The 89,186-nt window shown below is 67.8% G+C and carries 82 protein-coding genes (1 of these 82 cut by a window edge); 48 read left to right on the top strand and 34 right to left on the bottom strand.

All coding sequences use genetic code 11. The features are described 5' to 3' along the window. The 3 genes in view from V1Y59_RS17590 to V1Y59_RS17600 are tightly spaced (at most 22 nt apart) and all read left to right on the top strand, a layout consistent with a single transcriptional unit that may run on beyond the window. Positions 1–229: the 3' end of a Rieske 2Fe-2S domain-containing protein gene (locus V1Y59_RS17590; protein WP_330506236.1), read on the top strand. 800 nt of this gene lie to the left of the window's left edge; the window shows 229 of its 1,029 coding nt (coding positions 801–1,029); its start codon lies beyond the left edge, outside the window; the stop codon is at positions 227–229. Further along, complete coding sequence (locus V1Y59_RS17595) at positions 226–1,317, top strand: NAD(P)H-dependent amine dehydrogenase family protein (protein WP_330506237.1); 1,092 nt, start codon at positions 226–228, stop codon at positions 1,315–1,317. The genes V1Y59_RS17590 and V1Y59_RS17595 overlap by 4 nt, the downstream gene beginning before the upstream one ends. Before the next feature lie 22 nt (positions 1,318–1,339). Further along, positions 1,340–1,825 carry a PPOX class F420-dependent oxidoreductase gene (locus V1Y59_RS17600; protein ID WP_330506238.1) on the top strand — a complete coding sequence of 162 codons (486 nt, stop codon included), beginning with the start codon at positions 1,340–1,342 and terminating at the stop codon, positions 1,823–1,825. A gap of 24 nt (positions 1,826–1,849) precedes the next feature. Here V1Y59_RS17600 and V1Y59_RS17605 read toward each other — a convergent pair whose 3' ends face one another. Further along, on the bottom strand, positions 1,850–2,413 hold the full coding sequence (locus V1Y59_RS17605) for a type 1 glutamine amidotransferase domain-containing protein (RefSeq protein ID WP_330506239.1): 564 nt from the start codon (positions 2,411–2,413) through the stop codon (positions 1,850–1,852). 111 nt (positions 2,414–2,524) lie between these two features. Here V1Y59_RS17605 and V1Y59_RS17610 point away from each other — a divergent pair, with 111 nt between their 5' ends. After that, the gene (locus V1Y59_RS17610; protein WP_330506240.1) at positions 2,525–3,634 is read left to right on the top strand and encodes an NAD(P)/FAD-dependent oxidoreductase; all 1,110 of its coding nucleotides are present in this window, start codon (positions 2,525–2,527) and stop codon (positions 3,632–3,634) included. Here the strand turns inward: V1Y59_RS17610 and V1Y59_RS17615 are convergent. Continuing rightward, complete coding sequence (locus V1Y59_RS17615; RefSeq protein ID WP_330506241.1) at positions 3,627–4,850, bottom strand: PucR family transcriptional regulator; 1,224 nt, start codon at positions 4,848–4,850, stop codon at positions 3,627–3,629. The two genes, V1Y59_RS17610 and V1Y59_RS17615, sit on opposite strands and share 8 nt — an antisense overlap. Positions 4,851–4,963: 113 nt before the next feature. Here V1Y59_RS17615 and V1Y59_RS17620 point away from each other — a divergent pair, with 113 nt between their 5' ends. Next, positions 4,964–6,457, top strand: a complete 1,494-nt coding sequence (locus V1Y59_RS17620; protein ID WP_330506242.1) for a flavin-containing monooxygenase — start codon at positions 4,964–4,966, stop codon at positions 6,455–6,457. A gap of 15 nt (positions 6,458–6,472) precedes the next feature. On the opposite strand, the gene V1Y59_RS17625 is transcribed toward V1Y59_RS17620, so the two are convergent. Beyond that, positions 6,473–7,042 (bottom strand): hypothetical protein, encoded by a 570-nt coding sequence (locus V1Y59_RS17625; RefSeq protein ID WP_330506243.1) that lies wholly within the window; start codon positions 7,040–7,042, stop codon positions 6,473–6,475. 139 nt (positions 7,043–7,181) lie between these two features. Here V1Y59_RS17625 and V1Y59_RS17630 point away from each other — a divergent pair, with 139 nt between their 5' ends. Continuing rightward, positions 7,182–8,504 carry an NAD(P)/FAD-dependent oxidoreductase gene (locus V1Y59_RS17630; protein WP_330506244.1) on the top strand — a complete coding sequence of 441 codons (1,323 nt, stop codon included), beginning with the start codon at positions 7,182–7,184 and terminating at the stop codon, positions 8,502–8,504. A 10-nt stretch (positions 8,505–8,514) separates the two neighbouring features. Here the strand turns inward: V1Y59_RS17630 and V1Y59_RS17635 are convergent, their stop codons facing one another. Continuing rightward, a complete protein-coding gene (locus tag V1Y59_RS17635) occupies positions 8,515–9,102 on the bottom strand; it encodes a dihydrofolate reductase family protein (RefSeq protein WP_330506245.1) in 588 nt (195 codons plus the stop codon). 152 nt (positions 9,103–9,254) lie between these two features. Here V1Y59_RS17635 and V1Y59_RS17640 point away from each other — a divergent pair, with 152 nt between their 5' ends. Then, on the top strand, positions 9,255–9,584 hold the full coding sequence (locus V1Y59_RS17640) for a hypothetical protein (protein ID WP_330506246.1): 330 nt from the start codon (positions 9,255–9,257) through the stop codon (positions 9,582–9,584). Between the two features lie 9 nt (positions 9,585–9,593). Here the strand turns inward: V1Y59_RS17640 and V1Y59_RS17645 are convergent, their stop codons facing one another. Together V1Y59_RS17645 and V1Y59_RS17650 are read right to left on the bottom strand one after the other, a co-directional pair. Further along, positions 9,594–11,483 (bottom strand): HNH endonuclease signature motif containing protein, encoded by a 1,890-nt coding sequence (locus V1Y59_RS17645; RefSeq protein WP_330506247.1) that lies wholly within the window; start codon positions 11,481–11,483, stop codon positions 9,594–9,596. A gap of 790 nt (positions 11,484–12,273) precedes the next feature. Further along, positions 12,274–13,053 (bottom strand): sulfite exporter TauE/SafE family protein, encoded by a 780-nt coding sequence (locus tag V1Y59_RS17650; RefSeq protein WP_330506248.1) that lies wholly within the window; start codon positions 13,051–13,053, stop codon positions 12,274–12,276. 57 nt (positions 13,054–13,110) lie between these two features. On the opposite strand from V1Y59_RS17650, the gene V1Y59_RS17655 reads away from it, so the two are divergent. The 4 genes from V1Y59_RS17655 (at position 13,111) to V1Y59_RS17670 (ending at position 16,246) form a co-directional block, all read left to right on the top strand. Continuing rightward, positions 13,111–13,533, top strand: a complete 423-nt coding sequence (locus V1Y59_RS17655; RefSeq protein ID WP_330506249.1) for a CoA-binding protein — start codon at positions 13,111–13,113, stop codon at positions 13,531–13,533. A 40-nt stretch (positions 13,534–13,573) separates the two neighbouring features. After that, positions 13,574–14,296, top strand: coding sequence for a hypothetical protein (locus V1Y59_RS17660; RefSeq protein ID WP_431309212.1), 723 nt, complete (start codon positions 13,574–13,576; stop codon positions 14,294–14,296). Positions 14,297–14,373: 77 nt separating this feature from the next. Then, entirely contained in the window at positions 14,374–14,853 is a 480-nt protein-coding gene (locus V1Y59_RS17665; protein WP_330436483.1) for a hypothetical protein, read from the top strand. A gap of 82 nt (positions 14,854–14,935) precedes the next feature. Continuing rightward, positions 14,936–16,246 carry a ClC family H(+)/Cl(-) exchange transporter gene (locus V1Y59_RS17670; RefSeq protein ID WP_330506312.1) on the top strand — a complete coding sequence of 437 codons (1,311 nt, stop codon included), beginning with the start codon at positions 14,936–14,938 and terminating at the stop codon, positions 16,244–16,246. A gap of 137 nt (positions 16,247–16,383) precedes the next feature. Here V1Y59_RS17670 and V1Y59_RS17675 read toward each other — a convergent pair whose 3' ends face one another. The 4 genes from V1Y59_RS17675 to V1Y59_RS17690 form a co-directional block, all read right to left on the bottom strand. Continuing rightward, positions 16,384–16,908 (bottom strand): DUF1697 domain-containing protein, encoded by a 525-nt coding sequence (locus V1Y59_RS17675; protein ID WP_330506251.1) that lies wholly within the window; start codon positions 16,906–16,908, stop codon positions 16,384–16,386. A 248-nt stretch (positions 16,909–17,156) separates the two neighbouring features. Then, positions 17,157–17,771 (bottom strand): dihydrofolate reductase family protein, encoded by a 615-nt coding sequence (locus tag V1Y59_RS17680; protein WP_330506252.1) that lies wholly within the window; start codon positions 17,769–17,771, stop codon positions 17,157–17,159. Positions 17,772–17,840: 69 nt separating this feature from the next. Continuing rightward, entirely contained in the window at positions 17,841–19,103 is a 1,263-nt protein-coding gene (locus V1Y59_RS17685) for a glycoside hydrolase family 183 protein (protein ID WP_330506253.1), read from the bottom strand. A gap of 370 nt (positions 19,104–19,473) precedes the next feature. After that, positions 19,474–20,241 (bottom strand): methyltransferase domain-containing protein, encoded by a 768-nt coding sequence (locus V1Y59_RS17690; RefSeq protein WP_330506254.1) that lies wholly within the window; start codon positions 20,239–20,241, stop codon positions 19,474–19,476. Between the two features lie 146 nt (positions 20,242–20,387). Here V1Y59_RS17690 and rnhA point away from each other — a divergent pair, with 146 nt between their 5' ends. The 3 genes from rnhA to V1Y59_RS17705 all read left to right on the top strand — a co-directional run bounded on the left by rnhA (position 20,388) and on the right by V1Y59_RS17705 (position 22,915). After that, positions 20,388–20,861 carry a ribonuclease HI gene (gene rnhA, locus V1Y59_RS17695; RefSeq protein WP_330506313.1) on the top strand — a complete coding sequence of 158 codons (474 nt, stop codon included), beginning with the start codon at positions 20,388–20,390 and terminating at the stop codon, positions 20,859–20,861. Continuing rightward, the gene (locus V1Y59_RS17700; RefSeq protein ID WP_330506255.1) at positions 20,858–21,775 is read left to right on the top strand and encodes a D-isomer specific 2-hydroxyacid dehydrogenase family protein; all 918 of its coding nucleotides are present in this window, start codon (positions 20,858–20,860) and stop codon (positions 21,773–21,775) included. Before rnhA ends, V1Y59_RS17700 begins: the two co-directional genes overlap by 4 nt. A gap of 69 nt (positions 21,776–21,844) precedes the next feature. Next, positions 21,845–22,915 (top strand): helix-turn-helix transcriptional regulator, encoded by a 1,071-nt coding sequence (locus tag V1Y59_RS17705; protein ID WP_330506256.1) that lies wholly within the window; start codon positions 21,845–21,847, stop codon positions 22,913–22,915. Positions 22,916–22,922: 7 nt separating this feature from the next. On the opposite strand, the gene V1Y59_RS17710 is transcribed toward V1Y59_RS17705, so the two are convergent. Further along, entirely contained in the window at positions 22,923–24,065 is a 1,143-nt protein-coding gene (locus V1Y59_RS17710) for a flavin-containing monooxygenase (protein ID WP_330506257.1), read from the bottom strand. Positions 24,066–24,287: 222 nt separating this feature from the next. Between V1Y59_RS17710 and V1Y59_RS17715 the strand changes: the two genes are divergently transcribed. Next, the gene (locus V1Y59_RS17715) at positions 24,288–24,494 is read left to right on the top strand and encodes a cold-shock protein (RefSeq protein WP_330436476.1); all 207 of its coding nucleotides are present in this window, start codon (positions 24,288–24,290) and stop codon (positions 24,492–24,494) included. A gap of 66 nt (positions 24,495–24,560) precedes the next feature. Here the strand turns inward: V1Y59_RS17715 and V1Y59_RS17720 are convergent, their stop codons facing one another. Further along, positions 24,561–25,295: a M23 family metallopeptidase gene (locus V1Y59_RS17720; protein WP_330506258.1), complete on the bottom strand. Its 735-nt coding sequence runs from the start codon at positions 25,293–25,295 to the stop codon at positions 24,561–24,563. 174 nt (positions 25,296–25,469) lie between these two features. Between V1Y59_RS17720 and V1Y59_RS17725 the strand changes: the two genes are divergently transcribed. Beyond that, a complete protein-coding gene (locus V1Y59_RS17725) occupies positions 25,470–26,261 on the top strand; it encodes an SDR family oxidoreductase (protein WP_330506259.1) in 792 nt (263 codons plus the stop codon). Positions 26,262–26,359: 98 nt separating this feature from the next. Here V1Y59_RS17725 and V1Y59_RS17730 read toward each other — a convergent pair whose 3' ends face one another. Continuing rightward, on the bottom strand, positions 26,360–26,932 hold the full coding sequence (locus V1Y59_RS17730; protein ID WP_330506260.1) for a YdeI/OmpD-associated family protein: 573 nt from the start codon (positions 26,930–26,932) through the stop codon (positions 26,360–26,362). A gap of 58 nt (positions 26,933–26,990) precedes the next feature. Here V1Y59_RS17730 and V1Y59_RS17735 point away from each other — a divergent pair, with 58 nt between their 5' ends. After that, positions 26,991–27,665: a hypothetical protein gene (locus tag V1Y59_RS17735; RefSeq protein WP_330506314.1), complete on the top strand. Its 675-nt coding sequence runs from the start codon at positions 26,991–26,993 to the stop codon at positions 27,663–27,665. 10 nt (positions 27,666–27,675) lie between these two features. Here V1Y59_RS17735 and V1Y59_RS17740 read toward each other — a convergent pair whose 3' ends face one another. From V1Y59_RS17740 to V1Y59_RS17775, 8 genes are all read right to left on the bottom strand, one after another. Further along, a complete protein-coding gene (locus V1Y59_RS17740; RefSeq protein ID WP_330436472.1) occupies positions 27,676–28,344 on the bottom strand; it encodes a potassium channel family protein in 669 nt (222 codons plus the stop codon). Next, positions 28,337–29,695, bottom strand: coding sequence for a TrkH family potassium uptake protein (locus tag V1Y59_RS17745; RefSeq protein WP_330506261.1), 1,359 nt, complete (start codon positions 29,693–29,695; stop codon positions 28,337–28,339). The genes V1Y59_RS17740 and V1Y59_RS17745 overlap by 8 nt, the downstream gene beginning before the upstream one ends. Positions 29,696–29,733: 38 nt before the next feature. Continuing rightward, the gene (locus tag V1Y59_RS17750; protein WP_330506262.1) at positions 29,734–31,680 is read right to left on the bottom strand and encodes an ABC transporter ATP-binding protein; all 1,947 of its coding nucleotides are present in this window, start codon (positions 31,678–31,680) and stop codon (positions 29,734–29,736) included. Beyond that, positions 31,677–33,410, bottom strand: a complete 1,734-nt coding sequence (locus tag V1Y59_RS17755; protein WP_330506263.1) for an ABC transporter ATP-binding protein — start codon at positions 33,408–33,410, stop codon at positions 31,677–31,679. The genes V1Y59_RS17750 and V1Y59_RS17755 overlap by 4 nt, the downstream gene beginning before the upstream one ends. Positions 33,411–33,618: 208 nt before the next feature. After that, complete coding sequence (locus V1Y59_RS17760; protein ID WP_330506264.1) at positions 33,619–34,428, bottom strand: family 1 encapsulin nanocompartment shell protein; 810 nt, start codon at positions 34,426–34,428, stop codon at positions 33,619–33,621. A 46-nt stretch (positions 34,429–34,474) separates the two neighbouring features. Continuing rightward, positions 34,475–35,566: a Dyp-type peroxidase gene (locus V1Y59_RS17765; protein ID WP_330506315.1), complete on the bottom strand. Its 1,092-nt coding sequence runs from the start codon at positions 35,564–35,566 to the stop codon at positions 34,475–34,477. Between the two features lie 46 nt (positions 35,567–35,612). After that, the gene (locus V1Y59_RS17770) at positions 35,613–37,274 is read right to left on the bottom strand and encodes an FAD-binding dehydrogenase (protein WP_330506265.1); all 1,662 of its coding nucleotides are present in this window, start codon (positions 37,272–37,274) and stop codon (positions 35,613–35,615) included. Between the two features lie 77 nt (positions 37,275–37,351). Then, complete coding sequence (locus V1Y59_RS17775; RefSeq protein WP_330506266.1) at positions 37,352–38,842, bottom strand: amidase; 1,491 nt, start codon at positions 38,840–38,842, stop codon at positions 37,352–37,354. A gap of 325 nt (positions 38,843–39,167) precedes the next feature. Here V1Y59_RS17775 and V1Y59_RS17780 point away from each other — a divergent pair, with 325 nt between their 5' ends. Together V1Y59_RS17780 and V1Y59_RS17785 are read left to right on the top strand one after the other, a co-directional pair. Continuing rightward, a complete protein-coding gene (locus tag V1Y59_RS17780; RefSeq protein ID WP_330506267.1) occupies positions 39,168–40,130 on the top strand; it encodes an alpha/beta hydrolase in 963 nt (320 codons plus the stop codon). A gap of 182 nt (positions 40,131–40,312) precedes the next feature. Continuing rightward, a complete protein-coding gene (locus V1Y59_RS17785) occupies positions 40,313–41,242 on the top strand; it encodes a hypothetical protein (RefSeq protein ID WP_330506268.1) in 930 nt (309 codons plus the stop codon). Positions 41,243–41,308: 66 nt separating this feature from the next. Here the strand turns inward: V1Y59_RS17785 and pgfA are convergent, their stop codons facing one another. The 7 genes from pgfA to V1Y59_RS17820 all read right to left on the bottom strand — a co-directional run bounded on the left by pgfA (position 41,309) and on the right by V1Y59_RS17820 (position 48,667). Further along, positions 41,309–42,781 carry a cell envelope lipid trafficking protein PgfA gene (gene pgfA / locus V1Y59_RS17790; RefSeq protein WP_330506269.1) on the bottom strand — a complete coding sequence of 491 codons (1,473 nt, stop codon included), beginning with the start codon at positions 42,779–42,781 and terminating at the stop codon, positions 41,309–41,311. 109 nt (positions 42,782–42,890) lie between these two features. Next, a complete protein-coding gene (locus V1Y59_RS17795) occupies positions 42,891–44,291 on the bottom strand; it encodes an ABC1 kinase family protein (RefSeq protein WP_431309213.1) in 1,401 nt (466 codons plus the stop codon). Between the two features lie 47 nt (positions 44,292–44,338). Beyond that, positions 44,339–45,199, bottom strand: coding sequence for a metal ABC transporter permease (locus V1Y59_RS17800; RefSeq protein WP_330506271.1), 861 nt, complete (start codon positions 45,197–45,199; stop codon positions 44,339–44,341). Beyond that, positions 45,196–45,966: a metal ABC transporter ATP-binding protein gene (locus V1Y59_RS17805; RefSeq protein ID WP_330506272.1), complete on the bottom strand. Its 771-nt coding sequence runs from the start codon at positions 45,964–45,966 to the stop codon at positions 45,196–45,198. Before V1Y59_RS17805 ends, V1Y59_RS17800 begins: the two co-directional genes overlap by 4 nt. After that, a complete protein-coding gene (locus V1Y59_RS17810) occupies positions 45,953–46,897 on the bottom strand; it encodes a metal ABC transporter substrate-binding protein (protein WP_330506273.1) in 945 nt (314 codons plus the stop codon). Before V1Y59_RS17810 ends, V1Y59_RS17805 begins: the two co-directional genes overlap by 14 nt. A gap of 99 nt (positions 46,898–46,996) precedes the next feature. After that, the gene (locus tag V1Y59_RS17815; RefSeq protein WP_330506274.1) at positions 46,997–47,362 is read right to left on the bottom strand and encodes an ArsR/SmtB family transcription factor; all 366 of its coding nucleotides are present in this window, start codon (positions 47,360–47,362) and stop codon (positions 46,997–46,999) included. A gap of 42 nt (positions 47,363–47,404) precedes the next feature. Further along, positions 47,405–48,667 (bottom strand): MFS transporter, encoded by a 1,263-nt coding sequence (locus V1Y59_RS17820; protein WP_330506275.1) that lies wholly within the window; start codon positions 48,665–48,667, stop codon positions 47,405–47,407. A gap of 77 nt (positions 48,668–48,744) precedes the next feature. Between V1Y59_RS17820 and V1Y59_RS17825 the strand changes: the two genes are divergently transcribed. The 18 genes from V1Y59_RS17825 to V1Y59_RS17910 all read left to right on the top strand — a co-directional run bounded on the left by V1Y59_RS17825 (position 48,745) and on the right by V1Y59_RS17910 (position 69,045). Next, on the top strand, positions 48,745–49,539 hold the full coding sequence (locus tag V1Y59_RS17825; protein WP_330506276.1) for an alpha/beta fold hydrolase: 795 nt from the start codon (positions 48,745–48,747) through the stop codon (positions 49,537–49,539). Between the two features lie 70 nt (positions 49,540–49,609). Continuing rightward, positions 49,610–51,646, top strand: a complete 2,037-nt coding sequence (locus V1Y59_RS17830; RefSeq protein ID WP_431309214.1) for a heavy metal translocating P-type ATPase — start codon at positions 49,610–49,612, stop codon at positions 51,644–51,646. A 98-nt stretch (positions 51,647–51,744) separates the two neighbouring features. Next, positions 51,745–53,391, top strand: coding sequence for an L-aspartate oxidase (nadB, locus tag V1Y59_RS17835; protein WP_330506277.1), 1,647 nt, complete (start codon positions 51,745–51,747; stop codon positions 53,389–53,391). Positions 53,392–53,465: 74 nt separating this feature from the next. After that, entirely contained in the window at positions 53,466–54,362 is an 897-nt protein-coding gene (locus V1Y59_RS17840; RefSeq protein WP_330506278.1) for an alpha/beta fold hydrolase, read from the top strand. 193 nt (positions 54,363–54,555) lie between these two features. Further along, entirely contained in the window at positions 54,556–55,602 is a 1,047-nt protein-coding gene (locus V1Y59_RS17845; protein ID WP_330506279.1) for a hypothetical protein, read from the top strand. Positions 55,603–55,688: 86 nt separating this feature from the next. Then, positions 55,689–56,000 (top strand): metal-sensitive transcriptional regulator, encoded by a 312-nt coding sequence (locus V1Y59_RS17850; RefSeq protein WP_330506280.1) that lies wholly within the window; start codon positions 55,689–55,691, stop codon positions 55,998–56,000. 93 nt (positions 56,001–56,093) lie between these two features. Further along, on the top strand, positions 56,094–56,297 hold the full coding sequence (locus V1Y59_RS17855) for a heavy-metal-associated domain-containing protein (protein ID WP_330506281.1): 204 nt from the start codon (positions 56,094–56,096) through the stop codon (positions 56,295–56,297). Then, a complete protein-coding gene (locus V1Y59_RS17860; RefSeq protein WP_330506282.1) occupies positions 56,294–56,434 on the top strand; it encodes a hypothetical protein in 141 nt (46 codons plus the stop codon). Before V1Y59_RS17855 ends, V1Y59_RS17860 begins: the two co-directional genes overlap by 4 nt. A 6-nt stretch (positions 56,435–56,440) precedes the next feature. Further along, entirely contained in the window at positions 56,441–58,723 is a 2,283-nt protein-coding gene (locus V1Y59_RS17865; protein ID WP_330506283.1) for a heavy metal translocating P-type ATPase, read from the top strand. Positions 58,724–58,788: 65 nt separating this feature from the next. Continuing rightward, positions 58,789–60,264: an FAD-binding protein gene (locus V1Y59_RS17870; RefSeq protein ID WP_330506284.1), complete on the top strand. Its 1,476-nt coding sequence runs from the start codon at positions 58,789–58,791 to the stop codon at positions 60,262–60,264. Positions 60,265–60,316: 52 nt separating this feature from the next. Then, a complete protein-coding gene (locus tag V1Y59_RS17875) occupies positions 60,317–61,897 on the top strand; it encodes a molybdopterin-dependent oxidoreductase (RefSeq protein ID WP_330506285.1) in 1,581 nt (526 codons plus the stop codon). A 208-nt stretch (positions 61,898–62,105) separates the two neighbouring features. Next, positions 62,106–63,593 carry an alpha/beta hydrolase family protein gene (locus V1Y59_RS17880; protein ID WP_330506286.1) on the top strand — a complete coding sequence of 496 codons (1,488 nt, stop codon included), beginning with the start codon at positions 62,106–62,108 and terminating at the stop codon, positions 63,591–63,593. Positions 63,594–63,827: 234 nt separating this feature from the next. After that, positions 63,828–64,916: a Re/Si-specific NAD(P)(+) transhydrogenase subunit alpha gene (locus V1Y59_RS17885; protein WP_330506287.1), complete on the top strand. Its 1,089-nt coding sequence runs from the start codon at positions 63,828–63,830 to the stop codon at positions 64,914–64,916. Continuing rightward, complete coding sequence (locus V1Y59_RS17890; protein WP_330506288.1) at positions 64,916–65,221, top strand: NAD(P) transhydrogenase subunit alpha part 2; 306 nt, start codon at positions 64,916–64,918, stop codon at positions 65,219–65,221. Before V1Y59_RS17885 ends, V1Y59_RS17890 begins: the two co-directional genes overlap by 1 nt. After that, positions 65,218–66,747 carry an NAD(P)(+) transhydrogenase (Re/Si-specific) subunit beta gene (locus tag V1Y59_RS17895; protein WP_330506289.1) on the top strand — a complete coding sequence of 510 codons (1,530 nt, stop codon included), beginning with the start codon at positions 65,218–65,220 and terminating at the stop codon, positions 66,745–66,747. The genes V1Y59_RS17890 and V1Y59_RS17895 overlap by 4 nt, the downstream gene beginning before the upstream one ends. Before the next feature lie 194 nt (positions 66,748–66,941). Next, a complete protein-coding gene (locus tag V1Y59_RS17900; RefSeq protein ID WP_330506290.1) occupies positions 66,942–67,364 on the top strand; it encodes a nitroreductase family deazaflavin-dependent oxidoreductase in 423 nt (140 codons plus the stop codon). Positions 67,365–67,444: 80 nt separating this feature from the next. Further along, the gene (locus tag V1Y59_RS17905; RefSeq protein WP_330506291.1) at positions 67,445–67,876 is read left to right on the top strand and encodes a DoxX family protein; all 432 of its coding nucleotides are present in this window, start codon (positions 67,445–67,447) and stop codon (positions 67,874–67,876) included. A 149-nt stretch (positions 67,877–68,025) separates the two neighbouring features. After that, positions 68,026–69,045 (top strand): ElyC/SanA/YdcF family protein, encoded by a 1,020-nt coding sequence (locus tag V1Y59_RS17910; RefSeq protein ID WP_330506292.1) that lies wholly within the window; start codon positions 68,026–68,028, stop codon positions 69,043–69,045. A gap of 10 nt (positions 69,046–69,055) precedes the next feature. Here V1Y59_RS17910 and V1Y59_RS17915 read toward each other — a convergent pair whose 3' ends face one another. Then, entirely contained in the window at positions 69,056–69,763 is a 708-nt protein-coding gene (locus tag V1Y59_RS17915) for a GntR family transcriptional regulator (RefSeq protein ID WP_330506293.1), read from the bottom strand. Between the two features lie 164 nt (positions 69,764–69,927). Between V1Y59_RS17915 and V1Y59_RS17920 the strand changes: the two genes are divergently transcribed. From V1Y59_RS17920 to V1Y59_RS17945, 6 genes are read left to right on the top strand one after another with little or no spacing between them, the layout of a single operon-like run. Continuing rightward, positions 69,928–70,911, top strand: a complete 984-nt coding sequence (locus V1Y59_RS17920; protein ID WP_330506294.1) for a BMP family ABC transporter substrate-binding protein — start codon at positions 69,928–69,930, stop codon at positions 70,909–70,911. A 10-nt stretch (positions 70,912–70,921) separates the two neighbouring features. After that, entirely contained in the window at positions 70,922–72,463 is a 1,542-nt protein-coding gene (locus tag V1Y59_RS17925) for an ABC transporter ATP-binding protein (protein WP_330506295.1), read from the top strand. Continuing rightward, entirely contained in the window at positions 72,460–73,614 is a 1,155-nt protein-coding gene (locus tag V1Y59_RS17930; protein WP_431309215.1) for an ABC transporter permease, read from the top strand. Before V1Y59_RS17925 ends, V1Y59_RS17930 begins: the two co-directional genes overlap by 4 nt. After that, positions 73,611–74,537 carry an ABC transporter permease gene (locus V1Y59_RS17935; protein ID WP_330506296.1) on the top strand — a complete coding sequence of 309 codons (927 nt, stop codon included), beginning with the start codon at positions 73,611–73,613 and terminating at the stop codon, positions 74,535–74,537. Before V1Y59_RS17930 ends, V1Y59_RS17935 begins: the two co-directional genes overlap by 4 nt. 48 nt (positions 74,538–74,585) lie before the next feature. Continuing rightward, entirely contained in the window at positions 74,586–75,566 is a 981-nt protein-coding gene (locus V1Y59_RS17940; protein ID WP_330506297.1) for an ornithine cyclodeaminase family protein, read from the top strand. Further along, positions 75,563–76,033, top strand: coding sequence for a nucleoside deaminase (locus V1Y59_RS17945; RefSeq protein WP_330506298.1), 471 nt, complete (start codon positions 75,563–75,565; stop codon positions 76,031–76,033). The genes V1Y59_RS17940 and V1Y59_RS17945 overlap by 4 nt, the downstream gene beginning before the upstream one ends. 12 nt (positions 76,034–76,045) lie before the next feature. Here V1Y59_RS17945 and V1Y59_RS17950 read toward each other — a convergent pair whose 3' ends face one another. Beyond that, entirely contained in the window at positions 76,046–76,804 is a 759-nt protein-coding gene (locus V1Y59_RS17950) for a metallophosphoesterase (protein ID WP_330506299.1), read from the bottom strand. A 134-nt stretch (positions 76,805–76,938) separates the two neighbouring features. On the opposite strand from V1Y59_RS17950, the gene V1Y59_RS17955 reads away from it, so the two are divergent. Further along, a complete protein-coding gene (locus V1Y59_RS17955) occupies positions 76,939–77,793 on the top strand; it encodes an SDR family NAD(P)-dependent oxidoreductase (RefSeq protein WP_330506300.1) in 855 nt (284 codons plus the stop codon). A 21-nt stretch (positions 77,794–77,814) separates the two neighbouring features. Here the strand turns inward: V1Y59_RS17955 and V1Y59_RS17960 are convergent, their stop codons facing one another. Both V1Y59_RS17960 and V1Y59_RS17965 read right to left on the bottom strand, forming a co-directional pair. Next, positions 77,815–78,570 (bottom strand): dienelactone hydrolase family protein, encoded by a 756-nt coding sequence (locus V1Y59_RS17960; protein ID WP_431309216.1) that lies wholly within the window; start codon positions 78,568–78,570, stop codon positions 77,815–77,817. Positions 78,571–78,598: 28 nt separating this feature from the next. After that, positions 78,599–81,040: an ATP-dependent DNA ligase gene (locus V1Y59_RS17965; RefSeq protein ID WP_330506301.1), complete on the bottom strand. Its 2,442-nt coding sequence runs from the start codon at positions 81,038–81,040 to the stop codon at positions 78,599–78,601. A gap of 84 nt (positions 81,041–81,124) precedes the next feature. Between V1Y59_RS17965 and ku the strand changes: the two genes are divergently transcribed. From ku to V1Y59_RS17980, 3 genes are all read left to right on the top strand, one after another. Next, positions 81,125–82,075 carry a non-homologous end joining protein Ku gene (gene ku, locus V1Y59_RS17970; protein ID WP_488803376.1) on the top strand — a complete coding sequence of 317 codons (951 nt, stop codon included), beginning with the start codon at positions 81,125–81,127 and terminating at the stop codon, positions 82,073–82,075. Positions 82,076–82,217: 142 nt separating this feature from the next. Beyond that, positions 82,218–83,852 carry an HNH endonuclease signature motif containing protein gene (locus V1Y59_RS17975; protein WP_431309217.1) on the top strand — a complete coding sequence of 545 codons (1,635 nt, stop codon included), beginning with the start codon at positions 82,218–82,220 and terminating at the stop codon, positions 83,850–83,852. 108 nt (positions 83,853–83,960) lie between these two features. Next, positions 83,961–85,274, top strand: a complete 1,314-nt coding sequence (locus V1Y59_RS17980) for an MFS transporter (RefSeq protein WP_330506303.1) — start codon at positions 83,961–83,963, stop codon at positions 85,272–85,274. A 10-nt stretch (positions 85,275–85,284) separates the two neighbouring features. Here the strand turns inward: V1Y59_RS17980 and V1Y59_RS17985 are convergent, their stop codons facing one another. Both V1Y59_RS17985 and V1Y59_RS17990 read right to left on the bottom strand, forming a co-directional pair. Next, complete coding sequence (locus V1Y59_RS17985; RefSeq protein WP_330506304.1) at positions 85,285–87,168, bottom strand: alkyl/aryl-sulfatase; 1,884 nt, start codon at positions 87,166–87,168, stop codon at positions 85,285–85,287. Between the two features lie 31 nt (positions 87,169–87,199). Further along, positions 87,200–88,111, bottom strand: coding sequence for a LysR family transcriptional regulator ArgP (locus tag V1Y59_RS17990; RefSeq protein WP_330506305.1), 912 nt, complete (start codon positions 88,109–88,111; stop codon positions 87,200–87,202). Positions 88,112–88,203: 92 nt separating this feature from the next. Between V1Y59_RS17990 and V1Y59_RS17995 the strand changes: the two genes are divergently transcribed. Then, positions 88,204–88,824 (top strand): LysE/ArgO family amino acid transporter, encoded by a 621-nt coding sequence (locus tag V1Y59_RS17995; protein ID WP_330506306.1) that lies wholly within the window; start codon positions 88,204–88,206, stop codon positions 88,822–88,824. Positions 88,825–89,186 lie beyond the last annotated feature (362 nt).

The raw sequence follows: 89,186 nt of genomic DNA on the forward strand, positions 1-89,186 counted from the left end.
GGAGTCCGGGCCGATCACCGACTACGGAAAGACGATGGCCGACTTCGTGATCGAGCAGTTCGAGGCGGACATCGAGATCTGGCGGCATCAGCGCTATTCCGACCCGCCTGCGTTGTCGCGCAAGGAGTATCAGGGGTTCACGGCGCTGCGGGCGTGGGCCACCCAGTTCTATCCGGATCGACCGGCGGTGCGTGACGTCGGATCCGACAAGCGAAAGGTCGTGTCATGACATCCACTTCCACCCGGCCGATCCGGGTGTTCCAGGTCGCCACCGGCAACGTCGGTACCGAGATGATCGGACGCATCCGCAACCATCCCGACCTGGAACTGGTGGGCCTGCACTGCTATTCACCGGACAAGGTGGGCCGCGACGCCGGAGAGATCGTCGGGATGGAACCGATCGGGGTGACCGCCACCGGGACGGTCGAGCAGATCATCGCGGCCGAGCCCGACGTCATGACGTTCCACGGCGTCTTCCCCGACGAGGACCTGTACGTACAGGTCCTCGAGGCCGGCATCGACATCGTCACCACCGCCGACTGGATCACCGGCTTTCACCGCAACACCAACCATCCACACCCCAGCGGCCGCAAGACCACCGAGATCCTCGAAGACGCCTGTCAGAAGGGTGGTTCCACCTTCTACGGCACCGGCATGAACCCGGGTGCCGCACAGGTGATCGCGGTGGCGCAGTCGATGGATGTCGCCGACATCGAGAAGGTCACCGTCACCGAATCGGTCGACGTGTCGTGCCACCATTCGGCGGAGACGTGGAAGGCGGTGGGGTACGGACGGCCGGTCGACGACCCCTCGATCCCGGAATCCCTGCGGACATACACCGAGGTGTTCGCGGACTCGGTGTACCTGATGGCCGACTGCTTCGATCTCGAACTCGACGAGGTCGCATTCAGCTATGAGCTCGGCGCATGCACCAAGGACGTCGACCTCGGCTGGTACTTCCTACCGGAAGGGTCGTTGGGCGCCAACTACATCAAGTATCAGGGCATGGTCGACGGTGTGCCGCGTGTCGAGACCCACCTCGAATGGCAGATGACGCCCTACACCGATCCCGCATGGGACATCAAGGGCTGCTACATCACCCACATCACCGGTGACCCGTCGGTCTACTCCAAGCACATGATCTTCCCCAGAGCCGGCGTCGACCTGTCCGACCCGGCGTCGTTCGCGTCGATCGGGATGACGGTGACCGGGCTGCCGGCGTTGAACGCGATCTCCTCGGTGGTCGCGGCCCGGCCGGGCATCCTCACGAGTGCCGACATGCCGCTGCGGGGATTCGCGGGGCGTTTTCGGATCTGATCGTCGGCGTAGGGTCGAGACCATGGCCCGAACCATTGCGACCTCCGACACCGTCGATCGAACCGAGCTCCTGGAGTTCATCCGTCCGCGGCACCGGATGCTGTTGAGCACGATGCGTCGCGACGGCACCCCGCAGTTGTCGCCGGTCACCGGCGGGGTCGACGACGCCGGGCGGATTGTGATCTCCACATACCCGGCACGGGCGAAGGCCGCCAACATCCGGCGCACGCCGGTGGCCGGCGTCTGTGTGCTGTCCGAGGAATGGAACGGTGCATGGGTGCAGGTGGACGGCGACGCCGAGGTACTCGACATGCCGGACGCCGAAGAAGGCCTCGTCGACTACTTCCGCTGCATCTCCGGCGAGCACCCGGACTGGGACGAGTACCGGGCCGCGATGCGGATGCAAGGCAAGTCGCTGATCCGGATCCTGCCCACCCGGTGGGGGCCGATCGCCACCGGCGGATTCCCCGCCGACGTCGCCGAACGGCTCGACGCCGCCGACGGCTGACCTGCGGACGACCGACCTACCGGGTCAGGCAGAGGCCTTGGCGAACTCGATGGTGAGCTTCGAATTGAACGCCGGCAGATCGTCGGGATTGCGGCTGGTGATGAGGGTGTTGGGGCCCGACCGGCACACCACGACCTCCTCGTCGACCCAGTCGGCACCGGCGTTGCGGAGGTCGGTCTGCAGGCTCGGGTAGGAGGTGAGCGTGCGGCCGCTCACCACGCCCGCCTCGATGAGCGTCCACGGCGCGTGGCAGATGGCCGCGACAGGCTTCCCGGCATCGACGAACGCCTTCACGAGCGCGACCGCATCGGAGTTCGCCCGCAGGAAGTCGGGATTGGCGACGCCGCCGGGCAATACGAGTGCGTCGAAATCCGCCACGCGTGCGTCGCCGACCGTCTGGTCGACGTGGAAGGTATCGGCCCTGTCGAGATGGTTGAACGCCTGGATCTCGCCGTCCGACGTGGATACCAGGCGCGGCGTACCGCCGACCGCCTCGATGGTCTTCCACGGTTCGGTCAGCTCGACCTGTTCGGTGCCTTCGGGTGCGGCCAGGAACGCGATCGTGGTGCCGGCGAGCTCTTCGGGCATGTCGAGTCCTTTCTCGATTCGGATCTTGCGTCATCGGGAGGCGTACCCGTACCGACTGGGCCGCAAACCGCAGGCACCGACGGTGTCCCGGGGTGGGCGTAGCGTGGGGTCATGGTCGACTCGTCCGACGTCGCACGATCCGACGTCGCCGTGGTGGGCGCCGGCATCATCGGTCTCTCGACGGCATATCACGCAGCGCGGCAAGGTTATTCGGTCACCCTCTATGAATCGGGCCGACCCGGGTACGGCCAGTCCGCCGGGCAGTCGCGGATCTTCCGCCACGCGCACGACGATCCGCGCCTGATCCGGCTCGCGGTGCGGGCGCGCGAGCAGTGGGACGCGCTGACCGAGGAGTTCGGGGTCACCACGGTCTCGGAGGACGGGGCGGTGGCGCTCGGTGACGCGGTGCATCGGCGTCTGCCGTTGCTGCGCGACGCCGGGGTGGCCGCCGAGGAACTCGATGGTGACGAACTGCGAGAACTCCTCCCCCTGCTGGGCGAGTACGAGGGCATGGCGATGCTCGATCCGGGCGGCGGCTCGATCCACACCCGCGCCGCCATCGGCGCCCTGGCGGAACGGTTCTCCGACCGCATCGTCGGCGAGCAGGTCATCGCGCTGTATCGCGACGGGGATCGGGCGGTGGTGCGTACGCCGACGACGCATGGCGAGCACGCCGCGGTTGTCGTCTGCGCGGGACGGGGGACGGCAGCGTTGGCGCGTGGCGCGGGCATCACCGTGCCGGTCTCCCTGGGTGCGCATGTGCGGGTGTCGTTCGCGGCCCGCGAACCTGTGTCCCGGTTGCCGACCCTGCAGGACGGCAGCGGCCATTTCGGCGCCACCGGGGTGTATGCCGCCGCCTACCCGGACCGCTCCGGCTACGGACTGGGACTGTCCGACCATGTCGACGCGCACGACGACGGCGCCATCGATGACGGTCCACGGCTGGCGGAGTTCGCCGACGCCGCCGTCCGCTACGTCGAGACGGCGCTGCCCGGCCTGGACCCGGCCCCGCGCGACATCGTGCACTGCTGGGTGACGACCCTGCCGTGGGGCGATGACGGGATGGCCATCTGGCGGTCGGGTCCGATCGTCGCGGTCGCGGGCCACAACCTGTTCAAACACGCGCCGGTCATCGGCGACGCCCTGGTCGAGACGGTCGCGTCGGGACGGGTGCCCGACGACTTCGCGCCGGCCGCCCGGCTGGGTGCAGCGCTCACGTAGCAGGTGGGGACGGCCGCCACCGCAGGATCTCCAGGCCGGCCGCGACGTCGACGATGTTCTCCGCGACGGGCCGGGGCATCAGCGTGTCCGCGCGCGCGAGTCGTCGGATCACCGTGTTGCGGTGGGTGTACAGGCGTTCGGCGGTGCGGGATGTGTTGCACTGCTCGGCAATCCAGGTGCGCAGCGTGACGATGGTGTCGGGGTCGGCGGTGGTGAGTGCGCCGAGCGTGTCGGACAGGAATTCGTCGGTGGCCGTGGCGTCGGAGGTCAGCAGCGAGATGAGGCGCACGTCCTCGTGGCGCGCGACGTGCGGTGCCGACGCGTACTGGGCCATCAACCGTTGGGTGGACAGGGCCTGGAAGTGGCTGCGACGGAACCCGTCGAGGTCGCGGCCGGGCCGGCCGATGGCCACGCGCACCGTCGGGTGGTCGGGGAGGTCGCGGATCGGTGGGACCCGCGGTACGGGCAGCCACACCCAGAGGGTCGCCGCGCTCGCGATGACGGTGAGTCGGTCACCGGCCGTGGTCGCCTTCGCCATCGCGTCGGCGACCGCCTCGAGTTCCTGCACCGCGGATGCTCCCGGTTCGCTCCAGATCGCGGCCGCCACGTGCGGTCCGCTCAACCGGTATCCGAGTCGGGCCTCGGCACGGTCGGGCGGGATCGGGGCGCCCTCGAGGAGCAGCGCCACGGTCTGGCGGCGCTCGGCATGCGTGCCGCGGGTGAGGTCGGCGCGCTCGGCCTCCATTCGCTCCGACATCGCCGCGACGGTGTCGTCGATGAACGTCGAGATCGACAACGACGAGATGTCGAGGAGCTCGCGCAGTTCGGCGGGATCGTCGGTCAGCTCGAAGCAGATCTCCATCCACCGTCGCCACGCGACACTCTGCGCTGTGCGGTACGCGTCCAGCGATGACTCGCCCAACCCGCGTCGGACCAGGTCGCGCGCCGTGTCGAGGACGTGGCCGGTGATGTTGACCGGTACCCGGTCTCCCGGGTCGCGGACGTTCGACGCCGCCCAGTGCAGCATGTTCGCGAGGTTGGTGCGGCGGGTGCCCTCGGCGAGCACGGGGTCGTCGGCGACCGGACTCATCCGCACCCCGCCCAGGGCGGCGGCGTGCATCTCCTGAATCCACTCGTCCGGGGGCGCCAGCACGATCTCGGCGCCGCGCCTGAGCAGTTCGCGTACCCGTTCGGACGTGGCGGGCCAGTCACTCATGCGTGCATTCTGCACCATATGCGATGTCTGTATGTTGCACATTGTGCCTGGCGTGGTTGGAGGTTGATGACCATGCTGGGAGAAACAGCCGTGCCGACCATCAGAGGAGCAACGTGCCCACTTCGACAGGAACCGAAACGCTCGACGTCCTCATCATCGGGGCGGGGGTGTCCGGGGTGGGTGCGGCCCGGTACCTCACCACCGAGCACCCGGCCAGGTCGTTCGCGATCGTCGAGGCGCGCGCGGTCGCCGGTGGCACGTGGGACCTGTTCCGCTATCCGGGCATTCGGTCGGATTCCGATCTGTACACGTTCGGCTACGAGTTCAAGCCGTGGCGGGACAAGCAGGCGATCGCCGATGCCCCACGCATTCTCGATTACCTGCACGAGACGATCGACGAGAACGGGCTGACCGACCTGATCCGGTACGAGCACAAGGTCGTGTCGGCTGCGTGGTCGTCGGAGGATGCGCGGTGGCTCGTCGACATCGATCGTCTCGACACCGGTGAGCGCATCCAGATCAGTGCGCGGTGGATCTTCTGCGGGTCCGGGTACTACGACTACGACGAGGGCTTCAGTCCGGATTTCGAAGGGCGCGAACGCTTCCGCGGACAGATCGTGCATCCCCAGCACTGGCCCGAGGATCTCGACTACGCGGGCAAGCGCGTCGTGGTGATCGGCAGTGGTGCCACCGCGGTGACCTTGTTGCCGGCGATGGCCGACCACACCGCCCACATCACGATGCTCCAGCGGACCCCGACCTACATCATCCCGCTGCCGCGCGAGGACGCCATCGCGAACACGCTCAAGAAGGTGCTCGGCGACAAGGTCGGGTATGCGGTGACGCGGCAGAAGAACATTGCGCAGCAGCGGCTGCTCTTCGAGCTGTGTCAACGTTTCCCGAAACAGGCTCGTCGGGTGATCCGGAAGATCAATGAATCCCAGCTGCCCGACGGCTATCCCGTCGACGAGCACTTCAATCCGCCGTACAACCCGTGGGATCAGCGGCTGTGCGTCGTCCCCGATGCGGACCTGTTCCGCACCATCCGGAAGGGTGGGGCGTCGATCGTCACCGATCGCATCGCGACGTTCACCGAGAACGGCATCCTGCTGGAGAGCGGTGCGGAGCTGGAGGCCGACATCATCGTCACCGCGACCGGCCTGAACATCAAGGTGGTCGGCGGGATCGACCTCACTGTCGATGGTGAGCCGGTGTTGCTGACGGACACGGTGGTGTATCGCGGGATGATGCTGTCCGGTGTGCCGAACTTCGCGATGGCGATCGGTTACACGAACTCGTCGTGGACCCTGAAGATCGGGCTGCTGTGCGAGTACTTCTGTAAGTTGCTGGGGCACATGGACCGTCACGGCTACGACAGCGTGCGGGCTGTCGCCGATCCGGCGATGCCGACTCGGCCGTTGCTCGACTTCGGGGCGGGCTATGTGCAGCGTGCGCTGGAGTCGCTGCCGAAGCAGGGGCCGAAGGCGCCGTGGGTGATGTCGATGAGCTACTACACCGACCGTCGGCTGCTGCGTGGTGATGTCGCCGACGAGAACCTGCGCTTCGCGACGGCACGCGAGCGGTCCGGGGAGCGCGTCACGGTCTGAACTGCTGACTGATGGTCAGTGGCTGTGCGCGAACACCTGGACGCTGAGAACGATGAGTCCGATCACCACGAGCGTGATGAGCGCTGCGAGTTTCTGCCACCACGTGACCTCGGCGTTGCGCACCGCCAGCCAGCCTGTCAGGCCGAGCGTGCCGATGTAGACGAACCCGGCGATCAGTAGCGCCGTGTCGAGCTCGAGGATGCCGATCCATGCGGCGACGATCAGTCCGATGGGGATGACCAGGGTCTCGAGGGCGTGGCCGGCGATCCGCAGCAGGGTGCGGATCTCGTTGCCCCGCGGGAAGTGGCGGTGTACGGACAGATGTGCGATGCCGTCGGACGCGAAACCGGCCAGGATCACCGCGAGCACGCCCATGGACAGGATCTCGAAGGCGTAGGCGGCGCTGTGGTGGTCGGCGCCGTTGTAGAGGGTCAGCACGATGGCCAGCCCGGTGAAGGTCGCGTACACGCGTTCCTTGAGGAACGTCACCGCGACGTTCGGCGGTCGGTCGGCCGTGTCATCGAGGTCGGTGGGCCGGGCCGGATCGACGGGGTGGGCGGGATCGAGGCCACCTGCTTGGCTCATGTTCGTATTGTGAGGCCTTGAAGGTTGCCGCGCGCAAATCGACCGGTCTCGTGTCGGCGCGGTCTCGTCAGTGTGGTGGCCGCCGGCTGAGGGTCGGAACCGCTGAGGGAACGGCGGGGTTCTGGAACAATCGGCAGGCGTGACCGCTCAGCGTGCGAATGGTAGGCCACGTGTGGTGATCGTCGGTGCAGGTCTGGGTGGGCTGCAGACCGCCCGTCGGCTCAAGCGGGCCGATGTGGACGTCACGGTCGTCGACCGTGGGACGAGCCACCTCTTCCAGCCACTGCTGTATCAGTGCGCGACCGGCTTGTTGTCCGAAGGTGCGATCTCCAGCCCGATCCGACATCTGCTGCGTCGGCAGCGGAATGCCGACGTCGTGTTGGGGGAGGCCGAGGAGGTCGACGCGGAGGGGCAGACCATCTCGGTGTGCCGACCGGACGGCTCGTCGATGACTATCGGCTACGACCACCTGGTGGTCGCGGTCGGGATGCGAACCGCTTATCACGGCAACGACGATTTCGCGCAGTATGCGCCGGGCATGAAGACCCTCGATGACGCCCTCGCGATCCGCCGACGCATCATCGGCGCATTCGAGGTGGCCGAGACGATACCGGATGCCGAGCAGCGTCGAGAGTGGCTGACGTTCGCGGTCGCCGGCGGCGGGCCGACCGGTGTCGAATTGGCCGGGCAGATCCGGGAACTCGCAACGTTGGCGCTGCAGAACGAGTTCCGCACCATCGACCCGAGTGAGGCGCGGGTCTTGTTGCTGCACGGCGGGGATCGGGTGCTGCCGTCGTTCAGTCCGAAGCTGTCGCACCGGGCGCAGACGATCCTCGATGAACTCGGCGTCGAGACGCACCTGGGTGTGCATGTGACCGACGTGACCGCCGAGGAGGTGGAGACGACGTCGAAGTCCACACCGCCCGAGGTGATCCGATACAGGACCCGGACGACGTTGTGGAGCGCCGGAGTCGAGGCGGTCCCGTTTGCGGGTGTGGTGGCGCGGGCGCTGGGCGTCGAGCAGGACCGGGGCGGGCGGATCTCGGTGGAAGCGGATCTGTCGGTGCCCGGCCATCCGAACGTGTGGATCGTCGGGGACATGATGTCGCGCGACAATCTGCCGGGCGTGGCCGAGGTCGCGATGCAGGGTGGCCGCCACGTCGGGGCGGTCATCGCGCATCTGGCCGGGGACGGCACCGAGCGGGCGCCGTTCAAGTATCACGATCTGGGCAGCGCCGCCTATATCGCGCGGAGGCACGCAGTCGTCGAGGCGGGCAGGCTGAATCTGTACGGCTACATCGGCTGGGTGGCGTGGGGGGTCATCCACATCGCTTTCCTCGCCGGGATGCGCAATCGGCTCGGAACCGTGATGAATTGGAGTGCAACCCTTCTCACGGATTCCAGGCGAGAACGGGCGATCACATACGGCGATCCGGAGACGGCGAGGCGGCCGTATCGGTGAGTGGTCGTGGTCAGCGGCGTTCGTAGATCATCAGGCTCACGCCGCTCTGGAAGGGCTGTGCGGACCGTAGTCGGAAGCGGTCGACCTCTGGCGTCGTCGGCGGCGCGAGCAGCGGTATCCCCGTGCCGAGGACGACCGGGTGGAGTTTCAGATGGATCTCGTCGATCTCTGTGCGGAGCGAAGCGGCGAGCGAACCACCGCCACAGAGCCAGATGTCGCGGCCCTGTTCGGCTTTCAATGCGCGGACATGCGCGATCGCGTCCGACGTCACGAGTTCTATTGATTCCGCCGGGGTCGCGTCGAGGGTAGAAGAGAACACCAGGTGCCGCAGGTGCGGATAGGCGTCACTGACGCCTTGCGACCTCCCGATCTCATAGCTGGCTCGTCCTTCCAGCACCGTGTCGAAATGGCGGGGTTCGACGTCGCCCATCCCGATCATCGGCCGCACATGGAATGGGATCGTCTCCGGATACTCATCCAGCAACGACGAGGCATGGTCACCCTCGAGCTCGAAAACCGTTCCGGACGGATCGCTTCCGGCCGACGCGGCGATGAACCCGTCCAGCGTCGCGGCGACGAGATAGATCAGCTTGCGCATGTGCACCTCCGGCGTCGACGGTATCGGTCGGTCGCGCAGCGGAACAAGCGATTTCCGGCGACGCGCGGTTTCGAGACCACTACCTCGCAGGTAGTGGTCTCGATGCTGATTCGGTCGGAGGATGGAGGTACCCGGATCACAGGAGGTGCGCCATGACATCGCGCAGCCATTCCCTATCGATTCCCATTGCGGCACCGACAGAGTCGAGCCCTCGATGGCTGACCTTCGTGATGTGGTGCGACCGGTGGGGATCGTACTGGTACATCGTTGCCGGCTTCTTCTTTGCGCCGGTGTTGATCATCCTCGAACCGTGGCAGGGTGCCGTCACCGTCGCCTGGATTCTCATCTCCCTGGTGGGCCTGTGGCTCGGCATCCTCGGCATCCTCATGACGATCGGACTCGCCAAAGTCCTTCGCGCAGGCGAGGAGATCTCCGAGGACTACTGGTGGTCGTTGCTTGGCGAGCCGCCGTCTTCACGGTGAGCGTGCCCATCACCGCGGGTAGGTGATGATGGTTTCGCCGGTGCGTAGGTTGTGCCAGGTGATGGTGCGGTCGGTGTGCATGGTGGGTACCCAGCCGCCGTCGTGTTTGCGGTGGTGGTCGGGTCGGCACAGCGGTGCGAAGTTGTAGGGCACGCTCCAGCCGCCGGCCAGCGGGTCGGCATGGTTGAACTTGACCAGGTGGTCGAGTTCGCATTCGTGGGACGGTCGGCTGCAGTAGGGGTAGCGGCAGCGTCGATCCAGGTAGGTGATTTCGGCGCGTAGCCGGTCGGGTGGTCGGTAGATGAGGGCGCCGGGTGGTGGGATGTCGAATCCGCCGTGGCCGGTGGGGTCGATGGGTGGCGCCAATGCTCGTTCGCCGACGATGATCAGTCGGCTGGCCGGTTTCGGGGTGGTCAGGGTGGGGACGGTGATGATCTTCGCCTGCGGCGCGAGTCTCTCGGCGTGGGCGGGGTCGATGGCGCCGTAGCCCTGTAGCCGGGTGGGTTCGGTGCCGGTGGGGTCGTGCAGCAGGGTCCAGGCTGGTGGGGTCGGGAGGTCGGTGGGCGCTGGGGCGGTGTCGGTTTGTTCGGCGTTGTCGGTGTCGTCAGCGGTGTCGGTGCCGGTCTTGGTTGTGTCGCCATCGTCGGTGCTGTCGACGTTGGCGATGTCGGCGGCGGGCTCGCTGCCGGTCTCGGCGATCTCGTGGTTGTCGGAGCCGTCCGCGGTGTCGGCGGTGTCATGATCGTCGGCGGATAGGGCCGGCTCGGTGTCGGCCGGCTCGGCGTCGGTGGGCGCGGTGATGGACGCGCTGCTCGCCGACCGACCCTCTTCGTCACCGTTGTTGCTTGGGTCGGTCTCACGGTCGTCGCTGTCGGTGGTTTCGGCTGTCTCTGGGTGAGGCTGGTTCGATGCATTGCCGCCGGTGGTGGGCGCCGTCTTCCGCTTGCCGCGCTTGGTGCGGGTCTTTCCTGCGGTGCAGGTGTCCTCGCCACATTCACACGTCAGGGTGGCGCCGGGGATGCCGACGATCTCGCCGAACGCGAGGATGCGCTGGCGGCCGAGGGTGCGCGGGTCGCTCTTGCACACGCGTGCGGCGACAAGCCGGGTGATGCGGTCACGCAGATGCACGCCGTGCTCGGCAGGCATGCAGGCATCAAGGTTCATGTGCCCGCCGGCCTCGTTGCTGAAGGTGATGTTCTCGAACGCTTCGGCGATAGCATCCCGCGATTCGGCTGCCCCGTCCGGATCCAGGCTGATCACCGCGTCGGCGAGGTCATCGCGCAGTGCGGTGTCGGTGGACGCCCGATTGCCCAGTTCGAGGGCGAGGTCTTCGAAACTGACCGGCTCATCGACCTCGGGTTGTGGTTCCGGTTGCACCTCGGCATCCGGATCGGTGTCGTCGGCCTCGTCGTCGAGGAGGTCGTCGAGGGTCGGGTCGGTCGGCTCGTCGGCCGGCTCATCGGTGGTGTCGTCGGGGTTGGGGAGTTGGTCGCTCAGGTCACCTTTGGGGGCGATGTCGGCGGCGTGCACCATCACCGACATGCGGTGGGTGCTGAACTCGCCGGCCAGATAGGCCATCCGGATCTTCGGATACTCCTGCAGGGAGGCGCCCAGTGAGTACCATTCGCCGGCTTTGGTTTTGTTGATCCGCAACGCGAGGGAGATCTCGCCGACTGCGGCGTTGCGGGCGGTCTGGCCGAAGATCATGCGGTGGCGGCCGTCGGCGCCGAACAGCCGCTCGTTGTAGGCTCTTTCGCCGATACGGTAGGCCATCAGCAGTGCGCGTGCCTCGGCTTGCCGACTCAACCGCAACGCATCGCGCGCGAACGCCCCCAACCCCTCAGCACCGACCGACGACAACAGAGTGTCGTCGGCGGTGGGGTCGGTGTAGGTGAACACGCCAGGCCTTTCGTGTGGGGGAGGAGCTGTGCGGGAATGGGACTGATGTCAGAGTATCGGGTGGGTCTGACAATTTCGGTGGGTGAGTGGCGGCCTGTGGAGAACGTTGGGTCTGCGCTTTTCGATTGGATTCAGGGTATCGGATGGGTGTGACAAGTTCGGTGGTGCAGTAGGTTTCGCCGGTTCCGGAGGCCTCGATACGTCCTCGCCTAGCGGCTCGGACTACTCGACCAGCGGGTGGGGGTGCGGCTCGGACTACTCGACCAGCGGGTGGATGAAGCGGTGGGGTCGGTGTAGGTGAACACGCCAGGCCTTTCGTGAGTGGGAGGTGCTGCGCGGGAACGGGACTGATATCAGAGTATCGGGTAGTTCTGACAACTTTGGTCGGTGAGCGACGGCTGTGGATAACGTTAGGTCTGCGCTTTTCGATTGGGTTCAGAATATCGGTTGGGTGTGACAAGTTCGGGGGTGCAGTAGGTTTCGAGGTCTCGATACGTCCTCGCCTAGCGGCTCGGACTACTTGACCAGCGGACGGGAGAGGTGGCGGGATCGGTATCGGTGAACGCGCCAGGCCTTTCGTGTGGGGGAGCGGTTGTGCGGGAATGGAACTGATGTCAGAGTATCGGTTAGGTGTGACAAGTTCGGTGGTGCAGTACGTTTCGCTGGTTCCGAGGTCTCGATACGCCCTCGCCTAGCGGCTCGGACTACTCGACCAGCGGGTGGGGGTGCGGCACGGGGCTACTCGACCAGCGGGTGGATCGACCGGTGTCGGGTGCGAGCTGGGCGCTCCTCAGGCGAGGAGCCGCCACAGCCCGACGAGGCCGACGACGACGATGACGGCGCGCAGCACCGCCGGCGAGAGTCGGCGACCGTAGCGCGCCCCGATGAACCCGCCGAGGAGCGATCCGACGGCGATGACACCGGCTGCAGCCCAGTCGATTCGGTCGAACGCGACCGTGGTGTAGACGACTGCGGCGACGACGTTGACCACCAGGGAGAGCAGATTCTTCGCCGCATTCATCCGCTGGAGGTGGTCCGGGACGATGACGCCGAGCGCGGCAATCAGCAGAATCCCCTGCGCCGCGGTGAAATAGCCGCCGTACACACCCACCGCGAACGTGGCCGTCACCATCGCCGCGATCCGTGGCCCGGTCAGCTCGGGCGCGTGATGCACCGGACCGACCGATCGATGCCCGACCCATTTCTGGATTCTGGGCTGCGCCACCACCAGGATCAGAGCCGCGATCAACAGGATCGGCACGATCGTCTCGAAGACGGTCTCAGGCAGGTGCAGCAGAAGCCAGCAGCCGACGATCGCGCCGGTGAACGACGCGGGGATCTGCCACCGCAACTGCGGCCACTGGCCCTCCAGCTCCCTGCGGTAGCCCCAGGTGCCGGACACGCCGCCCGCCACCAGTCCGACCGCATTGGACATCGTGGCCGTCACCGGCGGCACCCCGAAAGCGACGAGCGTGGGGAACGTGATGAGTGTGCCGCTGCCGACGACCGCGTTGATCGCACCCGCACCGACACCGGCAATCAGCACGGCGAACAATTCCCACGACGTCACCCTTCGAGACTGCCCGACCACGTCGCAACCGACATCGTGGGGTCCTAAGCTCGACTCATGAGCACAACCGACGAGGTCGTCGAACAGATCCTGAGCACCTACGACACCATCACCGTCGTCGGCGCGAGCGCCAATCCGTCCAAGGCCGCCAACGAGGTCCCGGACTACATGCAGCAGCGTGGCTGGCGGATCATCCCGGTGAACCCGCACGCCGACGAGATCGTGGGCGAGAAGGTGTACCGCACCCTCGCCGACATCCCCGAGCAGGTGGGCCTCGTCGATGTGTTCCGCCCGTCAGCCGACACGCCCGAGGTGGCGCGGCAGGCGGTGGCGGCCGGCGCCACCGCATTGTGGCTGCAACTCGGGATCGAGTCTCCGGAGGCACGCGCCATCGCCGAGGAGGCCGGACTGCTCTACGTGGAGGATCGCTGCCTGATCATCGAGCAGCGCCGCACCGGACTGGTGCCCGCGAAGTCCTGAGCGCGCACCGCATCCGCCCGTGCATCTCGACGTTCCGGACGTGACCGGCAGTCGCCTGCCGCTGTTTCTGCTGTTCCTGGCGTTCGTGGTGACATTCATCGTCACCCGCGTCATCACCCGGCTCATCCGCGCCGGGAAGGGTCCGTTCCGCGACAACGTCCGCGGCGGGACGCACATTCATCACGCGGTCCCCGGCATCATCCTCACCGTGGCAGGCGCATTCGCGTCGGTGGCCGCCGCGGGCGCGTCTCCCGGTGCGGAGATCAGTGCGGTGGCCATCGGTATCGGAACGTCGCTGGTCCTCGACGAGTTCGCGCTGATCCTGCACCTTCAGGACGTCTACTGGTCGCGCGAAGGGCAACTGTCCGTGCAGGTCGTCGGCCTCACGGTGGCCGGCCTCGGCATGGCGCTACTGGGCATCGACCCGCTGACCGAAGGTGACGCCGACAGCCTCCGAATCGGCCCGATCGCGTTCTCCGTGCCGCTGGCCCTGCACCTCGCGTTCCTGCTGGCGTGCGTCGCCAAGGGCAAGTACTCGACTGCGGCAATCGGTGCATTCATCCCACCGGTGGCATGGATCGGGGCGGTCCGGCTGGCCCGGCCGACGTCGCGGTGGGCACGCAGACGCTACTCGCCCGCGAAGACGGCGCGCGCTCGTCGGCGGGCCGAAACCTTCGACGCCAGATACGGCGCATGGGGACTCGATTTGGAAGACCTGGTGGCCGGGCGGCCCACAGGGACAGCGCGGCCGACGGGCGACTGATCGGGGCCGCTCACCACCCGACAGGGATAGAGTCGAGTCATGGCAGTGCGGATGAGACCAGAGACGGGGTGGGGGACATGATCGCGGCGATCGTCATCGCGATCATCATCGCGGTGGCGCTGTCGATCCTGTGCGGCGCGGTCTGGTTCGCGTGGGATTCGGACAAACGGGTCAAGAAGTTCGCACGGTCCACCGACCTCGTTCCCGGCAAACCCGGTCGCGCGCCAACCGAATGGACAACGTCGACATCGCGGGAAGCATTGCTGCACCAGCGGATTCGCTATGCCATCGCCGACGTGCACGCCAATCCGGCCATCCCGCACTCTCCCGAGCTCGTCGCGGCCCGAGATCGCCTGGACGACGCGGTGTTCGGGCTCGACGACAAGCTGATCGACGCATCCGGGATGACCGACGACGACGAGAAGTCGGCCCGACTGTCCTCGGCGGAGTCCGCGATCTCGGTGCTGGAGGAGTTGCCGAGGAAGCTCTGGGAAGCACCGACGGAGACCCAGCTCGCGGACCTCGAGAAGGTGACGTCCGCGCTCGAGCGCGCATGACGGCCGCCCCCGACGCGTCGTGAGCGCGGCCGACAACCATGTGCCCGACCACCGGTTCGGCGGTGACGCGGGTGCCGACGACGTGGTCCTCACCGGGCGCACGCTCTGGGTCATTCTGCTTCTCGCGGCCGGGGCGGGCGCCGTGGCCGGCTTCGTCGGCGGCGGATTCCGATGGTGCCTGGAGGTGATCGACGACCGGCGCGCCGAGGTCATCGAGTGGTCCCACACCCATCCCGCATGGGGGTGGCTGATCCCGGTGTCGGTTGCCGGTGTCGCCGCGGCCGCTGCGGCCGCCATCGCACGATGGCAACCATTGGCGGCCGGTAGCGGCATCCAGCACGTCGAGGCCGTCGACCGCGGTGAGGCCGACCCGCCACCCTTGTCGGTCATCCCCGCACGGTTCGTCGGCGGTCTTTTGTCGAACGGTGTGGCGGGCATGGTGCTCGGGCGCGAAGGGCCAACGGTGCACATGGCCGCAGCGATCGGCGCCGCCGCGGGGCGTGTGGCCCGGCTCGCGGCAGAAGAGGTCAGGCTGCTGCAGACCGTCCTGTCGGGGACGGGCCTGGCGGTGGCCTTCAACGCCCCGATCGGCGCGGTGTTCTTCATCTTCGAGGAGGTCACCAAGAAGTTCCGGCTCCGCGAGGGCGTCGTCACGATGGTCGCCGTCGCCATCGGACTCGGTGCGAGTCACCTGGTACTCGGTGACGAACCGGACTTCCGCGACGTCGGGCCGGTGGCGTCGCCGGCGCTGACGACACTGCCGATCTTCGTCGTCTTCGGGCTGGTCGTCGGGCTGCTCGGGGTGATCTACAACCGGCTCATCCTGCTCTGCCTCGACCTGTTCGACATGATCGGCCGTGTGCCTGCGGTCGTGAAGGCGGGAGTGATCGGCGCCGTGGTCAGCTGCCTGCTCCTCGCCGACCCCACCATGGGCGGTGGTGGCGAAGTCCTCGCCGGCCTGGTGTTGGCCGGCCAACATTTCGCACTGCCCGTGGTGATCCTCTATGTCGCCGTACGATTCATCGCGGGGCCGATCTCGTACGCCGCCGGCACACCGGGCGGCATCTTCGCGCCGATCCTGGCGTTGGGCGCGCTGACCGGGCTCGTCGCCGGGCGGATCACGCAGGTGGTCGTCCCCGGTCTGACCGAGGACCTGACCATCGCGTTCGCTCTCGTGGGCATGGCGACCCTGTTCGCGTCGATCGTGCGGGCCCCGTTCACCGGACTCGTCCTCGTCATCGAGATGACCGCGGTCACCACGGTGACCATCCCGATGCTGGTGTCCGGGGCGATTGCTGTCGTGGTCGCATCGGTGCTGCGGTCACCGCCCATCTACGACGCGCTGCGAATACGCATGCTGCGCAAGCAGTCCGAGGCGCGGTCGGGGCCGTAGGGTCGGCGGGGGTCGGGGTCGGCGGGGTCTCGAGGTCACCGGGTCTCGATACGCGCTCGCCTAGCGGCTCGCGCTACTCGACCAGCGAATGGGGGACTCGACCAGCGGGTGGGGACTCGACCTGCGGGTGGGTGGCCCTACTCGGCGAGATCGATCAACTTCTGGACGGTTTTCAGATTGCGGCCCGTGCCCTGCACGCCGAGTCCCTTGGCGATGACCGGCGCGGTGAGCTTCGAGACCCCAGCTCCCTCCGCGTACCGGATGTGTAGGTCGTCGCCGATCACGCGGAAGACGTCGTCGCCGAAGGCACGTTCGGAGAACGCGGCGACCTTGTCCGTCGCGGGTGTGCCTGTGAGGCAGTAGATATACGAATATTTCGCATCCACGACATCGAACGGGTGCGCCGCGAGGGCTTTCACGAGATCGTCCCGCGAGCGGCTGATGACCTCACGTTCGAATCCGAACCGGTCGGTGATCGACTTCTCCAGCGCACGGTCGAAATCGTCTGGATCGCCGGTGGGTTCGCAGATCAGGTTGCCGGATGCGATGTAGGTGGAGATGTCGGTGGCCCCGAGTTCGGCTGCCATCTCTCGCAAGTCGGCCATCGGCAGCTTCGCGCCTCCGACGTTGACGGCCCGGATCAACACAACTCGTCGCGACATCTGCGCGGAGCCGGTCAGATGACGGTGGGGCGGGGAGGTGGATCAGGTTGGGGTGGAGCGGGTTCGGGGGTCGGCCCGGGATCGGGCGGGGGAACCGGGATCGGCGGCTCCGGCGGGGGTTCGGGGATCGGCTCAGGCGCGGGAACCGGGTCCGGTGGCGGCTCCGGGGGTGGTACCGGTCGACTCATGGTCACTCCTCACTGCGTAGAAGTTCTTCGGTCCCTTCGGATCGACCCACACGCCCGACGTTACGCCGATGTGCCCACCCCGGCCACGTCGTAGGTCAGATGGGTCACCAATGACGACGCGCGCGCCGACGACGGCGTGTAACCGATTCCTTCCAGACCTGCGAACACACTCTCGCCCCGCCCGAGGACGAACGGCGCGACATGCAGGCGCAGCTCATCGACGAGTCCGGCGACCAGGTACTGGCGAAGCGTCGCGGGCCCGCCCGCCACGGCAACCGAACCGTCTACGCCGGCGATGTCGACCGCTCGGTCGTAGGCCTCCTCGATTCCGCCGGTGACGAAGTGGAATGTCGTACCTCCGGCCATCTCCACCGAGGGCCGCTCATGGTGGGTGAGCACGAACACCGGCGCGTGATACGGCGGCTCCGGGCCCCACCAACCCTGCCACGATTCGTCGGGCCACTCTCCGCGAACCGGGCCGAACATGTTGCGGCCCATGATGTATGCATCGTGTCCGGTGATCGCCGCGACCTCTGCGGCGTTATCGTCGGCGGCCTCGAACATCCAGCGGTGTGCCTGCTCGAATCCCACACCGAGGGGTGCGTCCTCGGACTGATCCGGGCCGGCGCCGAATCCGTCGAGTGAAATGGTGATGTCTGCGGTCACGGTCGTCATGGAGTCCTCCTCATGTGGTGTCACCTCGGTGGACTCAACCGTTCGCCGGAACTCATCGGTGTCGCGGTGTCACCGGACCTTCGCGAGGTCGGTGCGGATCAGCATGACGTTGTAGTCGTCCCACCGTGAGGCGACGAAGTACAGGTCCTGCCCGGTCGACCGAGGATGGATATAGGGCGCGTAGAGACCCTTGGCCTGCGACGCCGGCACGATGACCTTCGGGCCCCTCCAGGGCCCGGCCGGCCCCGGGGCGGTGCGCATCATGATGGTGCCGCCCTGTTCGGTCAGCATGACGAACCGCTTCAGGAAGTCGTTGTAGGCCACCGACATCTCGCTGACGGGCTGACCGACGATCGGCACCGCGTCGGCCGGAGCCGGCGACCACGCGCCGCCGCCGCGGTAGTACTGGTAACGATCGAGCCGGAGAATGTCGGACGGTCGGACCCGCGCGACGAACGCCGCCCCGAACCGGCCGCTGGGCGTGCCGTACTGGTAGACGAAATCGCCCGCGCGCAGGAACGCACCCATCTGGAATCGGTCGTGTCCGGCCGCGACCTGCCGGACACCCGGCACCGTGAGATCGAGGTTGGCGCGGATGGTGCCGTTGTCGGTGACCCAGGTCTGCCCGTTGTCGCGCGAGACCGCGATCGCCGAATATCCGGTGGCCCACCGTCCGGGCGACAGCCACCGCCGGATGGACATGTAGCTCATGTACTGCACGCCGTCGATCGCGATGCCGCCGGTCGGGATCTTGCCGACCTCGATGTTGCGCACGCCGACCGCGTTGATCATCGGCTGGGAGAACGTCGGATGCTGCGGCGTGACCGACGCGCCGGAGCGTGTCGAACCCGGGATGGCGTCGGGAAACGTGATGCCCTTCGCGAGGTTCGCGGCGCCGTCGCTGCGGAGCATCGTGTTGTGCCGCCACACCATCTGGCCTGCGCACTGGCCCCAGGTGTCGCCGAACGCCATCAATATCTGCCCGGAGCCGTTGTCCCACGGGACGCCGACGTCGGTGGCGGTGATGGAGAACCGGTCGTCGGTGCGGTTCGGGCTACGTGGACCGGTCACCCATTCCACAGCGGTGCTGGCGCCGCGTAGTTTTGCCAATGGTCGTTGGGGTTTCTTGCCGCCGGCCCGATAGCTGCCGAAGTCGGCGCTGCCGAGTCCGATCTGGCTGGAGCCGCTGCTGCCGGTGCTCCCGACGTCGCCGCCGTGGAAGCCGACCGCACTGCAGATCGATGCCCGGGCCGGCGCGGCGGACACGGCGACGGTTCCGATGGTGAGTGCGACGATGGTCGCCCCGGTGACGATCCGACGGCATCTGGACATGGGAAACCCCCTGCGGACCTGGTGACCGTGGTGTCAGTGTTGCAGAAGTGGTGTGATGGTCGGTAGATCGTGCTGTGAACCGAGATGTAGGCGTTATCGGGCCTTGGAGGTCTCGATACGGCTCCTCGCTGCCGCTCGTCACCTACTCGACCAGCGGTTGGGGGGTCTCGTCGCCTACTCGGCCAGCGGTTGGGGGCTCGTCACTACTCGGCCGGCGGTTGGGGGGTCTCGATACGGTTCCTCGCTGCCGCTCGTCACCTACTCGACCAGCGGTTGGGGGGTCTCGTCGCCTACTCGGCCGGCGGTTGGGGGGTCTCGATACGGTTCCTCGCTGCCGCTCGTCACCTACTCGACCAGCGGTTTGGGTTGCTCAGAACGGTGTGGCCACCGCGAAGGTGCGACGGAACGGCAGCACCGTCCCCATCGTCTGCGGCGGATAGGCGTCGCGCAGTCGCTGCTGGTACTCGTCGACGAATGTGTCGCGGTCGGACTCGTCGAGCGCGGCGAGGTAGGGACGGGCGGCGGTTCCGGCGCTCCAGTCGTACACCGGGTCGTCGCCGTGCAGTACATGCAGATACGTGGTCGACCACGTATTGGTGGTGTAACCGCGCTCGGTGAAAAACTTAAGGAAGTCGTCAGGTGCGAACTTCGGCATCCGGCGCACCTCACCCAGGCGGTCTGCGAACCGGGGGTCGTCGGCGAGTTCGACGAGGTGGCGGTGCATCGGTGAATCGGCGTTGTCGGGGACCTGCACGGCGAACACCCCGCCGTCGTTGAGGTGTCCGAGTAGACGATCGATGACCGACATGGCGTCGGGGACCCACTGGAACATCGCGTTTGACACGATGAGGTCCACGGGCTGATTGGGCGACCAGGTGGCGGCGTCGGCGATGTCGTAGTTGGCGTTTCGGTCGGTGTTGTCGCGGATCGCCTGATCGATCATGGTCGGCGACGAGTCGATGCCCAGGATCTGGGCGTCCGGCCACAGCGCCCGTAAATGCCGCGTGAGGTATCCGGGACCGCATCCGAGATCGACGATCGTGGCGGGTGCGGTCGGCACCTGGGCGATGAGGTCGAGATACGGTCGCGCACGTGCGTCGGCGAATTGCAGGTAACGGTCCGGATCCCATGTCTGCATGACTCAAGACTAGGCGGCGCATCGCTTGTTCGGCAGTACGCAAATCCGGCAATTTCCCCGCGATCGGTGCTCTCCCGACGTGCAGTACCCTTCGGTGGGTGACCGACGCCGTATTCGACAGCTCGCGGGCCGACGCCGCCGACGACGTGACGCAGGCCGGACCCCCCGACCCGACCGACATCGTCGAGATCTCGACTGATGGTGCGTGCCTGGGCAATCCGGGGCCGGGCGGATGGGGCGCGGTGCTGCGCTATCGGCAGCACGAGAAGCGGATCTCCGGTTCGGATCCGGCGACCACCAACAACAAGATGGAATTGACCGGCGCCATCGAAGGATTGGCGGCCCTGCGGAAACCGTCCACCGTCATCCTCTACACGGACTCGAGTTACGTGCGCAACGGCATCACCAAATGGGTTGCCGGATGGCAGCGTAACGGCTGGAAGACCGCCGACAAGAAGCCGGTGAAGAACGCCGATCTGTGGCGTCGGCTCATCGAGGAGGAGAAACGCCACGAGGTCACCTGGAAGTGGGTGAAGGGCCACTCGGGCGACCACTTCAACGAGATCGCCGACGAACTGGCCACCACGGCGGCACGGCAGATCGCGGAGGGGAGTCGATGAGCACGACGCCGCTGCCGGTGGCCGTCGAACCGACCCGCGATGAGCATCTGGTCGCCGCGGTCGAAGGCGCCGGGGGCCGCGTCGTCGGGCCGGCCGAGGCCCGCGTCCTGGTGTGGATCGGGACCGTCGACGACTTCCCGGAACTCGGCGATCAGGTCGAATGGGTCGCCCTGAAGACCGCCGGGATCGAGGAATACGTGGCGGCGGGCGTCATCGACGACCGTCGCGTGTGGACCAACGCGTCGGGTTTCTACGCCGAGAACGTCGCCGAGCACGCCTTGGCTCTGTTGCTGGCAGGTTTGCGGCAACTCAACACGTCGGTCCTGCGGCACTGGGACAAACAGCCGATCGACACCGCGGTCCGATCCCTGCACGGGTCGACGGTGGCGATCATCGGCGCAGGCGGAATCGCGACGTCACTGATCCCGCGGTTGTCGGCATGCGGCGCCCGCGTGATCGCGGTCAACCGGTCCGGCCGACCGGTGGACGGTGCCGCGGTGACGTTGCCGTCGGAACGCACCGACGAGGTGTGGGGCCAGACCGATCACGTCGTGCTGGCGGCACCGGCCACCGCGCAGACCCGTCACCTGATCAATGCGCAATCCCTGGAAGCGCTGCCGTCGCACGCGTGGATCGTCAACGTCGCCCGGGGGCCGCTGGTGGATCAGACAGCGCTCGTCGCGGCATTGCGCGATGGGCAGATCGCCGGGGCGGCGCTCGACGTCACCGACCCGGAGCCGCCTGCCGACGACGATCCGCTCTGGTCGCTGCCGAACGTCATCATCACCCCGCACGTCGCGAACCCGTCGTCGGGGCTGACGCGCACGATGGCGCCGTGGATGGCCGAGAACATCCGGCGGTATCTGGCGGGGGAGGAACTGCTGGCGGTGGTGACGGCCGGGAGTGCGTACTGACCTCTGCCTCCGGTCCGTCCATGAAAGGTGATGCGGCGAACCGCGGCGGAGGTTCATCATGGAACCACCATGGTCAGCCACACGCATGTGGACGACGACCGGCTGGTGGAGCGGGTCGCCCGGATCTGTGCGCGTGCGGACGAACCGCTCCCACTGCTCGAACACGTGGCGCGCATCGTCCGGCGGCACATCCCGTACGCGGTGGCCGGTTGGCTGCTCGTCGACCCGGACACACTGCTCATCACCGGGGTGTACGAAGAGGACGTGCCGCGTGAGGCGCATCTGGCACTGATCGAACTGGAACTGACGGTCGACGACGTGAACAAGTTCGTCGACCTGTCCCGGGGACGACAGGCCGCGGCGGCGTTGAGCGAGGCGACCGGCGGCCATCTCGATCGCAGCGCACGGTGGGCTCGGGTCTACCGTCCGCGAGGCTACGGCGACGAGATGCGTGCGGTATTCCGCGCCGGTCAGGTCACCTGGGGTCACGTGTGTATGACGCGGAAGGCCGACGATCCGTGGTTCACCCGCCGCGAGATCGACGTCATGGCGCGACTGTCGTCCCACGTCGCCCACGGCCTCCGAGCGGGGCTCCTGCTGCACGATCTCGACACCTCGACCGATCAGGAACCTGCGATGGTCGTTCTCGACGACGACGGAAGCGTCCGGACCGCCACGGACCGCGCGCAGCGCTGGCTGGGTTCGATCGCGTGTTCACGGCTGGACTCCTCAGTGGTCGTGCACGAGGTCGCGGCCCAGGCCAGGGCTCTGGCAGACGGTGAGCGGTCCGGGCCGCCGGCGGTCGCACGGACACAGGGTTCGTCCGGCGAATGGCTGCTCGTCCGTGGGATGCGGCTCGACAGCGCAAGCACGGCCGTCGTCCTCGAACCGGCCCGACGGGCCGACATCGCCCCGTTGCTGCTGCACCTACACGAGTTGACCCCGCGAGAGCAGGAGGTCACCCAACTGCTGCTCATGGGCATGGACACCGCCGACGTCGCACAGGAACTCTGGATCACCCCGGAGACATTGCGTGGTCACATCAAGTCGATCTTCGCCAAACTCGGGGTGAACAGCCGTCCCGAACTGCTGGCGCGGCTGCAGCACCAGCCGCGGGTGCACGTGGCGTCGTCGGGCTGACGCCGCGTCAGGGCGCCGCGACTGCCGTGTCGTCGCGGGCGGCGGCGATGCCCCGAGCAGCCACCCGGGCGAGCTTGCCGGTGTAACCGGTCAGCCCGGGACGCGGGACATAGCCGACGAATCGCAGTCCGGCCATCACCTCACCGCCATCGACGACTCGGGGCATACCACGTGCGTCCAGGACGTCGAGGTGTCCGGCCATCTCACGCAGGCCGGTCGTGTAGCCCGTCGCGGCGATGACGACATCGGCTCCGACGTGCGACCCGTCCACCAATCGGGCGCCGTCGTCGTCCAATCGATCCACTGCGGCGACCACGCGGATGCGGTCGTCGCGGATGGCGTCGAGGACCTCTTTGTCCACGACGGCGGTCCCGGCACCGCGTTCACGCAGCTGGGCGATGACCCCGGCGGGCGGGTGGCCGAGCCCGAACGGCGAGAGATCGCCGACGGTTGCGCGTTGCACTGCGGACAGGATGGAGTCGGCCAGATCAGTTGGCAGACGCAGGATCAGCGGCACGGAGAGATCGCCGGGAAGTCCGCCGCTGCTGCGCAACAAGATGTTCGGAGCGGTCCGCACCGACAGCGACACTTCGGCGGCACCGTCGTCGGCCAGCTCGCGAGCGATCTCCATGCCGGTGGAGCCGGCGCCGACGACGAGGACACGACGGCCTCGGTACGGCATCGCATTGCGATAGTCGCTCGCGTGCAGGACATTCCGCGGCCTGCGATCGCCGCGTGCCCAATCCGGCAGCACAGGGACATTGAAGACGCCGGTGGCCACCACCACGTGGGTGGAGTGGAGGTCCTCGCCGGTGGCGGCTACATTCCATCCACCCTCCGGGGCGGGATCGAGTCGCTCGACCGTGACGCCGTGGCGCACCGGCACGTGTCGCGCGGCGGCGTAGTCCTCGAGATAACGAACATACTGGTCACGGGTCGGAAACCACCCGTATGCGCGCGGGAAGGGTGCACCGGGCAGCGCCGACCACCATCGGCTCGTGTTGAATCGCAATCCGTCGTACCGGCCGGCCCAGGCAGCAGCCGTCCGCTCGCCGCGCTCGAGTACGGTCACGTCGATCCCGCGTTTCACCAGCTCGGCCCCCGTGGCCAATCCCGAAGGGCCGCTGCCGATCACCAGTGCGTCAGTCATGGTCGTCACCTCCGCCGGATCCCGTTCGGTCCGGGGATCCATCGTCTGCATCCAGTGCACCGCGAGATCGGATGTTCGACCATCCCCCAGACAGGGGGTGTTCGGCGGGATCATCGGGTGGAGCGCTGACCGCCGATTCGGGCTCAGGGCCGCTGCTGTGAGATCATGGACATTCGGACGCCGTCTGGCGTCCGAATGCATATAGAGAGAAGTACCAGCATCATGGCGCAAGGAACCGTCAAGTGGTTCAACAGCGAAAAGGGCTTCGGCTTCATCGCTCCCGACAACAGCACCGGTGGGGACGTGTTCGTCCACTACTCGGCCATCCAGAGCAGCGGATTCCGCAACCTGGAGGAGCAGCAGCGTGTCGAGTTCGAGGTTGAGCAGGGACCGAAGGGGCCGCAGGCCACCTCGGTGACCGCCCTCTGACGAGTACAGACACCACACAAACGCCGCCCGAGAATTTCGGGCGGCGTTTGTCGTCTCTGGGGGTTGTCAGGGGTGGACGCCCCGCTTGTTCAGCCAGACCTGCGGGTTGATCTTGTTGCCGTTCGCATCCCAGACCTCGTAGTGCAGGTGGGGTCCGGTCGACTGGCCGCGGTTGCCGACGGTGGCGATCTTCTGACCGGCGTGCACCTTCTGGCCGGCGCGGACGAAGCTCTGGTCGACATGCCCGAAGACACCGATGGTGCCGTCGTCCTGCTGCACTCGGACCCACTGCCCGAACCCGGAGGCCGGTCCGGACTCGAGGACGACGCCGTCGGTCACGGCGTAAATCGGGGTGCCGACCTTGTTCGCGATGTCGACGCCGTTGTGGTGGGTGCCCCAGCGCGGGCCGTAGCTCGAGGTCACGGTGCCGCTGACCGGCTTCACTGCGTGCCCGTGGCCGGGGGCGAACACCGACGGTGGCAACGCGTCGCGAACGAAGTCGTCGATCTCCGGAGGCAAGTTCAGCTCCGCGGGCAGCTTCAGATTGTCCGGCAGCGCGACATTCGACGGGATCGGCAACTGGGGCGCCGCCGGCTGGGCGGTCGCCTGTGCAGCGGTGCCTGCGGTCAATCCGATTGCGCCGACGAAGGCGGCAAGAGCGCCGGCACGCACTGCCGACCGGGTGGTGGTGCGCGACGCGGTGGCGCGGTGGCGTCCGGCCGCTCGGGTGCGGGAGGTCGAGTCGAGCGCGGCGCGGGTGAAGGGGAGCGTCGACGTGTCGTTCAGTCGGTGTTGAGGCACAGCTTGTCCATCTCAGAATCGGTAACGGTTTGGTATCGGCAAGGACTCGGCGAGGTTACCCATACGCCGCTGAGTGGATCCTGAGAGGAGGGGCCTGGGGTGTCTCAGATCACGTGCCAGATCCAAAAAGTAGAACGTGTTTCAGCTTTGCGCGTTTCGTGGCAGGCTCGAGCCGTGATCCTCGACAGATTCCGAATCGATGACAAAGTGGCGGTCGTGACCGGTGCGGGGCGTGGCCTGGGCGCCGCCATCGCGGTCGCCTTCGCCGAGGCCGGCGCAGACGTGGTGATCTCTGCCCGCAGCGAACCCGAGCTCGACAAGGTGGCGGCGCAGATCCGCGAGGCGGGGCGCCGGGCGAAGGTGGTCGCCGCCGACTTGTCCGACCTCGACGCCGTCGCGGGCCTCGCCCAGGCCGCGGTCGACGAGTTCGGTCGGCTCGACATCGTCGTCAACAACGTCGGCGGGGCGATGCCGCGGCCGCTGCTCGACACCAAACCCAAACATCTGTCCGCCGCTTTCGACTTCAACGTCACCAACGCCCATGCCCTGGTCACCGCAGCAGTTCCGCACCTGTTGGCGGGCGGCGACGGCGGGTCGATCATCAACGTGACGTCGGCGGTCGGGCGGCTGCCCGGCCGCGCCTATGCCGCTTACGGCACCGCCAAGGCCGCCCTCGCCCACTACACCCGGATCGCCGCGATGGATCTCAATCCGCGTATCCGCGTCAACGGCATCGCACCGGGCGCGATCCTGACGTCGGCGCTAGACATCGTGGCCGCCGACGACGGGATGCGCTCTGCGGTCGAGGAGTCGACTCCGCTGCACCGCCTCGGCGACCCGGCCGACATCGCGGCCGCGGCGCTCTACCTGGCGTCCCCGGCCGGTGCGTACGTGACCGGCAAGATCCTCGAGGTCGACGGCGGGATCATTGCGCCCAACCTGGATCTGCCGATCCCGGACTTGTAGACCCTTCGTGACGCCCGCTCGTTCCTCGCGGGCTCCTCAGGGATCAGGGGAGGCGTGTTTCCCGGTGCCTGAGGAGTTCCGGAGCCTGCGGAGGGACGTCACGAAGGCCGCTCGTCGCGCGCGGCCTTCTCGACGATGGTGGCGACGCGTCGGGTCTTGGTGACGGGCTGTTTGGCGAACGCGAGCTGGGCCAGCGCGAACTTCCGGACACTCGGCGGCCACGCATCCCAGTGCGCCCGAGCGGCCGGGTCGGCGTCGAGCGCGGCGGCGAGTTCGGGTGACTCGACGAGCGCCTCGGCGTCGTCGAGCAGAGTCCACAGTCCACGCTGCTTGGCGTCGTCGATGACCGCCTGACCGGCTGGCTGCATCCGCCCCTCGCTGACCAGGTCGTCGACGCGCGCCTTGTTCGACGCCGCCCACGCACTGTTGCGCCCGCGCCGGGTGAACCACATACCGCGCCGGTCGTCGTCGATCACGCGGGTGTGGCCGTCGACCCAGCCCCAGCACAACGCCTCCCGCACCACCTGGTCGTAGTCGAGCGGTTCCTTGCCGGATTCCTTGCGCCAGAAGATGAACCAGACACCTGCGGAGGTGTCGTGGTGCTCGCGGAGCCAGTCGTGCCATTCGTCGAGAGTCGCCAGGTGCAACCGTTCTGCATTCGGGTCGGCCACGATTCCCAGCGTAATGGGGGCGCCGACCAGCGTCGGTAGCATTGGAGATGTGAGCATCATGGGCTCCATCGGCGATTTCTGGTGGCTGATCTTCCCGATCGGCGGTGTCGTCGGGGGCTGGGCGGCCCGGATCGCCGCGTACAACGAGAAGCGCCGGCGCGACAAGATCGAACTCGAACGGATCCGGGCGACATCGCGGGCCGAGGAACTGCGGATCACGCAGACCAACAAGACATCGATCACCAAGACGTTGCGGCGCCACGACGAGGTGAACGCACGATGGTTCGACTACGAACTCGACCTCGCCACCCTCATCGAATACCCGATGATGACGGACCTGCGTGACCCGTTGACGCTGGCGTTTCATCGCGCGAAAGTGCACGCCGACGACCTGCGGCCTGCCGATCCCGATGACCTGCTCGACCCGGCCGCGTTCGCCGACTACCGGGACGCGGTCGGCGAGTACGCGACCGCGTTCGACGCCGCCGAGCGTGAGGCCCGCAGACGCAGGCAGACCGACTTCTCGCCGGTGGAGCGGGAACGCCTCGAACGTGCCCGCCGCCTCGTCGCGGTCGCGGCAAACGACGCGGCGACCGCGGCCGAACGGCAAGCGGCCTACCGAAGGGCCCGCGACGAACTCGAAGGCCTCATCGTGGTCCCGCCTGCGGCCAGCGAGAAACTGGAACACCGGATCGCGGCGGCTCTGGAGCCCGGCCGCGGACGCGCGGAGTGATCGGCCGGGTTCAGGGCAGGTCGGTGAATCTCTCGACGTCCTCGGTTCGTCCGGCGACGACCAGCATGTCGCCCGCGGCGATCACAGAGTCCTCGGTGGCGTAGACGAAGTGCCCGCCGGGCTGCTTCACGGCGACCACGTTGATGCCGAACCGTTCCCGCGGTCGCCCGGCCGACAGCGACTTCCCGATGATTGCGTTGGGAGCCAATGTCTTCACCATGGCGAAGTCCTCGTCGAACTCGATGAAATCCAGCATGCGGCCGGTCACGAGGTGCGCGACCCGCTCGCCCATGTCGTGTTCGGGGAGGACCACGTGGTGGGCGCCGACGCGCTCGAGAATCTGTCCGTGCTGACGGCTGGTGGCCTTCGCCCAGATCCGGGGAATCCCGAAGTCCGACAGGAGTGATGTCGTGAGGATGCTGGCCTCGAGGTCGGCGCCGATGCTGACCACGGCGAGCCGGAAGTCCGGCACGCCCAACTGTTTCAGCGCGTCGCGGTCGGTGGTGTCGGCGACCGCGGCATGCGTCAGGTCCTCGGCGTAACGCTGCACCAGTCGGGGATCGGAATCGATGCCGAGGACCTCGGAACCCTGCTCGACGAGTTCGCGTGCCAGCGAACTCCCGAAGCGGCCCAGGCCGATGACGGCGACACGTGTTCCGTGGCGGTTTCTGCTACCCAACGATCGGCCTCTCCTCGGGGTACTCGTACCGGCGACCGCGCTCTCGCAACGCGAGTGCGGTGGCGAGCGTGATGGGGCCCAACCGGCCCACGAACATCAACACTACGAGCAACAGTTGCGCCCCGGCGGGCAGGTCGGCCGTGATCCCGGTGGAGAGACCGACCGTCGCGAACGCCGAGACCACCTCGAACAACACGGTTTCGAGCCGGTACTCGGTCATGAACATGATGGCGAGCGTGCTGGCCACGACCGCCCCGACACCGAGCAGCACCACCGTGATCGCCTGACGCTGCACGGTGGGTGCGAGATTGCGGCCCATCACGTGCACGGTCGGTTCACCTCGGATCTCGGCGATCACGACGAAGGCGAGCAGCGCGAACGTGGTGACCTTGATGCCGCCCGCGGTGCCCGCACTGCCGCCGCCGATGAACATCAGCATGTCGGTCACGAGCAGCGACGACGGGTGCATCGCGCCGATGTCGATGGAGTTGAATCCGACCGTGCGGGGCGACATGCCCTGGAAGACACCGTTGGTCACCTTGTCCACCAGGCCCATCGGCCCCAGGGTCGCCGGGTTCGACCACTCGGCGGCGGTGATCGCCACCGCACCGGCGACAGCCAGAATCGCGTAGGTGATCACCGTGATCTTGGTGTGCAACGACCAGCCGCGGGCCGGCGCCGTAGCCGACCGCAACCGCCGCACGAGACGGCGGTAGGCCTCGAACACGACAGGGAATCCGAGCCCGCCGATGACGAAGCCGACGACTATCGGAACGAGGATCCACAGGTCGCTCGCGAACGGCATCAGGCTGTCCGCATACAGCGAGAAGCCGGCGTTGTTGTATGCCGAGATCGCGTGGAAGACACCGAGATAGATTCCACGGCCCACGTTCTCGTCGTACCCGAGGACGAATCGGGTCGACAGGATCGTGGCGATCACCGCCTCCACGGCGAGGCTGAGCAGGATGACACCGATCACCACGCGCCGGCTGTCGCCGAGCTGGACCGAGCGGGTCTCGGCCTGGGCGACCAGCTGCATCCTCAGGCCCATCCGTCTGGCGACGAGCAGCCCCAGCATCGACGCCAGGGTCATGATGCCCAGTCCGCCCACCTGGATGAGCGTGAGGATGGTGAGTTCGCCGAACATCGACCAATGCGACCCGGTGTCGACGACGACCAGACCGGTCACGCACACCGCCGACGTCGCCGTGAACAGCGCGGTGACCAGTGATGTCGACTCCCCGCTCTCGGTGGCGATCGGCAGCATCAGCACTGCGGTCCCCACGACGACCGCGAGTGCGAACCCGATCGCGACCAGTCGCGCCGGATGCCGCGCCGTCAACAGCCCCATGGCTCTGCATTCTGCCGCTTCTGGCCGCAGCAGAGCGGCTACGGCGCGACCGGTTCGTCCTCGATTGGCCCGGCGAACTGGCTGTTGTAGAGCCGACAATAGGCACCCCGGGTGGCCAGCAGTTCGTCGTGCGTGCCCTGCTCGACGATGTGGCCGTCCTCCATCACGACGATGACGTCGGCGTCGCGGACCGTCGAGAGTCGGTGCGCGATCACGAAACTGGTCCGGTCGGTGCGCAGGGCCGCCATCGCCTGCTGGATCAGCAACTCGGTGCGGGTGTCGACCGAACTCGTCGCCTCGTCGAGGATCAGGATCGTGGGTTTGGCGAGGAAGGCGCGTGCGATGGTGATCAACTGTCGCTCGCCGGCGCTGACGCCGCCACCTTCCTCGTCGAGGACGGTGTCGTAGCCGTCGGGCAGGGTGCGCACGAAATGGTCGACGTGGCTGAGTTCCGCCGCCTCGATGACCTCATCGCGGGATGCGGTCGGGTCGCCGTAGGCGATGTTCTCGTAGATCGTCCCGCCGAACAGCCACGAGTCCTGCAGCACCATGCCGGTGCGCTCACGCAGGTCGTCACGCGTCATTCGGCGTGAATCGACACCGTCGACGCGGATCGTGCCCGAATCGACGTCATAGAACCGCATGATCAGATTGACCAGGGTCGTCTTTCCGGCGCCGGTGGGGCCGACGATCGCGACCATGTGGCCGGGCTCGGCGACCAGCGACAGGTTCTCGATGAGCGGCTTGTCGTCGACGTAGCGGAACGACACGTCGTCGAACTCGATCCGACCGTTGCCGTCGGCCGGTGATTCCGGCGACGACGGATCGGGGGTCTCCTCCTCGGCGTCGAGGACGTCGAAGATCCGTTCGGCCGACGCGACACCGCTCTGCATCAGGTTGAACATGGACCCGATCTGGGTGAGTGGCTGCGTGAACTGCCGCGAATACTGGATGAACGCCTGCACCTCACCGAGACTCAGCGACCCCGATGCCACCCGCAGTCCACCGACCACCGCGACCGCCACATAGTTGAGGTTCCCCAGGAACATGACGGTCGGCATGATGATCCCGGAGATGAACTGGGCCCGCCAGCTCGACTCATACAGCTTCTGGTTGCGTTCGTCGAACGTCGCCTCGACCTGCTGCTGGCGTCCGAACACCTTGACCAGCTCGTGGCCGGTGAACGCTTCCTCCACCTGGGCGTTGAGCGCACCCGTCGATGACCACTGGGCCATGAAGTGCGGCTTCGACCGTTTGGCGATCTGCGCGGTGGCGATGAACGCGAACGGCACGGTGAGGATCGCGATGAGGGCGAGCAGCGGCGAGATCCAGATCATCATGGCCAGCAGCGCGAAGACCATCAGCACCGAGTTGAGGAACTGCGAGATGGTCTGTTGCAGGCTTTGCGAGAGGTTGTCGAGGTCGTTGGTGACCCGGCTGAGCAGGTCGCCGCGCGCTTGCGCATCGTAATAGCGCAGCGGCAGCCGGTGGATCTTGTCCTCGACCCGGGCGCGCAGCAGGCGCACCGTCCGCACCACGACGACGTTGATCAGGTACCCGGCCACCCAGCTCAGGAACGACGAGCACACATAGAGCAGAGCGACGATCAACAACACCTGGCCGACCGCCGAGAAGTCGACACCCACGCCGGGCGTGACGTCCATGGAGCTCACCATGTCGGCGAACGTGTCGTCACCACGCTCGCGCATGCCGGCGACGGCCTGATCCTTCGTGAGCCCGGACGGCAGCATCGAGCCGATGACACCGTTGAACACGAGGTCGGTGGCATGGCCGAGCACCCGCGGGGCGATGGCCATCAGCACCACCGACACCACCGTCGACGCGAACACCGTCCACATGACCAGACGGTGGCCGAGCAACAGCCGCAGCAGACGTTTGATCGACGGCCCGAACGACCGCGGCTTCTCGGCGGGGGCGCCGGCCATCGCCGGTCCTGGCGGGCCGGCTCCCTGCGGGCGGGTCATGACGTCGGTCCGATCGACATCTGGGATTCGACGATCTCGGCGTAGGTCGCGCAGGTCGACACCAGCTCGTCGTGCCGGCCGAGTCCGACGACCCGTCCGCGATCGAGGACCACGATCTGGTCGGCGTCGACGATCGTCGACACGCGCTGGGCGACCACCACGACCGCCGCGTCGCGGGTCACCGGACGCAATGCCGCCCGCAGCCGTGCGTCGGTGGCGAGGTCGAGGGCGGAGAACGAGTCGTCGAAGAGGTACACCGATGGCCGTCGGATGACGGCGCGGGCGATGGCGAGACGCTGGCGCTGGCCGCCCGACACCGTGGTGCCGCCCTGGGCGATCGGTGCGTCGAGACCCTGCGGCATGCGGGACACGAAGTCGTCGGCCTGCGCGATGCGCAGCGCATCCCAGATCTCCTCGTCGGTGGCGTCGGGTCTGCCGTAGCGGACGTTGCTCGCGACGGTGCCGGAGAACAGGTACGGGCGTTGCGGGACGAAGCCGATCACCGATCGGAGCAACTCGGGATCGAGATCGCGGACGTCGGTGCCGCCGACGAGCACCGCGCCGTCGGTGGCGTCGATCAGGCGTGGGATCAGACCCGCGAGGGTGGTCTTGCCGGAGCCGGTCGAGCCGACGATGGCGGTGGTGGTCCCGGGTTCGACGCGGAAGGTGATGTCGCGCAGTACCGGGGCGTCGGCGCCGGGATAGCGGAACTCGGCGTGGGAGAACTCGACGGTCGCGGGGTCGTCGGCGAATCCGACCGGGTAGGTGGGGGACACCACCGACGTCTCGGTGTCGAGAACCTCCCAGATGCGTTCGGCGCACACGGCGGCGCGGGGCGCCATCATCGCCAGGAACGACGCCATCATCACCGACATCATGATCTGCATGACGTAGCTCATCATCGCGGTGAGCGCACCGATCTCGACCGTGCCATCGACGACGGCGTGACCGCCGAACCAGATGATCCCGACGATGGTGAGGTTGGTGATCAACATGACCAGCGGCAGGGACAACGCCATGATCCGGCCGACGCGGAACGTGGCGTCGGACAGTTGATCGTTGGCGACGGAGAAGCGGTCGGACTCGTGGCGTTCGCGGACGAATGCGCGCACCACCCGGATGCCGGTGATCTGCTCACGCAGGATGCGATTCACGGCATCGATACGTTCCTGCATGACCCGGAAGCCGGGGATCATCCGGCTGATCAGGATCGCCACGGTGACGCCGAGTACCGGCACCGCGATGGCGAGCAGCCAGGACAGGTCGGCCGCGACATGGACGCCCATGACGATCCCGCCGACACACATGATCGGTGCCATCACCAGGATCGCGTTGCTCATGACGATCAGGAGCTGGACCTGCTGCACGTCGTTGGTGGTGCGGGTGATCAGCGACGGCGCCCCGAAGGTGCCGACCTCGCGAGCGGAGAACCTGTTGACCCGGTGCAGCAGGTCGCGACGGATGTCGCGGCCGGCGCCCAGCGCGGCGTGCGCTCCGCAGTACTGGGCGGCGATCGTGCAGATCACCTGGGCGATCGTGATGACCAGCATCCAGCCGCCGATGCGCAGGATGTAGTCGGTGTCGCCCTGCGCCACACCGTTGTCGATGATGTCGGCGTTGAGGGTGGGTAGGTAGAGCATCGCCGCGGTCGCCACGAACTGCAGGCCGACCACACCCACCATGTAGCCGCGGTATCCCGACAGATAGGTGCGGATGAGGCGGCTCAGCATGGTGTGATCACTCCGACGACGCTAGCAACACAGCTTTCCGATGGTCGAGTAGGACGACGATCGTCACATGTCGTCGGTCGAGTGAGCCGACGAGCGGAGCGAGGAGGCGCATCGAGACCTGGTGCCGTGGTCTCGATACGTCCTCGGCTGGCGCCTCGGGCTACTCGACCAGCGGGAAACGGGCTACTCGACCAGCGGGAGACGGGCGTCAGCCGCCGAACGTGAACGGGATCGCGGCCTCCGGTGTGTAGGCGAGGAACGTGAACGTCTCCTGGAAATACAGCGTGACGGTGTCGGCGTCGTGATGGTCGTAGCCGATCGACACATCCTGGCCGATGCTGAGTTCGAAGTCGCCGCCGCGCGTGCTCAGTAGGAACGCGCCCGAGATCGCCGGGGCCCACACGATGTCGCCGTCGGCGACGAGGAGTCGCTGCAGGTGGTCGCGGACGGGGACGCCATGGTTGGAGGTCTCGTTGACCAGCGTGTACACGTCCTTCGACAACGCGAGCGAGTACGGCCCCTCGACCGAGGCGAGACGCAGCGCGGTCGTCGCCTGGCTGAGCGCCTCGGGATAGTCGCGCACGTCCGGCGGAAGCGCGATGGGTGTCGCCGACGCGGCCGCGCGGATGCCGGTGATGCCGGCGGCCGGGTAGCCCTCGAACACCGCGTGGTCCTCGGCGCGGGCGAGTTCCGCCGCGGCGTCGCGCACCGGGTCCCAGTCGGAGTCCTGCGCGCCGCGGTCGACGTCGTCGATGGCCTCGCGGGTCAGGGTGAACGGCACCTTCAGCTCCACCAGTGGTTGTGCCTGCCGCTGGTGCGCGACGATGCCGTCGGCGGGGGAGTCGATCTTGCTGCGGTGGCCCAGGGTGACCGACGCGATCTCCGAACCCAGCGGGCCGTTGACGTCGACGAGACGACGGGCCGCACTGTTGCGTTTGAACGACCGGGTGGCCTCCTCCTCGATCTCCGCCCAAGCGGAGTCGGAGATCGGTGCGAGTTCGCGATGCAGGTTGTTCATGCTGCCTCCTGGAGGTGGGGTCGGGTGTCCGGTGTGGGTCTGGTGGTCAGTGCAGGGAGCCGATGCCGAGTGAGCCGTCGGCGGGATCTCGATCTCGATCTCGATCTCGATACGCCTCGGGCTCGCTGCGCTCGCTCGTGGCTACTCGATCAGCGGGGGAGGAGGGCGCGGCGTCATCGACCTCCTCGGCGGGCGCAGTCGGCGGGTCCGGCAGGTCCTCGAGGAAATCGATGGTGGGCGTGAAGAACTGGGCGCCGCTGACGGCGGTGGTGAAGTCGAGTAGCCGGTCGTAGTTGCCGGGCGGGTCACCGATGAACATCTTCCGCAGCATCTCCTCGGTGACGTCGGGCCCCGCGGAGTACGCGATGTAGAAGGTGCCGCGCTCGCCCGACCCGGAGACGTCGCCGTAGGGCATGTTGTCGCGTACGACGTCGATGTCCTCACCGTCCTCGTCCTCGACGACGTTGAGTGCGATGTGCGAGTTCGACGGTTTCACGTCGTCGTCCATCTCCACGTTGTCGAGCTTGGTGCGCCCGATCGCGTCCTCCTGGTCGGCGACGCTCAACGCGTTCCACGCCTCGAGGTCGGTCACATAGCGCTGGATCGCGACGTAGCTGCCGCCGGCGAAGGCCTGGTCCTCGTCGCCGACCGTGATCGCGTCGATGGCGGCCCGCCCGACGGGATTCTCGGTGCCGTCGACGAAGCCGATGATGTCCCGCAGGTCGAAGTAGCGGAAGCCGTGTACCTCGTCGACCACGGTGACCGCATCGCCGAGGGCGTCCATGGCCAGCCGGCCGACCTCGAAACACAGGTCCATCCGGTCGGCCTTGATGTGCAGCAGCAGATCGCCCGGCGTCGCGGGCGCCGTGTGGACGTCACCTTCGTAGACGACGAAGGGTCGCAGCGCTTGCGGTCGCGGGCCGTCGAACAGCCGGTCCCACGCGTCCGAACCGATCGACGCGATGGCTGCCAGTGCCGCCTCCGGTGCCCGCGACGAGACCGCGCGGGTCAGTGTCGGCAGATCCGCCAGGAGATCGCGCACCGCGTCCTCGCCGCCCTCGTCGATGGTCAGCACGAGGAAGAGCGCCGAGGTGGTCTTGCGCGTGAGGATCGTCTGTGGGATCGGTGCGGCGGGGATCGGCACGCGACTCACTGTAGCCCACCGGGACTCGGCGCATCCCCGCTCAACCGCGCGCGATCGTCCGACCCGCCGCCCGCCCGGAGAAGATGCAGCCACCGAGGAAGGTGCCCTCGAGTGCGTTGTAGCCGTGCACGCCGCCACCGCCGAAGCCGGCCACCTCGCCCGCGGCGAACAGTCCGTCGAACGCCGTTCCGTCGGGCCGCATGACCTGCGAATCCAGGTTGGTCTCCAGGCCGCCCAGCGTCTTTCGGGTGAGCACGTTGAGCCGCACCGCGATCAGCGGACCGTGCGCGGGGTCGAGCAGCCGATGCGGCTTGGCCACCCGGACAACCTTGTCTCCCAGGTACTGTCGCGCGTTGGTGATCGCCATGATCTGCGCGTCCTTGGAGTACTTGTTGTCGATCTGCCCGTCGCGCGCGGAGATGACCCGCTCGAGGTGCTGCAGGTCCAGCTTGGGTCCGCGAGCTATCTCGTTCATCCCGGCCACCAGCTCCGGAAGATTGTCGCGCACCACGAAATCCACGCCGTGCCTGGCGAACGCGTCGACCGGGCCGGGCGCACCCTTGGCCAGGCGGCTTTTCGCCGCGAACTTCAGGTCCTTGCTGGTGATGTCGGGATTCTGTTCGGACCCCGACAGCGCGAACTCCTTCTCGATGATGCTCTGCGTCAGCATGAACCACGAGTAGTCGTGGCCGGTCGACAGGATCGCCTTCATCGTCGAATTGGTGTCGAAACCCGGGAAATTGGGTGGTGCGAGCCGATTTCCGTCGGCGTCGAGCCACAGTGACGACGGGCCCGGGATGATGCGGATCGCGTGGTCGGGCCAGATCGGGTCCCAGTTGTGGATGCCTTCGGTGTAGTGCCACATGCGATCCCGGTTCACCAGACTCGCGCCGGCGTCCTCGGCGATGCCGAGCATCCGGCCGTCGACGTAGGCCGGGACGCCCGAGATCATCGTCTCCGGCGCGGGTCCGAGGCGCTCGGTGGGCCAGTTGCGCCGGATCATCTCATGGTTGTGGCCGATGCCGCCGGTCGTGACGACGACCGCCCCGGCGCGGATCTCGAAGTCGCCGACGACATCCCGCGACGACGCCACGCCGCGTGCCAGATCGGTGTCGGCCAGGACCGCCCCGCGCACCCCGGTTGCCGCGCCGTCGTCGACGACGATCTCGTCGACACGATGGCGGAACCGGAACTCCACCAGTCCCTGCTTCTCCGCCTCCAGCACGGGCTCGACGAAGATCCGGGCGACCTCCGGTCCGGTGCCCCAGGTGAGATGGAACCGGGGCACCGAGTTGCCGTGGCCGTCGGCGAAACCGCCGCCCCGCTCGGCCCAGCCGACGACGGGGGTGAAGCGGAGGCCGAGGTCGTGCAGGTACTGGCGTTTGATCGTCGCAGCGAAGTCGACGTAGGCGCGCGCCCACTGGCGCGGCCAGAAATCCTCGTCGTCGCGGTCGAATCCGGCCGATCCCATCCAGTCCTGCAGGGCCAGCTCGGCGGAGTCCTTGATGCCGAGGCGTCGCTGCTCGGGGCTGTCGACGAGGAACAGCCCGCCCAGCGACCAGAAGGCCTGCCCGCCGAGATTGTTGCGGTTCTCCTGGTCGACGACCACGACCTTGCGCCCCGCTCGGGTGAGCTCGTAGGTCGCGACCAGTCCCGCCAATCCGGAGCCGACCACCACCGCGTCGGCCTGCTGCTCGCTCACGGGCCCCTCCTCATCGAATCGGATGGGTTGACCTTAGCGCCCGGTCCGAGGCGGTCGGGCTGCGTCTGGCAGACGCCTCAGACGGAGATGTCGGAATAGCGGTGCGCCCACGGTGCCGCCTGCTCGAGTTGTGCAGCCAGCGCGAGCAGGTCACCGTCGGCGCCGAGCCGCCCGACGAACTGCACCCCGAGCGGCAGGCCCTCGGCGGTCCAGTGCATCGGCACACTGATGGCGGGACGGCCGGTGAGGTTGGCGAGCTGGGTGTAGGGCACCCAGCCGAGGCTCTGCTCGATCAGGTCGTCGAGAATCCCGGTGCGCGCGAGGAGGTTGCCGGCGTGCACCTTCGAGATGACCCGCGACGCGCCCTGCAGCAGCGGCGGTGTGGTGGTGGCGCCGATCCGCAGCGGTGGCGTGGCCAGTGTCGGGGTCAGGAAGAGGTCGTGGGTCTGATGGAAACGGGACAACGAGAGCACGTAGTCGTTGACCTTGTTCAGCGCGGTCATCGCCGCCACGACACCTGCGGATCGGCCCAACTCGGCCAGCGCGAGCGTGTCCGCCTCGAAGTCGCGGTCGGTGGCGCCGGTCAGCGTGCGCGTCTCGTCGACCTCGGTGGCGAGCACCGCGAACCAGATGGTGAGGAAGTCGCGGGCGAGCGCACCGTCGTCGTAGGGCGGCGTCACCTCCTCCACGTGGTGCCCGAGGTCGTCGAGCACCTGCGCGGTTCGTGCCACGGCGGCGACGGCTTCCGGGTGCGGGTTCGGATTGATCGCCGACGACGTCGAGAACCCGATCCGCAGTCGCGATGGCGGGGTGGTGATCTGGGTGGCGAAGGGAGTCCGCGGCGTGGGCGTGGGGTACACCGATCCGTCGGTGGGGCCGACGATGGCGTCGTAGAGGGCGGCCGCGTCGCGTACCGACCGCGACACCACCCCTTGCACTGCCATGCCGAACATCGACTCGCCCGACACCGGGCCGAACGGCGCCAGACCGCGGGTCGGCTTGAGACCGATCAGCCCGTTGCAGGCAGCCGGGATGCGGATCGATCCGCCGCCGTCGTTGGCGCCCGCCGCGGGCACGATTCCGGCGGCCACTGCCGCGCCCGATCCGCCCGACGACCCGCCGGGAGTGTGGTCGGTGTTCCACGGGTTGCGTGCCGGACCCCAGAACTCCGGTTCGGTGACGCCCTTCGCACCGAACTCGGGGGTGTTGGTCTTGCCGAAGATCACCAGACCGGCGTCGAGAAACCTTTGGACGACGACCGAGTGGTCGGAGGCGATGTGACGCGACAACGACCGGGAGCCGAACGAGGTCGGGTAGCCGCGGTACTCCTGGGCGAGGTCTTTGATGAGGAACGGCACCCCCGCGAACGGGCCGGTGAGCGAATCCGGGTCGGCGGCACGGGAGTCGGCGGCCTCGTCCATCCGCAGGACAATCGCGTTGAGCGCCGGATCGACCTTGTCGGCGCGCAGGCGCGCGAGTTCGAGGAGTTCTGCGGGGGTGACGTCACCCGAGGCGACGAGTCCGGCGAGAGCGGTGGCGTCGTGGCGTCGGTATTCACTGAGTTCCACCGCTCTCAGGCTACGCGGCAGCCGGATTGTCACCGTTGATCGAGCAAACCGATAACGACGAGATAGCGTCGGATCGACGGTCACATGAACGGTCGACATAGGTCTGCCCCGTCCACGAGTGTTTGCGCAGGTCGTCCCTTCGCGGGCCTGGATTGGTGCGTCGTCGCCGGTCAGCGGGCCGCGTTCTTGGCTTTGCCGGAGTGTTATCGAGCCGTTACACTCCCTGACGACGGGTATGCGTCGGCTGAACGAGCCATAGAATCCCGTGAGAATGCCCTGAGAATGACCGGCCCGACTCGTGGTCAAGATCGATAAGGACTTGTGAATGCTGACACGCGCCCGTAAGCGCCTGGTCGCCGGACTCGTGGCTCTTCTTGCCGCCACGGGCGCCGCAGCGGTCGCCGCGCCTGCAGCCCACGCGGCAAACGGATGCAACGTGGAATCCGTCTACTCCAACGCGATGAACCGGAGCGTCCCGGTCTGCATCGTGTCCGCTGGTGGCGGTGGCCCGAAGCCCACGCTGTACCTGCTGGACGGTCTGCGCGCACCCAACAACAACAGCGGCTGGCTCATCGAGACCGACGTCGCCCGCTGGATGAACGGCAAGGGCGCCAACGTCGCCATCCCGTTCGGCGGTGCCGGCAGCTTCTACACCGACTGGGAGCGCGTCGATGCGAACCTGGGTCTCAACAAGTGGGAGACCTTCCTGACCCGTGAGCTGCCGGCCTACATGCAGCGTCGCCACAACAGCGACAACCGCCGCAACGGTGTCGCCGGACTGTCGATGTCGGGCACCTCGGCGCTGAACCTCGCGTCGCGCCATCCGGGCTTCTACCAGGCGGTCGCCTCCTACAGCGGCTACCCGACCGTCACCATGCCGGGCTTCAACCAGGGCATCCAGGCGTCGGTCATCGAGATGGGCGGCAACCCGGCCAACATGTGGGGCATCTGGCCCGCCGGCCAGTGGGCCGCGAACGACCCGTTCCTCACCGCGAACGCTCTCGCCGGCAAGCACGTGTTCGTCTCCGCCGGCACCGGCGTCGGCAGCCGCTACGACTCGTCGGTGAACCCGACCAGCGCCAACTTCGACCCGGTCAAGTTCGCGCAGATGATCCCGCTCGAGGTCGCCGCGTCGACCTCCAGCCAGCTCTACATCGGCCGCCTCGCAGTGGTGCCGGGCGTCAAGCTGACCACCCGGATCACCCCGGACGGTGCGCACTGGTGGGACTACTGGCAGAGCGATTTCAAGCAGTCGTGGGGCTCCACCTTCGCCCCGGCGTTCTTCTGATCGGCTGAGATCGACCGCAACGGCCGGTGACCAGGAATGGTCACCGGCCGTTGTGCTGTCTGTGGGGCCCTAGACGCTCAGCCTCCAACCCCCCCGCGCGGGTTGCAACCGGTGCGGATGGTTGCGGCGTGCGCGTGTAGTGCGTAGTGAAACCGCGACGGGCGCCCGCGCGTCGAAGATGCATGACGTTCTTTCCGACCGACTCGTATGGCCTGATCCACCGGGTGGCGGCCATCTCGGCGGCGCACACGGACAACGAACTGCAACGGGCATGTGCCAGCGGCGACCTGGTGAAGGTGATCCGCGGGACGTTCGCCGTCCGTGCGGAGCGGACTGCCGAGGAGGAGCACCGGCTGCTGGCGATCGCGGTCGCGCTGCAGAGCGGCCCCGGTGCGGTGATCAGTCACGAGTCGGCGGCTGTCCTGCACGGCCTGCCCATGCTGAAGCCGAGCCTTCGTCGTGCGCACCTGACCATCGACGCCACGGCCGGTGGACGGGCAGATCGTCATCGGCACGTGCATGCGAGCCGGCTCGGTCCCGGTGACGTGGTGGTCGTCGAGGGTCTTCGCGTGACCTCGCTCGAACGGACCGCCGTCGACGTCGCCTGTACGACCCCGCTCGGGTTCGCCGGAGCGCTTGCCGTCTTCGACGCCGCGCTCCGTAAGGGCGCAGACCTGGCGTTGATGGCGACGATGCTGCAGCAACGCCGTCGGGGCGTCGCACAGGCGCGCCGGGCGCTGGATCTGGCCGACCCGGGTGCGGAGAACCCGGGTGAGTCGTGGGGGCGGGCGCAGATCATCGTCGCGGGCCTGCCGGTGCCGCGACTCCAGCATGAGTTCTACGACGGCCACGGCCGGTTCGTCGCGCGTACCGACTACGACTGGGACGGGAAGCTCGTCGGCGAGTTCGACGGCAAGGTCAAGTACTGCAAGCACATCGGAGACGGCGAGACCGTCGTCGACGTGGTGACCCGCGAGAAGGCGCGCGAGGACCGGCTGCGCGGGATGGGGGTGATGGTGATCCGCTGGGTCTGGGCGGATCTGGAGGCCGGCCGGGTCGCCGGGATGGTGCGTGCGTGGCTCGAGAAGTTCGGGCTGGTGGCGGCAGCGTGAACGCACCGGTTCCCACCAGACGCGCAGTTTGCACCCTGCGCGTCTGGTGGGACGGTGAGCGTTCGGCTACTCGGCCGGTGGCTCCGACGACGGCCGGCGGTAGCGCTGGGTCTCGTCGTCGTCCGGCGGCGGCGTGAAGGACTGCGTGGACGACTCGTCCGCGGGAGCCGACGCGACGCGGGGGATCTTCTCGGTCGGCTGGTCCCAGGGGCCCGTACCCGCCGCGTGCGAACCACCTGCACCGGCCGCCGCACCGGCGCCGGCCGCGCCCAATCCGGCGGCACCGGCGCCCGCTGCGCCCGATCCGGTGGCCCCGGTCTCGGTCGGCTTGGCGTGGCGGGGCTCGTCGAGCCACGCGGTCGCGTCCGGGTCCTCATCCGACGGCGGGGGCGTGTCGTCGTCGCGACGCCGTCCGCGCCACCACAGCAGCAGCCACAGCGCCAGCAGTGCGACGCCGACGATGCCGAGTATCAGCGGGAGCCAGAAGCTGCCGAGACGCAGCTGGCCGACGTAGTCGTCGGCGCGGGCGGCCTGGGCCGACACGGTGTCGTCGGACCACTTGAACCGCGCGCTGAGCACGTCCATACGGAAGTCGCGGATCGGTGCCGGGTTGGAATCGCTCTGGTCAGGGGACCGGAAGTACTGCTGCTGGTCCTCCCTGCCGTCGATGATGGTGCCGGTCTGCGGCTCCACCCACACGTGGCGGGTGGCCGTCGCATAACGGTGCATGGTGACGTCGTCATCCGGCGCGACACCGCGGCCGGTGATGCCCCACCAGCTCGCCGGCATCGTCAGCATCGTGCCGAGCGAGGCCTGGCCCTGCGCGTTCGGCAGGTTCGACACGTCGGTCTCGGGCACCTCGCCGGCGAACTCGTAGACGGTCACCCCGTCGATGGTCGACTCCCCGACGAAGTCCACCGTGATGTCCTGGCGGGTGTTGGTGTCGTAGTAGAGGTAGGAACGCTTCTGGACGTCGAAGCCGAACTTGTACTGGAAGCCCTGGCGATCCGGCAGCTGGACCGAGACGTCGTCGGGGTTGACCCCTTCCGGAGCGGCCTCGAGCTGCAACGAACTCACGGTGCCGTTCGGCACCGAGGTGCTGCGGTTCACCGACACCCGGTCGATATTGGCGGTCAGGAGCCCGTCGTTGCACTCGCGCTCGGCGTCGGCGGCCGCCATGGTCGGCTCGACCTCGTTGCCGTCGGCGTCGCGGTAGCGGTCGATCTGGACCGTCTGCGCCGACTGCAGGGTCGCCTGGCGCCGATCCGACGGTTCGACGATCACCGACCGCCGCTGCTGGCTCAGATGGGCGTCGACCACCTGCGCCCGCCGTTCACCGACCGAGCACCGGTCGAAGATCCGGGCCGGGTAGCGGTCGCCGGTGGAGCCGTCCTCGGGGACGGTGGTCGCGACCGACGTGATGTCGAGATCGAGCGGCACCACCCGAAGCTGGGGTACGAGGAACAGCGGTATGGCAATGGCGGCGGCGATACACGCGGCGCCGAGGAACGCCGGCAGCGCCAGCCACAGTCGTCTCATCTCTCCACTCTCTCCACAGACTCACGATCGAAACGCACAACTCAACGCCCCAACCCTAGCGGCGAGGAGTCCGCACGCGTCGGAGGTCTCTGGACACAGGTGGTCGGCGTCAGCCGGACGCGGCACGGTCGGCTCGCCGGTCCCGCTCCGCCTCCTTCATGATCCCGGCCATGTAGCCGTAGATCTCCTTGTCGGCCATCGCCTTCCACCGCGGGGCGAGCAGCTTCATGTACTTCTCGACGTAGAGCAGCTGTTTGCCCACCAGCACCAGTTCCCGCGGGAGCCGCGCGTCGTGGGCCTTGGCCACCGCCGCCAACTGTCGGCCGAGGTCGGTGTAGGACATCGAGGCGAGGTCGGTGGCGCCCAGCGGCATGGCGACTTTCTTGATGTCCTCGGCACCCTGCGCCGTCGAACCGGGCTTGTGGACGGCGCCGAGGAGGAAGATGGCGCGTCCTGCCGCCTCGTAGTCGCCGCGCACGATGAGGTCGACGACGAGCTGCCGGAGGATGCGGCGGGTGCGCTTCGAGAAGCGGCCGACGATGCCGAAGTCGAGCAGTACCAGGGTGCCCTCGGCGTCGACAAGGACGTTGCCGGCGTGCAGGTCGCCGTGGAACAGACCGCCGTGGAATGCCGATTCGAGCAGCGACAGCAGCAGATTGCGGCACAGTGCGACGCCGTCGTGTCCGGCGGCGCGAACCGCCTCGCCGTCGTCGATCCGGATCGCGTACACCCGCTCCATCGTCAGCACGCGAGAGGTGGTGTATGCGTCGTACACCTCTGGGACACGCACGCGGTCGCCGAATGGTCCGGCCCGCAGGCACTCGTACCACTCGCGCATGGTGTCGGCCTCGTTGCGGAAGTCGAGTTCGTCGTCGAGGCCGTCGGCGAAGTCCTCGACGACGTGCCGGGCGCTGAGCATGCGTCCGTACTCCGAGAACTCCGCGAGCCCGGCGAACCGCTCGAGCAGCGCGATGTCGGGGGCGAGTCGGTCGGTGATGCCCGGCCGCTGGATCTTGACGACCACTTCTTCGCCGGAATGCAGGGTGGCGGTGTGTACCTGGGCGATGGACGCCGATGCGATCGGCTCGACGTCGAACGTCGCGAAGACCTCTTCGGGGGTCCGTCCCAGTTCGGCGATGAACAGCGCGCGGATCTCGGCCGGATCGGCCGGCGGTACCCGGTCGAGCAACGACTCGAACTCGGTCGCCAGGGTCTCGGTGAACACGCCGGGGCTCGAGGCGATCAGCTGGCCGAGCTTCACATACGTCGGCCCGAGGTGTTCGAAGGTGGTGCGGATCTCATGGGCGACAAGGGCCGCGGTCGGGGTCCTGCCCTGCAGGACGCCTCGCGCCGCGTGGAAGACGAAACGACCGACTCCCGCCGCGGCATGTGCCGTCGCCGCGCTGAACCGCGTGATCTCGGTCAGCGGCGACACCGTCGGCAGTTGCGCGCGGAGGTCGGTCTGTGTGGCATGGCGGCCGTCGTCAGCGGATCTCTGCGTTGTCACCATCGGCAAGTGTAACGATCGAGCCGGGTGGATCCCAGGCGACGGGCCGCTCAGGCGGCCGCTCCGACAGTCCGGCGGTGGGTGAAACGGCTGGTCACGAGCCCGTTGCGCGGTGCGAACAGATAGATCAGGGCAAACATCACACCCTGGGTGACGACCACCATTCCGCCGGGCGAGACGTCGGCGCCGTAGCTGACGTAGATGCCGACCACCGTGGCCGCGACCGCCAGCGCCGGCGCCAGCACGAGCATGTGGCCGAACCGGTCGGTGAGCAGGTGGGCGGCGGCGCCGGGGATGATCAGCATCGCCACCACCAGGATGACGCCGACGATCTGCAGCGCGACCACACAGGTCAGCGCCAGTAGTCCGAGCAGCAGGGCGCCGAGCCATCGTCGGGAGAGCCCGATCGCGTGCGCGTGCACCGGATCGAACGCGAACAGCGTCAGGTCGCGGCGTTTGACCACCAGGACCGCGGCGACGACGGCGGCCAGGACGATCAGCTGCCACAGCGCCGAGCCGCTCACCCCGAGCACGTTGCCGAACAGGATGTGGCCGAGATCGGTCTGACTCGGCGTCGCCGACACCAGCACCAGGCCGAGGGCGAAGAGGGTGGTGAACACGATGCCGATCGCGGCGTCCTCCTTGACGCGGCTGGTGTCGCGGATGGTCCCGATGAGGGCGACCGCGAGGAAGCCGAAGATCACCGCTCCGACGGCGAACGGCGCACCGAAGATGTAGGAGAGCACCACGCCGGGCAGGACGGCGTGCGACACCGCGTCGCCCATCAGCGACCAGCCGATCAGCACGATCCAGCAGCTGATCAGCGCGCACACCGCGGCCGCGACCGCGCTGGCGAGGAAGGCGTCGCGCATGAACGACAGCGTCCAGGGTTCGACGAGGAACTCGATCATCGATTCACCTCCGCGTCCCGGCCGGTCACGTCGACACCGAACGCCAACGCCAGGTTCTCCGGCCGCAGCGCCTCCTCCGGTGTGTCGTGGACGAGGACTCGCTGCATCAGGAGGACCGCCTCGCTGGCGAAGGACGGCAGCGTGGACAGGTCGTGAGTGGAGATCAGCACGGTACGACCCGCCGCGGTCAGTTCGCGCAGGAGGTCGATGATCGTTGCCTCCGAACGTTTGTCGACGCCGGCGAACGGTTCGTCGAGCAGCAGGATCTCCGCTCCCTGCGCGATCCCGCGCGCGACGAAAGCCCGTTTGCGCTGCCCGCCGGACAGGCGACCGATCTGCCGGTCGGCGAGGTCGGTCAATCCGACCCGTTCGAGGGCGTCGTCGACGGCGGTCCGGTCGCGGGAGGTGATGCGGCGGAACAGGTTCTGCCGTCCGTAGCGACCCGTCATCGCCACCTCGCGTACCGAGATGGGGAACTCCCAGTCGACGTTCTCGGCCTGCGGCACGTAGGACACCAGGCCGCGCGCGCGAGCCTGCGCGATGGTGTGGCCCGCGATCGTCACGCGTCCCGCGGTGGGTCGCGCCAGCCCCATGATCGACTTGAACAGAGTCGATTTCCCGGAACCGTTCATGCCGATGAGTCCGCAGATCCGGCCGGGGTGCACGGTCATCGAGACGTCGTCGAGTGCCACCACGGGTCCGTATCGGACGGTCAGACCGGCGATATCCAGGGCGGGAACCGGTTGGGGGACTTCAGGAGTCGGCAAGGTCGCCGTCCTTTCCGGTGAGGCCGTCAACGATTGTGGAGACGTCGTGGCGGAGCAGATCGAGGTAGGTGGGCACCGGTCCGTCGGACTCCGAGAGTGAGTCGACGTAGAGGACGCCGCCGTAGCGGGCGCCGGTCTCGCGCTGCACCTGCAGCATCGGGTCGTCGTTGACCGTGGATTCGCAGAACACCGCCGGCACGTTGCGGGTGCGGACGAAGTCGACCGTCCGTCGCATCTGCTGCGGTGTCGCCTCCTGCTCGGAGTTGACCGGCCAGATGTAGTGCTCGGTGAGCCCGGTGTCGCGGGCGAGGTAGCTGAAGGCGCCCTCGCACGAGACCAGGGCTCGCTCGTTGGCGGGTAGTGCGGCGACCGCGGCGACGAGCCGCCGCCGTTCCGCGTCGAGCTGCTCGCCGTATTCCGCCGCGTTGCGCCGGTAGTCGTCGGCGTGGTCGGGATCGACGGCGGCGAGCCCGTCGGCGATGTTGTCGGCGTACACCTTCGCCTCGGTCGGCGACATCCATGCGTGCGGGTTGGGTGTGTCCGCGTCGTCGGCGGCCGCGCCGGGGACGTCGCTGATTCCCATCGCGTCGACGCCGTCGGACGCGACGATTCGCGGGACGTCGATGTCGTCGAGGAATCGCTCGAACCAGTCGTCGAGGTGCAGCCCGTTGACCACCACGAGCGACGCGTCCATGGCTTTGTGCAGGTCACCCGGGGTGGGTTCGTAGCCGTGGATCTCGGCCCCGAATTTTGTCAGCGAGACCACCTCGGCGTGCGGGCCGGCCACGTTGCGACCGATGTCGGCGAGGACCGTGAACGTGGTCAGCACCTTGGGCTCGCCGGCGTCCGCCTGGGTCGTGCCGCACGCGCCGAGGAGCGCGGCGAGCATCACGACGACGAGGACGAACGCGCCGCGGCGGGCTGGTGGCATACCGACAGAATATTTTCGGGTGACCGAACTTGCAAGTTAGAGCTGCCTCATAGTCAGGCGCCTACTCAGTCGACATGTCCCCGCCCCGAGCGCGGGACATCACGAATGACCGGGTTCGCCGGTGACCTGATGATCGGCGTGATTGAGGGCCTCGGTGATGAGGCGGTTGAGGTGGCCGTCCCGGATGCGGTAGATCACCCGACGACCGTCCTTGCGGGTGTCGACCAGCCCGGTGAATCGCAGCTTGGCCAGATGCTGGCTGACGGCCGTGCGGGAGGCGCCGACGGCGTCGGTGAGGGCCGTGACATCCGCCTCGCCGTTCGTGAGCAGCCAGAGCATATGGAGACGTGTGGGATCGGCCAGCATGGCGAACGTCGAAGTCGCGGCACGTAGCAGGTCGGGTTCCGGGGTGACCGGATGATGGAGGCTGGGCTGATCGTCGCGGGCGGGTGTTCCGTCGGTCATGTGGTCCGATCCTCCCTGGCAGCGGCCGACCGCACGACGGAGTCAGCCGGGTATCGCCTCGTTGCTCATCGTAGGCGAGCCCGCGTGTCCGCGGTCCGAACGAGCAGTCGCACGTACCGGCCGACGACAGGCGCTGACCAGTGTGCCCACCACCGCGAGCCCGCCGAGCACCACCGGCGCCGACCATCCGACGGCAACCAGCAATCCGGTGAGCGGATAGGTCAGGAGGAACGCGCAATGCGATGCGGAGAACTGCGCGGCGAAGACCGAGTCCCGGGTCGACTCATCGGTGTGATCTCGGATGAGGCGCGGTGCGGCGGTGTTGACGACGCCGGTCCCGGCGCCGAGCGCGAACCACGCCACACACAGCAGGATGAATGGAAGAGATTGTGCGAGAGCGGCGGTCGCCGCCGCCAGCCCGACCACGCACACGACCCCGCCGGCAGTGAGCAAGGCACTGGCCGAGTAACGCCGCAGCAGCGCGGGCAACACGACGGCCGCGACGATGGAACCCGCTCCGAAGACCGCGAGGGCGACTGCGAGCGCAGCCGCGCTCATCGCGAGTGTCGATCGGACATAGAGCACCGAGCCCACCAGGACCAGCGCGGTAGCGGCGGCCGATACCAGGTTGGCGCCCAGAAGTCCTTGAAAGACCGGCCGACTCACCATGATCCGCGTACCGTCGGTCATCCGGTCAACGAACCGGAGGCGGGTGTCTGCCGACCTGGCGAGGTTCGTCGACCGTCGATTCGCACGAAGAACGAGGACGCCAGAGGCTGCGAAACCAAGTGCCGTCCCGAGGAACAGCACGGAATGATCGACGACGGTGAGGAGGGCCGCGGCGACCAGGGGACTTGCGACCGCCTCGAGGTCGTAGGCGATCCGTGACGCGGAGATCGCCCGGGTGTAGTCGTCCTGTGCAGGGACGACGCGCGGGATGACGGCCTGGAATGTGGGGGTGAAGGCCGCCGAGGCGGTTTGCATCACGAAGACGAGTAGGTAGATCTGCCATACCTCGCCGACCCATGGCATCACCATGACTGCTGCACAACGGATTACGTCGGCGCCCACCAGCACCACGACTGTGGGGGCGCGAACGCATGCGGCGTGCATCACCGGCCCCATCACGACGTAGGCCACCATCTTGATGGCCAGCGCGATGCCGAGGACCTGTCCGGCCTCACCGCCGGCCAGGTCGTAGGCAACCAGTCCCAGCGCGACCGTGAGCAAACCGGTTCCCAGCAGCGACACCACCTGTGCGGCGTACAGCCGACGAAAAGTCGCATTGCGGAGGAGTGCGGCCACGGAGAGAGTGTATCGCATACGTGCGCATATGTGCACACATTGGATCGTTCGTGCATCCGGAGTTCTACGATGGGCGCGTGACCCCAGCGTTCCGGTTCGCCGACGTCCGCGGCGTGCGCCTCGCCTGGAATCAGACCGGCCGGGGCTCGCCCGTGATCTGGGCACACGGGCTGAGCGCCAGTTCGTACAACCAGGAGTTCTCCGGTCAGTTCGACTGGCGGGCAGTGAGTTCCACGCACCGATTGATCCGCTACGACGCCCGCGGGCACGGCCGGTCGTCGGGCGGTCGCAACGCCGGTGAGTACACGTGGCCGGAGCTCGGGCGGGATCTGCTGGGCCTGCTCGACGTCGTCGCGCCGGACGAGCCGGTGGCCGCCATCGGGTCGTCGATGGGTGCGGCGACGCTCATCTACGCGGCCCTGTCGCGACCGGAGCGGTTCACGCGTCTGGTGCTGGCCACGCCCCCGACGATCTGGGAGACGCGGCGCGCGCTGGTCGCGGTCCGGCTCGCTTCGGCAGGACTCGTCGAGCGAGAAGGTCTCGCAGCGTTCGCGCGACTCGCCGAGGACGCGCCGGCCTCGCCTGCACTCGCGGACGCGCGCCGCTTCGTCAGCCCGATCGCCGTGCGCAGCGCGATCTACCCGGCGGTCCTGCGCGGTTCGGCGGAGTCGGACCTGCCCGGCCTGGAAACGTTGGCTGCGCTCGACCTCCCGACCCTGGTGCTGAGCTGGACCGGCGACGACAGCCATCCGGTCAGCAGCGGCACCCTCCTCGCCGATGCGTTGCCCGATGCCCGGCTCGAGGTCGCCGACAGTCCAGGGCGGCTCCACTCGTGGCCACGGAGGGTGGCGGAGTTCCTGGAGGACCTCTGACGTCCTGACCCATTCGGCCGGCACATCGTGCGCGCTTGACCTATACCCCCTAGGGGTATAGAACGGGCTCATGGACCACAATGCGGTTTCCGAGTCCGCCCACGACACGCACACCGATCACGAGGGTCACGCCGAGCACGACCACGGCGACCACGGCCACCACGTCGCGATGTTCCGTCGCCTGTTCTGGCTCATGACGGTGCTGGCGGTGCCCGTGGTGATCGCCAGCCCGATGTTCGCCGACCTCCTCGGGTACTCCCTGCCGGACCTGGGCGGCGTCACCGAATGGATCTCGCCGATTCTCGGCACGGTCATGTTCGTGTGGGGTGGCCGCCCGTTCCTCACCGGCGCGGTCGACGAGTTGCGGTCCCGTACGCCGGGGATGATGACCCTGATCGGGCTCGCCATCACGGTGGCGTTCGTCGCGTCGTGGGGTGCATCGCTGGGCCTGCTGCACCACGAACTCGACTTCTGGTGGGAACTGGCGCTGCTGATCGTGATCATGCTGCTCGGGCACTGGATCGAGATGCGCTCGGTCGCCCAGACGACCTCGGCTCTCCAGTCGCTCGCCGCGCTCCTGCCCGACGAGGCCGAACGGGTGGAGGGTGACGACATCCGCACGGTCTCACCGGCCGACCTCCAGATCGACGACCTCGTCATCGTCCGCCCCGGCGGCCGCGTCCCTGCTGACGGCGAGATCGTCTCGGGGGCAGCCGAAGTCGACGAGTCGATGATCACCGGTGAATCGGCGCTCGTGACCCGGGGAATGGGGGACAAGGTCGTCGCAGGAACCGTCAGCGCCGACACCGCGATCCGGGTGCGGGTGACGGCCGTCGGCGACGACACCGCGCTCGCCGGCATCCAACGGCTCGTCTCGGACGCACAGAACTCGTCGAGCCGCGCTCAACGCCTCGCCGACCGCGCCGCCGGCTGGCTGTTCTGGTTCGCGCTCGGCGCCGCGGTGATCACCGCCATCGTGTGGGTGGCCGTCGGGCAGCCCGACAACGCCGTCATCCGGACCATCACCGTCCTGGTCATCGCCTGCCCGCACGCACTGGGTCTCGCGATTCCCCTGGTGGTGGCGATCGCGACCGAACGGGCCGCGAAGATGGGCGTTCTGGTGACCGACCGGGTCGCGCTGGAGACGTTGCGGGTGGCCGACGTCGTCCTGTTCGACAAGACCGGCACCCTGACCAAGGGCGAACCGGCCGTCGTCGACGTCGTCACCGATGGTTGGTCCGACGATGAGGTGCTGGCACTCGCGGCCGCTGCCGAATCCGACAGTGAGCATCCGCTCGCCGCGGCCATCGTCCGTGCCGCGACGGAACGCGAGCTCACCATCCCGGCGGCGCAGGACTTCTCGTCGAACGCGGCAGTCGGTGTGCGAGCAGACGTGGGCGGCCGTGAGGTCGCGATCGGCGGACCCCGGATGCTGGCGGAACGCTCGCTCGACGCGCTCTCGGGCGCCGACGACCTGCAGCCGAACGGCAACACGATCCTGCACGTGGTGGTCGACGGACGCGTCGTCGGCGCGTTGGCCCTCGCCGACGAGGTGCGGCCGGAATCCGCCGAGGCGGTCCGGGAGCTGGCCCGGCGCGGCATCGAGACGGTCATGGCCACCGGAGATGCGCGCGAGGTCGCCGAGGCGGTGGCCGCCGAACTCGGCATCGACCGCGTCTACGCCGGCGTCCGTCCCGAGGACAAGGAGTCGATCGTCGCGGATCTGCAATCCGACGGATCGACCGTCGTGATGGTGGGTGACGGCGTCAACGACGCCCCGGCGTTGGCGCGTGCCGACGTCGGCGTGGCGATCGGCGCGGGCACCGACGTCGCGATCGGATCGGCGGGTGTGGTGCTCGCCGGCGATGATCCGCGCACGGTCCTCTCGGCGATGTCGTTGTCGGCGCAGGCATATCGGAAGATGCGCCAGAACCTGTGGTGGGCGGCCGGCTACAACCTCATCTCGGTGCCGCTGGCGGCGGGTGTCCTCGCACCGATCGGATTCGTGTTGCCCATGGCCGTCGGCGCCGTCCTGATGTCGGCGTCGACGGTGATCGTCGCGCTCAACGCCCAGCTGTTGCGGCGGGCGGATCTGTCGGCCGATTGACGCTCGTGAACGGGTAGAGTCGGGTTTTCGACTGGGAATCGAAAACAGGTGTGCGGCGTTGAACCGATCGCATCACCCGTCTCCCGAGAGGTGTGACCATGAGCGATCGTCTGCGACGGCCGAACGAAGGGGCCGACGAGTCGCGGGCCGACCTGGTCGTGATCGGGGCCGGGGTGGCCGGGCTGACGGCCGCATTGTCGGCGGCCGAGGCGGGCCTGCGGGTAGTCGTGGCGAGCAAGGGGCCGGCGTGGCGCGAGGATCTCGTCGAACAGTCGACCGCCACCTTCTACGCCCAGGGTGGGATCGCCGTCGTCGACCCAACGGTCGCCGAGGACGCCGTCGACCTGCATCTCTCCGACACCGTCACCGCCGGTGCCGGCCTCACCGACCCGCTCACCACCCGCCCGATCCTGGCCGACGGATGGTCGGCGGTGGCAGAGCTGATGGCGCGCGGCGCGGAATTCGACCGCGCCGCCGACGGCTCGATGGCCCGGACCCGCGAGGGCGGCCACTCCGTTCGTCGCATCGTGCACGCCGGCGGCGATGCGACGGGCGCGCAGGTCCAACGCGCACTCGCCGGCCGTCTGCGCGCACTCGCGGCGCGACTCCCGATCACCTGTCACGACGAGACCGTGGCGACGGAGGTGCTGATGTCCGACGGGCAGACCGTCGGGGTCGCGCTGCGGAGCCGGGGACGCGACCTGGTCGTCTACTCGCCGTCGGTGCTGCTCGCCACCGGCGGCAGTGGGCACCTGTACGCCGCGACCACCAACCCGGTCGGCGCCACCGCCGACGGCATCGCGCTCGCGTTGCGGGCCGGGGCCGTCGTCGCCGACATGGAGTTCATCCAGTTCCATCCGACGATGCTCTACCTTCCCGGCGCCCGGGGGCGGCGGACGCTGATCAGTGAGGCCGTCCGCGGCGAGGGTGGGCGTCTCGTCGACGCAGCCGGGCGGTCGGTGACCGCCGGCGTCCACCCGCTGGGGGACCTGGCGCCACGCGACGTCGTCGCCAACGCCGTCGAGGCCCGGCTCGCCGAGACGGGCGATCAGTGTGTGTATCTCGATGTGCGGTCGGTCCCCGACTTCGTGGAGCGATTCCCCACGGTGACCGCAGGTGTGCTCGCGGCCGGCCTCGATCTCGAGGACGGACTCATCCCGGTCGTCCCCGGCGCGCACTACCTGTGCGGCGGGGTGCTCACCGACGTCGACGGCCGGACCGTCGTGCCCGGGCTGCTCGCGGCAGGCGAGGTCGCCCGAACGGGACTGCACGGGGGCAATCGCCTGGCCTCCAACAGCCTCTTGGAAGGACTCGTGATGGGCCGACGAGCCGCGGCGGTCGCGGTCGCGCGCGCCGATTGTCCGATCGCCGAGACCGCGCCTTCGACTCTTCTGCCCGCCCCGGCAGTACATCGAGAGACGTTGCAGGACAGTATGTCCCGGTCGGTGGCGTTGCGCCGCGACGCGACCGGACTCGCCATGGTCGCCGACCTCGTGCGCACGGCGCCACTCCGGACACCGGACACCGTCCGCGACGTCGAGGACGCGGCACTGACGTTGACCGCCGGTGTGGTGGTCGCGGCGGCGGATGCCCGCACCGAGTCACGCGGGTGTCACACCCGCACCGATTTTCCCGGCACCGACGCCGTGGCGCACAGCCGATGCTTCGGACTGGTCGACGGAGAGATCGTCGAATGCGTGGGAGCCGAATCGCTGCCACTCCGGGAACTCGCGCGGCAGTCCTGATCCGGGCACCGGCCGCCCGACGTGTCGGCGGACTCCGCCAGAGAGCGCGCGGGTGCGAGGTAACGTCGGCCACCATGACCGCGCCCGAACAGATCGACATCGACCTCGGTCACATCCGTCTACATGCGCTGTGCTGGGGCGACCACGAGGGACCGCTGGCCATCTGTCTGCACGGCTTCCCCGATTCCGCCTGGACCTGGCGGCATCTCGGTCCGGCGCTGGCCGACGCGGGGTATCGGGTGGTGGCACCGTTCACGAGAGGCTATGCGCCGTCCGACATCCCGGCCGACGGTGATTTCCACGTCGCCGCACTCGCGTATGACGCGCTGGCGCTGCACCACGCGCTCGGCGGCGATGAGCGTGCCGTGCTGATCGGCCACGACTGGGGCGCGATGACGGTCAACGCCATCGCCGCACGCACCGATGACCGGTTCCGGCGCCTCGTCGCACTCGCGGTCCCGCCGATCGCCGTGATCCGGCGACAACCGCCGCGGGGCCGGGTGCGTCTGCTGCCGCGTCAGATGGCGATGAGCTGGTACATCGGGTTCAACCTGCTCCCGGCGCTGCCGGAACGTCTTCTCGACCGGGTCATCCCGATGTTGTGGCGTCGCTGGGGGCCACCACCGTCCGACGAGGACATCGCCAACGCGCTGGCTGCGGTGCCGACGATGGCGCATCGCGCGGCGGCGCTCGGGTACTACCGGGCGCCGGTGCGGGGGCGGGTGTCGGCCCGCTACGCCGACGACGCCACCGCGTGGCTGCGTCCGCCGGTCTCGCCGATCCTCTACCTGCACGGCGACGCCGACGGTTGCATGCGGCCGGAGTTCGCTGACCGGCTGGTGGACTTCCTGCCCGCCGGCAGCGAGGTGGCGCAGGTGCCGTCGGCGGGGCACTTTCTGCATCTCGACCAACCCGACGCCGTGCACCGCCGCATCCTCGACCACCTCGCCGACGGCGACTCGCCCGCCTGACCGCACCTTTGCGCCGTGTCTATGGCGGTGACGCCCGGGTTCTTCGTACACTTGCCGCCGGGGAGGGCACTGAGCGGTCACCGGGCGCTGTCGGGGGCGTCATATGGCGGGTGCTGCGTGGTACACACACGCGTGCCCAGAGCCGGTTCGTGATCGAGCATCGTATGCGCGTCGTGCGTGAAGGAGTGACCGTATGAACGGCGAAGGCTGCTGGTCGACGGTCGTGTGTACGCCGGCCGAGCGTGCCGCGTTGGGTCTCACCGGCCAGTCGGAATGGCTGCTGCACTGCCGCCTCGCGGCCGGTCACGGTGGCAACCACGCGACCGACGCGAGCACCCACCCGCGGGTCGACCGCCGATTGTGGTTGGAGTGGAACGACTTCGACGATCACGCACAGTCGCTCATCGAACGCAACCCGTGCACCGCCCGCTCCCCGCACGGGGCGGGATGCCTGTTCTACGAAGGCCACGGTGGCGGGCACTTCTTCGCACCGTCCAACGGCCACACACCGGCCGCCGCCCCTGCTCCGCCGCGGGGGGCCACACCGTCCACCGGACGACGACCCGTCGGTCCTGCTGCCACGACCCCGCCACCTCCCAACAGCCCGCCGCCCTCGAGCATGCCGCCCCCGAACATGCCGCCGCCGAACACTCCACCGGCGGGGCCGCCATCGAACGCACCCCGTCCGACTCCGCCGGGAGGCGGCGCGCCCCGTCCCGCAGCCCCGAGGCCCGGACCGATGCCGGAGCAGCAACGTCCGCTCCGGCCTCGTCCTTCCGAGGCCGCCGGGAGCGTCCCGCGTGGCGTTCCGCCGCAGCCGGTTGCCGCCGGCGCGGCGGGAGCGCAGGGCGGCTATCGGCTCGGTCGCCGGTCGACGAACGCCGAACCACCGGCCGACCAGGGATCGCGTTCGATCAGCCGTCATCGCCTCCCCGACCCGGAGGACTCTGCGGCCGCACCGCCCCCGTCCGCGCCTGCGCAGCCCGCTCCTGCACCGCCGACTCCTGCACAGGAAGCTCCTGCACCGCCCCCACCGCCTGCCCCCGCAGGTCAGGGAGCCGGTGCTCACGGCGGCGGGGCTCAGGGTGCCCCGGGCGCGGGTGTGTCCGGGGGAGCGGCATCAGGGTCTGCGCCGCGGCCCGACGCCGAGATCGCCGCGGCCCTGCGTGACGTCGCGGCAGCACTCGAGCAGCTCGCCGCCGCGGTGCGCCGATCCGGTGACCGCACGCCGGGTTCATAGGGTCGCCCTCGTCAGAGGCTGTGGTGGCCACTTCCGCCGGGTGTGTACCCTAGGGGGGTACCGGTATACGAAGGGTGGCGCGGCCAATGGAGCAGACCGAGCACGTCGAACAGAATCAGCACGGCTACATCGGCCGCAAGGACGACTACCTCCGACGGCTACGCCGCATCGAGGGCCAGGCGCGGGGACTGCAACGCATGGTCGACGACGAGGCGTACTGCATCGACATCCTCACGCAGGTCTCGGCGATGACCAAAGCGCTGCAGGCCGTGGGTCTCGGACTCCTCGAGGAGCACATGAACCACTGTGTCGTGCACGCGGCGCAGGAGAGTGACACCGCCGGCCGGGAGAAGGTCGACGAGGCGATGGCCGCCATCAGTCGGCTCGTCAAGTCCTGACGCGTTTCCGTTCTCCGAAAAACACTCGACAACAATCTGTTTCGGCAGAATCCGGCACACCGGACTCCGCCGACCAACCCAGGAGGTTAGACGATGACCACCGCCACCTACACCGTCACCGGAATGACCTGCGGCCACTGCGTGGCATCCGTCCGCGAGGAGATCGAGGCCATCGCAGGTGTCCGCAGTGTCGACGTCGCTCTCGACACCGGCACGGTGGAGGTGACCAGTGACCGATCGATCGATCTCGCCGAGGTGACCGCCGCCGTCACCGAGGCGGGCTACGAGTTGGCATGAGCCCCGCCTACCGGATCGGCGGATTCCTAGCCGCCATGGCCGTCGTCTTCGCCCTCTCGTTCGGGGTCGGCCGCGTGGTCGATCCCGTCGACAGCCCGCCGCCTGCGCCCCCGACCCATCAGCAGCACGCGGAGTAGACCGACATGACCGTTGGCATCGAGCACGCCGCTTTCGACATCGACGGCATGACCTGCGCGTCCTGCGCGAGCCGAATCGAGCGCAATCTCAACAAGCTCGACGGTGTGCGGGCGACGGTGAACTACGCGACCGAACAAGCACACGTCGAGTATCCGTCGACGATCGACCGGGCCGCGCTCATCGCTGTGGTCCGCGACGCCGGCTACGACGTCGCACCCGACCGACCGAACCCGGAGCCCGACGACCTGGATGGGTCGGACGCCGGCGGGGACCCGGAACACGACGGTCTACGGCAGCGGCTCGTCATCTCGGCGGTGCTCAGCGCGCCGGTGATCGCGTTGGCGATGATCCCGGCGTGGCAGTTCACCTATTGGCAGTGGCTCTCGCTCACCCTCGCCGCGCCCGTGGTGGTGTGGGGTGGCTATCCCTTCCATCGGGCGGCATGGATCAACCTGCGACACGGCGCCACGACGATGGACACATTGGTGTCGATGGGGACGCTCGCCGCGTTCGCGTGGTCGCTGTATGCGCTCTTCCTGGGCACCGCAGGCGAACCGGGAATGAGTCACGGCTTCGACCTCATCGCATCCCGCGGGGAGGGGGCGGGCAACATCTACCTCGAGGCCGCAGCCGGCGTCACCACCTTCCTGCTGGCCGGACGCTACTTCGAGAAGCGTGCCAAGCGGCGGGCCGGTGACGCCCTGCATGCCCTGATGGATCTGGGTGCGAAGGACGTCGCGGTGCTCGTCGACGGCCGCGAACGACGTGTTCCGGTGGCCGATCTCGCCGTGGGTGACGATTTCGTCGTACGTCCCGGCGAGAAGATCGCCACCGACGGCGTCGTCGTCGACGGCGTCTCGGCGGTCGACGCGTCGATCATCACCGGTGAATCGGTCCCGGTCGAGGTCACCGTCGGCGACGAGGTCACCGGCGGCACGATGAACGCGGCGGGACGGCTGGTGGTCCGTGCCGGTCGCGTGGGCGCCGACACCGCACTCGCGCAGATGGCGAAGATGGTCGCCGACGCGCAGGCCGGCAAGACCGACGCCCAGCGCCTCGCCGACCGGATCTCCGCGTTCTTCGTGCCCGCGGTCATCACCATCGCCGTTGCGACACTGGGTTTCTGGCTCGGAAGCGCCGGTACCGCCGGGGATTCGGGCGGCGTGGCCATGGCCTTCACTGCGGCGGTCGCGGTGCTCATCATCGCCTGTCCGTGCGCGCTGGGCCTTGCCACGCCGACCGCCCTGATGGTCGGGACCGGACGCGGAGCGCAACTCGGGATCCTGCTCAAGGGGCCCGAGGTCCTCGAGTCCACCCGACGGGTCGACACGATCGTGCTGGACAAGACGGGCACCGTCACCACCGGCGAGATGAGTCTGCGTTCGGTGATCTCCGGCACCGAATCCGGCGACCCGCCGGCTGATCGGGTGCTGCGCATGGCGGCGGCGGTCGAGGCGGGTTCCGAACACCCGATCGGTGCCGCGATCGTCGCGGCGGCCGCACGCGAGACATCCGAACGCGAAACAACGGCACCCCTACCCACCGCGCACGGGTTCCGTGCCGACGAGGGCATTGGCGTGAGTGCCGTCGTCGACGGCGTGCGCGTGATGGTGGCCAAGCCGGCATCGTGTGGGCAACTCCCGGCGGCGCTGGCCGGTGCCGTCGACGACGCGCAGACCGAGGGCGCTACCGCGGTCGTCGTGACCTTCGACGAGAGGCCGGTCGGGGTGCTCGTCGTCGGGGACACGGTGAAGCACTCGTCGGCGGGGGCGATCGCCGAGTTCCGTCGGATGGGGCTCACACCGGTGCTCCTCACCGGCGACAACGCCGGCGCGGCCGCCCATGTCGCCCGCGCGGTCGGCATCGACCGGGTCATCGCCGAGGTGGACCCGGCCCAGAAGGTCGCGGCGATCGAGCAACTACATCGTGAGGGCCGCACGGTCGCGATGGCCGGAGACGGGGTCAACGACGCCGGCGCACTCGTCGCGGCCGATCTCGGGTTGGCGATGGGGACCGGCACGGACGTCGCGATCGCGGCCGGCGACCTGACGGTGGTCAGCGGCGATCTGTGGGCTGTGGTCGATGCGATCCGTCTCGCGCGCCGCACCCTGGGCACCATCAAGGGAAACCTGTTCTGGGCGTTCGCCTACAACGTCGCCGCGATCCCGGTCGCGGCCGCGGGCCTGCTCAACCCCATGCTCGCGGGTGCGGCCATGGCGTTGTCGTCGGTCTTCGTGGTGGCCAACAGCCTGCGATTGCGGCGGTTCCGGGCTCATCCGCGCTCGTGATCGTGGGTTGTGGTCATCTCACCCGGAACTAGAACAAGTTCTAGTTCATCGTCTACGCTGTGGCCATGGCAGGAGCGGAGATCCCGGAGACCATCGCGCTGGAGTCGGTGCCAGAGTTCTCCGACGACGTGGATGTGCTGGTCATCGGGTGTGGAATCGCCGGTGGGAGTGCCGCGGTCGAGGCGGCGGCAGCAGGCGCGAAGGTCCTCGTCCTCGAACGGGCGGCGGCGGCCGGCGGCACCACATGCATGGCGGGCGGACACTTCTACCTCGGCGGCGGGACGGCGGTCCAGCAGGCCACCGGCCACGACGACAGTCCCGAGGCGATGGAGAAGTACCTCACCGCGGTCTCGCGTGAACCCGAACCCGAGAAGATCCATGCGTACTGCGTCGACAGCGTCGAACACTTCAACTGGCTTGAGGCCCTCGGCTTCAGTTTCGAGCGCAGCTTCTACCCGGAGAAGGCGGTCATCCAGCCGCAGACGCAAGGGCTGATGTTCACCGGCAACGAGAAGGTGTGGCCGTTCAAGAACATCGCGACACCGGCGCCGCGTGGCCACAAGGTCCCCGTCCCAGGTGACACCGGCGGCGCGTCGATGGTCGTCGACCTGCTGGTCAAACGGCTCGCCGAACTCGGCGCCGAACTGCGGTACGAAACGGGTGCCCGGCAACTCGTCGTCGACGACACCGGACGGGTCGTCGGAGCCTCCTGGCGTCGACCGGGCGCGGACGGGGTGATCCGCGCACGGTCGGTGATCATCGCCGCGGGTGGCTTTGTCATGAACGAACAGATGGTGGCCGAGCACGTCCCGCACGTGGCGGAGAAGCCGTTCACCCTCGGCAGCACCTACGACGACGGGCTGGGCATCCGGCTCGGCGCATCGGTGGGTGCCGCGCTCAAACACATGGACCAGGCCTTCGTCACCGCGCCGATCTATCCGCCGAGCGTCCTGCTGACCGGCATCGTCGTCAACAAGAACGGCGACCGCTTCGTCGCGGAGGACTCGTACCATTCGCGCACCTCGGGTTTCGTGATGGATCAACCGGATTCGGCCGCGTACCTGATCGTCGACGAAGCGCACATGCAGCGACCCGAGGTCCCGCTGATCAAGCTGATCGACGGATGGGAGACCGTCGCCGAGATGGAGTCGGACCTCGGCATCCCCGAGGGACGACTGCAGAAGACCCTCGCCGACTACAACGCCAACGCGGCGAACGGCGAGGACCCCGATTTCCACAAGGCCGCGGAGTTCCTGGCCCCGCAGGATCACGGACCGTGGGGTGCCTTCGACCTCAGTCTCGGCAAGGCGATGTACTCCTGCTTCACCATCGGCGGAATGGCGACGTCGCTCGATGCCGAGGTCCTCGCCGACGACGGCACCCCGATCACCGGCCTCTACGCCGCCGGCGCGTGCGCCGCGAACCTCGCGCAGGACGGCAAGGGCTACGCCAGCGGCACCCAACTCGGCGAGGGGTCGTACTTCGGCCGGCGGGCCGGCCGGCACGCCGCATCTCGCGCGGAGGTTGTGACCGAAGGGTGACGTCCCGGCGGGACCGCCACCGGACACCGAATCGCTGCGGTATCAAGGGGATATGACCCCCGACGCCCGAACCCGCGGCCACACCCCGGCCGCCGCCCTCGCCGGTCTGGTCGCCGTCGGCGCCGGACTGGCGGTCGGGGAGTTGGTGGCAGCTCTGATCGATCCCGCCGCATCGCCGTACTTCGCCGTCGGTGCCGCCGTCGTCGACCACGCGCCGACCGTCGGTCGCGAGTTCGCCATCGGCACATTCGGCACCGCCGACAAACCGGCGCTCTACATCGGGATGGGCGTGCTGATCGCGATCATCGCCGCCGGTTGCGGCATCGCCGAACGCCGCCGTCCACCGCTCGGCTCGGTGATCATCGGGGTGTTCGGTGCGATCGGGGTGCTGGCCGCGCTCGACCGTCCCGATTCCCGCTGGACGTTCGTCCTTCCGTCGGTGCTCGGGGCGGCGGTGGCCGTCGTCGTGCTGCGGATGTTGCTCACCCTGCTCGATCCCACGGACCGAGAGGCCCCGGTCGGTGCCGACACGGTGAGCCCACCGGATGACGACGCGACCCGTTCGCAGGGCGTCGGCCGGCGGTTCGTGCTTGCCGCCGGTGGCGTCGCGGCGCTTGCCGTCGTCGTCGGCACGGTGGGGCGGCGGATGCTGGCCGACACCGCGCGCACGGTCGCCGACCGCACCCGCATCGTCCTGCCGACTCCGCGGTCCGCTGCGCCCCCCGTCCCGCCGGGCGCGGATCTCGACCTGCCGGGAGCGACGCCGTTCGTCACCGCCAACGACGACTTCTACCGGATCGACACGGCGCTGCAGGTCCCCAACCTCACCACCGACGACTGGTCGTTGCGCATCCACGGCCTCGTCGACAACGAGATCCGTATCGGGTGGGACGAACTGCTTGCGATGCCCATGACCGAACGACTCGTCACGTTGACCTGTGTGTCCAACGATGTCGGCGGCGACCTCATCGACAACGCGCGCTGGTTGGGCGTACCGATGAAGACCTTGCTCGATCGAGCCGGGGTGCAGGCGGGTGCGGACATGCTGTTGTCCACCAGTTCGGACGGATGGACATGTGGCACACCGGTTTCCGCAGTCACCGACGGGCGTGACGCGCTGCTCGTCGTCGGCATGAACGGCGAACCGCTGCCGGTCGAACACGGCTTCCCGGTCCGGCAGGTGGTGCCGGGGCTGTACGGCTATGTGTCGGCGACGAAGTGGGTGGTCGACTGGGAGCTGACCCGGTTCGCGGACGCCGAGGCCTATTGGACGACACGTGGCTGGTCGGCGCTGGGGCCGATCAAACTGGCGTCGCGCATCGATCGGCCGACGGATTCGCGGCAGTCGGAGGGCGAGATCGTCCTGGCCGGGACGGCGTGGGCCCAGCACACCGGTGTCGCCGCCGTCGACGTCCGCATCGACGAAGGGCCTTGGCAGCCTGCGGAACTCGCCACCGAGTATTCGGTCGACACCTGGCGGCAATGGCGCTACGTGTGGTCGGCGACGCCGGGCGAACACACCGTCGAATGCCGGGCGACCGATCAGAACGGCCAGCAGCAGGTCGAGGCCTACGCCGCCCCGATCCCCGACGGTGCGACCGGACTCGACTCCCGGATCTACACCATCGACTGAACGCTCGACCAAAGCGCTGCCGACCTTGCGTCGCGCCGATACACTTCTGCGAATTCGACCGGGCGGGGCCGACCGAAACAGGTCGCGGCGGATAACGATCCAGCCGGCGACATCGATACGGGAGGGAAAGCCGGGCGACGTCCGGCTCGGCGGAGGGGACGGTCGCATGGCGGCATCCGGCACGGCATCAGCAACGAACTCGGGGTCGATGACCCGGATCAGGCGGACGGGCAGGACGGCCGCGTTGGCGGTGCTGCCTCTCGTGGCCGTGCTCGGGGTCGCCCTGTCGGGGACGCCGTCAGCTGCTGCCGCGGCGGAGAGTGAGCCGGAATCGCCGGTGGTCATCACCGATCCGACGACGTGGTATCCGCAGATCGTGCGCTCGAAACCGACGTGGCTCCCGGCCGATCTCGGTCAGAACACGACCGTCATCCTCGTTCCCGGAAGCGGCGACCGTGAATCGGTCGGGCAACGGGTGCGCACTGCGGGCATCGGCTTCTACGACGACCCGGCCACCGGCGAGTCGTACGAACCGACGATCGTCCCGGTCGTCTACCCAGCCGCGATCGGCTTCCGGCTCTTCGGCCGCGTCGTGTCCGTCAACGACACCGGCGTCACCTACAACGACTCGGTGGATGCGGGAACGATTGCGGGCGTCGACGACGCGCTCCGCGCGTGGGACGAGCGCGGCCGAACCGGGACCATCCTCGTGAACGGCTATTCGCAGAGCGGACCGGTTGCGATGAACATCGCCTACGAACTGCATCGCGCCTATGCCGCGGGAGACCCCGACGCGATCCCGGACGAGAACATCATCGTGGTCATCGGCGGCGACACCCGGTTCCCGCACACCGGGATCGAGACGGTCGTGCCCAGCTTCATCCCCGGGATCTACACCAACGGCGAACGTGACCCGGAGAGCACCGGCGACATCGAGGTCATCTCCTACTGCGTGCGCGGCGACTACATCTGCGGTCTCGGCAATCCCCTCGCCCACCCGTTCGAGACGATCTTCTACCTGCTTCCCGGAACGATCGTGCACGCGGTTCTCGGTGACCGGGTCAACCAGTACGAGGTCGTCGACGAGTGGGAGGACGGCAACACGACCTACGTCGTCCTCGACGGCGGAAACCCCTGGGGCATGATGCTGCGGGCGTTCGGTGTCCCGGTACCGACCGAGGTCGACGACGTGCTGAGCGCACTGGTCGAGGTCCCGATGCCGGGCCGCGAGAGCACGTTGCGCGGATATCCGATCCCGACACCGCGGGACGTGCAGGTGTGGCTCTACGAGCAGCTCGGCGCGACCGTGCCGGTCACCGATCCCGACGTCCTCGACGCGCGTGCGGAGGATTCGGATTCGGCCGAGGATCCAGGGCCGGCCTCCGCGACGAATGGCGTCAACGCTGCGGCGACATCGAGCACCGCCTCGACACCGAGTGCGGCGCCCACCTCGACGGCGACGCCGACGACGACGGAACCCACGACCCCGGACACGACGAGCGACGAGGTATCACCAGAGCCCGGACGACCCGATGAGGCGGACGGAGCGACATCCGCGACGAGCTCGGAGCCCACGGCGGTTCCGACCCCCGACGAATCCGATCCCGCCGACGAATCCGATCCCGCCGACGAATCCGATCCCGCCGACGAGGACACCGAGGGTGGGACCACCTCTGGCAGCGCCCCTGGACAGTAGACCGGACAGATGTCCATTTCTCATAGAACGTGTTCCGTCAAGGGTTGAGTGACCAATCCGACTGATCGGACCCTTGCGCGTGACCTCGTGCTATGTTCGTCGCACGTTTTTTCTGTGAGCCGGGTGACAATGCACTGCTCCCGGCGCATCGCAACCGCGATCCGAATGCGATGTGGGGCGACCGCCGCGTCCGGTCAGCCAAGTGTGAACTGTCCGAAACCAAAGGTGAGATCTATGAGTGTGGGTGTCGTGCGCGAGTCCGCCGCGGGCGAGCGCCGTGTGGCGCTGGTCCCGAAGGTGGTGGGCACGCTGGTCGGCAAGGGTGTCCCGGTGATCGTGGAATCGGGTGCCGGTCTGGAGGCTTTGATCCCAGACGAACAATACGTGGACGCGGGTGCGACGATCGGCGACCCGTATTCGGCCGACGTCGTGGTGCGGGTCGCTCCGCCGTCGGATGCCGAGATCGGGAAGTTGCGCAGCGGGCAGAAACTCATCGGATTCCTCGCGCCGCGCAACGCCGACAACCAGATCGACGCGCTGAAGTCGGCGGGAGTCGAGGCGTACGCGGTCGAGGCCATTCCGCGGATCTCCCGCGCACAGGTGATGGACGCGCTCAGTTCGCAGGCCAACGTCGCCGGCTACAAGGCGGTCATCTCCGCGGCGGATCTGTCGACCCGGTTCTTCCCGATGCTGACCACGGCGGCCGGCACGGTCAAGCCGGCGACGGTGTTGGTGTTGGGTGTCGGAGTCGCCGGACTCCAGGCGTTGGCCACCGCCAAGCGTCTGGGCGGCCGCACCACGGGATACGACGTGCGGCCCGAGGTGGCCGAGCAGGTGCGGTCGGTGGGTGCCCAGTGGCTCGACCTCGGCATCGACGCCGCCGGCGAAGGCGGCTACGCCCGTGAACTCACCGACGACGAGCGCGCCAAGCAGCAGCAGGCCCTCGAGGACGCCATCAAGAGCTTCGACGTGGTGATCACCACCGCGCTGGTGCCGGGTCGACCCGCGCCGCGCCTGGTGACGGCTGCCGCGGTCGAAGGGATGAAGGCCGGCAGCGTGGTCGTCGACCTCGCGGGCGAGACCGGCGGAAACTGCGAACTGACCGAACCCGGGCAGACCGTCGTCAAACACGACGTGACCATCACGTCGCCGCTCAACCTGCCGGCGACGATGCCCGAGCACGCCAGTGAGCTGTATTCGAAGAACCTGCTCGCACTCATCGAGCTGATGCTCGACGACAACGGTGCGATCACACCGGATTTCGACGACGAGGTGGTCGCCGCGTCGTGCGTCACCCGCAGCGACGAGGAGGTGTCGGCCTGATGTACACCGGACTGCTGGCGAACATCGCGATCCTGGTTCTGGCCGGGTTCGTGGGCTTCGCCGTCATCTCCAAGGTGCCCAACACCTTGCACACCCCGCTGATGTCGGGCACCAACGCCATCCACGGCATCGTGGTGCTCGGCGCGCTGGTCGTGCTGGGCAAACTGCCCGCCGACGCCAACTGGGGTGTTCGGATCATCGCGTTCGTCGCCTTGGTGTTCGGCACCCTCAACGTGATCGGCGGCTTCGCCGTCACCGACCGGATGCTGGGCATGTTCAAGGGTAAGAAGGAGGTCGCCAAGTGACCGCGCACCTGGTGCTGGCGGCGGACGCCCACACCCCGAGCCAGGGCATCTCCTATCTGGTGATGGCCCTCTACATCGTCTCGTTCTCCCTGTTCATCTACGGTCTGATGGGTCTGACCGGACCGAAGACCGCGGTGCGCGGCAACTGGATCGCGGCCGTCGGTATGGGGCTGGCCGTGGCGGCGACGCTGCTCTACGTCTACAACGAAGGTGCCGTCGGGGACGACGGACACTCCACCGTCGGGGTTCCGGCGATCAACTGGATTCTGATCGTCATCGGTCTGGTTCTCGGTGTGGTACTGGGTATTCCGCCCGCCCTGAGGACCAAGATGACGGCGATGCCGCAGCTGGTCGCGCTGTTCAACGGCGTCGGCGGCGGCACGGTGGCGCTGATCGCATGGGCAGAATTCCTGGAGACCTCCGGGTTCTCGGTGTTCCACAACACCGAACCCGCCTCGCCGCTGGTGATCGGTTCGCTGATCGCGGCGATCATCGGGTCGATCTCCTTCTGGGGATCGCTGGTCGCGTTCTCCAAATTGCAGGACATCGTGCCCAAGGGCGTGGAGAAGGCCTTCGTCGGCAACGCGCGGCTGTTCCAGCTGGCCAACATGGTGCTGCTGGTGGTGGCGCTCGGGATCGCGATCTACCTCGGTGTCGACGCCGCGAACGGCGGCGGCGCCAGCGGATGGTGGATGGTCGGCCTGCTGGTCGCGGCCGGTGTGATGGGACTCTTCGTGGTCTTCCCGATCGGCGGCGCCGATATGCCGGTGGTCATCTCATTGCTCAACGCGATGACCGGATTGTCGGCCGCCGCAGCGGGTATCGCGCTGGACAACACCGCGCTGATCGTCGCCGGCATGATCGTCGGCGCGTCGGGCTCGATCCTGACGAACCTGATGGCCAAGGCGATGAACCGGTCCATCCCGGCGATCGTGTTCGGCTCCTTCGGTGGCGGCGACGACGCCGCGGCCGGTGGTCCCGGCGCCGCGGGCGGAACCGTCAAGGCCACCTCGGCCGCCGACGCCGCCATCCAGATGGCGTACGCGAATCAGGTGATCGTCGTTCCCGGTTACGGTCTGGCCGTCGCACAGGCGCAGCACGCCGTCAAGGAGATGGCCGCTCTGCTGGAAGGGAAGGGCGTCGAGGTCAAGTACGCCATCCACCCGGTCGCCGGCCGGATGCCCGGCCACATGAACGTGCTGCTCGCCGAGGCCGACGTCGAGTACGACGCGATGAAGGAGATGGACGACATCAACGGTGAGTTCAACCGCACCGACGTCGCCATCGTCATCGGCGCCAACGACGTCACCAACCCGGCGGCACGCAACGACCCGAGCTCGCCGATCCACGGCATGCCGATCCTCAACGTCGACGAAGCGCGGTCAACGATCGTGCTCAAGCGGTCGATGAGCTCCGGCTACGCCGGCATCGAGAACCCGCTGTTCTTTGCCGACGGCACCTCGATGCTCTTCGGCGACGCGAAGAAGAGTGTCGACAGCGTCATCGAGGAGCTCAAGGCGCTGTAGGCGCGCTCTCGCAAGGTTCTCGGTTCTTCCCCCAGGTCTCGCTTCGTCGGCCGGCTGCAGTCGGCCGAAGAAGCAAGACCTGGGGGAAGAGTCGTTTTCGGGTGGGGCGGCGACGATGGGGTCAGGAATCGAGAAGCGTGGTCCGAGGGGGCTCACTACCGTGGGTGGTAGTACGCCCGGTGAAGGAGGAGACGATGTCACTGTCCTTGTGGTTCCAGCGAAAGATGAACGCGTACACCACCGGCAAGCTGCGGCGAAAGGGCAAGCCGCAGATGATGGGTATGGACATGCTCATCCTGCACACCACCGGGCGCAGGAGCGGAGCAGCGCGCGAGACCCCGATCTCCTGGTTCGCCGCGGAGAACGGCGCGCGGTTGCTGGTCGCATCGGGAGGCGGCAAGCGCAACCCCGACTGGTACGCGAATCTGATGGCACATCCGGAGTCCGCGGAAATCGAACTGCCCGACGGTAAGAAGGAGGCCGTGACGCCGGTGCTGCTCGACGGCGCCGACCGCGATCACGCGTGGCAGCGCATCACCGACGAACAGCCGCGCTACGCCAAGTACGCAGCGAAGTCCGATCGCGAATACCCGCTGGTCAAACTGGTTTCTCGCTGACCTTCGGGGGTGGGCGATGAGTTTCTCCGCGAGCGGTGGTCTATCCCGGCAGAACCACCCACACTCACCCGGAGGACATCATGACCACATCAACCACCACCAGCGCCCCCACCACCGACGCGCAGACCGGTTCCCGGAACTGGAGGCACACAACGGGAGTCGTGCTCAGCGTGCTGCTCGGCGCCTTCCTGGCGTTCGACATCGTCGGCAAGCTGACCCAGCCGGAATCGGTGATCGAGGGGACCGCCGAACTGGGGTTCCCGATCGACCAGACCTATGTCATGGCGATCGCACTGGCCGCTTGCCTTGTCGCGTATGCGATCCCGCGTACCGCCGTGCTCGGCGCGATCGGTCTGACCGCCTACTTCGGCGGAGCGGTGACCGCGCACATGCGGGTCGAGGACCCGTTGCTGGACCACACGCTGTTCCCGGTGTACTTCGGCATCCTCGTCTGGGCCGCACTGGCTCTGCGTCGTCCGGAACTGTTGAAGGTGGCGGGAATACGGCGTTGATCCGCCACTCACACCTCTCGCTCGCGCTCATCTATGGATGAGCGCGAACGAGTCGTGTGAGCGGTCACGGCCCTCGGGTGTTATCCATCTGGGACCGGACGGGTGCGGCGTCGTTGCCGAACCGCCGTACTGTTACGCAAGTGACAAATGTGACCAGAGTGAAACGGCGTCGGAGAATCGCTGCGCTCACCACCATTGCGGCATGTGCGATCGGCGGGGCCGTCGTCGGCGGGCTGCCGGCCGATCGTGCCGGTAACCTCGACGTGCGGCCGGTGGTCACGGCCGTCGATCCGTCCACCTATTACAACTCGGCGCAGCAGAAGTTCGCGGCTGGTGACGTCCCCGGCGGCCTCGAGTCTCTCGAGGAGATGCTCGCCGTCGTTCCGGTTGACCCCTATGCCCTTGCTCTGCAGGCGATCTGGTCCGCGCAGGATGATGACCCCGCGACGAGCAAAGCTGCGCTGACGCGGCTGAACGGCATCAACCGGACCTTGGCGATCGCGGCCCGCAACATCATCGACGGCGTCGATGCGGCGGCGCAGATCGTTCCGGACACCGCGCCGAAGACGATCTCCGGGCAGCCGACCATCGTGATCCTCGGCTTCGGTCTCAATCGCAACGGGAAGATGGCACCCGAGCTCGTTCGCCGGGTGACCGCAGGCAAGTCGCAGGCCGACACCACGCCCACCGCGCCGGTGGTGGTGAGCGGAGGAGCGCCTCAGGCCGGCGTCACCGAGGCGGCCGCGATGAAGAAGTGGCTCGTGTCCAAGGGAGTCGACGCGGGCCGGATCACCGAGGAGGGACGCTCGGGGTCGACGGTCGGCAACGCCCAGAACACCGCCGAGATCCTGCGTGGCCGAGGTGTCAGCGAGATCATCCTGATCACGTCGCCCAACCATATTCGCCGTGCTGCTGCAGATTTCGCCGCTGTCGGTCTCCGAGCCGTCGCGACGGTCACCACCGAGACGGAACTGTCGAAGTACGCCAACCCACTGACCCGCGACCAGCAGAAGGGAATCCGCCTCGAGGCCACCCGCGCCGCCGGTATTCCGGCGACACGTCAGGCCGGCCTCCCGCTGCCGGACAACCTGCCCGACACCGGACCGGCCCTGCTCACGGACTTCCTCGAAGGATTGCTCGACGCGGGTTCGTCCATGCTGGGGGAGTAGGAGGCCGCGCTCACCTGCGCCGACTCTTGGTCAGCGCGACCGGATCGAGAGTCGTACGCGACCACTCGGCCGCCATCGCAAGACTGGTGGCGCGGCCCGAATGCACGTGATGGAACGCGGATTCGGCGGCCCGGTCGGGATCATGATCGGCGATGGCCGCCAGCAGTTCCTCGTGTTCGCGACACTGCACGCCGGGATCACGCGACTTGGTCAGGTGGAAGAGCCATTGTGTCCGCGCCTCGAGTGGTCGGAGAATGTTCTCCAGCAAGGGATTTGCTGCGAGATCGACGATGATCGTGTGAAATCGGGCATTGGCGGCGGCGATGGCCGGCTTGTCGTCGCGGGCAGTCGCGTCGCGTGCGATCTCGAGTTGGTCGGCGAGAGCTTCGAGTCCGGCCGCGTCGGCGCGTTCTGCCGCGAGTCGCGCCGCCAGGACCTCGAGGCTCTCACGGACATCGAACAGGTCGCGCACGTCGTCTGCGGTGAACGGGGCGACGATCGCTCCCTGACGGGGGACCACAACGACGAGGCCATCCTGCTGCAGTCGTTGTATCGCTTCGCGGAGCGGTATGCGGGACACCTCGAGTTCGACCGCGAGATCGCGTTCGACCAGCCGGGTCCCGGGAGGCAGGTCGAGGCCGACGATCTGCGCACGCAACGCGTCGTAGGCATGGTCGCGCAGCGACTTCTTCGTTGCTGCGGCTTCGGCTCTGGTCACTGTCGTCTCCTCGCGTCCCGAAGGTCAGCGTACCGGCCGCTCCGTTAACGGTATACCGTTAACGGTCCTCTTACGGGTGCGTAATGCGCACGCAATGAACGGCCTCGACTCTCTTCGTAACGGTATACCGCTAAGGGGTTGCCCTGACTGACCAGGAGAAAGCCATGAAACGCACGCTTCCCATCGCGCTGATCGCCGCGGGCGCGCTCGCACTCGGCCTCACCGGCTGCGGATCATCCGGCTCTGCTGCCGACGACGGAACTCTCACCGTCGGGGTGTTTCTGCCCGGCTCGGTCAACGACACCGGCTTCATGCAGTCGGCCTACGCCGGCGTCGACCGCGTCAGGGAAGAATACGGCGATCAGGTCGAGATCAGCTATGTCGAGCAGGTCTCCGCCGCCGACTACCAGCAGGCCTTGCAGCGCTTCGCCTCGGAGAACGAACTGGTGATCTCGGTGGGTGGGCAGACCGATGCCGACCTGCGCAAGGTGGCTCCGCAGTTCCCGGACGTCACCTTCGTCGAGATCGGTGGTCCTGCCGACGCGGAGCCGATGGAGAACCTCGCCTACTACGACCCACAGCAGGCCGAGGCCGAGTTCGTCGCCGGGGCGGCGGCGGCCACGTCGTCGACCGCCGGGACGATCGGCTTCGTGGGCGGCGTCGAGCTGCCGGCGATCGTCAACTCTGCCATCGCCTTCGAGAATGGCGCCGAGTTCGCACGCCCGGGGGTGCGGGTGCTTGCGCCACAGTATGTCGGTGACTTCAACGATCCGGCCAAGGCCAAACAGGCCGCGGCTGCCGCGTATGCCGGTGGAGCGGATGTCCTGAGTCAGGTGGTCAATCTCGGCAAGCAGGGCATGGAGCAGGCGGCGCAGGAAACCGGAAATCGGATGAGCGGCGGCCCCATCCCCGGTGACTGCACCAACCCGGTCTACACCGGCTACGTCAAGACCGACATCGGTACCGAGGTCGAGTACGCGGTGACCTCGGTGCTCGACGGCACCTGGGAGGCGGCGCAGGTCCCGTTCGGATTGACCACCGACAAGGAAGGCACCGACTACGTCGTGTGCTCGACCGATCCTGCGGTGACCCAGGCGGTCGAGCGCGCGAAGTCCGCCATCGCCGACGGCTCGGTCGCCCCCTACTGAGCCGCCCGAGATGTCGATCACCACGGACATCCCGGTGACCGGGACGGACTCGCTGCTCACTCTTGACTCGGTGGCCAAGACCTTCGGGACGGTACGGGCACTACGCGACGTGACCATGTCCATCCGTACCGGCGCGGTGCACTGCATTCTCGGCGAGAACGGCGCAGGCAAGTCAACCTTGTGCAACACCATCTTCGGGACGGTGTCGCCGGATGCCGGTCGGATGGTCCTCGGCGACAAAGAGTACCGGCCCGCCGGCCCGGCAGACGCGATCGATGCCGGTGTGGCCATGGTGCACCAGCACTTCTCGCTGATCCCGACCATGACGGTCGCCGACAACCTTCTGCTCGGCTCCGGAGGATTCCGTCCACCGCGCAGCCGACTGCAGGCCGATCTCGATCGCATCGCCGACGACTACGGTCTCCGGGTAGACCCGGCGGCGATGGTGAAAGAGCTCAGTGTCGGCGCGCGACAGCGGGTGGAGATCGTCAAGTCCCTGCTGAACGACCCGCGCCTGATCCTGCTCGACGAACCGACGGCAGTCCTCGACCCGGCCGAGATCGACGCCCTCATCGAGACCTGTATGGCGTTGGCGGCCGACGGAAAGTCGGTCGTGCTGATCACCCACAAACTGGGTGAGGTCGCCCGGGTCGCCGACGAGGCCACCGTGCTGCGGGACGGCACCGTGGTCGGCGGTGGACGGCTCGCCGACGTCACGCGATCCGACCTGCTCGAGCTCATGCTCGGGCAGGCGGCGCCGCTGTCCGCCCCGTCGCGCCCTCCCCGGCGAACCAGCGAATCCGCTCCGGTCTGCCTGCGGGTCAACGGGGTCGGCGTGACCCATCAGGATGGCCGCGTCGGCCTCGCCGGGGTCGACCTCGAGGTCCGAGCCGGCGAGATCGTCGGGATCGCCGGTGTCGAGGGCAACGGGCAGTCGGAACTGACCTCCGTCCTCTCGGGGTCGCTACGTCCCGACGAGGGCACGGTGACGATCGACGACGCGGACCTGACCATGGCGACGCCGGCCCACCGGACGCGCGCAGGCCTCGCGGTTATCCCAGAGGACCGCCACGCCGAGGGGATGATCGGCGGTATGAGTATCGCCGAGAATCTGGCGATGCCAAGGCTTTCACACTATCGCCGGTGGGGCCTGCTCGACCGGACCCGGATGCGATCCGACGCGCTGGCGGCCATCACCGAGTTCGATATCCGTGCCCCGGGGCCCGACGCACCGATCGGCAGTCTGTCCGGCGGAAATCAGCAAAAGGTCGTTCTCGCCAGAGAACTCGGCACACCCGGGTTGCGGGTCGTCGTCGCCGCGCAGCCGACCCGAGGTCTCGACGTCGGTGCCGTCGCCTTCATCCTCGACCGGCTCCGGGCCGCAGCCGACGATGGCGCCGCCGTCCTGGTGACCTCGAGTGAACTCGACGAACTGTTGTCGGTGTGCGACCGCATCGTCGTCGCCTATCGAGGTGGGTTGCACGGCTCCGTCGACACCCACGCGCCGGACGCCGCACGCGAGATCGGCAACCTACTCACAGGAGTCGCATGATGACCAGCTTCCCCACCCGGGTGCGGTCCCGGCTATCGGGTACGACCCCGAGCCCTCGGAGCCCGATCGTGGTCGGACTCTGCGCGCTACTGGTCGCTGCCGCGGTCGGCCTCGCACTGGCTGCCGCGGCCGGGGCGAGTCCGGCGACGGTGGCCCGTGCCCTGGTCGACGGAACCCTGGGATCGCCGTTCGCAGTGGGTACGTCGATGAACAGTGCGGCCGTGTTGATGCTGGTCGCGATCGGCTTCACGATCGCCTACCGGGCCGGACTCGTCAATGTCGGTGGCGAAGGGCAGATCTGCCTCGGCGGCATCGGCGCGACCGCCGTCGGGGTCTCGTTGCCGGACTCGGTGCCGTCGGCGGTCGCCATCCCGATCACCTTGTTAGCCGCGGTCCTCGGTGGCGCGCTGTGGGCGGCGATAGCTGCCTGGCTCAAGGTGCGACGAGGTGCCAGCGAGATCATCACCACGCTCCTGCTCAACTTCGTCGGCCTGGCGATGGTCGTGCTGATGGTGCACGAAGCCGCGCTGCTGCGTCAGCCCGTGACGTCATCGGAGACGTTGCCGCAGTCGGAGTCGCTGGCCGAGTCGACGCACCTACCGCTGCTGGGATTCACCGGGAATCCCGCGACGATTGCGATCGCACTGGCCGTCGTCCTGGCAATCCTGATCGGTATCATGTTGCGTAACAGTGCTATCGGCATGCGATTGAGATCCGTCGGCCTGTCGCCATCGGCGGCGGCGCGGTTGGGGGTGCCCATTGATCGCACGGCATTTCTCGGCCTCACCGCCGCGGGCGGATGTGCCGGGCTCGCCGGCGGACTGCTCGTCACCACCGCACCGTTCGTACTGGCCGAGGGGTTCTCGTCCGGCTTCGGATTCAGTGGGCTCGTCGTCGGACTCCTGGCCCGCGGGTCGATGACCGCGGTGGCAGCAGTCTCGCTGTTGTTCGGTTTCCTGGTCTCCGGTGGGATCAACCTCCAGCTGGAGGCGGGGGTGCCGTCGTCGACGATCACCGTCGTGGAGAGTGTTCTCGTCCTCCTGATCGCCGCCGCCGCATGGTGGGCATCGTCGTCGTCGACACGTTCCGTCGAATCCGCAGGTAAGCAGGCCGGACGGCCGAGCGTAGACACCGAGGAAGTACCCGCATGAGCACCGACATGATCACCGAGATCTTCACCAGTGGAGCGGCATTCGCCATCCCGATCCTTCTCGCCGCGACGGGCGAGTCCATCAGTGAACGGGCCGGTGTGCTCAACCTCAGCATGGAGGGGATCATGCTCTGCGGCGCATTCACCAGCGTCCTCGCCGCTGCCACCACCGGCTCCGCAGCGGCCGGTGTCGTCGCGGGGATCGCCGCCGGATTGATCTTCGGTGTCATGAACGCGTTGCTGAGTGTTCGGTTCAAGGCGGATCAGATCGTCATCGGGATCGCCGCGAACGCGCTGGCGCTCGGACTCACCACCTTCGGTGCGCGCATCCTGCTCGCCGACGGAAGGGGCAACGGAGTGCCGGCATTCGACGACATCCACATCCCGGTCCTCACCGACCTGCCCATCGTCGGGCCTGCCCTGTTCGGCCAGACTCTGCTCGGATACCTCTGCCTGCTCGTTGTCGCACTGCTCGCCGTCGTCTTCTCCGCCCGGACGATGGCAGGTATCCGCATCGACGCGATCGGTGAAGACGCCACCTCGGCTGGCTGGACCGGGCTGGCGGTCAACCGGATACGGGTCCTCGGTGTGATGATCGCGGCCGGCACAGGCGGTCTCGCGGGTGCGCAATTGGCCCTGTCCGAGGTTCGGTCGTTCGGCGAGAACATGACGGCCGGGATGGGGTACCTGGCTGTTGTCGCGGTGATAGCCGGTCGGTGGAAGGTGGGTGGAGTCGTCGTCGCCACGCTGTTCTTCGGGGTGGCGGGGGCCCTGCAGTTCGCCTTGCCGGCGATGGGTGTCGACATCCCCTACGCGCTGCTGGTGATGCTGCCCTACGTCATCGCGATCGTGGCCGTCGCCGGGTTCGTCGGTGGGCGCAAGGCCCCATCGTGTCTCACCGTCCCCTATGTCGGTCGCATCTGACCCGCCCCTGTCCGAGAACTACGTCAAGGCACGAGAAAGGGCCCAGTGATGGCCATCGTCCTCACCCATTCCGATGTGGTCGACCTGATCGACCGGGCGGCGGTCTACGCCGCGGTCGAACAGGCACACATCGACCTGTCCACCGGCGCCGCCGCCAACCCGGCGCCGTCGATGCTGCCGATCGATGGCGGTACGGTCCTGCCGATGGCGGCCTCCGCCCGGCGGCAGCGCTGCAGTGCCGTGAAGATGTTGTCGGACATGCCGTTCAACCGGGACGCGGGACACCCGGCGCAGCGGTCGACGATCCTCCTCATGTCCGCCGACACTGGCGAATGCGAGGCGGTGATCGACGGGCGGTTGATCACGGCGATCCGCACCGCGGCCGCCAGCGCCGTCGCCACGGCCCACCTGTCGCGCACCTCGAGCACATCGCTCGGTCTGATCGGGGCGGGCACGCTTGCGGTGGAACACACCCGGTCGATCGCCCGAATCCGTCCGATCGACAAGGTGTTCGTGTGGTCGCGGAGTACCGCGACCGTGGACCGATTCCGTTCTGCCGTGGCAGATCTCGACATCGAGGTGGAGTCGGCCGATTCCCCGCGGCAGGTGGTGTCGGCGGCCGATGTCGTGTGTACGCTGACGCCGTCGCGTGACCCGATCGTCGAGGGCGGTTGGTTTCGGGCCGGATTGCACATCAATGTCGTCGGTGCCCCGCCGCGGGCGGATCACCGTGAGATCGACGGCGCGGCCATGGCTGCGGCGCGCGTCGTCGTGGACAGCCGGTCCACCGCGCTGGCAAAATCGGGAGACGTGGTGCTCGCCATCGAGGAAGGCCACCTGACGGCCGACGACGTCGCGATCGAACTCGGCGACGTGATCGTCGAGCCCGAACGAGGTAGGTCCGAGGACGACGAGATCACTCTGTTCAATTCCGTCGGGATCGGGCTGCAGGATCTCGTCACCGCGCGCCTGCTGGTCGATGCCGCCACCGAGCGGGGTGTCGGGATGACCGTGGAGCTGGCGGGGTGACCAATCCGGATCGTGATCGAGAGTTCCTGCAGCGCAGCATCGATCTGGCCCAACTCGCCGGCGAGGAGGGGAATCGGCCGTTCGGCAGCGTGGTCGTCGTGGACGGCGCTGGTGTCGCCGAGGGCTACAACCAGGTCGGCTCCACCGGCGACATCACCGCGCACGCGGAACTGGTCGCGTTGCGTTCGGCGATCGACGCCGGATTCGGCGAACGGCTCACGGACGCAACCGTATACGCCAGTGGCGAGCCGTGTCCCATGTGCACCGCGGCATGTGTGTGGGCCGGCATCGGTCGGATCGTATTCGCCGCATCGTCGGCCGCGTTCACGGAGATCCTGCCCGACGGTCCGCAGTTCCGGTCGACATGTGCCGAGGTCATCGCGACGAGCGACGCAGCGACCGTGGTGGATGGGCCGCTCCTCGAAGCAGAGGCGTTGCGGGTGATGGGACGATACGCGACACCGTGAACTAGCGGGGTACTAGAACATCACCGATCGGAAGTGGGTGACGAGGCGCCACGTATCGGGCCCCTCGTCGAGGCCGAGCAGGAAATGGAAGGCGATGCCCGGCGGCTGTCCGCGGTTGACGACCTCGGTGCCCTCGAACGGAAGATTCAGTGTGGATGCGACGCCGGGCGCGATCGCGAGGGGTCGTCCCGCGAAGGTGGTGACCGACGGGCTGTGCGCGTGCCCGCAGACGAAGCCCACGATGTTCGGGTACTCGGACACCAGCGCCGCGAGACGCTCCTCGCCGGTCTGGCGAATCGAGTCCATGAAGTCCATGCCCAGCGTCACCGGGGGATGGTGAAACGCAACCACGACCGGTGTCTGGGCGCCTGCCGCGGCGATCTCCGCCGACATCCAGGCCAGCGTCTCGTCGGCGATGTGGCCGTCGTTGCGGCCGGGGATGGAGCTGTCGCAGACCACGAACAGCACACCGTCGATGAGCTGTGACCGGTTGACCGGCGCACTGCTCTCCCGTCCCAGGAGGCCGGCGTTGAAACGTTCGCGGTGATCATGGTTTCCGGCGGTGATCAGCATCGGCAACGGGCTGTAGAGCACGCCGTGCGCCTCGCGGTACTCGGACTCGCTGCCCTCGTCGGTGATGTCGCCGGTCACCAGCAGCGCGTCGATCCCGTGCGCGCGTGCGTGGATGTAGTCGAGCGTCGCCTCGATCCGGCGGCGGTTGTACCGCGTGCCGTTGAAATGAGGGTCGCTGATGTGGGCGACGACGAACACACACGCTCCTTGGTCACTGACTCACCTGAGGCTAGCCAAGCGTCCGCGAGAAGGCACGATGAGGGCGTGGTCCGGCCGCGTCCACCCGCGGGACCTCGTTGACAGCCGCGGTCGCGGGGTGACACGGTCAGCGGGTGAAACGTGTTCTCGTTCGTGGCGCCGATCCGGATCGGTGGACGGGTCGAACAGCGATCGTGACCGGCGGCGGATCAGGCATCGGGGCTGCGCTCACCACTGCCCTCGTCGACGCGGGAGCCGATGTCGTCTGCACCGACATCGACGGCGAGGCCGCCGACCGAATCGCCAGGGGGCTCGCGAGCGGTCGCGGCACAGTGCGGGCGGCCCGGCTCGACGTGACCGATGGGGATGCGGTTCGCGCGCTCGTCGACGCCACGGTCGACCGTGCGGGGCGAATCGACCTCATGTTCAACAACGCGGGTTTCGCACTGGGCGGCAACACCGAGATGCTCAGCCCGGCGCAATGGGACTCGATCATCGACGTGAACATCCGAGGTGTCGTGCACGGGGTCACCGCCGCCTACCCGCACATGATCCGCCAGCGGTCCGGGCACATCGTGAACACCGCGTCCATGGCCGGTCTCACCGCTGCCGGTCTGCTCACGAGTTACGTCATGACCAAGCACGCCGTCGTCGGGCTGTCCCTGGCATTGCGCACCGAGGCGGCCGCCCACGGTGTCGGCGTCCTCGCGCTGTGCCCGGCGGCCGTCGAGACGCCGTTGCTCGACGGCCCGGGGGTCGGTGGCTTCAGCGGCCGGTCGTATTACCTGTCCGGGCAGGGCGTGCGCGCCGCGTACCCCGCCGACCGCCTGGCGGCCGAGACCCTCGAGGCCATCGACCGCAACCGGCCGTTGCTCGTCGTCCCGGCGCAGGCCCGGATGGCCTGGCGGTTCTCCCGGCTCGCGCCCGGCGTGATGCAACATCTGGCGACCAAGTTCGTTGCGCAGCAGCGGCAGCGCCAGAAGCTCTGATCCCCGCCGCCGAAGTGCGGCTCAGTGAAGCTTACGGGCGAACAACGACCGCAACGCGTCGAAGTGCTCCTCGGTGGCCTCCGGATGAAAAGCGGCAGTGTCCGACATGGTGTATCCGTGTGGCGCACCGGGATACACAGTCGCGTGGTGAGTGACGCCGGAACTGGTCAACGCGTGCTCGAACATCGCGATCGCCTCGGGAGGCATCGTCGCGTCCCGGTCGGCGTGGATCGCCAGGATCTCGGCGCGAACCCTCGGCAGGCGCAGGTGGGGGCTGGCGGAATCGTCGGTCACCAGCCCGCCGGTGTGGAACATGCCGATCGCGCCGACGACATCCGGTCGGGTGGCGGCCGCCAGCAGCGCCCATCGCCCGCCGGCGCAGTAACCGGTGGCGCCGACCGACCCGTCGGCGACATCGTCGAGTCCGCGCAGCGTGTCGAGGTAGCGCGACAGGTCGGCCTCGGCCAAGTCGTCGGTGAGGGCGTGGACCCGGGGCATCGCCTGCGCGAAGAACGGACGGCGGCTGTCCGGGTCGGTGAGGTCGAGGGTGGGCTCGAGTTCCGTTGCGGTGCCGTGACGGTAGAAGACGTTGGGCGCCAACACGACATACCCCCACGACGCGATCCGATCGGCCATCTCCTTGGTCCGGGGTCGTAGGCCGATGGCGTCGATGACGAACAGCACGCCCGGCAGCGGTCCGGAAACACCGTCCGGTCGGGTGAGATACGCGTCCGCGACGCCGTCGTCGGTGCGGATGTCGATCATCTCGTCGGGCACAGTGGTCCTCTCCTCGGATCGGCTTCTCTCACAGGTCACCTGGTAGTTTGTCCCGCCGGATTCCGCGCCAGCTCGGGTGACGCAGGTGGCCGGTGGTGGTCCAGTCCATGAATCGGACCTCGCCGACGATCTTGGGCAACACCCAGATCGCGCTGGAAGCCACCGGCCGGTCCAGTTTGTCCACGAACGGGCATCGGTTGATCCGCAAGGACTCCAGTTCTTCGGCCAGCATGCGCAATTGGGCATCGGAGAAGCCGGTGCCCACCCGGCCGACGTAGCGCAGACCGGTTTCCTCGGGTAGTCCGAGCAACAGCGATCCGATGGTGTTGGCGCGGTTCCCTCGCCCCGGGCGGTAGCCGCCGACCACCACCTCGATGTCACTCCAGTTCTTGTGCTTGAGCCATTGGGTGGTGCGGCGACCCTGCTGATACGTCGACGTCCGCCGCTTGGCGATGACGCCCTCGTACCCTTGCTCGCGGCTCTCCTCGACGGCCGCGCGGCCCGGACCCGACAACAGCGGCGGCACTTCGGCGTAGGCCGACCGCGACAGCAGGGGTGCGATCTCCTCGAGCACCTCGCGACGTTGCGACCACGGCCGTCGCAGCAGCGAGGTGCCGTTGAGGTACAGGACGTCGAAGATGTACAGCTTGAGGGTCAGGTCCTCCTCGGTGGCATTCCGCGCCGACAGCAGCGTGAAGTTGGTGCGACCGCTGGCGTCGAGGGCCACGACCTCGCCGTCGAGGACGACGTCGATGAGACCCAGATCGTCGGCGATGGAACGCAACTCGGGAAAATCCTTGGTCATGTCGATACCCGAGCGCGAGGTGAGTCGGAAGTTCCCGTCGATGGAGCGCAACAGGATTCGGTAGCCATCCCACTTACCCTCGAATGCCCAGTCGCGGCCGTCGAGGTTCTCGATCGACTCGTCGGTGGCCAGCATCGGCCGCGGATCGCGCAGGCTGTCCGGCAGGATCGGCCGCGGCTCGTCGCTCATCAAGTGCGCCAGCCAGTTCTTGTCACCGGTTCGGATCAGGGCGTAGCGCCCCTGGATTCGCTCCCCGTGGAGGCGGACGATGACCTCGTTGTCGCGCCACTTCTCCGTTTCATAGGTGCCGCGGTCCCAGATCTCGACGTGCCCGCCGCCGTATTCGCCTGCGGGGATGTCACCTTCGAAGTCGGCGTAGTCCATCGGGTGATCCTCGGTGTGCACCGCGAGCCGGTTCTGCCCCGGGTCGTCGGGCAGGTTCTTCGGCACCGCCCACGACACCAGCACGCCGTCGCGCTCGAGCCGGAAGTCGTAGTGCAACCGGCGGGCATGATGCTCCTGGATCACGAAGATCGGGCCCTCGGAGGTGTTGCCGGACTCCTGGCGTTCGCGGTGTGCGTCGTCGCCGAACGGTTCGGGGGTCTTGCCGGCGTCGCGTTTGCGGCGATACTCGCCGAGGCTGACGACGGGGTCGGGAACAGGGGGATCGGCGGTTGCCTTGATGAGTTCCTGTGCGGTTGGGGGGCTCTCGGTGTTGGTTTTCTGGGGGGTGGCCCTTCGTGACGACCCTCCGCTAGCGCTCCGGGTCTCCTCAGGGATCGAACGGGTCAGGGGGACGTCGAGGTCCGCCAACAGGTCGCCCTCGGAGTCGACGCGGTCGAGCACCTCGTCGAACAGCAACTGTGCGATGTCGGGGTCGGAGAGTTCATCCCAGGTCCGCGGTGCCGCCACCCACGGTTGCTCGCGGCCACGCATCGAATACGGCGCGAGCGTCGTCTTGGAGCCGCTGTTCTGACTCCAGTCGATGAACACCTTGTGGTCGCGAACCGACTTCGCCATCGTCGCGGTGATGTCGTCGGGATGGGCGTTGGCGAGGCTCGTCGCGATCTGCTTGGCCACGGTGCGGGCGGCGTCGGGGGAGACCAGCCGGTCGAACCGCGCGTACAGGTGCATCCCCTTGCCGCCGCTCGTCACCGGGAACGCGGTCAGCCCGGCCGCGGCCAGCATGTCCCGGATCATCAGTGCGACCTCGGCGCACTGGGACAGCGGAACGCCCGGCCCGGGATCGAGATCGAGGACGAGACGATCGGCCTTGGGCGGACCCGAATCGGGTTCGGGCACCCGCCACTGCGGTGTGTGGAGCTCGAGCGCGGCCATCTGGCCGAACCACACCAGATCGGCACGCGACGACGCCAATGGATAGGTGATCACCCGCTTGCTGTGCTGCTCGCCGAATCGCTCGAGCCACTCCGGCGCGGACGACGGAAGGTCCTTCTCGAAGAACGGCATCGATTCGACACCGTTCGGCCACCGCTTGCGGGTGATCGGGCGACCGTCGAGATGCGGCAGCATCACGTCGGCGATCCGCGAGTAGTAGTCGATGACCTCGAATTTCCGTGTTCCGGTATCGGGGTAGAGCACCTTGTCGAGGTTGGTGATCGGGATACGACGCCCGTCGACGTCGAGGGTCTCACCACCGGCCATGACGACCATTGTCCACGCTCGATCGCCCGGTCGATCTCCCATTGAGCGCCGAGGTTTTCGCAAACGGGTGGCACAATGAACCCCATGCGCTCGATCTGGAAGGGCGATCTTAGCTTTGGCCTGGTCAACGTGCCGGTCAAGGTGTACTCGGCCACGGAAAGCCACGACCGGAAGTCGTATCAGGTCGACTCGAAGGACGGCACACGGATTCGGTATCGCCGCGTTCGGGAGGGCACCGACACCGAGGTCGACTACTCCGACATCGCCAATGCCTACGAAACCGACTCCGGTGAAACGGTGATCCTCACCAAAGAGGATCTGGCGACACTGCCCGTGCAGAAGAGCCCGGAGATCTCGATCCTCGAGTTCGTGCCGACCGAGCAGGTCGACCCGATCTACTTCGACAAGCCCTACTACCTCGAGCCGTCGTCGAAGTCTCCGAAGGCGTATGCGCTGCTCGCGCAGGCTCTGCAGAAGACCGAGCGGCTCGCCATCGCGCAGTTCACGTTGCGCAACCGCACACGGTTGGCGGCGCTGCGTGTCGTCGACGGCGTGATGACGTTACAGACGCTGCTGTGGCCCGACGAGGTGCGCGCCGCCGACTTCCCGTTCCTCGAGGAGGACACCGAGATCCGGCCGCAAGAGCTCGACATGGCGGCGTCACTCATCGAGACCATGGCCAAGGACTTCGACCCGTCGGAGTTCGAGGACCGCTATCAAAACGAGTTGTCGAAGCTCGTGGAGGCGAAAGCCGACGGTGCCGAGGCGTTCCCGGAGAGCGACGAGGAGCCCGAGGAAGACGAGGACTCGGAAGTCGCCGATCTGCTGGCCGCTCTGCGGGCGTCGGTGAAGGACAAGGATTCCTCGGACGGGTCGTCCAAGGACGACGACAAGTCCACGAAGAAGGCACCGGCCAAGAAGGCCGCAGCGAAGAAGTCGCCCGCCAAGAAGACTGCGGCGAAGAAGGCGCCCGCCAAAAAGGCCGCGGCAAAGAAGTCGACGGCGAAGAAATCGGCGGCCAAGAAGTCCGCCTGACGATTCCGGCAGTACTTCTTGCTCGTTGTCTTCGGGTCCTCCGATGGACGAATCAAGTGGTGGTGGTCGGGGGTTGACGGCTGCGCGAATCAGGTCTACTCTCGAACATACGTTCGGATGAATGGTCTGCCGGGGGGTGACGATGACCGAACACCATGACGACACCGATTCTGGCGCTGACTGCGCTGCGGACGAGGTGGACGGGTCGTTGTCGGAGGTTCCTGGTCTGCTCGCCGAGATGCATGCCCTGCTGGATCGGTTGGCCGGTGCGGATCTGTCGCGGTGCGCTGATGCCGAGTTGGTCGCGGTGGCCAAAGCCCAGGAACGGGCGATCAACCGGATGCTGTTTCAAGGGAACCGGCAGATGCTGGAGTTGTCGGATCGGGATGTGCCCCGCGCGATGGGGTTTCGCAGTTTCAGCAATTTCATGAACGCCGAACTGCGGGTGTCGCAGCCGCAGCGGCGGCGTGAGCAGATGACCGCGACGGCCCGCTTCGCCCAGCTCGACGGGCAACGCGGCGAGCCGAAGTATCCGACCCTTTCCGAGGCGTTCGCCGACGGCGAGGTGGGTCCGGCACATGTGGACACTGCCGTGGAATTCCTCGACGCCCTGCCGCACCGGTTGCCTCATGACCGTCAGGTGGCCGCCGAGGCCACCCTGTCGGGGTTGGCGCGCACCCACACCCCGGCCGAGATCACCACGTTGGGGCAGCGTTTGCTGGACCACCTGGACCCGGACGGGGAGTTGACCGACGACAGCGACCGCAAACGGCGCCGCAATCTGTGGGTCAACCGGGCCAACGCGCAACAGATGTCGAAACTGACCGGCCATCTGGACCCGGAAACCCGCGCACTGTTGGACACGCTGTTGGCGGTGTGGGCCAAACCCGGACTCAACAACCCCGAGGATCCCGATTCGCCGAGCGGCGGTGAAGACGACGCCGACCCCGACGCCCTCACCGCGGCCGCCGGCCGCGATCATCGGTCCAAGGCCCAACGCAACCATGACGCGTTGGCGGCGCTGCTGCGGGCGGTGTTTCGCGACGGGCTGCTCGGTACTTCGCATCGTGGTCTGCCGGTGCAGTTGATCATCAAAGCCGATCTCAACGACCTGATCCGCGAATCCGGGGTCGGGGTGACCGCGACCGGGTCGACGTTGCCGATCGACGAGGTGATCCGGCTGGCCGCCGATGCCCAGCAGTATCTGGCGGTGTTCGCCGATGCCACCGCGCTACCGCTGTATCTGGGGCGGGCCAAACGGTTGGCGTCGCAAGCGCAACGTCTGATGTCGTTCGCCCGCCCGGATGGGGAGGTGTGCTCGGCACCCGACTGTGATCAGCCGGCCACCCACGTCGAAATGCATCATGCGGTGGCCGATTTCGCCGACGGCGGGTTGACCGACATCACCGACCTGGCCCCGGCGTGCCCGCGGCACAACCGGATGGTCGGCCCCAAACGCGGGCAGTTCACCACCGGCGTCTACGCCGACGGCCCCGATGCCGGACGCACCTGGTGGCGGCGCAACAGCGACCCGCACGCGCCACCCAACCCGCAGCGGGTCAACCGGCGCCCCGACATCGCCGCCATGTACCGCGACGAGCTCGAGCAGGTGCGTGCCCGCATCCACTCCGACACCGGGGAGCCACCCGAGACTCAGTCGCCACCCGGCGCACAGGCGCCGGGCCGCGATGCCCTGCACCTCACCGAGACGATCCCACCACCGTTCTCGGTCGTTGAAGCACGCCTCGCACTGATGCTGTTCGAGAACTCTCGATGAGGACCGGCGTCGACCACCGGTGATCGGTGCGTCGCGCATGACAGAGGTCACGGGTGCTGCTCGGAAAAGCAGTGGCCGCCTGACCCGGCGTTGGGCCAAGCTGGATAGGTGAGCACCCCGGTAGACGGCGGCATCGAGACCCGCCTCCCCACAGCGCTGAAACCCTTCGCGCTGCGGCAATACCGGCTGCTCGTACTCGGACTGATACTGGCCATGTTCGCCGACGGTGTCTGGACCGTCGGCGTGGTGTGGCAGGTCATCGAACTCGGCGGCGGTCCCGGACAACTCGCCGTGGTGACCGGCGTCGCCGCGGTGGGAATGGTCGTGTCCACGCTGGCCGGCGGCATCCTCGCCGACCGGGTCTCCCAGCGGCGCATAATGATCGGACTGGAGCTGGTGAAGCTCGTCGCCTTCGGGATCGTGGGTGTCGCCGGGATGCTGGGAGTGTTGTCGCTGCCGGTGCTGGTCGGGGCGTCCCTCGTCGGCGGCATCACGATGGGTATGTACTACCCGGCATACTCGGCGTTGCTGCCGAGCGTGGTGGAAGCTGCACAACTGCAGGCGGCCAACGGGATCGAGGGTTTCCTCCGTCCGGTGATCTTCCAGGCCATCGGCCCGATGGTGGCCGGCGGCGCCATCTCGATCGCCTCACCTGCCGCAGCCATCGTGCTGGCCGGCCTGGCGAGTGCGTCATCGGCGATGGCGTATGTGGCGATGGCGCCGGTCGCCGTGCGGCGCGACCTGACCGCCACCGCCGCGCATCCGGTGCGGTCGGTCGTCGCCGACCTGGTCGAGGGATTCGCCTACATGTGGCGGACGCCGTGGCTGTGGGCGACCCTGTTCTTCTCGTGCATCCTCGTGCTTGCGGTGATGGGGCCGATCGAGGTGCTGGTGCCGTTCGCGCTGCAGGATCGCGCGGACGGCGGGGCCGGTGATCACGCCCTGGTACTGGCCGGGTTCGGCATCGGAGCCGCCGCATCGTCGCTCGTCTTCGCGTCGATCCCGATGCCGCGCCGGTATCTGTCCCTGATGTTCGGCATCTGGACGTTCTCCAGCATTCCCTTGGTGATCATGGGTGTCGCCGACTCGACATGGATGTTCGTCGCCGCCGGCTTCCTGATGGGCGTGATGTTCGACGGACCGATGGTGCTGTGGGGGACGCTGTTGCAGCGTCGGGTGCCACCGGAGCTGCTGGGCCGGATCGCGAGCCTCGACTTCTTCGTCTCCGTTGCGCTGATGCCGGTGTCGATGGCGCTGGCCGCGCCGATCAGTCACGCCATCGGACTCACCGCCACCTTCCTTTTGGCCGGCCTGCTCCCGGTGCCCGTGGCGGTCGCCTTCTACCTCGCGGCACGACTGTGGCGCGACGAGATCGAACATCCACTGCGGCTGGAGATCAAAGAGGTGACCCCGCTCAGTTGAGCCTCTCCGCTCAGGGCATGACGATCTCGAAGTCCGGGTCGGGTGCATCGATGTAGCCGGCCAGGCGAGCCAAGGCAGAACCGTCGCCGCTTATCTGCGCGCCCGCGTCGGTGGGGTCGGCGGCCGTGAGTGCGGCGAACAGGCGGTTCGCCGGCACAGTGATCGTCACGTCGGCGGGCGTCGAAGCCGGTGCCGCCGTGTGGGTCAGCACTCCGTTGCGCAACAGCACCCGATAGGTGGTGTCGGCGTCGGGCAGCACCACGTCGAGCTTGATGACGTCGTCCCACGAGCGGGGTCCGTCGATCTGGACGGCCAGGGCGTCGAAGATCTGCGGCGGCGTGAGCTGCGCGAGGGTGTCGGCCGACCGGCTGGAGACCGGGGTGCCGAAGTTGCCGCGTCGCAGCTCGTAGGCGCCGGCGAGATAGATGTTGCGCCAGGTGCCGTTCTCGGCGCCGTACCCGAGTTGCTCCAGGGCGTCGGCGAGTAGTTCCTTGGCCTCGGTGTTGTCCGGCTCGGCGAACACGACGTGGCTCACCACTTCGGCCACCCAGCGCAGATCGCCGTCGTCGAAGGACTTCCGGGCCCGCTCGAGCACCGCGGCCGACCCGCCCATGTACTCCACGTACCGCTTGCCCTGCTCCTCCGGCGGATGCTGCCACAGGTGTGCGGGATTCCCGTCGAACCAGCCCATGTAGCGCTGGTAGATCGCCTTGACGTTGTGGCTGACGGACCCGTAGTAGCCGCGTGTGTGCCACGCCTTCTCCAGGGCTGGTGGGAGGGTCATCATCTCGGCGATCTCGATGCCGGTGTAGCCCTTGTTGAGCAGTCGCAGCGTCTGATCGTGCATGTAGGCGTACAGATCTCGCTGTAGGGACAGGAACTCGACGATGCGTTCGTTCCCCCACATCGGCCAGTGGTGCGGGGAGAAGATCGTCTCGGCGGTGCGGCCGAACATGTCGATCATCTCCTGCACATAGTGGGCCCATGCATGAGCGTCACGCACTTCGGCGCCGCGGAGAGTGAGCAGGTTGTGCTGGGTGTGCGTGGCGTTCTCGGCGACGCAGAGGGCCTGATGGTCGGGCAGATAGAAGTGCATCTCGGCAGGCGCCTCGGTGCCCGGCGCGAGCTGGAACACGATCCGAAGACCGTCGACCGTGTGCTCCTGGCCGGTTTCGGTGATCTCGATCGTGGGATTGATCAGGGTGATCGCGCCCGTTGAATTCGTCTGTCCGAGACCGACTCCCACCTGTCCCTGCGGACCGCGATCGAGCACGGTGCCGTACATGTAGCTGATCCGGCGCGCCATCGCCCCGCCGGCGTACACCCATTCGGTGACCAGATGTTCCACGAACTTCTCGGGTGCGAACACCGCGCAGCGGCCGGCATCGACGTCCTCCTGGGTGGTGACACCCTTGACACCGCCGTAGTGGTCGGCGTGGCAGTGCGTGTAGATCACGGCAGTGACCGGCCGCTGTCCGCGATGCTCGCGATAGAGGTCGAGGGCGGCGGCGGCCGTCTCGGCAGAGACCAATGGGTCCACCGCGATCACGCCCTGATCGCCCTCGATCAACGTCAGGTTGGACGCGTCGAACCCGCGCACCTGATAGACGAGGTCGGGGATCACCTCGTACAGGCCCTGCATCGACGTCAGTGTCGATTGTCGCCACAGACTCGGATTGACGGACTCCGGTGCCTGGCCGCTGACGAAGGCGTACGAGTCGTTGTCCCACACCACACCGCCGTCCTCGTTGCGGATGACACACGAGTCCGCCGTGGCGATGAGCCCGCGCTTCGCGTCCTCGAAGTCGGTTGTGTCGTCAAATGGCAACTCGTCCAGGAGTTTCTGGTGACTCGACACTACGGATTCGATCGGATTTCGTGGACCCTGAGTCATGGTGCCATTAGATCGATGTCGCGGTGCCGCGTCAATCAGCGTGCGCCGGGCGAACGAGATGCTCCGTCGCAGCGGCCACCGTCAGTTCGGTGAGTGCGTCGAGAATCGGTGAGCTGAGCTTCCAGTACTGCCAGTACAGCGGAACGTCGACGTGGTCGTCGACGATCCGCACCACCCGCCCGTCGCGGAGGGCGTCGGCGATCTGGACCTCGGGAACGGCGCCCCAACCCATGCCCAGCTCGACGGCGCGATGGAACTCCGTCGACGCCGGCACGAAACTGATCGGCGGCGAGACGGGGCCGTCGGCGAGCCGGGTGAGGACGTTGCGCTGGATGTAGTCGTTGCGGTCGAAGAGCACCATCGGTGCTCGGGAGAACGCCTCCCATGACGGGCCGTCGGGCATCCAGCGGGCGACGAACTCCGGTGTGGCCACAGGCAGATACCGCATCGCACCCAGTGCGCGTGTGGTACACCCGCGGATTCCGAGTGGGTCAGAGGTGATGGCGCCCAACACTTCTCCCGACCGCAGGAACCGGCTGTTCTGGCTCTCGTCGTCGCGCAACACCTCGACCGCGACCGGGTGCTCGGCCTGCATCTGCGCGATGACGGGGAGAAACCAGGTTGCCAGGGAGTCCGCGTTGGCCGCGATCGGCAGATGGACCCGGGCCTCCGCGTCGTCGTCGGTGCCGCCGAGCAGTTCGGCGCGGGCCTCGGCCACCAGCAGATCCCACTGCTTGGCGAGGCGCACCAGGATCTCGCCGTCGGACGTTGCGGTGGCCGGCTTGGTCCGGCGCACCACGACCCGGCCGACCGCAGCCTCGAGGGCCTTGATCCGTTGACTCACCGCAGACGGGGTGAGGTGCAACGCCGACGCGGCGCCGTCGAAGGTGCCCTCCCGCAACACTGCTGCGAGTGTTTGGACACCGTCCTGGGTGATCTCCATGTCCCGATCCTAGGGCCGATCTTAAGTTCAGTTCATGATTCGTGAAAAACATTCGCTGGATTGTTCAGCTGAGGATTTTTACCGTCGATGACATGACCACGTACGTCCTCGCTGCCATCGCCGGTCTCCTGACCGGTGCCGGCCTGATCATCGCGATCGGCCCCCAGAATGTCTTCGTGCTCCGACAGGGCGTTGCCCGAGCGCACGTTGTTCCGGTGGTTGTGGTGTGCGCGATCTCCGACGTGGTGTTGATCGTCGCGGGAGTTGCGGGCCTCGGCGCGCTCGTGGCCGCGCATCCCGGTGTCGTCACGATCGCCAAGATCCTCGGCGGCGGATACGTGATCGCGCTCGGGCTTCTGGCGGCGCGGCGATGCGTGCGCAGCAGCGACGCTATCGTCGCCAACGCGCACGAGGCGTCGACGGTGAGCCGGTGGGCGGCCGTCGGTATGGCGCTGGCGCTGACCTGGCTCAATCCGCACGTCTACCTCGACACGGTGCTCACCATGGGCGCCATCGCCAACAGCCACGGAAATGCCAAGTGGGCGTTCGCAATCGGCGCCTGTCTGGCCAGTCTGCTGTGGTTCGCCACCTTGGGCAGCGGCGCCACCAAGCTCTCCCGGTTCTTCGCATCGCCGCGGTCGTGGCGTCTGCTCGACGCCGTCGTCGCGGTCGTGATGCTCGCGATGGGAGCGGTGCTGATTGCGTCGGTGTAGGTGGGCGTCACCACCGATCCCTGAGGAGGGCCGGAGCTTGCGGAGGCCCGTCACGAAGGGCCCTTCGATACGCTCGCAAGCTCGCTCCTCAGGGACCGGGGGGTGGGCCCCTTCGTGACCCTTCGTGACAGTGAGGATGATGGTGGGTAGTCGAGGAGGCTGTCGGGTCTGACCTTCTTCGTGACTGACCGCTCCCGGTGGGTGTGTCCTTCACCAGTGACCTGTCGGCCCGGGAAGCCTGCTCGGCTGCTGTGAGAACCAGAGATGTGGCCTTGAAAGGCCGGGGCGGGTGTGACCTGATAAGGACCGTGTCCAACCAGTGGTTGTGACTCTTCACTGTCCTGTCCACCCGCCCCGGCGAG

It is taken from the genome of Gordonia prachuapensis, from assembly GCF_036350515.1.
Taxonomy (GTDB): Bacteria; Actinomycetota; Actinomycetes; order Mycobacteriales; family Mycobacteriaceae; genus Gordonia; species Gordonia prachuapensis.

Excerpts from the sequence above, each read along its gene's own strand:
- V1Y59_RS17595 (WP_330506237.1), top strand. The coding sequence starts at position 226 with ATGACATCCACTTCCACCCGGCCGATCCGGGTGTTCCAGGTCGCCACC.
- V1Y59_RS17600 (WP_330506238.1), top strand. The coding sequence starts at position 1,340 with ATGGCCCGAACCATTGCGACCTCCGACACCGTCGATCGAACCGAGCTC.
- V1Y59_RS17605 (WP_330506239.1), bottom strand. The coding sequence starts at position 2,413 with ATGCCCGAAGAGCTCGCCGGCACCACGATCGCGTTCCTGGCCGCACCC.
- V1Y59_RS17610 (WP_330506240.1), top strand. The coding sequence starts at position 2,525 with ATGGTCGACTCGTCCGACGTCGCACGATCCGACGTCGCCGTGGTGGGC.
- V1Y59_RS17615 (WP_330506241.1), bottom strand. The coding sequence starts at position 4,850 with ATGAGTGACTGGCCCGCCACGTCCGAACGGGTACGCGAACTGCTCAGG.
- V1Y59_RS17625 (WP_330506243.1), bottom strand. The coding sequence starts at position 7,042 with ATGAGCCAAGCAGGTGGCCTCGATCCCGCCCACCCCGTCGATCCGGCC.
- V1Y59_RS17635 (WP_330506245.1), bottom strand. The coding sequence starts at position 9,102 with ATGCGCAAGCTGATCTATCTCGTCGCCGCGACGCTGGACGGGTTCATC.
- V1Y59_RS17640 (WP_330506246.1), top strand. The coding sequence starts at position 9,255 with ATGACATCGCGCAGCCATTCCCTATCGATTCCCATTGCGGCACCGACA.
- V1Y59_RS17655 (WP_330506249.1), top strand. The coding sequence starts at position 13,111 with ATGAGCACAACCGACGAGGTCGTCGAACAGATCCTGAGCACCTACGAC.
- V1Y59_RS17665 (WP_330436483.1), top strand. The coding sequence starts at position 14,374 with ATGATCGCGGCGATCGTCATCGCGATCATCATCGCGGTGGCGCTGTCG.
- V1Y59_RS17675 (WP_330506251.1), bottom strand. The coding sequence starts at position 16,908 with ATGTCGCGACGAGTTGTGTTGATCCGGGCCGTCAACGTCGGAGGCGCG.
- V1Y59_RS17680 (WP_330506252.1), bottom strand. The coding sequence starts at position 17,771 with ATGACGACCGTGACCGCAGACATCACCATTTCACTCGACGGATTCGGC.
- V1Y59_RS17685 (WP_330506253.1), bottom strand. The coding sequence starts at position 19,103 with ATGTCCAGATGCCGTCGGATCGTCACCGGGGCGACCATCGTCGCACTC.
- V1Y59_RS17690 (WP_330506254.1), bottom strand. The coding sequence starts at position 20,241 with ATGCAGACATGGGATCCGGACCGTTACCTGCAATTCGCCGACGCACGT.
- V1Y59_RS17700 (WP_330506255.1), top strand. The coding sequence starts at position 20,858 with ATGAGCACGACGCCGCTGCCGGTGGCCGTCGAACCGACCCGCGATGAG.
- V1Y59_RS17705 (WP_330506256.1), top strand. The coding sequence starts at position 21,845 with ATGGTCAGCCACACGCATGTGGACGACGACCGGCTGGTGGAGCGGGTC.
- V1Y59_RS17710 (WP_330506257.1), bottom strand. The coding sequence starts at position 24,065 with ATGACTGACGCACTGGTGATCGGCAGCGGCCCTTCGGGATTGGCCACG.
- V1Y59_RS17715 (WP_330436476.1), top strand. The coding sequence starts at position 24,288 with ATGGCGCAAGGAACCGTCAAGTGGTTCAACAGCGAAAAGGGCTTCGGC.
- V1Y59_RS17735 (WP_330506314.1), top strand. The coding sequence starts at position 26,991 with ATGGGCTCCATCGGCGATTTCTGGTGGCTGATCTTCCCGATCGGCGGT.
- V1Y59_RS17745 (WP_330506261.1), bottom strand. The coding sequence starts at position 29,695 with ATGGGGCTGTTGACGGCGCGGCATCCGGCGCGACTGGTCGCGATCGGG.
- V1Y59_RS17750 (WP_330506262.1), bottom strand. The coding sequence starts at position 31,680 with ATGACCCGCCCGCAGGGAGCCGGCCCGCCAGGACCGGCGATGGCCGGC.
- V1Y59_RS17755 (WP_330506263.1), bottom strand. The coding sequence starts at position 33,410 with ATGCTGAGCCGCCTCATCCGCACCTATCTGTCGGGATACCGCGGCTAC.
- V1Y59_RS17760 (WP_330506264.1), bottom strand. The coding sequence starts at position 34,428 with ATGAACAACCTGCATCGCGAACTCGCACCGATCTCCGACTCCGCTTGG.
- V1Y59_RS17780 (WP_330506267.1), top strand. The coding sequence starts at position 39,168 with ATGCTGACACGCGCCCGTAAGCGCCTGGTCGCCGGACTCGTGGCTCTT.
- V1Y59_RS17785 (WP_330506268.1), top strand. The coding sequence starts at position 40,313 with ATGACGTTCTTTCCGACCGACTCGTATGGCCTGATCCACCGGGTGGCG.
- pgfA (WP_330506269.1), bottom strand. The coding sequence starts at position 42,781 with ATGAGACGACTGTGGCTGGCGCTGCCGGCGTTCCTCGGCGCCGCGTGT.
- V1Y59_RS17795 (WP_431309213.1), bottom strand. The coding sequence starts at position 44,291 with ATGGTGACAACGCAGAGATCCGCTGACGACGGCCGCCATGCCACACAG.
- V1Y59_RS17800 (WP_330506271.1), bottom strand. The coding sequence starts at position 45,199 with ATGATCGAGTTCCTCGTCGAACCCTGGACGCTGTCGTTCATGCGCGAC.
- V1Y59_RS17810 (WP_330506273.1), bottom strand. The coding sequence starts at position 46,897 with ATGCCACCAGCCCGCCGCGGCGCGTTCGTCCTCGTCGTCGTGATGCTC.
- V1Y59_RS17815 (WP_330506274.1), bottom strand. The coding sequence starts at position 47,362 with ATGACCGACGGAACACCCGCCCGCGACGATCAGCCCAGCCTCCATCAT.
- V1Y59_RS17830 (WP_431309214.1), top strand. The coding sequence starts at position 49,610 with ATGGACCACAATGCGGTTTCCGAGTCCGCCCACGACACGCACACCGAT.
- nadB (WP_330506277.1), top strand. The coding sequence starts at position 51,745 with ATGAGCGATCGTCTGCGACGGCCGAACGAAGGGGCCGACGAGTCGCGG.
- V1Y59_RS17840 (WP_330506278.1), top strand. The coding sequence starts at position 53,466 with ATGACCGCGCCCGAACAGATCGACATCGACCTCGGTCACATCCGTCTA.
- V1Y59_RS17845 (WP_330506279.1), top strand. The coding sequence starts at position 54,556 with ATGAACGGCGAAGGCTGCTGGTCGACGGTCGTGTGTACGCCGGCCGAG.
- V1Y59_RS17850 (WP_330506280.1), top strand. The coding sequence starts at position 55,689 with ATGGAGCAGACCGAGCACGTCGAACAGAATCAGCACGGCTACATCGGC.
- V1Y59_RS17855 (WP_330506281.1), top strand. The coding sequence starts at position 56,094 with ATGACCACCGCCACCTACACCGTCACCGGAATGACCTGCGGCCACTGC.
- V1Y59_RS17860 (WP_330506282.1), top strand. The coding sequence starts at position 56,294 with ATGAGCCCCGCCTACCGGATCGGCGGATTCCTAGCCGCCATGGCCGTC.
- V1Y59_RS17865 (WP_330506283.1), top strand. The coding sequence starts at position 56,441 with ATGACCGTTGGCATCGAGCACGCCGCTTTCGACATCGACGGCATGACC.
- V1Y59_RS17870 (WP_330506284.1), top strand. The coding sequence starts at position 58,789 with ATGGCAGGAGCGGAGATCCCGGAGACCATCGCGCTGGAGTCGGTGCCA.
- V1Y59_RS17875 (WP_330506285.1), top strand. The coding sequence starts at position 60,317 with ATGACCCCCGACGCCCGAACCCGCGGCCACACCCCGGCCGCCGCCCTC.
- V1Y59_RS17880 (WP_330506286.1), top strand. The coding sequence starts at position 62,106 with ATGACCCGGATCAGGCGGACGGGCAGGACGGCCGCGTTGGCGGTGCTG.
- V1Y59_RS17885 (WP_330506287.1), top strand. The coding sequence starts at position 63,828 with ATGAGTGTGGGTGTCGTGCGCGAGTCCGCCGCGGGCGAGCGCCGTGTG.
- V1Y59_RS17890 (WP_330506288.1), top strand. The coding sequence starts at position 64,916 with ATGTACACCGGACTGCTGGCGAACATCGCGATCCTGGTTCTGGCCGGG.
- V1Y59_RS17900 (WP_330506290.1), top strand. The coding sequence starts at position 66,942 with ATGTCACTGTCCTTGTGGTTCCAGCGAAAGATGAACGCGTACACCACC.
- V1Y59_RS17905 (WP_330506291.1), top strand. The coding sequence starts at position 67,445 with ATGACCACATCAACCACCACCAGCGCCCCCACCACCGACGCGCAGACC.
- V1Y59_RS17920 (WP_330506294.1), top strand. The coding sequence starts at position 69,928 with ATGAAACGCACGCTTCCCATCGCGCTGATCGCCGCGGGCGCGCTCGCA.
- V1Y59_RS17925 (WP_330506295.1), top strand. The coding sequence starts at position 70,922 with ATGTCGATCACCACGGACATCCCGGTGACCGGGACGGACTCGCTGCTC.
- V1Y59_RS17930 (WP_431309215.1), top strand. The coding sequence starts at position 72,460 with ATGATGACCAGCTTCCCCACCCGGGTGCGGTCCCGGCTATCGGGTACG.
- V1Y59_RS17935 (WP_330506296.1), top strand. The coding sequence starts at position 73,611 with ATGAGCACCGACATGATCACCGAGATCTTCACCAGTGGAGCGGCATTC.
- V1Y59_RS17940 (WP_330506297.1), top strand. The coding sequence starts at position 74,586 with ATGGCCATCGTCCTCACCCATTCCGATGTGGTCGACCTGATCGACCGG.
- V1Y59_RS17965 (WP_330506301.1), bottom strand. The coding sequence starts at position 81,040 with ATGGCCGGTGGTGAGACCCTCGACGTCGACGGGCGTCGTATCCCGATC.
- ku (WP_488803376.1), top strand. The coding sequence starts at position 81,125 with ATGCGCTCGATCTGGAAGGGCGATCTTAGCTTTGGCCTGGTCAACGTG.
- V1Y59_RS17975 (WP_431309217.1), top strand. The coding sequence starts at position 82,218 with ATGACCGAACACCATGACGACACCGATTCTGGCGCTGACTGCGCTGCG.
- V1Y59_RS17985 (WP_330506304.1), bottom strand. The coding sequence starts at position 87,168 with ATGACTCAGGGTCCACGAAATCCGATCGAATCCGTAGTGTCGAGTCAC.
- V1Y59_RS17990 (WP_330506305.1), bottom strand. The coding sequence starts at position 88,111 with ATGGAGATCACCCAGGACGGTGTCCAAACACTCGCAGCAGTGTTGCGG.
- V1Y59_RS17995 (WP_330506306.1), top strand. The coding sequence starts at position 88,204 with ATGACCACGTACGTCCTCGCTGCCATCGCCGGTCTCCTGACCGGTGCC.